101 protein-coding genes and 2 pseudogenes (1 of these 103 only partly in view) are annotated in these 95,416 nt (G+C 67.3%); 57 read left to right on the plus strand and 46 right to left on the minus strand.

What is annotated here, in order from left to right; all coding sequences use genetic code 11:
• The 3 genes from panB to GGQ96_RS13395 form a co-directional block, all read right to left on the minus strand.
• A protein-coding gene (panB, locus tag GGQ96_RS13385; RefSeq protein WP_184115532.1) for a 3-methyl-2-oxobutanoate hydroxymethyltransferase crosses the window boundary here: on the minus strand, positions 1-215 show its start. It extends 646 nt beyond the left edge of the window; the window shows 215 of its 861 coding nt (coding positions 1-215); it begins with the start codon at positions 213-215; its stop codon lies off the left edge, out of view.
• Positions 216-218: 3 nt separating this feature from the next.
• The gene (locus GGQ96_RS13390) at positions 219-569 is read right to left on the minus strand and encodes an ArsC family reductase (RefSeq protein ID WP_184115801.1); all 351 of its coding nucleotides are present in this window, start codon (positions 567-569) and stop codon (positions 219-221) included.
• 62 nt (positions 570-631) lie between these two features.
• Positions 632-907, minus strand: a complete 276-nt coding sequence (locus tag GGQ96_RS13395; RefSeq protein ID WP_184115534.1) for a hypothetical protein — start codon at positions 905-907, stop codon at positions 632-634.
• 283 nt (positions 908-1,190) lie between these two features.
• On the opposite strand from GGQ96_RS13395, the gene GGQ96_RS13400 reads away from it, so the two are divergent.
• The 5 genes from GGQ96_RS13400 (at position 1,191) to GGQ96_RS13420 (ending at position 6,517) form a co-directional block, all read left to right on the plus strand.
• The gene (locus GGQ96_RS13400) at positions 1,191-1,655 is read left to right on the plus strand and encodes a GNAT family N-acetyltransferase (RefSeq protein WP_221239961.1); all 465 of its coding nucleotides are present in this window, start codon (positions 1,191-1,193) and stop codon (positions 1,653-1,655) included.
• A gap of 74 nt (positions 1,656-1,729) precedes the next feature.
• Entirely contained in the window at positions 1,730-3,778 is a 2,049-nt protein-coding gene (locus GGQ96_RS13405; protein ID WP_184115538.1) for an NAD(+) synthase, read from the plus strand.
• A gap of 114 nt (positions 3,779-3,892) precedes the next feature.
• Positions 3,893-4,705, plus strand: coding sequence for a CDP-alcohol phosphatidyltransferase family protein (locus tag GGQ96_RS13410; protein WP_343059053.1), 813 nt, complete (start codon positions 3,893-3,895; stop codon positions 4,703-4,705).
• Positions 4,705-5,796 (plus strand): inositol-3-phosphate synthase, encoded by a 1,092-nt coding sequence (locus GGQ96_RS13415; protein ID WP_184115543.1) that lies wholly within the window; start codon positions 4,705-4,707, stop codon positions 5,794-5,796. The genes GGQ96_RS13410 and GGQ96_RS13415 overlap by 1 nt, the downstream gene beginning before the upstream one ends.
• A gap of 13 nt (positions 5,797-5,809) precedes the next feature.
• Complete coding sequence (locus GGQ96_RS13420) at positions 5,810-6,517, plus strand: phosphocholine cytidylyltransferase family protein (protein ID WP_184115545.1); 708 nt, start codon at positions 5,810-5,812, stop codon at positions 6,515-6,517.
• A gap of 5 nt (positions 6,518-6,522) precedes the next feature.
• On the opposite strand, the gene GGQ96_RS13425 is transcribed toward GGQ96_RS13420, so the two are convergent.
• Genes GGQ96_RS13425 through modA form a run of 3 tightly spaced genes read right to left on the minus strand, consistent with a single transcriptional unit; the run spans position 6,523 to position 8,774 of the window.
• Positions 6,523-7,299 carry an ATP-binding cassette domain-containing protein gene (locus tag GGQ96_RS13425; protein WP_184115555.1) on the minus strand — a complete coding sequence of 259 codons (777 nt, stop codon included), beginning with the start codon at positions 7,297-7,299 and terminating at the stop codon, positions 6,523-6,525.
• On the minus strand, positions 7,299-7,988 hold the full coding sequence (gene modB / locus GGQ96_RS13430) for a molybdate ABC transporter permease subunit (RefSeq protein WP_184115557.1): 690 nt from the start codon (positions 7,986-7,988) through the stop codon (positions 7,299-7,301). The genes GGQ96_RS13425 and modB overlap by 1 nt, the downstream gene beginning before the upstream one ends.
• Before the next feature lie 3 nt (positions 7,989-7,991).
• Positions 7,992-8,774: a molybdate ABC transporter substrate-binding protein gene (gene modA, locus GGQ96_RS13435; protein ID WP_184115559.1), complete on the minus strand. Its 783-nt coding sequence runs from the start codon at positions 8,772-8,774 to the stop codon at positions 7,992-7,994.
• On the opposite strand from modA, the gene GGQ96_RS13440 reads away from it, so the two are divergent.
• The 6 genes from GGQ96_RS13440 (at position 8,740) to copC (ending at position 14,580) form a co-directional block, all read left to right on the plus strand.
• A complete protein-coding gene (locus GGQ96_RS13440; RefSeq protein ID WP_343059055.1) occupies positions 8,740-9,948 on the plus strand; it encodes a beta-N-acetylglucosaminidase domain-containing protein in 1,209 nt (402 codons plus the stop codon). The genes modA and GGQ96_RS13440 overlap by 35 nt on opposite strands.
• 141 nt (positions 9,949-10,089) lie before the next feature.
• Positions 10,090-11,640, plus strand: coding sequence for a L,D-transpeptidase family protein (locus GGQ96_RS13445; protein WP_184115561.1), 1,551 nt, complete (start codon positions 10,090-10,092; stop codon positions 11,638-11,640).
• A gap of 42 nt (positions 11,641-11,682) precedes the next feature.
• Positions 11,683-12,033 carry a hypothetical protein gene (locus GGQ96_RS13450; protein ID WP_184115563.1) on the plus strand — a complete coding sequence of 117 codons (351 nt, stop codon included), beginning with the start codon at positions 11,683-11,685 and terminating at the stop codon, positions 12,031-12,033.
• A gap of 26 nt (positions 12,034-12,059) precedes the next feature.
• A complete protein-coding gene (locus GGQ96_RS13455) occupies positions 12,060-12,428 on the plus strand; it encodes a DUF485 domain-containing protein (protein ID WP_184115565.1) in 369 nt (122 codons plus the stop codon).
• On the plus strand, positions 12,425-14,122 hold the full coding sequence (locus GGQ96_RS13460; RefSeq protein ID WP_184115567.1) for a cation/acetate symporter ActP: 1,698 nt from the start codon (positions 12,425-12,427) through the stop codon (positions 14,120-14,122). The genes GGQ96_RS13455 and GGQ96_RS13460 overlap by 4 nt, the downstream gene beginning before the upstream one ends.
• Positions 14,123-14,211: 89 nt before the next feature.
• Positions 14,212-14,580 (plus strand): copper homeostasis periplasmic binding protein CopC, encoded by a 369-nt coding sequence (copC, locus tag GGQ96_RS13465; RefSeq protein WP_184115569.1) that lies wholly within the window; start codon positions 14,212-14,214, stop codon positions 14,578-14,580.
• Positions 14,581-14,589: 9 nt separating this feature from the next.
• Here the strand turns inward: copC and GGQ96_RS13470 are convergent, their stop codons facing one another.
• From GGQ96_RS13470 to rpiA, 7 genes are all read right to left on the minus strand, one after another.
• Entirely contained in the window at positions 14,590-17,094 is a 2,505-nt protein-coding gene (locus GGQ96_RS13470; RefSeq protein ID WP_184115570.1) for an ATP-binding protein, read from the minus strand.
• Positions 17,095-17,193: 99 nt separating this feature from the next.
• Positions 17,194-17,940: an HAD-IIB family hydrolase gene (locus tag GGQ96_RS13475; protein WP_184115572.1), complete on the minus strand. Its 747-nt coding sequence runs from the start codon at positions 17,938-17,940 to the stop codon at positions 17,194-17,196.
• A gap of 3 nt (positions 17,941-17,943) precedes the next feature.
• Entirely contained in the window at positions 17,944-18,750 is an 807-nt protein-coding gene (locus tag GGQ96_RS13480) for a Cof-type HAD-IIB family hydrolase (protein ID WP_184115574.1), read from the minus strand.
• A gap of 51 nt (positions 18,751-18,801) precedes the next feature.
• On the minus strand, positions 18,802-19,806 hold the full coding sequence (gnd, locus tag GGQ96_RS13485; RefSeq protein WP_184115576.1) for a phosphogluconate dehydrogenase (NAD(+)-dependent, decarboxylating): 1,005 nt from the start codon (positions 19,804-19,806) through the stop codon (positions 18,802-18,804).
• A gap of 118 nt (positions 19,807-19,924) precedes the next feature.
• Complete coding sequence (tal, locus tag GGQ96_RS13490) at positions 19,925-21,049, minus strand: transaldolase (RefSeq protein ID WP_184115578.1); 1,125 nt, start codon at positions 21,047-21,049, stop codon at positions 19,925-19,927.
• Between the two features lie 2 nt (positions 21,050-21,051).
• Positions 21,052-23,154, minus strand: a complete 2,103-nt coding sequence (gene tkt / locus GGQ96_RS13495) for a transketolase (protein ID WP_184115580.1) — start codon at positions 23,152-23,154, stop codon at positions 21,052-21,054.
• A gap of 86 nt (positions 23,155-23,240) precedes the next feature.
• Complete coding sequence (rpiA, locus tag GGQ96_RS13500) at positions 23,241-23,948, minus strand: ribose-5-phosphate isomerase RpiA (protein WP_184115582.1); 708 nt, start codon at positions 23,946-23,948, stop codon at positions 23,241-23,243.
• Between the two features lie 155 nt (positions 23,949-24,103).
• Between rpiA and GGQ96_RS13505 the strand changes: the two genes are divergently transcribed.
• From GGQ96_RS13505 to GGQ96_RS13515, 3 genes are read left to right on the plus strand one after another with little or no spacing between them, the layout of a single operon-like run.
• Positions 24,104-25,315: an efflux RND transporter periplasmic adaptor subunit gene (locus tag GGQ96_RS13505; RefSeq protein WP_184115584.1), complete on the plus strand. Its 1,212-nt coding sequence runs from the start codon at positions 24,104-24,106 to the stop codon at positions 25,313-25,315.
• The gene (locus GGQ96_RS13510) at positions 25,315-28,617 is read left to right on the plus strand and encodes a multidrug efflux RND transporter permease subunit (RefSeq protein ID WP_184115586.1); all 3,303 of its coding nucleotides are present in this window, start codon (positions 25,315-25,317) and stop codon (positions 28,615-28,617) included. The genes GGQ96_RS13505 and GGQ96_RS13510 overlap by 1 nt, the downstream gene beginning before the upstream one ends.
• Positions 28,614-30,194 carry an efflux transporter outer membrane subunit gene (locus GGQ96_RS13515; RefSeq protein ID WP_184115588.1) on the plus strand — a complete coding sequence of 527 codons (1,581 nt, stop codon included), beginning with the start codon at positions 28,614-28,616 and terminating at the stop codon, positions 30,192-30,194. Before GGQ96_RS13510 ends, GGQ96_RS13515 begins: the two co-directional genes overlap by 4 nt.
• 165 nt (positions 30,195-30,359) lie before the next feature.
• Here the strand turns inward: GGQ96_RS13515 and mtnP are convergent, their stop codons facing one another.
• Together mtnP and GGQ96_RS13525 are read right to left on the minus strand one after the other, a co-directional pair.
• Positions 30,360-31,226 carry an S-methyl-5'-thioadenosine phosphorylase gene (gene mtnP, locus GGQ96_RS13520; RefSeq protein WP_184115596.1) on the minus strand — a complete coding sequence of 289 codons (867 nt, stop codon included), beginning with the start codon at positions 31,224-31,226 and terminating at the stop codon, positions 30,360-30,362.
• Positions 31,223-32,635 (minus strand): amino acid permease, encoded by a 1,413-nt coding sequence (locus tag GGQ96_RS13525; RefSeq protein ID WP_184115812.1) that lies wholly within the window; start codon positions 32,633-32,635, stop codon positions 31,223-31,225. The genes mtnP and GGQ96_RS13525 overlap by 4 nt, the downstream gene beginning before the upstream one ends.
• 173 nt (positions 32,636-32,808) lie before the next feature.
• On the opposite strand from GGQ96_RS13525, the gene GGQ96_RS13530 reads away from it, so the two are divergent.
• Positions 32,809-34,146: an MFS transporter gene (locus GGQ96_RS13530; protein WP_184115598.1), complete on the plus strand. Its 1,338-nt coding sequence runs from the start codon at positions 32,809-32,811 to the stop codon at positions 34,144-34,146.
• Between the two features lie 62 nt (positions 34,147-34,208).
• Positions 34,209-35,372 (plus strand): glycoside hydrolase family 68 protein, encoded by a 1,164-nt coding sequence (locus GGQ96_RS13535; RefSeq protein ID WP_184115600.1) that lies wholly within the window; start codon positions 34,209-34,211, stop codon positions 35,370-35,372.
• On the opposite strand, the gene GGQ96_RS13540 is transcribed toward GGQ96_RS13535, so the two are convergent.
• The gene (locus GGQ96_RS13540; RefSeq protein WP_221239962.1) at positions 35,317-35,991 is read right to left on the minus strand and encodes a DUF1349 domain-containing protein; all 675 of its coding nucleotides are present in this window, start codon (positions 35,989-35,991) and stop codon (positions 35,317-35,319) included. The genes GGQ96_RS13535 and GGQ96_RS13540 overlap by 56 nt on opposite strands.
• 97 nt (positions 35,992-36,088) lie before the next feature.
• Here GGQ96_RS13540 and GGQ96_RS13545 point away from each other — a divergent pair, with 97 nt between their 5' ends.
• Complete coding sequence (locus GGQ96_RS13545; RefSeq protein WP_184115602.1) at positions 36,089-36,640, plus strand: TetR/AcrR family transcriptional regulator; 552 nt, start codon at positions 36,089-36,091, stop codon at positions 36,638-36,640.
• Positions 36,641-36,644: 4 nt separating this feature from the next.
• Here the strand turns inward: GGQ96_RS13545 and GGQ96_RS13550 are convergent, their stop codons facing one another.
• The 4 genes from GGQ96_RS13550 to GGQ96_RS13565 all read right to left on the minus strand — a co-directional run bounded on the left by GGQ96_RS13550 (position 36,645) and on the right by GGQ96_RS13565 (position 41,217).
• A complete protein-coding gene (locus GGQ96_RS13550) occupies positions 36,645-37,178 on the minus strand; it encodes a hypothetical protein (protein ID WP_184115604.1) in 534 nt (177 codons plus the stop codon).
• Positions 37,179-37,250: 72 nt separating this feature from the next.
• The gene (locus GGQ96_RS13555) at positions 37,251-38,279 is read right to left on the minus strand and encodes a LacI family DNA-binding transcriptional regulator (RefSeq protein WP_184115606.1); all 1,029 of its coding nucleotides are present in this window, start codon (positions 38,277-38,279) and stop codon (positions 37,251-37,253) included.
• 91 nt (positions 38,280-38,370) lie between these two features.
• Positions 38,371-40,011, minus strand: a complete 1,641-nt coding sequence (locus GGQ96_RS13560) for an inorganic phosphate transporter (RefSeq protein ID WP_184115608.1) — start codon at positions 40,009-40,011, stop codon at positions 38,371-38,373.
• An 81-nt stretch (positions 40,012-40,092) separates the two neighbouring features.
• The gene (locus GGQ96_RS13565; RefSeq protein ID WP_184115610.1) at positions 40,093-41,217 is read right to left on the minus strand and encodes a hypothetical protein; all 1,125 of its coding nucleotides are present in this window, start codon (positions 41,215-41,217) and stop codon (positions 40,093-40,095) included.
• A 320-nt stretch (positions 41,218-41,537) separates the two neighbouring features.
• Between GGQ96_RS13565 and rpoB the strand changes: the two genes are divergently transcribed.
• The 4 genes from rpoB to GGQ96_RS13585 all read left to right on the plus strand — a co-directional run bounded on the left by rpoB (position 41,538) and on the right by GGQ96_RS13585 (position 53,295).
• The gene (rpoB, locus tag GGQ96_RS13570) at positions 41,538-45,716 is read left to right on the plus strand and encodes a DNA-directed RNA polymerase subunit beta (protein ID WP_184115612.1); all 4,179 of its coding nucleotides are present in this window, start codon (positions 41,538-41,540) and stop codon (positions 45,714-45,716) included.
• 75 nt (positions 45,717-45,791) lie between these two features.
• The gene (rpoC, locus tag GGQ96_RS13575; protein ID WP_184115614.1) at positions 45,792-50,078 is read left to right on the plus strand and encodes a DNA-directed RNA polymerase subunit beta'; all 4,287 of its coding nucleotides are present in this window, start codon (positions 45,792-45,794) and stop codon (positions 50,076-50,078) included.
• Positions 50,079-50,259: 181 nt separating this feature from the next.
• Positions 50,260-50,895 carry an NUDIX hydrolase gene (locus GGQ96_RS13580; protein WP_184115616.1) on the plus strand — a complete coding sequence of 212 codons (636 nt, stop codon included), beginning with the start codon at positions 50,260-50,262 and terminating at the stop codon, positions 50,893-50,895.
• Between the two features lie 66 nt (positions 50,896-50,961).
• Complete coding sequence (locus GGQ96_RS13585; RefSeq protein WP_184115618.1) at positions 50,962-53,295, plus strand: TonB-dependent receptor; 2,334 nt, start codon at positions 50,962-50,964, stop codon at positions 53,293-53,295.
• On the opposite strand, the gene GGQ96_RS13590 is transcribed toward GGQ96_RS13585, so the two are convergent.
• Positions 53,272-53,790, minus strand: a complete 519-nt coding sequence (locus GGQ96_RS13590) for a DUF3833 family protein (RefSeq protein WP_184115620.1) — start codon at positions 53,788-53,790, stop codon at positions 53,272-53,274. The two genes, GGQ96_RS13585 and GGQ96_RS13590, sit on opposite strands and share 24 nt — an antisense overlap.
• Before the next feature lie 54 nt (positions 53,791-53,844).
• Positions 53,845-55,944: a malate synthase G gene (locus tag GGQ96_RS13595; protein ID WP_184115622.1), complete on the minus strand. Its 2,100-nt coding sequence runs from the start codon at positions 55,942-55,944 to the stop codon at positions 53,845-53,847.
• A gap of 91 nt (positions 55,945-56,035) precedes the next feature.
• On the opposite strand from GGQ96_RS13595, the gene GGQ96_RS13600 reads away from it, so the two are divergent.
• Positions 56,036-56,932: a LysR family transcriptional regulator gene (locus GGQ96_RS13600; protein WP_246360555.1), complete on the plus strand. Its 897-nt coding sequence runs from the start codon at positions 56,036-56,038 to the stop codon at positions 56,930-56,932.
• Between the two features lie 22 nt (positions 56,933-56,954).
• Here GGQ96_RS13600 and hmgA read toward each other — a convergent pair whose 3' ends face one another.
• Positions 56,955-58,253 (minus strand): homogentisate 1,2-dioxygenase, encoded by a 1,299-nt coding sequence (hmgA, locus tag GGQ96_RS13605; protein ID WP_184115626.1) that lies wholly within the window; start codon positions 58,251-58,253, stop codon positions 56,955-56,957.
• 150 nt (positions 58,254-58,403) lie between these two features.
• Positions 58,404-59,474 carry a 4-hydroxyphenylpyruvate dioxygenase gene (gene hppD, locus GGQ96_RS13610; RefSeq protein ID WP_184115628.1) on the minus strand — a complete coding sequence of 357 codons (1,071 nt, stop codon included), beginning with the start codon at positions 59,472-59,474 and terminating at the stop codon, positions 58,404-58,406.
• Positions 59,475-59,561: 87 nt separating this feature from the next.
• Between hppD and GGQ96_RS13615 the strand changes: the two genes are divergently transcribed.
• The gene (locus GGQ96_RS13615) at positions 59,562-60,011 is read left to right on the plus strand and encodes a MarR family winged helix-turn-helix transcriptional regulator (protein ID WP_184115630.1); all 450 of its coding nucleotides are present in this window, start codon (positions 59,562-59,564) and stop codon (positions 60,009-60,011) included.
• A 175-nt stretch (positions 60,012-60,186) separates the two neighbouring features.
• On the opposite strand, the gene GGQ96_RS13620 is transcribed toward GGQ96_RS13615, so the two are convergent.
• Positions 60,187-62,820: a valine--tRNA ligase gene (locus GGQ96_RS13620; RefSeq protein WP_184115638.1), complete on the minus strand. Its 2,634-nt coding sequence runs from the start codon at positions 62,818-62,820 to the stop codon at positions 60,187-60,189.
• Positions 62,821-62,926: 106 nt separating this feature from the next.
• Between GGQ96_RS13620 and GGQ96_RS13625 the strand changes: the two genes are divergently transcribed.
• Entirely contained in the window at positions 62,927-63,079 is a 153-nt protein-coding gene (locus GGQ96_RS13625) for a hypothetical protein (protein ID WP_184115640.1), read from the plus strand.
• Between the two features lie 4 nt (positions 63,080-63,083).
• Here GGQ96_RS13625 and GGQ96_RS13630 read toward each other — a convergent pair whose 3' ends face one another.
• A complete protein-coding gene (locus tag GGQ96_RS13630) occupies positions 63,084-63,980 on the minus strand; it encodes an arginase family protein (RefSeq protein WP_184115642.1) in 897 nt (298 codons plus the stop codon).
• 50 nt (positions 63,981-64,030) lie between these two features.
• On the opposite strand from GGQ96_RS13630, the gene GGQ96_RS13635 reads away from it, so the two are divergent.
• Genes GGQ96_RS13635 through GGQ96_RS13660 form a run of 6 tightly spaced genes read left to right on the plus strand, consistent with a single transcriptional unit; the run spans position 64,031 to position 69,999 of the window.
• On the plus strand, positions 64,031-64,990 hold the full coding sequence (locus GGQ96_RS13635; RefSeq protein ID WP_184115644.1) for an alpha/beta hydrolase: 960 nt from the start codon (positions 64,031-64,033) through the stop codon (positions 64,988-64,990).
• Entirely contained in the window at positions 64,987-65,502 is a 516-nt protein-coding gene (locus GGQ96_RS13640) for an RNA pyrophosphohydrolase (RefSeq protein WP_184115646.1), read from the plus strand. The genes GGQ96_RS13635 and GGQ96_RS13640 overlap by 4 nt, the downstream gene beginning before the upstream one ends.
• 9 nt (positions 65,503-65,511) lie before the next feature.
• Positions 65,512-66,477: a DUF481 domain-containing protein gene (locus GGQ96_RS13645; RefSeq protein WP_343059058.1), complete on the plus strand. Its 966-nt coding sequence runs from the start codon at positions 65,512-65,514 to the stop codon at positions 66,475-66,477.
• Positions 66,478-66,533: 56 nt separating this feature from the next.
• The gene (locus GGQ96_RS13650) at positions 66,534-67,736 is read left to right on the plus strand and encodes a hydrolase (RefSeq protein WP_184115648.1); all 1,203 of its coding nucleotides are present in this window, start codon (positions 66,534-66,536) and stop codon (positions 67,734-67,736) included.
• Positions 67,733-68,749: an arginine N-succinyltransferase gene (locus tag GGQ96_RS13655; RefSeq protein WP_184115650.1), complete on the plus strand. Its 1,017-nt coding sequence runs from the start codon at positions 67,733-67,735 to the stop codon at positions 68,747-68,749. The genes GGQ96_RS13650 and GGQ96_RS13655 overlap by 4 nt, the downstream gene beginning before the upstream one ends.
• Positions 68,749-69,999, plus strand: coding sequence for an N-succinylarginine dihydrolase (locus GGQ96_RS13660; RefSeq protein WP_184115652.1), 1,251 nt, complete (start codon positions 68,749-68,751; stop codon positions 69,997-69,999). The genes GGQ96_RS13655 and GGQ96_RS13660 overlap by 1 nt, the downstream gene beginning before the upstream one ends.
• A gap of 26 nt (positions 70,000-70,025) precedes the next feature.
• On the opposite strand, the gene GGQ96_RS13665 is transcribed toward GGQ96_RS13660, so the two are convergent.
• The 17 genes from GGQ96_RS13665 to GGQ96_RS13740 form a co-directional block, all read right to left on the minus strand.
• The gene (locus GGQ96_RS13665) at positions 70,026-71,048 is read right to left on the minus strand and encodes a site-specific integrase (protein ID WP_184115654.1); all 1,023 of its coding nucleotides are present in this window, start codon (positions 71,046-71,048) and stop codon (positions 70,026-70,028) included.
• The gene (locus GGQ96_RS13670; protein WP_184115656.1) at positions 71,038-71,271 is read right to left on the minus strand and encodes a hypothetical protein; all 234 of its coding nucleotides are present in this window, start codon (positions 71,269-71,271) and stop codon (positions 71,038-71,040) included. The genes GGQ96_RS13665 and GGQ96_RS13670 overlap by 11 nt, the downstream gene beginning before the upstream one ends.
• Positions 71,264-71,452 (minus strand): hypothetical protein, encoded by a 189-nt coding sequence (locus tag GGQ96_RS13675; RefSeq protein ID WP_184115658.1) that lies wholly within the window; start codon positions 71,450-71,452, stop codon positions 71,264-71,266. Before GGQ96_RS13675 ends, GGQ96_RS13670 begins: the two co-directional genes overlap by 8 nt.
• Positions 71,439-71,732 (minus strand): hypothetical protein, encoded by a 294-nt coding sequence (locus GGQ96_RS13680; RefSeq protein WP_184115659.1) that lies wholly within the window; start codon positions 71,730-71,732, stop codon positions 71,439-71,441. The genes GGQ96_RS13675 and GGQ96_RS13680 overlap by 14 nt, the downstream gene beginning before the upstream one ends.
• Positions 71,725-71,961, minus strand: coding sequence for a hypothetical protein (locus GGQ96_RS13685; RefSeq protein ID WP_184115661.1), 237 nt, complete (start codon positions 71,959-71,961; stop codon positions 71,725-71,727). The genes GGQ96_RS13680 and GGQ96_RS13685 overlap by 8 nt, the downstream gene beginning before the upstream one ends.
• On the minus strand, positions 71,958-72,266 hold the full coding sequence (locus GGQ96_RS13690) for a hypothetical protein (protein WP_184115663.1): 309 nt from the start codon (positions 72,264-72,266) through the stop codon (positions 71,958-71,960). The genes GGQ96_RS13685 and GGQ96_RS13690 overlap by 4 nt, the downstream gene beginning before the upstream one ends.
• Positions 72,263-72,865 (minus strand): hypothetical protein, encoded by a 603-nt coding sequence (locus GGQ96_RS13695; protein ID WP_184115665.1) that lies wholly within the window; start codon positions 72,863-72,865, stop codon positions 72,263-72,265. Before GGQ96_RS13695 ends, GGQ96_RS13690 begins: the two co-directional genes overlap by 4 nt.
• Positions 72,862-73,062 (minus strand): hypothetical protein, encoded by a 201-nt coding sequence (locus GGQ96_RS13700; RefSeq protein ID WP_184115667.1) that lies wholly within the window; start codon positions 73,060-73,062, stop codon positions 72,862-72,864. Before GGQ96_RS13700 ends, GGQ96_RS13695 begins: the two co-directional genes overlap by 4 nt.
• Positions 73,059-73,304, minus strand: coding sequence for a hypothetical protein (locus GGQ96_RS13705; RefSeq protein ID WP_184115669.1), 246 nt, complete (start codon positions 73,302-73,304; stop codon positions 73,059-73,061). The genes GGQ96_RS13700 and GGQ96_RS13705 overlap by 4 nt, the downstream gene beginning before the upstream one ends.
• Positions 73,304-73,726, minus strand: a complete 423-nt coding sequence (locus tag GGQ96_RS13710) for a hypothetical protein (RefSeq protein ID WP_184115671.1) — start codon at positions 73,724-73,726, stop codon at positions 73,304-73,306. Before GGQ96_RS13710 ends, GGQ96_RS13705 begins: the two co-directional genes overlap by 1 nt.
• Positions 73,723-74,190 carry a hypothetical protein gene (locus GGQ96_RS13715; protein ID WP_184115673.1) on the minus strand — a complete coding sequence of 156 codons (468 nt, stop codon included), beginning with the start codon at positions 74,188-74,190 and terminating at the stop codon, positions 73,723-73,725. Before GGQ96_RS13715 ends, GGQ96_RS13710 begins: the two co-directional genes overlap by 4 nt.
• Positions 74,190-74,585, minus strand: a complete 396-nt coding sequence (locus GGQ96_RS13720; RefSeq protein WP_184115675.1) for a DUF968 domain-containing protein — start codon at positions 74,583-74,585, stop codon at positions 74,190-74,192. Before GGQ96_RS13720 ends, GGQ96_RS13715 begins: the two co-directional genes overlap by 1 nt.
• On the minus strand, positions 74,585-74,710 hold the full coding sequence (locus GGQ96_RS21690; RefSeq protein WP_281392664.1) for a hypothetical protein: 126 nt from the start codon (positions 74,708-74,710) through the stop codon (positions 74,585-74,587). The genes GGQ96_RS13720 and GGQ96_RS21690 overlap by 1 nt, the downstream gene beginning before the upstream one ends.
• Positions 74,711-75,306: 596 nt before the next feature.
• Positions 75,307-75,678 (minus strand): HIRAN domain-containing protein, encoded by a 372-nt coding sequence (locus tag GGQ96_RS13725; protein WP_343059059.1) that lies wholly within the window; start codon positions 75,676-75,678, stop codon positions 75,307-75,309.
• A gap of 605 nt (positions 75,679-76,283) precedes the next feature.
• Positions 76,284-76,697 (minus strand): helix-turn-helix domain-containing protein, encoded by a 414-nt coding sequence (locus GGQ96_RS13730; protein ID WP_184115679.1) that lies wholly within the window; start codon positions 76,695-76,697, stop codon positions 76,284-76,286.
• Positions 76,694-77,191 (minus strand): hypothetical protein, encoded by a 498-nt coding sequence (locus GGQ96_RS13735; protein WP_184115681.1) that lies wholly within the window; start codon positions 77,189-77,191, stop codon positions 76,694-76,696. Before GGQ96_RS13735 ends, GGQ96_RS13730 begins: the two co-directional genes overlap by 4 nt.
• Before the next feature lie 63 nt (positions 77,192-77,254).
• Positions 77,255-78,010: a S24 family peptidase gene (locus tag GGQ96_RS13740; RefSeq protein WP_184115683.1), complete on the minus strand. Its 756-nt coding sequence runs from the start codon at positions 78,008-78,010 to the stop codon at positions 77,255-77,257.
• A gap of 99 nt (positions 78,011-78,109) precedes the next feature.
• Between GGQ96_RS13740 and GGQ96_RS13745 the strand changes: the two genes are divergently transcribed.
• From GGQ96_RS13745 to GGQ96_RS13790, 10 genes are all read left to right on the plus strand, one after another.
• On the plus strand, positions 78,110-78,313 hold the full coding sequence (locus GGQ96_RS13745) for a hypothetical protein (protein WP_184115685.1): 204 nt from the start codon (positions 78,110-78,112) through the stop codon (positions 78,311-78,313).
• Entirely contained in the window at positions 78,310-78,585 is a 276-nt protein-coding gene (locus GGQ96_RS13750) for a hypothetical protein (protein ID WP_184115687.1), read from the plus strand. Before GGQ96_RS13745 ends, GGQ96_RS13750 begins: the two co-directional genes overlap by 4 nt.
• Entirely contained in the window at positions 78,582-79,064 is a 483-nt protein-coding gene (locus GGQ96_RS13755; protein ID WP_184115689.1) for a hypothetical protein, read from the plus strand. The genes GGQ96_RS13750 and GGQ96_RS13755 overlap by 4 nt, the downstream gene beginning before the upstream one ends.
• A gap of 167 nt (positions 79,065-79,231) precedes the next feature.
• Complete coding sequence (locus tag GGQ96_RS13760; RefSeq protein WP_184115691.1) at positions 79,232-79,411, plus strand: conjugal transfer protein TraR; 180 nt, start codon at positions 79,232-79,234, stop codon at positions 79,409-79,411.
• A 122-nt stretch (positions 79,412-79,533) separates the two neighbouring features.
• Positions 79,534-80,007 (plus strand): hypothetical protein, encoded by a 474-nt coding sequence (locus tag GGQ96_RS13765; RefSeq protein WP_184115693.1) that lies wholly within the window; start codon positions 79,534-79,536, stop codon positions 80,005-80,007.
• Positions 80,008-80,024: 17 nt separating this feature from the next.
• Positions 80,025-80,189, plus strand: a complete 165-nt coding sequence (locus GGQ96_RS13770) for a hypothetical protein (RefSeq protein ID WP_184115695.1) — start codon at positions 80,025-80,027, stop codon at positions 80,187-80,189.
• Positions 80,186-80,350: a hypothetical protein gene (locus GGQ96_RS13775; RefSeq protein ID WP_184115697.1), complete on the plus strand. Its 165-nt coding sequence runs from the start codon at positions 80,186-80,188 to the stop codon at positions 80,348-80,350. Before GGQ96_RS13770 ends, GGQ96_RS13775 begins: the two co-directional genes overlap by 4 nt.
• Positions 80,343-80,621 (plus strand): hypothetical protein, encoded by a 279-nt coding sequence (locus GGQ96_RS13780; RefSeq protein WP_184115699.1) that lies wholly within the window; start codon positions 80,343-80,345, stop codon positions 80,619-80,621. Before GGQ96_RS13775 ends, GGQ96_RS13780 begins: the two co-directional genes overlap by 8 nt.
• A 552-nt stretch (positions 80,622-81,173) precedes the next feature.
• Positions 81,174-81,758 carry a hypothetical protein gene (locus GGQ96_RS13785; protein ID WP_184115701.1) on the plus strand — a complete coding sequence of 195 codons (585 nt, stop codon included), beginning with the start codon at positions 81,174-81,176 and terminating at the stop codon, positions 81,756-81,758.
• A gap of 181 nt (positions 81,759-81,939) precedes the next feature.
• Positions 81,940-82,563: a hypothetical protein gene (locus GGQ96_RS13790; RefSeq protein WP_184115703.1), complete on the plus strand. Its 624-nt coding sequence runs from the start codon at positions 81,940-81,942 to the stop codon at positions 82,561-82,563.
• A 418-nt stretch (positions 82,564-82,981) separates the two neighbouring features.
• On the opposite strand, the gene GGQ96_RS13795 is transcribed toward GGQ96_RS13790, so the two are convergent.
• The 3 genes from GGQ96_RS13795 to GGQ96_RS13805 all read right to left on the minus strand — a co-directional run bounded on the left by GGQ96_RS13795 (position 82,982) and on the right by GGQ96_RS13805 (position 83,816).
• The gene (locus GGQ96_RS13795) at positions 82,982-83,251 is read right to left on the minus strand and encodes a DUF6894 family protein (protein ID WP_184115705.1); all 270 of its coding nucleotides are present in this window, start codon (positions 83,249-83,251) and stop codon (positions 82,982-82,984) included.
• A gap of 144 nt (positions 83,252-83,395) precedes the next feature.
• On the minus strand, positions 83,396-83,551 hold the full coding sequence (locus tag GGQ96_RS13800) for a hypothetical protein (protein WP_184115707.1): 156 nt from the start codon (positions 83,549-83,551) through the stop codon (positions 83,396-83,398).
• A gap of 79 nt (positions 83,552-83,630) precedes the next feature.
• Entirely contained in the window at positions 83,631-83,816 is a 186-nt protein-coding gene (locus GGQ96_RS13805) for a hypothetical protein (RefSeq protein ID WP_184115709.1), read from the minus strand.
• A gap of 282 nt (positions 83,817-84,098) precedes the next feature.
• On the opposite strand from GGQ96_RS13805, the gene GGQ96_RS13810 reads away from it, so the two are divergent.
• From GGQ96_RS13810 to GGQ96_RS13885, 17 genes and pseudogenes are all read left to right on the plus strand, one after another.
• Entirely contained in the window at positions 84,099-84,416 is a 318-nt protein-coding gene (locus GGQ96_RS13810) for an HNH endonuclease (RefSeq protein WP_184115711.1), read from the plus strand.
• 174 nt (positions 84,417-84,590) lie between these two features.
• Positions 84,591-85,019, plus strand: coding sequence for a P27 family phage terminase small subunit (locus tag GGQ96_RS13815; RefSeq protein ID WP_184115713.1), 429 nt, complete (start codon positions 84,591-84,593; stop codon positions 85,017-85,019).
• Entirely contained in the window at positions 85,012-86,103 is a 1,092-nt protein-coding gene (locus GGQ96_RS21775; protein ID WP_343059060.1) for a terminase large subunit domain-containing protein, read from the plus strand. The genes GGQ96_RS13815 and GGQ96_RS21775 overlap by 8 nt, the downstream gene beginning before the upstream one ends.
• An 18-nt stretch (positions 86,104-86,121) precedes the next feature.
• Positions 86,122-86,829 (plus strand): annotated as a pseudogene (locus GGQ96_RS21780) (terminase TerL endonuclease subunit); the annotation flags it as partial.
• Between the two features lie 14 nt (positions 86,830-86,843).
• Complete coding sequence (locus tag GGQ96_RS13825) at positions 86,844-88,133, plus strand: phage portal protein (protein ID WP_184115715.1); 1,290 nt, start codon at positions 86,844-86,846, stop codon at positions 88,131-88,133.
• Between the two features lie 28 nt (positions 88,134-88,161).
• Positions 88,162-89,148, plus strand: coding sequence for a head maturation protease, ClpP-related (locus GGQ96_RS13830; RefSeq protein WP_221239963.1), 987 nt, complete (start codon positions 88,162-88,164; stop codon positions 89,146-89,148).
• Positions 89,149-89,173: 25 nt separating this feature from the next.
• Positions 89,174-90,541 (plus strand): phage major capsid protein, encoded by a 1,368-nt coding sequence (locus tag GGQ96_RS13835; RefSeq protein WP_184115717.1) that lies wholly within the window; start codon positions 89,174-89,176, stop codon positions 90,539-90,541.
• A 79-nt stretch (positions 90,542-90,620) separates the two neighbouring features.
• The gene (locus GGQ96_RS13840; protein WP_184115719.1) at positions 90,621-90,851 is read left to right on the plus strand and encodes a hypothetical protein; all 231 of its coding nucleotides are present in this window, start codon (positions 90,621-90,623) and stop codon (positions 90,849-90,851) included.
• Between the two features lie 92 nt (positions 90,852-90,943).
• Entirely contained in the window at positions 90,944-91,594 is a 651-nt protein-coding gene (locus GGQ96_RS13845) for a head-tail connector protein (RefSeq protein ID WP_246360556.1), read from the plus strand.
• Positions 91,594-91,959, plus strand: a complete 366-nt coding sequence (locus GGQ96_RS13850; protein WP_184115721.1) for a head-tail adaptor protein — start codon at positions 91,594-91,596, stop codon at positions 91,957-91,959. The genes GGQ96_RS13845 and GGQ96_RS13850 overlap by 1 nt, the downstream gene beginning before the upstream one ends.
• Positions 91,959-92,471 (plus strand): hypothetical protein, encoded by a 513-nt coding sequence (locus GGQ96_RS13855; RefSeq protein ID WP_184115723.1) that lies wholly within the window; start codon positions 91,959-91,961, stop codon positions 92,469-92,471. The genes GGQ96_RS13850 and GGQ96_RS13855 overlap by 1 nt, the downstream gene beginning before the upstream one ends.
• 25 nt (positions 92,472-92,496) lie before the next feature.
• Positions 92,497-92,853 (plus strand): hypothetical protein, encoded by a 357-nt coding sequence (locus tag GGQ96_RS13860; protein WP_184115725.1) that lies wholly within the window; start codon positions 92,497-92,499, stop codon positions 92,851-92,853.
• A 66-nt stretch (positions 92,854-92,919) separates the two neighbouring features.
• Positions 92,920-93,345: a hypothetical protein gene (locus GGQ96_RS13865; RefSeq protein WP_184115727.1), complete on the plus strand. Its 426-nt coding sequence runs from the start codon at positions 92,920-92,922 to the stop codon at positions 93,343-93,345.
• A gap of 34 nt (positions 93,346-93,379) precedes the next feature.
• Complete coding sequence (locus GGQ96_RS13870; RefSeq protein ID WP_184115729.1) at positions 93,380-93,661, plus strand: hypothetical protein; 282 nt, start codon at positions 93,380-93,382, stop codon at positions 93,659-93,661.
• Positions 93,658-94,080 carry a hypothetical protein gene (locus GGQ96_RS13875; RefSeq protein ID WP_184115731.1) on the plus strand — a complete coding sequence of 141 codons (423 nt, stop codon included), beginning with the start codon at positions 93,658-93,660 and terminating at the stop codon, positions 94,078-94,080. The genes GGQ96_RS13870 and GGQ96_RS13875 overlap by 4 nt, the downstream gene beginning before the upstream one ends.
• Positions 94,080-94,199, plus strand: a complete 120-nt coding sequence (locus GGQ96_RS21850; RefSeq protein ID WP_184115733.1) for a phage tail assembly chaperone — start codon at positions 94,080-94,082, stop codon at positions 94,197-94,199. Before GGQ96_RS13875 ends, GGQ96_RS21850 begins: the two co-directional genes overlap by 1 nt.
• A 10-nt stretch (positions 94,200-94,209) precedes the next feature.
• Positions 94,210-95,416: pseudogene (locus GGQ96_RS13885) on the plus strand (hypothetical protein); the annotation flags it as partial.

Raw genomic sequence — 95,416 nt, forward strand, 5'->3', positions numbered from 1 at the left:
AGGCCGTAGATCACCTGGCCCAGGCTGTCGCCGACCAGCAGCATGTCGCAATGCGGATCGAGCAGTTGCGCGGTGCGGACGGTATAGGCGGTCAGCATCACCAGCGGCTCGCCGCCTTTTCGCGCGCGGATCGCCGGCACGGTCAGCCGCTTGCGAGGTGCTGGCGTGGGATTGGCGCGGCTGGTGGCGCTGTCGATGGTGAAGGTGGTGGACATGGCTTACCTCCCGAAAACCGCCGCATAGCGATCGGGCGCAAAACCCGCCAGCAAGCTGTCGCCGGCCTCCAGCATCGGCCGCTTGATCATCGAGGGCTGGGCGAGCATCAGCGCCACGGCCTTGTCGGCGTCGAGGTCGGCCCGCTCCGCCTCGGGCAGCTTGCGGAAGGTGGTGCCGGCGCGGTTCAGCACGACTTCCCAGCCCAGCCGCTCGATCCAGCGGCGCAGGTCGGCTTCGGCGACACCGGCCTTCTTATAGTCGTGGAAGCGATAGGCGACGCCGGCCTGGTCAAGCCAGGCGCGCGCCTTCTTCATCGTGTCGCAATTGGGGATGCCGTAGAGGGTGACGTCCATCGCGCGCCTTTCATGCGGTTCGGTGGCGCTATGCGCCGCAGCGCGCGAGGTGGGCAAGCGGGTCAGCATGCGACGGGAACCGATACCATGACAACAGCGGCAACGGAGCGGCCATCACCGCCGATGCCCAGACCCTGCCCGGAAGCGGCGTCTTCCAAGGTATCGTCACGAGCGATGCGCGTCTGCGCGCCGGATCTTCCCTGGAAGTGAAGGGCATAATCGGCGGCGACCTGATCGTCGAGGACGGCGCAGAGGTGGTGGTCAGCGGCATGGTTGACGGGCGCGTCCGTTTCGCTGATGCCAAGGTCTAGACCACCAGAATCGTCGGCGGCTAGCATACCGGCTCCATAACGACGCCCGTCCGTCGCGCGCAGTGCGCAAACCTGTCACCTCGGGAAACCCTGCATGGTCGCCAACGATCAGATCGAACCGGTCGCCGCAAGTCACGGCCGCAGACCCGGCGTCGACGCTCCATTGCTGCACGCCTGGCTCTCTGGCCGCTCGATCGCACGTGGCGTTCCGCCACCGGTGCCGGACCATGGCGGCTTCCGTGTAGATACGAACAGCCCGACCGAACGGAGCCGCTGGGTCTTCCCCTAGATCATGCCGGAAATCGCTCAATTGGCTCGGACGATCCACGCACCCCGGCTGTTCGTGAAGCTGTGCGGGACCGATGCCGATCTGCGATCGCAACTGCCCGGTGGATGGCATCTGCACGCGCCGGCCTTCTTCATGCAGTCCGGCGGCGCACCAGTCGCTGACAGGACGCCACCAGGCTATCGGGTCGAATGCGAGTCGGCGGGCGCGCAATTCAAGGTGCGCGTTCTCACGATGGACGACGGGCTGGCGGCGAGCGGCTATGGCGGGGAGACAGACGACGCCTTCGTCTATGACCGCATCGTCACCGCGCCCGATCATCGTCGCCGGGGACTCGGCCGGATTGTGATGGCCACGCTCCAGTCCATGCGGCGCAACGCCGGCGCGGCCGAATTGCTGGTCGCGACACCGGAAGGACGAGCGCTTTACGAGCGGCTCGGCTGGCGGGTGCTGTCACCCTATGCGACGGCCTCACGCGCGCCGGCCTGATCGGCCGGCGCACCCGCCAGCCGATTTACGCGGATCAGTATCCATCCCCGTCGTCACGCGGTATCGCGAGCGGCATGACCCAGCATCCCTTCTTCGCGCTGCACCGTCACCGCATGATCCGCGTCGCCGCCGCGACGCCGCGTGCGACCGTCGGCGACACGGTCGCCAATGCCGAGGCGGCGATCGCCATGGCCGTCCGGGCCCATGAGGAGGGCTGCGACCTGGTCGTCTATCCGGAGCTGAACCTCACCAGCTACGCGATCGACGATCTCCACCTGCAAAGCGCGCAGCAACAGGCGACGCTCGCCGCCATCGCCGCCGTCCGCGACGCCAGCCGCACGCTGAAGCCGCTGCTGCTACTGGGTGCGGCGATCGAGCGGAACGGGCGGCTCTATAACTGCGCCGTCGTGGTGCATCGCGGCCGGGTGCTGGGCGTGGTGCCCAAGAGCTTCTTCCCCAATTATCGCGAATATTACGAGAAGCGGTGGTTCGCCTCCCCCCTCGGCCTTTCGGGGCAGATGATGACGATCGGCGAGGAGGAAGTGCCGTTCGGCGCCGATCTGATCTTCACCGCGAGCGACCTGCCCTTCTTCACCGTCCATGCCGAGATCTGCGAGGATTATTGGGCGCCCGCCCCGCCCTCCACGGCGGGCGCGCTGGCGGGGGCGCTGATCTGCTGCAACCTGTCCGCCTCCAATATCGTCATCGGCAAGGCGCGCGAGCGCGGGATGCTCGCCGCCGCGCAGAGCGCGCGCGCGGTCTGCGCCTATGTCTATTCCGCCGCGGGGCCGGGCGAGAGCACCACCGACCTCGCCTGGGACGGCCAGGGGTTGGTCTATGAACTGGGCGAGCTGATCGCCGGGTCGGAGCGCTTCGCCACCGAGCCGCAGTTGCTGGTCGCGGATGTCGATTGCGAGCGTCTGATCCAGGAGCGGCTGCGCTTCGGCACGTTCAACGACGCCGCCGCCGCGCTCGACCATCCCGAGCAGCGCTTCCGCCGCATCGGCTTCACGCACGGCGAGGATGTGCGCGACCTGGGCTTGCGTCGCGATATCCGCCGCTTCCCCTTCGTCCCCAACGACCCGGCGCGGCGCGACGAAGATTGCTACGAGGCGTTCAACATCCAGGTCGAGGCGCTGGCGAAGCGCCTGGCGGCCGCCCATGCCGAGACGCTGGTGATCGGTGTGTCGGGCGGGCTCGACTCGACTCATGCGCTGATCGTCGCCGCCAAGGCGATGGACCGGATCGGTCGGCCGCGCTCGGCGATCCTGGGCTTCACCATGCCCGGATTCGCCACCGGCGAAGGCAGCAAGGCGCATGCCTGGGATCTGATGCGCGCGCTCGGCATCACCGCCGACGAGATCGACATCCGCCCCGCCGCGCGCCAGATGCTCGCCGATATGGGCCATCCTTTCGCCGAAGGGCAGCCGGTCTATGATGTGACGTTCGAAAATGTTCAGGCGGGCCTGCGCACCGACTATCTCTTCCGCCTCGCCAACCAGCGCGGCGGGCTGGTGCTGGGCACCGGCGACCTCAGCGAATTGGCGCTGGGCTGGTGCACCTATGGCGTCGGCGACCAGATGAGTCATTATGCCGTCAACGCCGGCGTGCCGAAGACGCTGATCCAGTTCCTGATCCGCTGGTGCATCCGCACGAACCAATATGACGCCGAGACCGACCGCGTGCTCGCCGGCATCCTGGCGCAGGAGATCTCGCCCGAGCTGGTGCCGGCGGGCGCGGACGGTGCGATGCAGTCGACCGAGGAGCGCGTCGGCCCATACGCACTCAACGACTTCTTCGCGCATTACGTGCTGCGCCACGGCTTGGCGCCGTCGAAGATCGCGTTCCTCGCCTGGCATGCCTGGCGCGACGTGGAGGCGGGCCGCTGGCCGGAGGACTTCCTAGCCGATGCGCGCATCGCCTATGACCTGCCGACCATCCGGCTGTGGCTGAAGCGCTTCCTTCACCGCTTCTTTCAGACCAGCCAGTTCAAGCGTTCCGCGCTGCCCAACGGCCCCAAGGTGTCGGCGGGCGGCGCGGTGAGTCCGCGCGGCGACTGGCGCGCGCCGTCCGATGGCACCGCCCGTATCTGGCTGGACGAGCTGGAAAACAACGTACCGTGACGTTTCTGCCATCTTGCCAACCGCGCGGACGGGGAGCAATGTGACTCCCCTATGACAGTCCCTCCACCGGATGGATCGCGCGATCGCCGGATCGAGGATCCATCCAATCTCTTTGTGATTCATCCGCTTGGCCGGCGGCTGCTGCCTCATGCGCTGCGCATGGGCGTGTCCGCCAACGCCGTGTCGGTGACGGGATTGTCACTCGGGCTCGGCGCGGCGATCGCCTATTCGCGGTACGAATCCCCGACGCTGGCAATGCTCGGATTGCTGTTGTCGGTAATGTGGCTGGTCGCAGACGGGCTGGACGGGATGGTCGCCCGCGCGACCGGCACGTCGAGCGCGCTCGGCCGGCTGCTCGATGGGGTGTGCGACCATGGCGTCTTCATCCTCATCTATGTCGCGCTGGCGCTGCGCGTCGGCACGGCCGGCGGCTGGGCGCTGGCGATCGCGGCGGGCGCGGCGCACGCGGTGCAGTCCAGCCTCTACGAGGGCGAGCGCACCCGCTTCCACCGCCGGGTCAAGGGCATCGCGGAGGGCGAAACCGCGCCCGGCGGCGGCTGGCTGGTGCGGCAGTACGACCGGCTCGCCGGCCTGCCCGGCCGCCTTGCCCGTCCGTTCGAGCGCAAGCTCGCCTCCAGCGCCGATCCGAGCGCGCTGGCGCAGGTGTACGGCGCGCGCGCGACCGCGCCGATGAAGCTCCTGTCGCTGGAGACCGCCAATGTCCGCGTGGCGGCGATCTTCCTCGCCTGCCTTGTCGGCGATCCCCGGCTTTTCTGGTGGTTCGAAATTGGACCGCTCACGCTCGTCGTCCTCGCCGGTCTTGTCTGGCATCGCCGGGTCGAGCGCGGGCTGCTGCAATTTTCCACACATAATCCAACGTCGCCGGCAGAACCGGCGCGTTTCTTCGTCAAGGAACAAGGTCAGTAATGGGTAGCATCCGTATCGCCATCATCGGCATCGGCAATTGCGCAAGCTCGCTGGTGCAGGGTCTGGAGCATTACCGCGAGGGCGCGAACGACCTGGTCGGGCTGATGCACTGGGAGATGGGCGGCTATCGTCCCTCCGACATCAAGGTGGTCGCGGCCTGGGACGTGGACAGCCGCAAGGTCGGCAAGGACGTGGCCGAGGCGATCTTCGCCAAGCCGAACTGCACCGCCGTGTTCGCCGCTAACATCCCCGCCACCGGCACGGTCGTGAAGATGGGCGCGGTGCTGGACGGCGTGGCCGACCATATGGGCGATTACAAGGATGACCGCACCTTCGTGGTCGCCAACGACACCCAGCCGAGCAAGGCCGATGTGGTCGCCGAGCTGAAGGCGTCGGGCGCCGAGGTGCTGATGAACTATCTGCCCGTCGGCAGCCAGCAGGCGACCGAATTCTATGCCGAATGCGCGCTGGAGGCGGGCGTTGCCTTCGTCAACAACATCCCGGTCTTCATCGCCTCCAACCCCGAATGGGCGGCGAAGTTCGAGACGGCGGGCGTCCCGATCATCGGCGACGACATCAAGGCGCAGCTCGGCGCGACGATCGTCCACCGCGTGCTGACCGACCTGTTCGCCAAGCGCGGCGTCAAGCTGGACCGCACCTACCAGCTCAACACCGGCGGCAATACCGACTTCCTCAACATGTCGAACCATCGCCGGCTCGAGTCGAAGAAGATTTCCAAGACCGAGGCGGTGCAGTCGGTCGCGGCGGAGCGGCTGGAGGAGGACAATGTTCATATCGGCCCGTCCGACTATGTGCCGTGGCAGAACGACAACAAGGTGTGCTTCCTGCGCATGGAGGGCCAGCTGTTCGGCGGTGTGCCGATGAACCTGGAGCTGCGCCTGTCGGTCGAGGATTCGCCCAATTCGGCGGGCGTCGCGATCGACATGATCCGATGCGCCAAGATCGCGAAGGATCGCGGCCTGAAGGGCGTGATCGATCCGGCCAGCGCCTATTTCTGCAAGCATCCGCGCACCCAGATGACGGACGACATCGCCCAGGTCGAGGTCGAGAAGTTCATCGCCGCCGCCTGAAGGCCTAAAACGCATGATCGACACCGCCGTCCTGCTCGCCGCCGGCCATGGCAGCCGGTTGCGCGCGCAGGCGCCCTATAAGCCGCTCTGCCCGGTGGCGGGGCGGCCGTTGATCGACCATGCCCTGGCCGGGCTAGCGCGGGCGGGACTGTCGCGCGCGATCGTCGTGCTGGGCTACGGCGCGGCGGCGATCGAGGAGCATCTGGCGGCGCGCCACTGGCCGCTGGCGGTCGAGACGGTGCTGACCCGCGACCATCACCAGCCGAACGGCGTGTCGGTGCTCGCCGCCGCGCCGCGCTTGGCGGGCCGTCCGGCCGTGCTGGCGATGTGCGACCATCTGGTCACGCCCGCTTTGTACGCCCGGATGGCGGCGGTGGACGTCGGCGACGGCGCGACGCTAGGCATCGACCGGCGGATCGGTCATCCCTGGGTCGATCCGGACGACGTCACCTGGGTCCGCACGCAGGGCGGCCGCATCGTCGCGATCGGCAAGGGGCTGGCGCCGGCGGATTCCTATGACACCGGCGTCTTTGCGATCGGACCCGGCCTGTTCGCCGCGCTCGCCGACCTCGACGCACCGTCGCTGACCGAGGGCATGCGGCGGCTCGCCGAGACGGGTCGCGCCGGGGTGGTCGATTGCAGCGACCTCGACTGGATCGACGTCGACGACGCCGCCGCCCTCGCCAAGGCGGAAGCCTGGCAACTCGCCCTTGCGGCGTAGCGGCGCTACTTCTCCAGCCGCAACGCCGTGCCGACCGGCGCATCCAACCCGGGCACCGCGATGCGCTGCCCCGCGATCAGCACGACGCCCGGCGCCACCACCTCGCCCAGCCGCGTCGGCGCCGGCAGCAGGTCGGCGGGCGTCCCCTGCGCCGTCACCTGCCCCGCATCGAGCAACACGCAATGATCGCCCAGGGTGCGCGCTTCCTCGACGCTGTGCGTGACGTAGAGCATCGGCAGCGCGAAACGCCGCTTCAGCGCCAGGACGAAGGTCATCACCTCCCCGCGCCGCGCCGCGTCGAGCGCCGACAGGGGCTCGTCGAGCAGCAGCAGGTCCGGCTGGCTCAGCATCGCGCGGCCGAGCGCCACGCGCTGCCGTTCGCCGCCGGACAGGTCGCGTGGCGCACGGTCGAGCAACGACCGGATCGCCAGCACGTCGACCACCGCCTCCGCCGCGATCCGGTCACGCCCCCCCGCCCGTCGCTGACCGTACGTCAGGTTGCGCGCCACACTCATGTGCGGGAACAGCCGCGCATCCTGGTGGACGATGCCGATCCGCCGCCGCTCCGGCGGCACGCACCGGCCGGTGGCGGTATCCGTCAGCACCCGGTCGCCAATCGCGACCAGCGCCCGCTCGGCCTGCGCCAGCCCCGCGACCACCGCCAGCGTCGCCGACTTGCCGGCGCCTGACGGACCGAACAGGATCGTCGCGCCATCCTCCGGCCCGGCGAAGGCGACCGACAGGCGGAAATCGCCCAGCCGCCGCTCGGCCAGCACGCGCATCACCGCCCGGCCCGCCGCCGGCCATGGCGCAGCAGCACTTCGGACAGCAGCAATCCGGCCAGCGCCGCCGCGAAGGACAAGAGCGAAAGGCGCAAGGCCGCCCCTTCCTCGCCCGGCACCTGCAAGGCCGAGTAGATGGCGAGCGGCAGAGTCTGCGTCTCGCCGGGGATATTGGCGGCGAAGGTGATGACCGCGCCGAACTCGCCCAGCGCCGCCGCGAAGCCGATCACCCCGCCTGCGACCAGTCCGGGCAGCGCCAGCGGCAGGACGATGGTGACGGCGCGGTCCCATGGCCCCGCGCCCAGGCTGCGCGCCGCCTCCTCCAGCCGCGGGTCGACCGCCTCGATCGCCTGTCGCACCGCGCGCAGCATCAGCGGAAAGGCGGACACGCCCGCCGCCAGCGCCGCACCCGCCGGCGTGAAGGCCAGCCGCACGCCCCAATGCGCGTCCAGCCACTGCCCGATCGGGCCCTGCGCGCCGAACAGCATGAGCAGCACGAAGCCGATCACCACCGGCGGCAGGATCAACGGCGCGTGAAGCAGCGCGTCGAGCAACACACGCCCCGGAAAGCGATGCCGCGCCAGCAGCCAGGCGAAGCCGGTCGCGGCGATCATCCCCCAGAAGGTCGCCCATCCCGCGATGCGCAGGCTGAGCAGCAGCGCCTGCCCCTCCTCGGGCGTCAGCAGCATCGCTCAGCCAAGCGGACGGAAGCGGTAGCGCGCGAAGATCGCCCGCGCCGGACCGCTGCTGAGGAACCGGTAGAAGTCGCTCGCCCCGGCCGAGGCGCCGCGCAGGACCGCAACCGGATAGACGATCGGCGGATGGCTGGCGGCCGGGAACAGCGACACCAGCCGAACGGCCCGGTCGGCATAGGCGTCGCTCTCATAGACGATGCCGAGCGGCGCGGCGCCCCGCGCCACATAGGCCAGCGCCGCGCGCACGTCCTGCGCCGGAGCCAGCCGCTGCTCGACCGTGGACCACAAGCCGAGCCGGGTCAGCGCCGCCTGCGCATAGCGACCCGCCGGCACCGAACGGGGATCGCCGACTGCCAGCCGGCCGTCCGGCCCCAGGGCCGTGGCCAGCGGTGCCCCCGGCTGCAGCCGCAGCCGGATGTTACTACCCGCGCGGGCGACCAGCGCCAGCCGGCCGCCGAGCAGGTCGCGCCGCGCCGCCAGCAGGTTGCGCCCGGCCAGATCGTCCATCCACCGGCTGTCGGCGGAGACGAACAGATCGGCGCGCGCGCCCGCCGCGATCTGGCGCGCCGCGGTGCCGCTGCTCTCGAACGAGAAACGGACCGGCTGGCCGGTGCGCGCGGTATAGGCCTTGGCCACCACCTGAAGCGCATCGGTCAGCGAGGCGGCGGCGAAGACCGTCAAGGGCGGCCGCGCCGGCGCGGCATCCACGGCCGCAGGCAGCAGCAGGGCGGCGGCGGCAAGGCCGGTGACGAAGTGGCGGCGGGTCGGCACGGGCGGCATCCTTCTTTATTCCGGCGGCTATAGCCGCTTGGGTCCGGCCCGCAACCCGCTGGACAGCGACGCCGCGCCGCGCGATGCCCCGGCGATGACGCGCACCGCATCCGATCGCCCCGTGCCCGAACTTGGCATCATCGAAGGTTATTTCGGCCCCGCCTGGTCTTGGGACGCACGACGCGCGGTGGTCGCGCGGCTGGCGCCGGCAGGGTACGGACTTTTCCATTATGCCCCCAAGGCGGATGCGCATCTGCGTCGCGACTGGCAACGCGAGCATCCGCTCGCCCAGGCCGAGGCGCTGGCCCGCTTCGCCGCCGAGACGCGCGCGGCGGGGATGCGGTTCGGGATCGGGCTGACCCCTTACCACCTGCATCTCCACTTCGAAGGCGAAGGCCGGGCGGCCCTGGCGCGGCGGCTGGCGCAACTGGACGCGATCGGCATCGACGACCTCGCCATCCTGTTCGACGACATGCGCGGCGACCTGCCCGATCTCGCAGAGCGACAGGCTGCGATCATCGCCTTCTGCGCCGAACGCACGCGCGCCACCCGCCTCTTCACCTGTCCCAGCTATTATAGCGACGACCGGGTGCTCGACCGCGTGTTCGGTGCGCGTCCGCTCCGCTATCTGGAGGATCTCGGCCGCCGCCTCGATTCCGCCGTGCAGGTCTATTGGACGGGTGAGGAGGTCTGCGCACGCGCGATCGACCCGGGCCACCTCGCCGATGTCGCCGGCCGGCTCGGCCGCAAGCCGTGGCTGTGGGACAATTGGCCAGTCAATGACGGTCCGCGCATGTCGACGCATCTCCACCTGCGCGGCTTCACCGGACGGCCGGCGGCAAATGCCCGCTGGCTGGCCGGCCATGCGATCAACCCGGCGCTCCAGCCCCGGCTCGGCTGCATCCCGGCTCTCACCTTGCCGCGCCTCTATGCGGATGCCGATTATCGCTACATGGCCGCGTTCCGCATCGCGGCGACGGCGGTGGCGGGCGAGCCGCTCGCCGCGATGCTCGAAGCCGACCTGTTGAGCTTCGAGGATAGTGGTTTGGAGCGGCTTTCGCCCGAGCGCCGCGCCGCCGCCCGCGCCCGCTATGCCGCGGTCGATCACCCGGTCGCCGCCGAGGTCGTGCACTGGCTGGACGGCGGCTATGCGGTATCCGCGGAGGATGTGCAGACGCAGTGACTTGCCCCCCTGTGGCATCCATGTCGCAGCGTGGCCGCCATAGCGCATGGAGACGCATCGAAGAATCTGTACGCTCGTTCAGCTTGGCGTAGTAATGGGCCGGGCACAGGGGCCGGCATGACAGGCAGGGACTTTCAGACCATGACGATTTGGGATGGCCGGGCGCGTTCGTCCGTCCGCCGCCAGGGGGCACGCGCCATCGGCTTCGGCGCGCTGCTCGCGACCAGCTGGACCTCTGCCGTCGCGCAGATCGTGCCGCCCGTCATGCCGGCGCCGGCTCCGGCCACTACGCCGCAGATCGTCCCGCCGCCGGTTGTGCCGACGGTGATGCAGCCCGTCGCCCCGCCGGTCATGCCGCCGGCGCTGCCGACGCTGACCTCGGCGCAGGCGCGCCAGCTGGCCCAGTTGATCGCCCGTGACGAGATCGCGCAAGGCCTGCGCCAGGGCGCGCCGCGCGACCTGAGCGCGTCGTCGCCCGAGGCCTTGGTCCGCATCGCTCTGGACCATGCCCATGCCGTCCATGTCGGCCGGCTCGATCCCGGCGACTTCCAGCGCGACTGGGGTATCCGTCCGCAGAGCTACGACCCGCTGCCCGCCTTCGCCGACGCGGTGAAGCGCGACAAGCTGGCGGCCTGGATCGCGTCGCTGCCGCCGCCCTATGCCGGCTATGACGCGCTCGTCGCCGGGCTTGCCCGCTACCGCGCGATGGCGGCCGCCGGCGGCTGGCAGCCGCTCGTCGCCACCGCCGACATGGCCTATGGCAAAAGTGGCCCCGGTGTCGCCGCGCTCCGCCAGCGGCTGGCGATGGAGGACCCCGCCGTCACCGCCACCGGCAACCGGTTCGACGCGGCCTTGCTGGAGGCGGTACGCCGTGCCCAGCGCCGCTATGGCCTGAACCCGGTCGGCACGGTCGGGACACAGACGATCGCCGCGCTCAACGTGCCGGTGACGACGCGGATGCGCGAAATCGCCGCCAACATGGAACGGTGGCGCTGGCTGCCCGACCATCTGGAGCAGAAGCGCGTGCAGGTGAACATCGCCGCCGCCGTGCTGACCGTATTCGACGGCGACGCGCCCACGCTGTCGATGAAGGCGGTGACGGGCCGGCCCGGCAACGAGACGCCGATGCTGGTCTCCTCGATCCACAGCGTCGTGCTCAATCCGCCTTGGAACGTACCCGAGTCGATCGCCACCAAGGAGCTGTGGCCGAAGGAGAAGGCCAATCCCGGCTATCTGAAGCGCAACGGCTTCCGCATCATCGACACCGGCAATGGCGGCAAGCGGCTCCAGCAGAATTCGGAGAAGAGCGCGCTCGGCCGGTTCAAGTTCGACTTCCCCAACGACTTCGCCGTGTATCTCCACGACACGCCGGCGCAGTCGGGCTTTTCCCGCTTCGACCGGCTGGCGAGCCATGGCTGCGTCCGGCTGGAGAAGCCGGCCGACCTCGCCGCGCTGATGCTCAAGACTTCGCCCGACTGGCAGCCGGCGGCGGTCGATGGCGTGCTGGCCTCGGGCAAGACGGTGCGGGCGACGATGGCGGAGCCGGTCGCGGTCTATCTGCTCTACTGGACCGCTTTCGCCAATGCGGACGGCGTGGTCGGCTTCCGCGACGATCCCTATGGCTGGGACGCGACGCTGGCGAGCAAGATCGAGGCGCGGTCCGCCGCGCGCCAGTCGCTGGCGGCGCGATAAGGCGCTCGCCTATCCCCGGACATGCCGTGTAGGACCGTTTCCATGCGCAAGACCTTTCATCGCCTATCGCTGCCGGTCGCGGCCGCCAGCCTCCTCGCCCTCGGCCTGTCCGGCTGTTCCCGCTCCGAGCCGGAGCCGGCCCCGACCGAAAATTATGCCGACGCGCCGGTCGAGGAACCGACGCCCGAGCCGACCGCCGAAGCGGCCAACATCGCCGAGCCGGACACCAACATGGCCGAAGCCGAGCCGGCCCCGCCGCCGCCCCCCGAACCGAGCGTCGACCAGCAGATGCTGGACGATGCATCGGCCACGGGCATGACCGCTCGCGCCAAGCGCGGCGACGATGCCGCGCCGCCCCTGCCCGAGACGGGCAATCAGTCCGAAGCGGAATAATCCTTGCACCCCGCGCCGCTTTCCGCATGATCGCGCTACCAGGCCGAAGCATCGGCTGGAACCGGGATAAGGAGAGCGGTGTGGGGGATACCGATCGGGCGGCGCGGATCGCCGCCGACCCGCGCTACGGCGCGCTGTTGCAACGACGGGGGCGGTTCACGCTCGGGCTGACCGCGGTGATGCTGGTCGCCTATTTCGGTTTCATCCTGCTGGTCGCATTCGACAAGGCCTTGCTGGCGCGGCCGATCCGGTCCGGCGGCGTCACCTCGCTCGGCATCGTGCTCGGCTTTGCGCTGATCCTGCTCGCGATCGCGTTGACCGGCATCTATGTCCGCCGCGCCAATCGCGACTTCGACGCGGCGGTGGCCGCGCTGGTGCGGGATCATCGGGCGTGATCCGACTCGTCGTCACGCTCCTCGCCCTATCCCTGCCCGGCATTGCCCGCGCCGATGCCCTGACCGGGCCGACGGTGCAGCAGGCAACCAACTGGACGGCGATCGGCATGTTCGCCGCCTTCGCCGCCCTGACCCTGGCGATCACCCGCTGGGCGGCGCGGCGGACGCGCACCGCCGCCGACTTCTATACGGCGGGCGGGGGCATCACCGGCTTCCAGAACGGGCTGGCGATCGCGGGCGACTTCATGTCGGCCGCCTCCTTCCTTGGCATTTCGGCGCAGATCTTCAAGGACGGCTTCGACGGGCTGATCTATTCGATCGGCTTCCTGGTCGGCTGGCCGATCATCCTGTTCCTGATGGCGGAGCGGGTGCGGAACCTGGGCCGATACACTTTCGCCGATGTCGCCTCGTTCCGCTTCGCGCAGACCCCGGTACGCAGCTTCGCGGCGGTCAGCACCCTGGTCGTCGTGCTTTTCTACCTGATCGCGCAGATGGTCGGCGCGGGCCAGCTCATCAAATTGCTGTTCGGCCTCCGCTATGAATATGCGGTGGTGATCGTCGGCGTGCTGATGACCCTCTATGTCCTGTTCGGCGGCATGACGGCCACCACTTGGGTCCAGATCATCAAGGCGGTGCTGCTGCTGGGCAGCGCCAGCTTCATGGCGGCGATGGTGCTGGCCCGCTACGGCTTCTCGCCCGAGGCGATGTTCGCGGACGCGGTCGCGGTAAAGACGATGCTCGCCACCCGCGCCGGTGAGACCGCCGCCGTCGCCCAAGCCGCCGGCCGGTCGATCATGGGTCCGGGCAATTTCATCAAGGACCCGGTCAGCGCCCTGTCGTTCGGCATGGCGCTGATGTTCGGCACCGCCGGCCTGCCGCACATCCTGATGCGCTTCTTCACCGTGCCCGATGCCGGCGCGGCGCGCAGCTCGGTGCTGTGGGCGACGGGGTGGATCGGCTATTTCTACCTGCTCACCTTCATCATCGGCTTTGGCGCGATCGTGATGGTGGCGACCGACCCGCGCTATCTGGACGGCGCAGGCGCCTTGATCGGCGGCGGCAACATGGCGGCGATCCACCTGGCCCATGCGGTCGGCGGCAACCTGTTCCTCGGCTTCATCTCGGCGGTCGCCTTCGCGACGATCCTGGCGGTCGTCGCGGGGCTGACGCTGTCGGGCGCGTCGGCGGTGTCGCACGACCTCTACGCCACCGTGGTCCGCAAGGGACAGGCGGACAGCGCCGCCGAACTGCGTGTGTCGCGGCGCACCGTGCTGGTCCTGGCCGTCGCGGCGATCGCGCTCGGCATCCTGTTCGAGAAGCAGAATGTCGCCTTCATGGTCAGCCTGGCCTTTGCCGTCGCGGCATCGGGCAATTTCCCGGTGCTGCTCCTGTCGCTGCTGTGGCGGGGGGCGACGACGCGCGGCCTGGTCGCGGGCGGTTGCCTGGGGCTGGGTCTGGCGCTGGTGCTCACCATCCTGTCGCCGGCCGTTTGGGTCGCGGTGCTGAGCCATGCCGAGCCGGTGTTCCCCTTCTCCTCGCCGACGATCTTCTCGATGCCGCTCGCCTTCCTGACGATCTGGCTGGTCTCGGTCACCGATCGCAGCGCGCGGGGCATCGTCGACCGGTCGGGCTATGACGCGCAGCGGGTGCGGGCGGAAACGGGGATCGGCGCAGACCAGGCGAGCAGCCACTAATTCTGCTGGTCTGCAAGGGGCTTGAAGCCGCCGTCGCCTGCCCTCACTTCGCTCCCCTGTCCCCGATCGCTGCCCTGGAGCATCCTGCCATGATCCGCCTACCCCTGCTGCTCGCCGCCGCGACCCTGGCCGCCCCCGTGCTCGCGGCACCGACCCTGATCTCCGCCACGCCAGCCGCTGACGCCAAGGTCACCGCTCCGAGCCGGATCGACCTGCGCTTCAGCGAGCGGGTGATGCCGCGCCTGTCGACCGCGACCATCGCGATGACCGGCATGGGCGGCATGGCCCATGCGCCGATGCCGGTGACGGGCGCGAAGGCCAGCGTCACGCCGACCGGCAACGGCTTGGGGGTAACGCTGGCCAGGCCGCTGGCGCCGGGCACGTACCGCGTCGACTGGCATGTCCTGTCGGGCAAGGGCGACCATGCGACGGGCAGCTACGCTTTCACCGTCGACTGAGCCGCGCGGTCAGGGCCGCTCGATCAGCTCCCGGATCCGCGCGGCCAGCGCCTCCATGGCGAAAGGCTTGGTCATGACGTGCATCCCGGCGTCGAGCTGGCCATTGCCGATCACCGCATTCTCCGCATAGCCGGTGATGAACAGGACCTTCAGGTCGGGGCGCCCCTCCCGGCCCGCATCGGCCATCTGCCTGCCGTTCATTCCGCCCGGCAAGCCGACATCCGACACGAGCAGATCGATGCGCTGATCGGAGCGCAGGATCTTGAGCCCTGACGCGCCGTCCGCCGCCTCGATCGCGGCATAGCCCAGCTCCTCCAGCACCTCGATCACCAGCATTCGGACGGTCGGCTCGTCATCGACCACCAGCACCGTCTCGCCGGCCGCCGCGCGCGGGGCGTCGGTCAGGTCGGGCATGTCCGCCACCGTCTCCGCCGCGCCGAGATGGCGGGGCAGGTAGACGCAGACCATCGATCCCTCGCCGATCTCCGAATAGATGCGCACCTGACCGCCCGACTGGCGGGCGAAGCCATAGATCATCGACAGGCCAAGACCGGTGCCGACGCCCAGCGGCTTGGTGGTGAAGAAGGGGTCGAACGCCTTGGCGATCACCTCCGGCGTCATGCCGGTGCCGGTGTCGGTGACGCAGAGCGAGACATATTGGCCCGGCTCCATGTCGCGCTCTTTCGCGGTGCGCATGTCGAGCCAGCGATTGCCGGTCTCGATCGTCAGCCGGCCGCCATCGGGCATCGCGTCTCGCGCGTTGATGCACAGGTTGAGCAGCGCATTCTCAAGCTGGTTCGGATCGACGAGCGTCGGCCACAGCCCCGCAGCGGTCACCGCCTCCACCTCGATCTCGGGGCCGACGGTGCGGCGGACCAGGTCCTCCATGCCCGACACCAGCCGGTTGATGTCGGTCGGCTTGGGGTCCAGCGTCTGTCGACGCGAAAAGGCGAGCAACCGGTGGGTCAGCGCCGCCGCCCGTTTGGCCGCGCCCTGCGCCGCCAGCGAATACCGGTCGACATCGGCCATCCGCCCCTGCGCGATGCGAATCGACAGCATCTCCAGGCTGCCGATGATGCCGGTCAGCAGGTTGTTGAAGTCATGAGCCAGACCGCCGGTCAACTGGCCGACCGCCTCCATCTTCTGACTCTGGCGGAGCGCCTCCTCGGCCTGCATCAGCTCGCGCGTGCGCACGGCGACCTGCTCCTCCAGCGTCTCGGTCAGCCGGGCGCGTTCCGCCTCGGCGCGGGCGCGTTCGGTGGCGACGCGGACGCGTTCGGCGGTGTCGCGCATCAACGCCAGATCGTCCTCGCTCCAGTGCCGCGGCTCGGCATGGTTGGCGAAGAACAGCGCGACGAACCGCCCCTGCTCGACGATCGGCATGTTGACGAAGCTGGTCGCCTGGATCGCGGCGAGCGCCTGCGCGGTGTCGCGGGTGCGGGGATCCGTCCGCGCGTCATGGACGATCGCCGTCTCGCCACGCTTCAGATCGTCGATATAGCTGCCGAAGTCGCGGAAGCGCAGCATGCCGGCGATGCTGCCGACCCCGTCGGCATTCCAGTCCTGCTCGATCAGGATGGTTTCGGCCAGCGTGTCGATGATGCCATAGCCGGCGCGACTGACGTCCAGCGTCCGCGCCAGGATCTCCGCGCCGCAGGCGGCGATCCGCGCCGGATCGGACAAGTCGCGGATATGGTCGCCCAGCGACAGGAGTGCGGCCTGGCGGATCGCATCATGCTTGGACCGGGTAATGTCGAAGGTGACGCCGGGGAAGCGGAGCGGCCGGCCGTCGATCCCCAGCCGGCACTGGCCCTGCGCCGCCGCCCAGCGGATCGATCCGTCCGGCTGCATCAGCCGATATTGGCTGACAAAGGTGCCGCCGCTCGCCAGCACCGCGGCGATCTCCGCCTCGACGCGGGCCCGGTCGTGCGGATGGATGCCGTGGAAGAACTCACCGACCGGCGCGCCCGCCCGCGCCAGGTCCGGGTCGACGCCATACAGCGTCGCGAAGCGTTCGTCGGCATAGACCCGGTCGTTGGGCACGTCCCAGTCCCAGGTGCCGATGCCGCCACCGGCGGACAGCGCCTGCTCCAACCGCTCCTCGCTCTCGCGCAGCGCCCGTTCGCTCAGTCGCCGTTCGGTGACGTCGGTGAAAAGGATGCCGACCAGATGCCGCTCCGGCTCGCCGACCGGAAAGGCATGGACCTCGAACCACCGGCCCATCGCCTCGGAGGCGTTGTCGAATCGGGTCGGCTCGCGCGTGGTGGCGACGCGGCCATAGGTGTCGAACCACACCTGCTCCAACCCCGGGACCAGCTCGCGCGCCGTTCGGCCGAGCACGTCTCGCAGCCCAGTCTGTCGCTCATAGGCAGCGTTCACTTCGAGAAAGCGGTAATCGCACGGGCGGCCGTCGTCGAAGAGCACTTCGATGATGCAGAAACCAGCATCGATCGTGTCGAACAACGCGTGATACCGTTCGGCGGGCAGTACGCGATGCACTGGGTCTAAATTCATGGATACGGGCGATCGAAGATTATGCACACTATAAATGCCAGGGGAGACAGATGCATGTAGCCCTCAGGTCTCCCCCGCGCCTTCATCTGTATTAGCCTGTCACTTCTGGCAGGCGACGATCGCGGCGATCACGCTGAGCGTTTCGTCGGGATCGCGAACCTTGACCGTATCCAGCCCGAGTTCCTTGGCCGGATAGTCGTTGCCGCCGGGGAAGATCGCGTCACCGATGAACATCATCGCATCCAGCGGGATGCCGCTCTCATCGCGCAGCCGCTTGAGGCCATAAGCCTTGTCGACGCCCTTCTGCGTGATGTCGATCGAGGTCGCGCCGCCCATGTTGATCGACAGATCGGGCAGGCGCTGGCGCAGATCGGCCTGGATCACCTTGCGCTTGGCGAAATCCGGGTCCCAATGCTCCTTCGCCTCCAGCGGCGCCTGCTGACCGAGCGCGGAAAAGGTGATCTGGCTGCCGCGATCCTCGATCCGCTCGCCCCAGGTCTGTTCGGGGACGAAGCCGGTCGCCTCCAGCGAGGCGTGGAACGCGTCGATGATCGCAGCCTTCTGCGCGTCGGAGAAGAGCTGCGCATAGACGGTGTTCCACCGGCCATCGCCATAAGTGTAAAGCTTGGTGCCGGTGGTCGGCATCAGCCACAGCTTCGACCGGTCGGCGCGCTCGGGCAGGCGGCTGGCGACCTGCTTGTCGAATTGCGGCCAGTCGCCACCCGAGATGACCGCGACATGCGCGACCGTCAGCAGGTCGGCCAAGGCCTCGCCCATGCTGTCCTTCAGGGGCTGCTTGCTCTCGGCCAGCGTGCCGTCCAGGTCGAAGGCGACCAGTTGCTTCATCGATTATTGCCCTTTTTCGAGTATGAAGTGATCGATCGCATACGCCACGCCGTCCTGGTCGTTGCCGAGGCTGACCTGGTCGGCCTTGGCCTTCACCGCGTCCGGCGCATTGCCCATGACGATGGCCAGCCCGGCTTTCTCCAGCATCGCCAGGTCGTTGGCCTGGTCCCCGATCGCCGCCGTCTCGGTCAGCGTGATCCCGAACGCCTCGGCTAGCTGCGTGATGCCGGCGCCCTTGTTCGCTTCCGGCGCGGTGATGTCGAGATAATAGGTCTGGCTCTGCACCACGGTCGCCCGCGCGCCATATTCGGGCACGACCCGCTCGGTCAGCGCGCGCAGCAGCGGCTGGTCGTCGCTTACGAAAGTGATCTTGTCGGCGCGACTGAGCAGCGCATCGAAATCCTGCGTGACGACCGGCTCCTGCGCGGAGGCACGGCGCTCATGCTCGACATGCACGCCCTGGTCGGTCGAGGCGTACCAGCGGTCGTCGGCGAAGACCCAGCGGTCGACCGGCGCGTCCCCGATCATGTCCCAGATGCCCCGCGCCACATCGGCCGCGACGCGGTGATGCGCCATCACCTCGCCCGACCGGCGGAAGACGATGCCGCCGTTGAACGCACCGATCGGCTCGTCGAGCGACAGCGCCTCGGCGATCGGCATCAAGCCGGAGCGCGGTCGCGCGGAGATGATGGTGAAGCCCACGCCGGCCGCGCGCAGCCGGCCGACGGCGGCGATCACGCCATCGGTCAACTGCTTCTGCGGATCGACCAGCGTTCCATCGACATCGGACACCAGCAACCGGATGGCCATGCGCCTGTACTTCCTTTTCCGGCGGTCGCCCGCATCTTCGAACCAAGAGGATTATTGTGGGATTTCGACGTGTCCGCCAAAGCCGAAGCGCATCGCCGAAAGCACCTGGTCGCCGAAGGTATGCTCGACCCGGCTGCGATAGCGCGCAAAGAGCGAGGCGGTCAGCACATTGGCCGGCACCTTTTCCTCCATCGCCGCGTCGATCGTCCATTGGCCCTCGCCGGAGTCGGCTACATGGCCACTGAACTGCGCCAACATCTCGTCCTTGGCCAGTGCGATGGCGGTGAGATCGAGCAGCCAGGAGGAGATGACCGATCCGCGCCGCCAGACTTCGGCGATGTCGGTCAGGTTGAGATCGAAGCGCTCGTCCTCGGGCAGCTTGTCGCTGTTCTTCGACTTCAGGATATCGAAACCCTCGGCATAGGCCTGCATGAGGCCATATTCGATGCCGTTGTGGATCATCTTGACAAAATGACCCGCACCGGCCGGTCCGGCATGGATATATCCCTTCTCGGCGCGCTGATCGACCTTCTCCGCAATGCGGCCGGGCGTGCGGGGGATGGTGCCGGCGCCAGGCGCCAGCGTCTCGAATATCGGATCAAGATGCTCCATGATCCCCGGCTCCGCGCCGATCATCATGCAATAGCCGCGCTCCTTGCCCCAGACGCCGCCCGACGTACCGACATCGACATACTCGATACCCTTGTCGCGCAGCATCTTCGCACGGCGGATATCGTCCTTGTAGAAGCTGTTGCCGCCATCGATGATGATGTCGCCGGCCTTCGCCTTCTCGGCGATCTGCGCGATCGTGCCCTCGGTGATCTCGCCGGCGGGCAGCATCACCCACCAGATGGCCGGGGTGTCGAGCTTGTCGCGCACCGCGTCGAGCGAGCCGACGCCTTCCGCGCCATCGGCGGTCAGCTTGGCGACCGCATCCGCGTCGCGGTCATAGGCGACGACCTGGTGTCCGCCCGCCATCAGCCGGCGCGCCATGTTGCCGCCCATACGACCGAGGCCGATCATTCCGATCTTCATGTACATCAATCCTGTCCGCATCCGCCGTGGTGAAACCCGGCGGTGGGCCGATGGTTGCGCGGGACCCAGCCGATCAATGCGCGTCATCGCCCGATGATCGAAAAGGGAGGGTTGCCCGACCGGCCACCCTCCCACCCGTTCAGGCCGTCGCCGGCTGCTTCTTGGCGATCGCGCCCAGCAGGTCGTCGAACGCGCCCGCAAAGGATGCGACGCCCGCCTCGACCAGCCGGCCGGTGACGCCGTTCAGGTCCAGGCCGAGCCGCTCGACCTCCGCGATGACGTGGCGCGCCCCCTCGACATCCTGGGTCAGCGTCTCCGCGACCGTGCCATGATCGCGGAACGCATCCATGGTCTTGGGCGGCATCGTGTTGACCGTTTCCGGCCCGATCAGCGTGTCGACGTAGAGCGTGTCGGGATAGTCGGGGTTCTTGGTGCCTGTCGACGCCCAGAGCAGCCGCTGCGGCTGCGCGCCCTTCGCCGCCAGCGCCTGCCAGCGGTCCGAGGCGATGAAGTCCTGATACCAGGCATAGGCGAGCTTGGCGTTGGCGATCGCCACCTTGCCCTTGATCGCCGTCAGCGCCTCGGCCTCCGCGTCGCCGGCGGCAAGCCGCTTGTCGATCGCGCCGTCGATCTCGGCGTCGATGCGGCTGATGAAGAAGCTGGCGACGCTCGCGATCCGGTCGATCGGCTGGCCCTGGCGGACGCGCTCCTCCAGACCGGTGGCATAGGCCTCGGCGACGCGCTGGTAGTCCTCCTGCGAGAAGAGCAGCGTGACGTTCACGTTGATCCCCTTGGCGATCGTCGCGGCGATGGCGGGCGCGCCGGCCGGCGTGCCGGGAATCTTGATCATCAGGTTGGGCCGGTCGACCGCATGCCACAGCTTCTCGGCCTCGGCGATCGTCGCGTCGGTATCGTCGGCGATATAGGGCGACACTTCCAGGCTGACATAGCCGTCCTTGGCGTCGAGCCGGTCATAGACGGGCTTCAGCGTCTCCGCCGCGGCCTTGATGTCCTGGATCGCCAGATGTTCGTAGCGGTCGATCGTCGCCGCGCCGGGATGCTCCTTGTCGAAGGCGGCGAGCGTCTCGTCATAGGCGTCGCCATGCCCCATCGCCTTTTCGAAGATCGACGGGTTAGAGGTGACGCCGGTCAGGCCGTCCTCGTCGACCAGCGTCTGGAGGCCACCAGCCTCCAGGAACTTGCGATCGACGAAATCCAGCCACACGGCGGTGCCGGCGGCGCTGAGGTCGTTGAGCTTGCCCATGATTACTTCTCCTCGCCCGCCTTGGCGATCGCCTCGCGGGCCACTTTGACGACATTGTCGACGGTGAAGCCGTATTTGTCCTGCAGCTTTGCGATCGGTGCCGAGGCGCCGAAGGTGGACATGGTGATCGTCCGCCCCTTGCGCCCGACATAGCGGTCCCAGCCGATCGAACCGGCCATCTCGACCGCGACGCGGGCATCGACCGCGTCGGGCAGCACGCTTTCCTTGTACGCCTCGTCCTGCAGCTCGAAGCGGAACCAGCTCGGCATCGAGACGACGCGGCTGCGCACGCCCTGCGCCTTCAGCTTTTCGTGCGCCTCGACGACCATCGACAATTCGGTGCCGGTGCCGATCAGGATCACTTCCGGGTTCTCGTCACCGTCGAGAACATAGGCACCCTTCATCACCCCCTCGGCCGCGGCATATTTGCTCCGGTCGAGGGTCGGCATCGCCTGGCGCGACAGGACCAGGGCGGTCGGGCGATCGGCATGTTCCATCGCCGCCCGCCACGCCCAGGCGACCTCGTTGGCGTCGCCGGGGCGGATGGTGTCGAGGCCGGGGATCGCGCGCATCGTCGCCAGATGCTCGATCGGCTGGTGCGTCGGGCCGTCCTCGCCCACGCCGATCGAGTCGTGCGTGAACACCCAGACCGTGCCCAGCTCCATGATTGCCGACAGGCGCACAGGCGCGCGCATATAATCGAGGAAAACCAGGAAGGTGGAGCCATAGGCGCGGAAGTGCGACAGCGCCATGCCGTTCACCACGCCGCCCATGCCGTGCTCGCGCACGCCGAAATGGAAATTGGTGCCGCCGTAATTGTCCGCCTCGAAGGACGGTGCCCCCTTGATGTCGGTCTTGGTCGAGGGAGCCAGATCGGCCGAGCCGCCGAGCAGCCAGGGCACGCGCTTGGCGATCGCGTTCAGCACCTTGCCGCCCGAATCACGGCTCGCCAATCCCTTGGCGTCGGCCGGGAAGTCCGGAATGTCGGCATCCCACCCGTCGGGCAGCTTGTCGGCGAGCATATGGTCCAGCTCGGCCGCCAGCTCGGGATGGTCGCCCCGATAGCGCTCGACCATCTCGACCCAGGCGTCGCGCAGCGGCTTGCCGCGGTCGGCGACCGCAGACTGGAACGCCTGCTGCACGCCGTCGGGCACGTAGAACTGCTCGTCCTCGGGCCAGCCATAGGCGCGCTTGGTGGCGCGGATGTTATCCTCGCCCAACGGCTCGCCATGCGCCTTCTCGCTGCCTGCCTTGGGGCTGCCCCAGCCGATGACCGAGTGGACGACGATCAGCGTCGGCTTGTCGTCGGTCCGGCGGAACGTGTCCAACGCGGCGGTCAGCGCGCCGATGTCATTGGCGTCGTCAACATGGATGACGTTCCAGCCATAGGCCTGGAAGCGCAGGCCGACATCCTCGTCGAACGCCAGGTCGGTGCCGCCCTCGATCGAGATATGGTTGCTGTCGTAGATCCAGCACAGGTTCGACAGCTTCAGATGGCCGGCCAGGCTCGCCGCCTCGGACGCCACGCCCTCCATCATGTCGCCGTCGCCGCAGACGGTGTACACGTCATGGTCGAACAGCGTATAGCCGTCCTTGTTGTACCGCGCCGCCAGCCAGCGCTCGGCGATCGCCATGCCGACCGAGTTGCTGCACCCGGCACCCAGCGGCCCCGTGGTCGTCTCGACCCCGGTGGTGTGGCGATACTCAGGGTGGCCTGGCGTACGCGAGGCGAGCTGCCGGAAACCCTTCAGGTCATCGAGCGTCAGCGCGGGACGGCCGGTCTTGTTGCCCTCCGCGTCGATCTCCTCGATCCCGGCAAGGTGGATCAGCGAGTAGAGCAGCATCGACGCATGGCCGACAGACAGCACGAACCGGTCGCGATTGGGCCAGTCGGCATGGGCGGGATCGTAGCGCAGATACTTGGCCCAGATCGTCCAGCCGACCGGCGCCAGCGCCATCGGCGTGCCGGGATGGCCAGAATTGGCCTTCTGCACCGCATCCATCGACAGGGTGCGGATGGTGTCGATCGCCAGCCGCTCGGGCGAACCGTCTTCGTGCAACGACGCTCCCGCCGTCGGGGTCGGGGCGGTCTGGGTATCGGACATGGAATAGGCCTCGCTTGGCAATTGAGGTGAACCGGTCGGTTGGCGGAACGCCCGTCCGCCGCACGGGTTGCGATGTAGCGCCGCTGTTAGCCCGTGACCAGCCGCCGTTCCATTCGCGTAACGACACCGCCGTCCGCGATATAGGCGGCATCGACCTCATTGAGGAACAGGCCGTGCCCAGCCACGCCCGGCACGCTGCCCAGCCAGGCGGCGATCCGGTCCCAGTCGGTAGAGGCCGCCCCGTCGCAGTCGATCACGATATTGCCGTTGTCGGTGGTATAGAGCCCGCCCTGTCCTTCCCGCGCGACGACCTCGGCGAACATCGGCCGCAACGCCGCCTCGACATAGCGGCGCGCGAAGGGCAGCACCTCGACCGGCAGCTTGGCGCCGGCGATCGTCTCGACCCGCTTGCGGCCGTCCGCGATCACCACCATCCGGTCGCTTGCGGCCGCGACCACCTTCTCGCGCAGCATCGCGCCGCCCGCGCCCTTCATCGCCCGGAACTGCGGATCGATCGCATCCGCCCCGTCGATCGTCAGGTCGACCCGCGCCACCTCCGCGAAGTCGCGCACAAGGATACCGACCGAGCGGGCGAGCGCCGCGCTAGCCTCCGACGTCGCCACCGCCTCGATCGCCAGCCTGGCGGCGCCGATCAGCCGGATCGCCTCCGCCGCCGTCGAGCCGGTGCCGAGGCCGACCAGCATGCCGGCTTGCACCTCGCATACTGCCGCCGCGGCTGCCACGCGCTTATCCTGCTCCGCCCGGGCGGGGTCGGCGAAAACTTTGTCACACATTGTCGCAAACAACCCCCCAGGGGTTGATCGGTATCCCCGACCTGCGCAAAATATGGCAGCCAAGGCAACCTTTTCAAAACCAGATGGTTTCCCGCCCGTTCCGGGCAGATCCATCCGGCCAACGAACGAAAGCGCACATCTTGCAGTCACAGGCAATGCGGCCTCGCGTCGCGGTCATCGCTCTGGCCATGGGTTTGGCGGCGTGCGGGGGCGGCGGAGAGTCTCAGCAGAAGGGCAAGGGCAAGAACGGCGGCCAACCCGGCCAGGGCACGCCCCAGGTCGGCTATGTCGTCGTCCAGCCCACCGATGCCGCGCTGGTGACCGAACTGGCAGGACGCACGACCGCCTTCGAGAGTTCCGACGTGCGCCCGCAGGTAACCGGCATCATCCGCCGCCGCCTGTTCAAGGAGGGCTCGATCGTGCAGCGCGGCCAGCCGCTCTACGAAATCGATCCGCGCCTGTACCGCGCCGCCGCCAATCAGGCCGCCGCCAACCTGCAAAGCGCGCAGGCCAACCGCGAAGCGGCTACGATCCTGGCGCAACGCTACAAGCCGCTCGCCGAAATCGAGGCGATCTCCAAGCAGGATTATACCAACGCGCTCGCCCAGGCGCGCCAAGCCGCCGCCTCCGTCGCCCAGACCCAGGCCGCGCTGGAGACTGCACGCATCAACCTGCAATTCACCACGGTGCCCGCGCCGATCAGCGGCCGGATCGGTCGTTCGCTGTTCACGGTCGGCGCGCTCGTCTCCTCGACCCAGACCGATCCGCTGGCGCAGATCCAGCGTCTCGACCCGATCTTCGTCGATATCCAGCAATCGGCCGGCGACATCCTGTCGCTGCGCCGGAGCTTGGCGAGCGGCGGCGTCGCGCCGACCCGTGCGCAGGTGCGCCTCAAGCTGCCCGACGGCAGCGATTATGGGCAGACCGGCACGATCGAGTTCGCCGAGGCGCTGGTCGACCCGACCACCGGCACCACGACGCTGCGCGCCCGCTTCCCGAATGCGCAGGGGCTGCTGACGCCGGGCATGTTCGTGCGCGCCAGCTTCGCCCAGGCGATTGATCGCCGCGCCTTCCTGGTCCCGCAGGCGGGCGTCAGCCGCGATCCGCAGGGCAACGCCACCGTCATCGTGGTCGGCCCCAACAACAAGGCGACGCAGAAGACTGTCACCGCCGAACGGACGCAAGGACCGAACTGGGTCGTCACCAAGGGCCTGTCCGAGGGCGACAAGATCATCGTCCAGGGCCTTGGCAAGCTACGCCCGGGCCAGACGGTGAAGCCGGTTCCCGCCAACACGCCGCAGAACGTCCAGGCCCCGCCCCAGGGTGAAGGCGGCGGCGGTGGCGCCGGCCAGCAGAAGGGCCGCTGATGCTCAGCCGCATCTTCATCGACCGTCCGATCTTCGCATGGGTGCTCGCGATCATCGTGATGCTCGCGGGCGTCGGCGGCATCCTGGGCCTACCGATCGCGCAATATCCCGACGTCGCTCCGCCCCAGGTGTCGATTCGCGCCACCTATCCGGGCGCGAACGCGCAGACGATCCAGAACAGCGTCACCCAAGTCGTCGAACAGACGCTGACCGGCATCGACGGACTGCTCTACTTCCAGTCCGCCTCGTCCAGTCGCGGTCAGGTGACGATCACCGTCACCTTCGCGAAGGGCACCGATCCGGACATCGCCCAGGTGCAGGTCCAGAACCAGGTGCAGCAGGCGCTGCCCCGCCTGCCCCAGCAGGTGCAGCAACAGGGCCTGATCGTCCGCAAGTCGAACCCCGACTTCCTGCTCGTCGCCGCCGTCTACGATACCACCGACCGAACCACCAATCGCGACGTGTCGGATTACCTGACCTCCTCGCTGCAGGACCCGCTCGGCCGGACGCCCGGCGTCGGCGACACCAATGTGTTCGGCTCGCAATATGCGATGCGGATCTGGCTCGATCCCAACAAGCTGAACGCCTACCAGCTCATCCCGTCGGACGTGGTCCAGGCGATCCAGACCCAGAACACCGAAGTCGCGGCGGGCGAACTGGGTGGCCAGCCCTCCGGCCCCAACCAGTATCTGAACGCGGTCGTCACCGCCCAGTCACGCCTCCAGACGCCCGAGCAGTTCCGCAATATCCTCCTCAAGACCACCAATGACGGCGCGGCCGTGCGCATCAAGGATGTGGGATGGGTCGAGCTGGGCGCGGAAAGCTACGCCGCGCTCAGCCGCGTCAACGCGCATCCGGGCGCCGGCATCGCCGTGCTGCTGGCGCCGGGCGCCGACGCGCTGAAGACCGCCGAGCTGGTCAAGGCGCAGGTGGCCGAGAGCGCCAAGTCCTTCCCGGCGGGCTACGAATATACCTTCGTCAACGACTCGACCGAGTTCATCAAGCTGTCGATCGAGGAGGTGGTGAAGACGCTGATCGAAGCGATCATCCTGGTCGTCATCGTCATGTTCGTCTTCCTGCAAAGCTGGCGCGCGACGCTGGTGCCGGCGATCGCGGTGCCAGTGGTGTTGCTCGGCACCTTCGCGGTCTTCTATCTCGCCGGCTTCTCGATCAATACGCTGACCCTGTTCGGCCTGGTGCTCGCCATCGGCCTGCTGGTCGACGACGCGATCGTCGTGGTTGAGAATGTCGAGCGGCTGCTGGAGGAGAATCCGGGCATGTCGCCGCGCGAGGCGACGATCCAGTCGATGGACGAGATCACCGTCGCGCTGATCGCGATCGCGCTGGTGCTGTCGGCGGTGTTCCTGCCCATGGCGTTCTTCGGCGGCTCGACGGGCGTGATCTACCGCCAGTTCTCGCTGACCATCGTTTCGGCGATGATCCTGTCGGTGCTGGTCGCGCTGATCCTGTCGCCGGCCCTCACCGCGACGCTGCTCAAGCAGAAGAAGCACGACGAGAGCGGCGATCCGATCGACGACAGCTTCCTCGGCCGCCGCTTCCCCAGGATCGCACATGGCCTGGAGCGCGCCCGCGACGGGTTCAACCACGGCTTCGACCGGGCGAGCGATCGCTATGTCGGCGCGGTCAAGACGATCGTCGCGCGCAAATGGCTGTGGCTGGGCATCTATGTCGTGGTCGTCGCGGTGCTGGCGCTGCTGTTCCTGCGCCTGCCGACCGGCTTCCTGCCGACCGAGGATCAGGGTATCGGCATCGTCCAGTTCCAGCTTCCCCCCGGCTCGACCCAGAACCGCACGTTCGAGGTGCAGAAGGAGGTCGAGAAATATTTCCTGACCAACGAGAGCAAGAACATCGCGACCGCCTTTTCGGTCAGCGGCATCGGTGGCGGCGGCGCGCCGGGCGGTCAGAATACCGGCCTGGGGTTCGTCGCCCTGAAGAACTGGTCGGAGCGCGAGGGCAAGGAGAACAGCGCCGACGCGATCACCGGCCGGGCCTCGGCCGCGTTCAGCAACCTGCGCGACGCTCAGGTCTATGCGCTGGTGCCGCCGGCGGTGCGTGGTCTTGGCCAGTCCAACGGCTTCACCATCGAGCTGCAGAACACCAGCGGCATGAGCATCGAGAAGTTCGAGGCCGCGCGCGACAAGCTGCTCGCCGCCGCCGCCGCCGAGCCGTCGCTGGTCGGCGTCCGCCTGACCGAGCTGCCCGACGTGCCGACGCTGCACGTCGATGTCGACCCGCAGAAGCTCGCCAGCTTCGGCCTGACCCAGGCGAACGTCAACGCGACGCTGTCGGCCGCCTGGGGCGGTCAATATGTCAACGACTTTCTCGATCGCGGCCGCGTGAAGCGCGTGTTCGTGCAGGGCGACGCGCCGTTCCGGTCCAAGCCGTCCGACCTGGACCAGTGGTTCGTGCGGGGCACGCAGGGTCAGATGGTGCCCTTCTCGTCTTTCGCCACCACCGGCTGGCAGAAGGCGCCCGTGTCGCTGTCGCGGTTCAACGGCATCCAGTCCTATGAATTCCAGGGATCGGCCGCACCGGGGCAGAGCTCGGGCCAGGCGCTGGAGACGATGCGGCGGCTGGCCGGACAGATCCCCGGCACCTCGGTGGCGCTCGCTGGCCTGTCCTATCAGGAGGATGTTTCCTCGGGCCAGGCGCCGATCCTCTACGGCCTGTCGATCCTGGTCGTCTTTCTGTGCCTGGCGGCGCTGTATGAGAGCTGGTCGATCCCGTTTGCGGTGCTGCTCATCATCCCGCTGGGGCTGATCGGCGCGATCGCCTTCGTCACGCTGCGTGGCCTCACCAACGACGTCTATCTCCAGATCGGTCTGCTGACGACGATGGGGCTGGCGGCCAAGAACGCGATCCTGATGATCGAGTTCGCCGAACAGGCCGAGCGGCAGGGCAAGCGGGTGCTGGATGCGGCGCTGGAGGCGGCGAAGATCCGGCTGCGGCCCATCCTGATGACCAGCTTCGCCTTCATCTTCGGCGTGCTGCCGCTGGCCATTTCGACCGGTGCGGGCGCCAACAGCCGCATCGCGATCGGTACGGCGGTCATCGGGGGCATGTTGTCCGCGACCTTCCTGGCGATCTTCTACATCCCCTTGTTCTTCGTGCTGGTCCGGCGCGGCGTGCGCGACGGCCTGGCCAGGCTGCGCGGGCGTCCCACCGGCCACCAGGGCAAGGACGATGACCATGGCGATGGCGACACGCCCTATGGCCCGCCCCGGCCGCAAGGGCCGCAAGGGCCGCATCAGCCCCATCAGACCCGACCGGAACCCGCATGATGCGCAACGTCCCCCTGCTGCTCGCGACCGTCGCGCTGTCGGCATGCAGCCTGGCCCCCAAATATGAGCGCGCGGAACTGCCGGTGCCGCCGAGCTGGCCGGTGGGCGACGCCTATCTGCGCCAGCAGGAGGCGTCGCTGCCCGCGATCACCTATCCGCAGGTGTTCACCGATCAGCGGCTCCAGACCCTGATCGGGCAGGCCCTGGCCAATAATCGCGACCTGCGCATCGCGGTCGCCAATATCGAGGCGGCGCGCGCGCAATATCGGGTGCAGCGCGCCAGCCTGTTGCCGCAGGTCGCGGCGACCGGCCGCTACAGCTATCAGGGCGGCGGCAATGGTGCGACCAATCTTGCGGGCGGCGGCACGGGCACCGGCGGCACCGGGACGGGTGGAACGGGCACGGGCGGCACCGGCGATCCGACCGGGGGCGGCACCGGCGGAACGGGCGGAGGCAATAATGGCGGCACGATCGCCACCACCTCGCGCTCGGGCAGCGCCTGGTCGGTGGGGCTCGGCACCACCGCTTTCGAACTCGACCTGTTCGGCCGCGTCCGCAGCCTGAGCCGCGCCGCGCTGGATCGATATTTCGCGACCGAGGCCGGCGCGCGCGCGACCCGGCTGACGCTGGTCGGCGACATCGCCGATGCGTGGCTGACCTATGCCGCCGACCAGAGCCTCTATCGGATCGCCAACGACACCGCCGTCAATGCGCGGCGCATCGTCCAGCTCACACAGGCGCGGCTGGAGGGCGGCATCGCGCCGCGCACCGACCTGACCCAGGCACAGCAGGTGCTCGCCACCGCCGAGGCCGACCTTGCCCAGCAACGCACGCTGGTGGCGCAGGACGTCAACGCGCTGCAACTGCTGGTCGGCGCGCCCTTCGACGAGAGGCTGCTGCCTGGCCCGATCGAGGAGGTCGCGGGCAGCATCGCCGCCCTGCCGGCCGGGCTGGACAGTTCGATCCTGCTCCGCCGCCCGGACGTGGTGCAGGCTGAATATCAGCTTCGCGCCTACAATGCGGAGATCGGCGCGGCGCGCGCGGCGCTGTTCCCGCGCATCTCGCTGACCGGGCTGGTCGGATTCGCGTCCACCGCGTTGTCGTCGCTCTTCACCGGCGACGCGTTCAACTATTCGGTCGCGCCCAACGTCAGCTATCCGATCTTCCAGGCCGGGGCGGGCCGCGCGAACGTCCGCTATACCGAGGCGCAGCGCGACGCGGCGCTCGCCAGCTACGAGCGGACGATCCAGTCCGCCTTCCGCGACACCGCCGATGCGCTGGCCCGGCAGGGCACGATCGCCGACCAGCTCGCCGCGAACCGTCGGCTGGTGAACGCCAATGCCGAAACGCTGCGGCTGACCGCCGCCGCCTATCGCGGTGGCGTGACGCCGTTCCTCAACACGCTGGACGCGCAGCGGACGCTCTACACGGCGCAGCGCTCGCTGATCTCGACCTTGTTCACCAGCGCGTCGAACCGGGTGGCGATCTATCGCGCGATCGGGGGCGATTCCTCGCTGGAGGCGACGGCGGACGGCCCCCGACCGGTCACGCCGTCTGGTGCGCCGCGGGCGGGCTAAGGGTTGGGTTCACGCGAAGAAGCCGCTTTTTGCACGCGGAGGCGCGGAGGCGAGGACTAGTATTTCGGCGCAACCGCTTCTCTCATCACTCGCTCGCGGGCGTGAAGCGGCGCTTGCGCGCAGGATGAGCTTCTCTGCCCCTCCGTGCCTCGGCGTGGACGAAACTCAGCGGAATGCCCGCCCCGCCACCGCGCCCAGCTTCGCGATCATCGCCGCCGCGCGCGCGTGCGGCGGCGTGATGATCGCCTGGTCCAGCACCGTGTCGATCGGTGAAGCCGGCCGCGCCTGGGGCAGCGCCAAGAGCAGGCGACGCACCGTCTCACGCGCCAGCGCGGTGTTCGCCCCGACCTGCGCCAGCACCTGCGTCACGTCGACCGCCGCCTCCTCCTCGCGCCAGGCGTCATAATCGGTGACCATCGCGATCAGCGCATAGGGCAGCTCCGCCTCGCGGGCGAGCTTGGCCTCGGGCATCGCGGTCATGCCGATCACGTCCGCGCCCCATTGCCGGTAGAGCCGGCTCTCGGCGCGGGTGGAGAAGGCCGGCCCCTCCATCGCCAGATAGGTCCCGCCGTCCATCACCGCCGCGCCTACCCCGCGTGCCGCCGCCGCCGCCAGGGCGGACAGGCGGGGGCAGACCGGATCGGCCATGGAGACGTGCGCGACCAGCCCGGTGCCGAAGAAGCTTTCCGCCCGCCCCCGGGTCCGATCGATGAACTGGTCGACGATCGTGAAACTGCCGGGCGCGCGATCCTCTCGCAGCGACCCGACCGAGGAAATGGCGAGCAGGTCGGTGACCCCCAGCCGCTTCAGCGCGTCGATATTGGCGCGCGCGTTGATCTCGCCCGGCGCGATGCGATGGCCCCGGCCGTGGCGCGGCAGGAAGGCGATACGGGCATGGCCGATCCGCCCGGTCAGGATGGCGGCGGACGGCTGGCCCCAGGGGCTCTCGACCTGCTGCCAGCGCGCCTCCTCCAGCCCGTCGATCTGGTACAGGCCGGAGCCGCCCAGGATGCCGATCGTCCAGCCGCTCAAGCGACGCGCCGCCGCGCATAGAGGAAATAGACCGCCAGCCCGACCAGGTTCCAGCCCAGGAACCAGAGCTGCGTCCGCGTCGGCAGGCTGACGAATAGATAGAGGCAGCCCAGGATCGCGCCCGCGCCGACCAGCCAGGCGGCCGGCGTGCGGAACGGCCGCGCCATGTCGGGCGCGCGGCGGCGCATCACCAGCATGCAGACGGCCACCGCGACGAAGGCGGTCAGCGTGCCGGCATTGGCGAGCGCGGCGATGGCGTCGATCGGCAGGACGCCGGCGAAGATCATGACCAGCAGCGCGGTGAAGACGGTGATCCGCACCGGCGTGCCGCGCCGCGACACCTTGGCTAGGCCTTCTGGCAACAACCGGTCGCGCGCCATGACGAAGAAGATGCGGCTCTGCCCATAGAGGAAGGCGAGGATCACGGTCGGCAGCGCGATCACCGCCGAGCCCGCCAAAAAGGCCGCGACGCCCGGTCGGCCAAGCTCGCGCAGGATCAGCGCCAGCGGCTCCGGGCTCGATCCGAAGCGGGTGAAGGGCAGCGCCCCGACCGCCGCGATCGCCACGACCATATAGATGACGATGCAGGCGAGCATCGACCCGACGATGCCGATCGCCAGGTCGCGGCCCGGATTCTTCGCCTCCTCCGCCGCCGTCGAGATCGCATCGAAGCCGTAAAAGGCGAAGAAGATGATCGCGGCCGCCGCCATCACCCCCCGCTCGACGCCGTCCGGTGACATCGCCTTGGCGAAGCCGAAGGGCGAGAAGGGCGTGAGGTTGGCAGTGTCGAAATAGGGCAAGGCCACGACGACGAACACGGCCAGCGCGATCATCTTGACCACCACCAGCACCGCGTTGATCGTGGCGCTTTCGCGCGTGCCGAGCGTTAGCAAGCCGGCGACCAGCGCGACGATGACCAGCGCGGGCACGTTGATGCCCCACTGGCTGATGTGGCCGTCGACCAGCGCCGGACCGTGGGTCAGCGCCTCGGGCAGATGCACGCCTAGGCCAAGCAGGAAGCCATTGGCATAACCTGACCAGCCGACCGCGACGGTCGCGACCACCAGCGTATATTCGGCCAGCAGGCTCCACCCCACGACCCAGGCGATCACCTCGCCAAGCACGGCATAGCTATAGGTATAGGCGCTGCCCGACACCGGCATCATCGTCGCCATCTCGGCATAGGCGAGCGCGGCGCAGGCGCAAATCCCGCCGGCGATGGCGAAGGACAGGATCACCGCCGGCCCGGCTCTGTCGGCACCGACGCCGATCAGCGTCAGGATGCCGGTGCCGACGATCGCGCCGACGCCCAGCGCCACCAGGTGCGGCCAGGACAAGGTCCGGGCCAATTGCTGCTTCGCTTCCGGCAGCGCGATCGCCTTGCGCCGGAAAATGCCAGACCCCGCCATCATGCTCCCCATATCGATCTATGCTGTCCGCTACACGCGGATCGGCACGACGGAAAGCGGGCGCGGCGTCGACACGTCCCTCGGGCCATCATTGCAATCGATTGTTGCAATGTGCCGCGTGGGTTGCCATGATGCCCGAAGAGCCGCCGACAAGCGGCCGAGAGGATCATCGGATGCACGCCCCCGCCGCCAAGCCCCATCTGTCCCTGCCGCGTATCCTGGAAATGAACCTGGGGTTCCTGGGACTGCAATTTTCCTTCGGCCTGCAACAGGGCAACATGGCGCCGATCTACAGCTATCTCGGCGCGTCGGAGGCGTCGCTGCCGGTGCTGCAGCTTGCGGGACCGATCACCGGGCTGCTCGTCCAGCCGCTGATCGGGGCGCTGAGCGATCGGACCTACAGTCGCTGGGGCCGGCGCACCCCCTATTTCTTGTTCGGCGCGGTGCTGTGCGCGATCGGCCTGTTCTTCATGCCGCTGAGCAGTTCGCTGCTGATGGCGGTCTCGATGCTGTGGATCCTCGACGCCGGCAACAACATCACGATGGAGCCGTACCGCGCCTATGTCTCCGACCGGTTGAACGCCGACCAGCACCAGATCGGCTTCCTGACGCAGTCCGCCTTCACCGGATTGGCTCAGATGCTCGCTTTCCTGACGCCGTCGCTGCTCGTCCTGTTCGGCATGAACCAGGACTGGGTCGACGCGCATAACATTCCCTATACGGCGCGCTTCACGTTCATGGCCGGAGCGGTGCTGAGCTTCGCGACGATCCTCTGGTCGATCCGGCGCGTGCCCGAACTGCCGCTGACCCCGGACGAGCGGGCGCATATCGCCGCCCAGCCCAAGGGGCTGGCTCCGGCGGTGGCGGAAATTGGCCGCGCGATCCGCGACATGCCGGTGGCGATGCGCAAGCTGGCGCTGATGAGCCTGTTCCAATGGTATGCCATGGCGGCCTATTGGGCATATGTCATCTACGTCATCGGCCGCTCGGTCTATGGCACCGATGTGCCGACATCGTCCGGTTTCCATTCCGCCGTGCTGACCAATGGCGAGATGGCCGCCTTCTACAATGGCGTGGCCTTCGTCGCGGCCTTCGCGATGGTGCCCCTCGCCCGGCGGCTGGGCGCGGCGACGCTGCACGCACTGTGTCTGGTTGTCGCGGGGGCGGGCATGTTGTGGCTGCCGCATGTCACGACCAAGGCGATGCTGTTCCTGCCCGCGATCGGCATCGGCCTGGGCTGGGCGAGCATCATGGGCAATCCCTATGTCATCCTCGCCGGCTCGATCCCGCCCGAGCGGACCGGCGTGTACATGGGCATCTTCAACATGATGATCGTCATTCCCATGCTGCTGCTCGCGGCCACCCTGCCCTTCGTCTACCAGCCGCTGCTCGCGGGCGACCCGCGCAACGTGCTGAGCCTGTGCGGCGTGCTGATGTTCGCGGCCGCCGCCGCCGTCTGGTCGGTGCGCAGCCGCGATGCGCAAGGCTTGCCGCTTCGCGCGACGCCCTGACCACCCGCCGCCCTTCCTGTCCTTCCTGTCCTTCCTGTCCTTCCTCCGTCATTGGATGTCGCATGTCTTCACTGCCTGCCCATTGGTCCGCCGAGTGCGCGGCGCTGGCCGCCGATCAACCGAGCGCCGCCCTGCCCGTCATTCGCGCCGCGGACCTGATCCCGGTGCTGCCCGACCGCGACGTCTGGGACATGTGGCCGATCGCCTATGCCGATGGCCGCACCGCCTGTATCGAGGGGCGAAGCTGGTGGTTCTTCCTCGACGCGCCACGCTGCGACGATCCCGACGACCGGCACGACCTGGCGCGCATCCGCCTGACCAGCCTGGGCGCGGATGGCTGGCGCGACCATGGCGACGCCTTTCCGGACGGCTTTTCCCCCGGCAATCGCGAATGGTCGGGCTCGGCGGTGCTGGCCGGGGACGATCGCACCCTCACCCTCTATTTCACCGCCGCCGGACGGCGCGGGGGGGGCCCTCGGTTCGAGCAGCGGCTGTTCGAGGCGCAAGGATTGTTCGCCGATGGCGCCCTGCGCGACTGGACCGCGCCGCAGGAGTCGGTCGCCGCGGACGGCGTGGACTATGTCGTCGCCGACGAGGCGGACGCGCCTGCCCATGGCATCAAGGGGTTCCGCGATCCCGGCTTCTTCCGCGACCCCGCCGACGGCCGCGACTATCTGCTGTTCGTCGGCTCGGCCGGCTGGACCAGCGAGCGGATCGACGGCGTCATCGGCCTCGCCCGGCGCGACGGCGGCGCGTGGCGGCTGCAGCGACCGCTGGTCGATGCGGTCGGGGTCAACAGCGAGCTGGAGCGGCCGCATATCGTCGTGCGGGACGGCCTCTATTATCTGTTCTGGTCGACCCAGGCGAAGCGCTTCGCCCCCGGCCTGGGCGCGCCGACCGGGTTGTACGGCATGGTCGGGGACTCGCTGGCGGGACCGTGGCGGCCGCTCAACGGCAGCGGGCTGGTCGCGGCCAATCCGGCCGTCGAACCGTTCCAGGCCTATTGCTGGTGGGTCACGGGCGAGCTGGACGTGATCAGCTTCGCCGATGTCTGGGGCCTGGAGGGTCGCGCGCCCGACGACGCCGCCACCCGCCGCGCCCGGTTCGGCGGCACCGTCGCGCCCTGGTTCCGGCTGGCGCTGGCGGGCGAGACGGCGACGATCGTGCCGGTCAGCTCAGATCATGCAGGTCCTTGTTCAGCGGCGGCGTCAGCGACCAGTCGCTGAACCGCACCGCCAGCCCGGCGCGCTCCGGCGTGCAGGCCATCGGCCCGACCCGGTAGTGGGCGGCGTCGGGGAACGGCGCCAGCCGCACCAGCGGCCAATGCCGCCCGCCCGACGATACCTGGAGCCGCAACACGCCCTTCGCCACCGTGGCGCGCATCCAGAAGTCGCGCGCGTCGCCCGCATAGGGGCCAGTCGCCCAGTCCGACCGGCCGTCGGTCAGCACGCTGCTCAGCATCGCGCGGCCATCGGACAATTCGATCCCCGCCTTGACCCAGCGCTGCGCGTCCAACCGCACCATGATGCCGGCCTGGTCATAGAGCGTCTGATAATCGCCCCGGATGCGGAGCTGCGCGGTGAAGGCGTCGCCCGTCTCGAAGCCCAGGAAATGGCCGCTGTCGCGCGTGAAGCCATAATGGGTTTCGCGCCAGAAATCGCCGCCCTTGTCCGTGACGATGGCCAGCATGTCACCGCTGGCGGCCACCCGCCCCGGCCGGTTGAGCCACACCCCCGATGCCCAGGGACCATCGGCCGCATCGGCTTGGCCCGCACCGGCCACGCCCAGCACCGCCCCCGTGGCCAGCGTGCCGCCGATCATCCCCCGTCTCGTCATCGCGTCCATAGATCCCTTTCCCGGATGGCCGGATCGCCATCCTGCGCTATGCTGGGGAAAATATGTACATTTGTACACATCGTGCAATCGGGATCGCGCCTTCGTCATGACCAATCCGCCGCCCCGCCGCCGGGTCGATCCCGATCGTCGCCGCCGGATCATCGACGCGACGATCGCGGTGATCGAGGCAGAGGGCGTCGCGGCGACCACCCATCGTCGCATCGCCGCTGCCGCCGGGGTGCCGCTGGGCTCCCTCACCTATCATTTCGCCGGGCTGGACGCGCTGCTCCGCGCTGCCTTCGAGCAGGTGGCGGCGGCGAGTTCGGACGGCGTGCTGGCGCGGCTGGAACAGGCGGAGACGCGCGAACAGGCGATCGCCGCGACGGTCGACGTCATCGCCGGCAATCTCTGGTCGACGCCGCAGACGCTGCTGCTCAGCTACGAGCTCTATGCCTATGCCGCGCGACATCCGGCCATCGCGGCGATCATGCGCGGCTGGATGGCGCGGAGCCGGGCGGCGCTCGGCCGACATTTCGATCCACTCACCGCACGCGCGATCGATGCCTTGATCGAGGGGATCGGCATCCACAATTCGGTCGATCCCGAGCCGCTGACGCCCGAACAGATCGAGGTGGTGATCCGCCGGGTCGCCGGATGACGCCCTATCGGTAGAAATACCAGCCGACAGCCGCCAGCAGCGCGATCGCGCACCAGCCGCCCTGGGCGCGCACCAGATAGACGAAACCGACCAGCCCGCTCGCCGCCAGCGCCGCCAGGGCAAAGGGCGGCTCGACGATCCGCTCCAGCAGCAGCGCGCCGCCGACCAGGTTCGCCGCCGCATTCACCGCGATCCAACCATAGGAGGGCCAAATTCCGATCGATCCCCCCAGTGGCAGCTTGATCGTCGCATAGCCGCGCATCGAACCCGGAAACAGATCGGCGGAGAGGTGGAGGCCGATACCCAGCCCCAGCCCCGCCGCCACCGGCCAGGTCCGAAGGTCGAGCAGCGCCACAGCCGCCGGCAGGACGCTGTGGACCAGCGCGCTGCGATGGCCGAGCCTCAGCGGGGTGTCCAGGTCGGGCAGCCGCGTCCCGGCTGCCGCCGCCAGCACCACCGTCGCCGCCATCACCCAGGGACCGTCACCGCCGGCAAAGGCCAGGATCACCGCGAGCAGAAGATAAAGGGATGCCGCCATGCCGCGCGGCTAATCCTTCGTACCCGCTTTGTCCAATCCGGGGAACAAAAGCGGCCCATTTTGGTCCGCCTTTCAGGCGGTGTCGCGCTCCACCAGCAGCGGTCGCATCTCCACAGAGGGTGCGTCGCGGCCGTCGATGCGAGCGAACAGGGCCTCGACCATCGCCTTGGCCCCGGTCGGCAGGTCCTGCCGCACGGTGGTGATGCGCGGCACCATATATTCGGCGAAGGGCAGATCGTCGAAACCGGTGATCGCCAGGTCGTCGGGCACGCGCAGGCCCCGGTCGGTCAGGTCGCGCACCGCCCGCATCGCGATCAGGTCCGACGCGGCGGCGATGCCGTCGACCTGCCCCGCGATCCGGTCGAGATGCGCGGCGATTTCGCCCGCCATGCCGTCCGAGGCCAGATGCGTGTCGAGCTGCAGGGGTGGCGCCAGCCCTGCGACGGCCGCCGCCGCGCACAGGCCGCGATGCCGCTCGGCGATTTCCGGCGAGCGGAGCTCGCCGAGAAAGGCGAGCCGCCGGCAACCGCGTGCGATCAGCCGTGCGCCGACCAGCCGGCCGCCCTCGAAATTGTCGACGCCGACCGCGCAGTGATGCTGACCGGGCAAGGTGCTGCCCCAGACCACCAGGGGCCGATAGCGTGCGGCGACGCGCTCGATCGCGTCGAACTGGTCCGACTGGCCGATCACCAGCACGCCGTCGAGCATCCCCGAGGTGACGATCCGCTCTAGCCAGTCGTCCGCATCCGGAATGACGCGCGACAGCATCAGATCGTACCCGCGCTCGGTGAGCGCATCGGCCAGCGGCCCGAGCAGGCTCATGAAAAACGGGTCGGACAGATGCTGGCGGCGCTCATGCCCGAGCGGCACGACGACGCCGATCAGCCCGGTCTGCTGGGTGCGAAGCCGCCGCGCCATCTGGTTGGGGCGGAACTGGTGCTGCGCTGCCAGTTCCTCGATCCGGCGGCGCGTGTCGTCGTTGACGACGGACTTGCCCGCGAGCGCGCGCGACACGGTGCCGGCGGACACGCCCGCCAGCCGGGCGAGGTCGTTGATCGTACGGACCGGTCCGGTCGCGGGCGGGCTGTCAGTCTGTTCCATGGCGATGGCGCCCTTGTTCCACGATCGCCGCGCAAAGGGAAGACACGGACAGGGCTACTGTCGCATAACGAGAAAATCGGCTCGCCGGTGCTTACAGCCCGAAGGCGTGGGCAAGGCTCAACAGCGCGCAGTAGAGCGTCCCCGACAGCAGCATCGCCGCCGGCAGCGTCAGCACCCAGGCCAGTACCATGTTGCGCACCGTGCGCGCCTGCAACCCCGCGCCGTTCGCCACCGAGGCGCCAGCGACGCCCGACGACAGGATGTGCGTGGTCGATACCGGCATCCCGAACCGGACCGCCAAGAGGATCGTCGAGGCCGCGACCAGCTCCGCCGCCGCGCCCATGCCATAGGTCAGATGCGTCTTGCCGATCCGCTCGCCCACCGTGACGACGATCCGCCGCCAGCCGACCATCGTGCCCAGCCCCAGCGCCAGCGCCACCGACACCTTCACCCAACCGGGGATGTAGCGGGTGCCGTCCTGCAGCTTCTTGCCATAGGCGTCCACGGCATCCAGCTCGGCGGCGGTCATCACCGCGCGGGTCCGCGGCGCCTGCTTGGCGAGGGCCGAGGCGTCGAGCACCAGATACATGTCGTTGCGCAGGTTGGGCGTCTCCGCCGCCGGCACCTGCCCGAGCGATCCGAACGCGGCGATCCGCTGGCTGACATCGTCGGACAAGGCCGCCAGCGCCGCGAAGGTGCGGGCACCCTCGACATGGCGAAGGCGCAGCGCGTCGGTCAGCGCGATCCGCGCCGCCGCCGGATCGGGCGACAGACCCTGCGCCTGGCGACGGAACGCCAGTTCGGCCGCGTCGGCGGCGCGGAGGAAGGCGGGGGTCTCCTGCGCCGGCAGCGTGCGGTTCAGCGCATAGGCAGTGGGCGCGCAGCCGATCAGGATCAGCATGATCAGCCCCATGCCCTTCTGACCGTCATTGTTGCCATGCGCGAAGCTGACCGCGGTGCAGGTGAAGATCAACAGCGCGCGGATTCCCCGGGGCGGCGGCCGGTCGCCCTGGGGCTCGGCATAAAGCGTCGGGTCCGGCGCAAGCCGCTTCATCACCAGGAGCAGCATGAACGCCGCGACGAAGCCGATCAGGGGGCTGACCAGCAGGGCCGACATGACCTTGCGCACCTGCTCCCAGTCGAGCCCCGCGGTACCGCTGCCGCCCGCCAGCATCTGGTTAGCGACGCCGACGCCCAGGATGGAGCCGATCAGCGCGTGGCTCGACGAATTGGGCAACCCCACTGCCCAGGTGGCGAGGTTCCAGCCGACCGCCGCGAGCAGCAGCGCGAAGATCATCGCATAGCCGCCGGCACTGCCGACATGCAGCACCAGGTCGACCGGCAGCAGCGTGATGATCGAGTAGGCGACCGCGCCCGAGGAGACGAGCACCCCCAGGAAGTTGAAGACACCGGACCAGACGACCGCGAGCGGCGCGGGCATGGCATGCGTATAGATGACGGTCGCCACCGCATTGGCGGTGTCGTGGAAGCCGTTCACGAACTCGAACCCGAGCGCGATGACCAGCGCCAGCCCCAGGAACAGCAGCGCGCCCATTGCCAAGCGCTCGCCGACCATGGCGGTATCGTCGACGATGCTGATCCCCGCATAGGCCAGGCCGCCGATCACCAGCGCGGCGAAGATCCAGCGGCCCGCCGGATGCAGGCTGGCGTCGAGATGCGGACCGCGAACCCGGGATTCGGTTTCGCCGCCGGTCAGTACGGAAGTGGCCATCCCCCGCCTATCGCGAGGTCGTGCGACAGTTTGATGACGTTTCCGTGACGTGCGAGTGCGTTATCCGAAAATTAACGGCGATCAGCCAAGCACCTGATTGCCGTTGGCCCCGCGCACCATAGGCATTCCATGCGGGCGGGCGGCGATCTGGTCATAGCTGCGCGCGGGCTGGTCGAGCCAGATCGGCGCGAGCTTGGCCGAGTCGACCCGCTCCACGCCGACGGCGAAGGCCTGGATCAGATGGTGCTCCCCGCGTGCATCCCGCCAACCGACCCGGACCGCGACGAGCGGCACGAACAGCGGTCGCCCCGCCGCCTCCAATCCGCCGGTGGCCTCGCGGGCGAGCACGCCGATCCCGCGCACCGTGCGCGCACCGCCGGGCGGAAGCGCGAAGGCGGGCACGACCGTACGGCCGATGGCGGCGTCGTGCAGCGCGGCGATCGCCTGCCCCTCGCTCTTCGAGGCCGCCATCAGGTGGAGGCTGACCCGGACATCCTCGATCCCCAACTCGCTCGCCAGGCCGATCTCGCCTTCGAACGTGGCGGTCAGCATGTTGAGGCCGATCCGCAGGGGACGCAGGGTGACGGACGGCGGCACCGGCGCGGCCGGCAAGGGCGCGGGTTCCGCCGGCCGAGCCGCATTCGGCGCGTCCTCGCCTGCGTCGAGCACCCCGTCCTCCCGTCCGTCCGCCGCCCCCACCGGCCGGCGGCGGCGCAGGACCAGCCATCCGCCGGCGACCAGGGCGAGCAGGGGAAGGATCGGCCACCAGGCCACGCTTTCTCCCCCAGCCGCGGTGACCGGCAAAGCGGTGGGAACCGCGGTCGGCGGCACCGGAGACGGTGTCGACGCCGTCACCGAGGGCGACGGCGCCGTGGCCGTCGCCCGGGCGACCGGCGTGGCGGCGGGTGACGGCTGGGTCGCCGGGCGGCCCGCCGGCGTCGGTGTCGGTGATGGCCCGGCGACCGGCGTCGCGCGCGGCGTGGCACGCGGGGTTGGCGACGGCCGCGCTGGCGAAGGCACAATCGCCGCCGACGCGGATGGCGTCGCCGCCGGGGTCGGGATTTCGGCTGGAGTCGGGGTCGGCGAAGGGGCGGATGGCAGCACCAGCGGCGCGGTGATCGGATCCTCGCGGGCCGGTGGAACCTGCTGCGCGACGACCGGGGTGGCGAGCGGAAGAAGAGCAAGGGCGGTAGCACGGATACGCATCGCCCAGCCGGTCCAGCCTTTCCGCCGCCACGCAAGCTATGCTGCGACGAAGCGCGCCGCGCCGGCGACCGGCCGCCGCCCCCGGCCCAGCCCCCCGCCCCCGCCCGATCGCCCCCCCTTTGACAACGCCCGACGCGGCGCCTATATCGGCATCCTCACCACAGCTTTCCGGGATAGGACATGCCGTCGCGCAGCGTGTCGTTACGAATAGGAGACTGCTGGTTCTTGGACGCTGAAGCCGACGCATCACCATGCGATCGGCTTTTTTCCGTCCAAGGCAACCGCGCCCGCATTTCTGGCTGACGAGGCACGAACGAGACATGGCAACCAAGGCGATCGACGGCGGCTCCGCCCGGCGCGAGCACAAGGGCGGCACCGCCAAGCGGCGCATCCGCAAGGTTTTCGGCAACATCCATGAAGTGGTGCAGATGCCGAACCTGATCGAGGTGCAGCGCGAGAGCTACGAGCAGTTCCTGCGCTCGGACAAGGCCACCGGCCACGTCTCGGGCCTGGAGAAGACGCTGCGCAGCGTGTTCCCGATCCAGGACTTCGCCGGCACCGCCTATCTCGATTTCGACGATTATGTCCTCGAGCCGCCGAAGTTCGACGTTGAGGAATGCCGCCAGCGGGGCATCACCTATGCCGCGCCGATGCGCGTCACGCTGCGCCTGACCGCGTTCGAGGTCGATCCCGACACCGAGGCCAAGTCGGTCATCGATATCAAGGAGCAGGACGTCTACATGGGCGACATGCCCCTGATGACGGAGAACGGCACCTTCTTCATCAACGGCACCGAGCGCGTCATCGTCAGCCAGATGCACCGCAGCCCGGGCGTGCTGTTCGACCATGACCGGGGCAAGACCCATGCCTCGGGCAAGTACCTGTTCGCCGCGCGCGTCATCCCCTATCGGGGCTCGTGGCTCGACTTCGAGTTCGACGCCAAGGACATCGTCAACGTGCGTATCGACCGCAAGCGCAAGCTGCCGGTCACGGCGCTGCTCTATGCGCTGGGGATGAACTCGGAAGAGATCCTCAACTATTTCTACAACCGCCTCACCTTCGTGCGCGGCGACGGCGGCTGGAAGATCCCCTTCCAGGTCGAGAACTGGCGCGGCGCCAAGCCGATGTTCGACATCGTCGATGCGAACTCGGGCGAGGTGGTGTTCGCCGCCGGCCAGAAGATCAGCCCTCGCGCCGCGAACAAGGCGGCCAAGGACGGTCTGTCCGAGCTGCTGATCCCGACCGAGGAGATCTTCGGCCGCTATTCCGCCTATGACCTCATCAACGAGACCACGGGTGAGATCTACGTCGAGGCCGGCGACGAAATCTCCGCCGAGAATCTCGAAAAGCTGGACCAGGCGGGCGTCGACACGATCGAGCTGCTCGACATCGACCATGTCGCCACCGGTCCCTGGATCCGCAATACACTGAAGGCCGACAAGGCCGAGGAGCGCGAGCAGGCGCTGTCCGACATCTATCGCGTGATGCGCCCCGGCGAGCCGCCGACGCTGGAGACGGCCGAGGCGCTGTTCGCCGGCCTGTTCTTCGATCCCGACCGCTACGATCTGTCGGCCGTGGGTCGCGTGAAGCTGAACATGCGCCTCGACCTCGACTGCCCGGACACGGTGACGACGCTGCGTACCGAGGACATCCTGGCGGTGGTCAAGACGCTGGTCGACCTGAAGGACGGCAAGGGCGAGATCGACGACATCGACAATCTCGGCAACCGCCGCGTGCGGTCGGTGGGCGAGCTGCTGGAGAACCAGTACCGGGTTGGCCTGCTGCGCATGGAGCGTGCGGTCAAGGAGCGCATGTCATCGGTCGACGTGTCGACGGTAATGCCGAACGACCTGATCAACGCCAAGCCGGCGGTCGCCGCGGTGCGCGAGTTCTTCGGTTCGTCGCAGCTGTCGCAGTTCATGGACCAGACCAACCCGCTCTCCGAAGTGACGCACAAGCGTCGCGTGTCGGCGCTCGGGCCGGGCGGCCTGACGCGCGAGCGCGCGGGCTTCGAAGTTCGCGACGTTCACCCGACCCATTATGGCCGCATCTGCCCGATCGAGACGCCGGAAGGCCCGAACATCGGTCTGATCAACTCGCTGGCCTCGTTCAGCCGGGTGAACAAGTACGGCTTCATCGAGACGCCGTACCGCAAGATCATCGACGGCAAGGTGACCAACGAGGTCGTCTACCTGTCGGCGATGGAAGAGGCCAAGCACACGATCGCTCAGGCGTCGGCGGCGCTGACCGAGGAAGGCGCGTTCGCCGAGGATCTGGTGTCGGCCCGTCAGGGCGGCGAGTTCCTGATGGCGCTGCCCGACCAGATCACGCTGATGGACGTGTCGCCGAAGCAGCTTGTGTCGGTCGCGGCCTCGCTCATCCCCTTCCTGGAGAATGACGACGCCAACCGCGCGCTGATGGGCTCGAACATGCAGCGCCAGGCGGTGCCGCTGGTCCGCGCCGAAGCGCCGTTCGTCGGCACCGGCATGGAAGAGACGGTGGCGCGCGATTCGGGCGCGGCGATCTCGGCCAAGCGCGCCGGCATTGTCGACCAGGTCGATGCGTCGCGCATCGTCGTCCGCGCGACCGGCGAGGTCGATGCCGGCAAGTCGGGCGTCGACATCTACACGCTGATGAAGTTCCAGCGCTCGAACCAGTCGACCTGCATCAACCAGCGTCCGCTGGTGAAGGTGGGCGACGTGGTCAACGCCGGTGACGTGATCGCCGACGGCCCGTCGACCGAGTTCGGCGAGTTGGCGCTGGGCCGCAACGCGCTGGTCGCGTTCATGCCCTGGAACGGCTACAACTATGAGGACTCGATCCTCATCAGCGAGCGGATCGTGAAGGACGACGTGTTCACGTCGATCCATATCGACGAGTTCGAGGTGATGGCCCGCGACACCAAGCTGGGGCCGGAGGACATCACCCGCGACATCCCCAACGTCGGCGAGGAAGCGCTGCGCAACCTCGACGAGGCGGGCATCGTCTATGTCGGTGCCGAGGTGGAGCCGGGCGACATCCTGGTCGGCAAGATCACGCCGAAGGGCGAAAGCCCGATGACGCCGGAAGAGAAGCTGCTCCGCGCCATCTTCGGCGAGAAAGCGTCCGACGTGCGCGACACGTCGCTGCGTCTGCCGCCGGGCGTGGCCGGCACGATCGTCGACGTCCGCGTCTTCAATCGTCACGGCATCGACAAGGACGAGCGCGCGATGGCGATCGAGCGCGAGGAGATCGAGCGCCTGAAGAAGGACTCGGACGACGAGCGTACCATCCTCAACCGGGCGACCTGGAGCCGCCTGCGCGAGATGCTGCTCGACCAGGTCGCGACCGCCGTGCCGAAGGGCCTGAAGAAGGGCTCGGTCATCGACATGGACATGCTGGACAGCGTCGACCGTCATGAGTGGTGGAAGTTCGCGGTGCAGGACGACGCGCGCCAGAGCGACCTGGAAGCGGTCAAGCAGCAGTATGACGAAGCCGCCAAGCTGATCACCGACAAGTTCCACGACCGTCGCGAGAAGCTGGAGCGGGGCGACGAGCTGCCGCCGGGCGTGCTCAAGATGGTCAAGGTCTTCGTCGCGGTGAAGCGCAAGCTGCAGCCGGGCGACAAGATGGCCGGCCGTCACGGCAACAAGGGCGTCATCAGCCGCATCCTGCCGCAGGAGGACATGCCGTTCCTCGCCGACGGGACGCCAGTCGATCTGGTACTGAACCCGCTGGGCGTGCCGTCGCGCATGAACGTCGGTCAGATTTTCGAGACGCATCTCGGCTGGGCGGCCCGCAACCTGGGTATGCAGGTCGCGGCGCAGCTCGAGGAGTGGCGCGAAGCCAATCCGGACGCCAAGGCGGGCGAGATGCCCGACGCCGTCAAGGGTCGCCTGCTCGAAGTGTATGGCGAGCATTATGCCGACGACATCGCGTCGCGCGAGCCCGAGGAGCTGGCCGAGCTGGTCCAGAACGTCCGTACCGGCGTGCCGATGGGCACCCCCGTGTTCGACGGCGCGGTCGAGAAGGACGTCACCGACATGCTGGCGCTGGCGGGTCTCGACCAGTCGGGCCAGTCGGAGCTGTTCGACGGGCGCACCGGCGACAAGTTCGATCGCAAGGTCACGGTGGGCATCATCTACATGCTGAAGCTGCACCACCTGGTCGACGACAAGATCCACGCACGGTCGATCGGGCCGTACTCGCTCGTCACCCAGCAGCCGCTGGGCGGCAAGGCGCAGTTCGGCGGCCAGCGCTTCGGCGAGATGGAGGTCTGGGCGCTCCAGGCCTACGGCGCGGCCTACACGCTGCAGGAGATGCTGACCGTGAAGTCGGACGACGTGGTCGGCCGCACCAAGGTCTACGAGGCGATCGTCAAGGGCGACGACACGTTCGAGGCCGGCATCCCCGAAAGCTTCAACGTGCTGGTCAAGGAAATGCGCTCGCTCGGCCTCAACGTCGACCTCAAGTCGATGGAAGACGCGCAGGACGACGGGCTGGCCGAGGCGGCGGAATAAGGATCGTGGGCGCTGCCGCCTTGGCAGCGCCCCGCCCTCCCCGCCCGGAAAGCTACCCCTAGAGGGACTGAAATCATGAACGAACTGACCAATTTCGCCAATCCGCTCGCGAAGCCGGAAACCTTCGACCAGATCCAGATCGGTATCGCGTCGCCCGACAAGATCCGTTCCTGGTCGTTCGGCGAGATCAAGAAGCCGGAGACGATCAACTACCGCACGTTCAAGCCCGAGCGTGACGGCCTGTTCTGCGCGCGCATCTTTGGCCCGATCAAGGACTATGAGTGCTTGTGCGGCAAGTACAAGCGCATGAAGTACAAGGGCATCGTCTGCGAGAAGTGCGGTGTCGAAGTCACGGTGTCGAAGGTCCGCCGCGAGCGGATGGGCCATATCGAGCTCGCCGCGCCGGTCGCGCACATCTGGTTCCTGAAGTCGCTGCCGAGCCGCATCGGCCTGCTGCTCGACATGCAGTTGAAGCAGCTCGAGCGCGTGCTCTACTTCGAAGCCTATATCGTCATCGAGCCGGGCCTGACGCCGCTGGAGAAATACTCGCTCCTCACCGAGGACGAGCTGCTCGATGCGCAGGACCAGTATGGCGAGGACGCCTTCTCGGCCGGCATCGGCGCCGAGGCCGTCCGCATCATGCTCGAGAACCTCGACCTGGAGGGCGAGAAGCGTGACCTGCTGGAAGAGCTGGCGACGACCAAGTCCGAGCTGAAGCCCAAGAAGATCATCAAGCGCCTGAAGGTCGTCGAGTCCTTCCTGGAGTCGGGCAACCGTCCGGAGTGGATGATCCTCGAGGTCGTGCCGGTCATCCCGCCCGAGCTGCGCCCGCTGGTGCCGCTGGACGGCGGCCGCTTCGCGACGTCGGACCTGAACGACCTGTACCGCCGCGTCATCAACCGCAACAACCGCCTGAAGCGGTTGATGGAGCTGCGCGCGCCGGACATCATCGTCCGCAACGAGAAGCGCATGTTGCAGGAGGCGGTCGACGCGCTGTTCGACAACGGCCGTCGCGGCCGCACGATCACCGGCGCCAACAAGCGTCCGCTGAAGTCGCTGTCCGACATGCTGAAGGGCAAGCAGGGTCGCTTCCGCCAGAACCTGCTCGGCAAGCGCGTCGACTATTCGGGCCGTTCGGTCATCGTGACCGGTCCGGAGCTGAAGCTGCACCAGTGCGGCCTGCCCAAGAAGATGGCGCTCGAGCTGTTCAAGCCGTTCATCTACGCGCGCCTCGACGCCAAGGGTCTGTCGATGACCCTGAAGCAGGCGAAGAAGTGGGTCGAGAAGGAGCGCAAGGAAGTCTGGGACATCCTGGACGAGGTGATCCGCGAGCATCCGGTCATGCTGAACCGCGCGCCGACGCTTCACCGTCTGGGCATCCAGGCGTTCGAGCCGGTGCTGATCGAGGGCAAGGCGATCCAGCTCCACCCGCTGGTCTGCTCCGCGTTCAACGCCGACTTCGACGGCGACCAGATGGCCGTGCACGTCCCGCTGTCGCTGGAAGCGCAGCTGGAAGCGCGCGTCCTGATGATGTCGACCAACAACATCCTGTCACCCGCCAACGGCAAGCCGATCATCGTGCCGTCGCAGGACATGGTGCTCGGCCTCTATTATCTGTCGATGATGAAGGAAGGCGAGCCCGGCGAAGGCATGATGCTCGCCGACATGGAGGAAGTGCACCAGGCGCTGTTCGCCGGCGCGGTGACGCTGCACACCAAGGTCGTCAGCCGCGTTCCGCAGACCGACGAGCAGGGTAACCAGTACCTCAAGCGCTACGAGACGACGCCGGGTCGCATGCTGCTCGGCGAGTGCCTGCCCAAGAGCCACAAGGTGCCGTTCGACACCGTCAACCGCCTGCTGACCAAGAAGGACGTGGGCGACGTGATCGACGAGGTCTATCGTCACACCGGCCAGAAGGAGACGGTGCTGTTCGCCGACGCGATCATGGCGCTGGGCTTCCGCCACGCGTTCCGCGCCGGCATCTCGTTCGGCAAGGACGACATGATCATCGCGCCCGACAAGGACGCGCTGGTCGACGAGACGCGCGAGCAGGTGAAGGACTTCGAGCAGCAGTATCAGGACGGCCTGATCACGCAGCAGGAGAAGTACAACAAGGTGATCGACGCCTGGAGCCGCTGCGGCGACCAGGTCGCCAACTCGATGATGAACGAGATCAAGGCGGTGCGCCGACACGAGGACGGCCCGCTGGCCGGCCGCGAGAAGGACATCAACTCGATCTACATGATGGCGCACTCCGGCGCCCGTGGTTCGCAGGCGCAGATCAAGCAGCTCGCGGGTATGCGCGGCCTGATGGCCAAGCCGTCGGGCGAGATCATCGAGACGCCGATCATCTCGAACTTCAAGGAAGGCCTGACCGTCCTTGAATATTTCAACTCGACCCACGGCGCCCGCAAGGGCCTGGCGGACACGGCGCTCAAGACGGCGAACTCGGGCTACCTGACCCGCCGCCTGGTCGATGTGTCGCAGGATTGCGTCATCATCGAGGAGGATTGCGGCACCGAGCGTGCGCTCGAGATGAAGGCGATCGTCCAGGGCGGCTCGACCATCGCGTCGCTCGGCGAGCGCATCCTGGGCCGCACCACGGCCGAGGACGTGGTCGATCCGAAGACCGGTGCGGTCGTCATCCCGACGGGCACGCTGCTCGACGAGGCGATGATCGTGCAGATCGAGAAGATCGGCATCCAGGGCATGAAGATCCGCTCGCCGTTGGTCTGCGAGAGCAAGATCGGCGTCTGCGGCAAGTGCTATGGCCGCGACCTGGCGCGCGGTACGCCGGTGAACATCGGCGAAGCGGTGGGCGTCATCGCGGCGCAGTCGATCGGTGAGCCGGGCACGCAGCTGACGATGCGCACCTTCCACATCGGTGGCGCGGCGCAGCTCAACGAGCAGTCGAACCTGGAGGCGCCGGTCGACGGCACCGCCCAGTTCCGCGACTTGCGCCTGATCACCGACCAGCGTGGCCGCCGCGTGACGCTGAGCCGCTCGGGCGAGATCGCGATCGTCGACATGGACGGCCGCGAGCTGTCGACGCACCGGATCCCTTACGGCGCCTATGTGCTGTTCGACGACGGTCACATGCTGACCAAGGGCGATCGCATGGCCGAATGGGATCCGTTCACCATGCCGGTGATCACCGAGAATTCGGGCGTCGTGAAGTATCAGGACCTGATCGAAGGCAAGACGCTGACCGAGCAGACCGACGAAGCGACAGGCATCGCCCAGCGCGTCGTCATCGAGTACCGCACCTCCACCAAGTCGAAGGAGGATCTGCGTCCCCGCCTGACTCTGACGGGCGCGGACGAGAGCGAGGCGGCCCGCTACATGCTGGCGCCGGGCGCGGTGCTGTCGGTCGAGGACAATGCCCAGGTCCAGGCCGGCGACGTGCTTGCCCGTGTCAGCCGCGAGTCCGCCAAGACCCGCGACATCACCGGCGGTCTGCCGCGCGTCGCCGAGCTGTTCGAGGCACGCATCCCCAAGGAAGCGGCGATCATCGCCAAGGTTTCCGGCCGGGTCGTGTTCGGCAAGGACTATAAGGCGAAGCGCAAGATCGGCATCCAGCCCGAGGATGGCGGCGAGGTCGTCGAGTATCTGGTGCCCAAGTCGAAGGTGATCGACGTCCAGGAAGGCGATTACGTCAAGCGCGGCGACAACCTGATTGGGGGTTCGCCGAACCCGCACGACATTCTGGAGACGCTCGGGATCGAGCCGCTGGCCGAGTACCTGGTGGCGGAAATCCAGGAAGTGTATCGTCTCCAGGGCGTGAAGATCAACGACAAGCACATCGAGACGATCGTTCGTCAGATGCTGCAGAAGGTCGAGATCACCGATGGTGGCGACACCACGCTGCTGAAGGGCGAGCAGGTCGATCGCGAGGAGATGGACGCGACCAACGACAAGCTGGAGCCGGGCCAGGCGCGGGCGCAGGGCAAGCCGGTCCTGCTCGGCATCACCAAGGCGAGCTTGCAGACCCGCAGCTTCATCTCGGCGGCGTCGTTCCAGGAGACCACCCGCGTCCTCACCGAGGCGGCGGTCCAGGGCAAGCAGGACACGCTGATGGGCCTGAAGGAGAATGTCATCGTCGGCCGCCTGATCCCGGCGGGTACCGGTGCGGGCATGAACCGCCTGCGCGTGGCGGCGTCGAGCCGCGACGCGGCGCTCCGGGCGCAGCAGCGCGCGCTATCGGCGGCGATCGTCGCGCCGGTCTCGGCCGCGGAGCTTCGCGCCGCTGAGGAGAAGCGCAGCCGTCGCGACGACACCGGCACGGGTCCCGACCCGCTCGCCGAGGTCGTGCCCTCTGGCAGCGGCACCGACGCGGATGCCGGCGAGTATCTGAACGACTGATCCTGATCCGGGATCGGGAACGGAATGGGGCGTCTCCTGCGAAGGAGGCGCCCTTTTTCTTGGCCCCATCTCCACCCCTTTCCCCACTTTTGCCGGTCCGCACCACTGGACCGACCACCCCTTGCCCACCCGCACCCGACGCGGCAGGAGGCGGCCATCTTCCATGGCAGGAGCGACAGGCATGTCCGGCACCGAACCCCAATGGCTGGCCTGGGCGCGCGAGATCCAGGCGACGGCGCAGACCGGCCTCACCTTCACCCGCGACCCCTATGATCGTGAGCGCTACGAGGCGCTGCGCCACCTCGCGGCGCGGATCATGGCGACGGGCAGCGATACGCCCGTCGACGCGATCGCCGCGCTGTTCGACGGCGAGACGGGTTATGCCACGCCCAAGCTCGACGTGCGCGGCGCGGTATTCGATGCGGACGGCCGGCTGCTGCTGGTGCGCGAGACCGCCGATCATGGCCGATGGACGCTGCCCGGTGGCTGGGCGGACGTGAACCTGACCCCGGCCGAAAATGTCGTGAAGGAAGTGTACGAGGAAAGCGGCTACCGGGTCCGGACGCGCAAGCTGGTCGCCCTGTGGGACCGGACGCGGCAGGGTCACGGCCCTGCCGTCTTCTCCTGCGCCAAGGCCTTCTTCCTCTGCGACCTGCTGGGCGGCGCGGCGACGCCATCGATCGAGACGTCCGAAATCGGTTGGTTCGAAGAGAACGCGCTGCCGGACGATCTGTCGACGGGTCGGGTTCTGCCGGCACAATTGCGCCTGATGTTCGCCCACCACCGCGACCCTGCGCTGCCGACCGCCTTCGACTGAGCCCATGGCTGGCCCGACGCCCCGCGCGCGGCTATGCAACCCGGCGAAAGGGCGACGACCGGGGATATGCGCAGGCGCGGGGTGACATGGGGGGCACGCGCCGGCCTGGCGATCATGGCCGCTTGTGCCGCGCCCGCCAGCGCGCAGACCGTCGCGATCGACATCCCCGCCGCGCCTTTGTCCGCCGCGATCAAGGTGCTGGCGGAACAATCCGGCGCGGCGATCGGCGCGCCGGGGTCGCTGGCCATGGTGCGGGTCCGGCCCGTGCGGGGGACGCTGTCGGTCGCGGCGGCGCTGCGCCACATGTTGCACGGCACCGGCCTGCGCGCCAAACCGGCCGGACCGGGTGCCTGGCGGATCGAAGCCGGTCGCAAAGCGCCGCCGGTGACGGTCGACCAGTCGATCGATCCTCCGCCCGGTCCCGATATCATCGTCACCGCCACCAAGCAGTCGGAACCCGTCAGCCGCGCCGCGCTGGCGCTGTCGGTGGCCGATACCCGCACCCTGGCGGCGATCGGCGACGCGCCCGATGCGGGCGGCGTCGCGACGATCCTGAACGGCCTGTCGAGCACCAATCTGGGCTCGGGGCGCGACCGGTTGTTCCTGCGCGGCATCGGCGATAGCCCGTTCGACGGCTTCGGCCAGTCGAGCGTCAGCGTTCAGCTGGACGAGGCGCGTCTGACCTATGACGCGCCGGACCCGGACCTGCGGCTGATCGACATGGCGCAGGTCGAATTGCTGAAGGGACCACAGGGACCACTCTACGGCACCGGCGCGCTGGGCGGCGTCTATCGACTGGTGCCCGAAAAGCCGGCGCTGGACCAGATAGACGGCGCGATCCGCCTCGGGATCGGCAGCACCGCGCATGGCGGGATGCAGGGTGCCGCGGACGTGATGGCCAATGTTCCCGTCCTCTCCGACCGGCTGGCGGTGCGGCTGGTCGCCTATCGCGTCGGGCAGTCGGGCTGGATCGACGAGGTCGGGCGCGGGCCCAACGTCAATCGCGGCGAAAGCAGCGGCGGTCGCATCGCGATCCGGGCGCGGCCGGCCGGCGACTGGACGGTCGACCTGGTCGGCGTCGCCCAGGGGTCGCGCATCGCCGACAGCCAATATGTGGAGCGGCGTGGGCAATTGTCGCGTGGTCTCCGCCTGCCCGAGCCGCAGGACACCAATATCCGCATCGCCAGCCTGACCGCCACCGGCCCGCTCGCCGGGTTCAAGGTCACAGGCGTGGTCAGCACCGCGCGCCAGGAACTGGACGTGCGCTACGACGCCTCGGCGCGCGCCACGCTGCTCGGCGGCACCGCACCGGCCACCTATCGCGACGATCGCCGCTACGAGGTGACCAACGCCGAACTGCGCGCCGCGCGAACCGATGGACCGGTCGACTGGCTGGCCGGCGCCTCGCTGCTGGTCGCCGATACCGACGCGGCGGGCGACCTGATCGCGCCGGGCGCGGACACGCTGCGCATCCTGCGCTTCCGCCGCAGCGTCATCGAGGCGGCCCTGTTCGGCGAGGCGACCTACCGGATCAGCCACGACCTGCGCGGCACGCTGGGCGTGCGGCTGTTCCGCTCGGCGGTGGCCGATGAACGGCGCGAAGTGGCGAGCGACGCCGCCGCCGATCGCGCATCACTGCGCGCCAGCCCCAGCGCGGCGCTGGCCTGGCAGGCCAACGACCGGCTGCTGCTCTTCGCGCGCATTGCCTCCGCCCTCCGGCCCGGCGGCATCCAGGCGGCGGTGCGGCCGACCGATCAGCCGACCCGGTACCGGGCCGATACGTTGCGCGCGATCGATCTGGGCCTGCGCTGGCAGCATCCCGCCACCGGGCTGTCGCTCGACCTGGGACTGTTCACCACGCGCTGGTCGAACGTGCAGGCGGACTTCCTGCGCAGCGATGGGCTGGTGATCACGCGCAATGCCGGTTTCGCCAACAATACCGGCATCGACACGACCCTGGGCTGGCGGCCGGACCGGCGCTGGACGATCGCCACCGGCCTGCTGCTCCAGCGTGCGCGGATCGGCTCGGGCGTGGTGACGGTGGAGAATCCGGACCGCCGACTGCCGGTCGTGCCCGATGTCAGCGCGCATGGCGAGGTCGCCTATGGCTTCGACCAGGGCGACTGGGCGATCGAGCTGGGCGCGCGCGCCAGCTTCGTCGGCAATGCACGGCTGAGCTTCGACCCCGGCCTCGACCGTCAAAGCCAGGCGGTGACGCTGACCGCCGCCAGCCTCACCGCGACGCGTGGGCACTGGACGCTCCGGCTGGGAATCGACAATCTCTTCGATACGCGCGCCAACAGCTTCGCCTTCGGCAATCCCTTCTCGATCGCGCTCGGCGAGCAGATCACGCCGGTGCGCCCGCGCACCAGTGCGCTATCGGTCCGCCGCCGGTTCTGACCGCGGGGCTACGCGGCGGATCACCTCGTCCAGCACCGCTACGGTCAGCCCGAATTTCCGCACCACCATGCGGTTGTGCGCCACTTGCCCGCCGGGTTCGAGGAACAGCCACTGCTCCGTATCGAGCCCGCCCCGCGCGCGGAACCGCAGATGCAGCCGGTTGCCCTCCACGTCGCCGGTGACCGGACCCTCGGCATCGGTCAGGCTGCCGGTATAGTGCCCCGGCCCGTCAGGCCGGATGCGCCAGCGCCGCGCACGCACCGCTGCGTCGCCCTGACGGATGCGCTGGTCGAGACGCAGCACGCCGTCCGGCCCGATCCGTCCGACGCTGTCGACGATCACCTGCTGCGGGGGCCGGAACAGGATCTTCAGCCGCGCCTCGCCATGGCTGACGCCCGCGAAGAAGCGTGCGGGCTCGAACGGCGGGGCGGGCGCGGCGAACCGCTCCGTCCCGCCCAGTCCCGCACATCCGCCGAGCAGCAGGGCGGCCGTCACGCACCATCGCATCATCATCCGGCGGCAACGACCCAGAATGCACCTCGGGCCCGGTCAACCGCGCCGTTTCGCCTCGGCGCGGAAGCGGTGGAGCAGCGGCTCGGTATAGCCATTCGGCTGCGCGCATCCCTCGAACACCAGCGCGCGCGCCGCCTGGAACGCGATGCTCTCCTCCGCCCGCCCCGCCATCGGCCGGTAGAGCGGGTCGCCTGCATTCTGGACATCGACCGTCGCCGCCATCCGCGCCAGCGCCGCATCGACCTGCTCCGGGGTGACGATGCCGTGGAGCAGCCAGTTGGCGATATGCTGCGACGAAATGCGCAGCGTCGCGCGATCTTCCATCAAACCCACGTCATGGATGTCGGGCACCTTGGAGCAGCCGATCCCCTGGTCGATCCAGCGCACGACATAGCCGAGCAGCCCTTGCGCGTTGTTGTCCAGTTCCTCGGCGATCGCCGCCGCGTCCCAGTCGCGGTCGACCGCGACCGGCGGCGTCAGCAACTGGTCCAGCGCGGCCACCGGCTCGGCCGACCGCGCCGCCTGGCGCGCGGCGACATCGACCCGGTGGTAGTGGGTCGCGTGCAGCGTCGCGGCGGTCGGGCTAGGCACCCAGGCGGTGGTGGCGCCGGCGCGGGGATGCGCGACCTTCTGCTCCAGCATCTCGGCCATCCGGTCGGGGGCGGCCCACATGCCCTTGCCGATCTGCGCGCGCCCGGCGAACCCGCTGGCCAGCCCGATCTGCACGTTGCGATCCTCATAGGCGGCAATCCAGGCGGCCGACTTCATCGCGCCCTTCCGGATCATCGGGCCGGCGTGCATGGCGGAATGGATCTCATCGCCGGTGCGGTCGAGGAAGCCGGTGTTGATGAAGACGATCCGGTGCCGCACCGCATGGATGCACGCCGCCAGATTGGCGGAGGTGCGGCGCTCCTCGTCCATCAGGCCGATCTTGATCGTGTGGCGGTCCAGCCCCAGCAGATCCTCGACCGCGTCGAACAGCCGGTCGCTGAACGCCGCCTCGGCGGGCCCGTGCATCTTCGGCTTGACGATATAGATCGATCCCTCGCGGCTGTTCGCGCGCGCGCCGTTGCGGTCGTGGAGCGCGATGAGGCTGGTGACGACCGCATCGACGATCCCCTCCGGCGCCGCCCCGCCATCGGCCAGCCGCACCGCGGGCGTGGTCATCAGATGGCCGACATTGCGGACGAACAGCAGGCTGCGGCCCTTCAGCGTAAAGGGCCGCCCGTCCACGTCCCGATAGGCGCGATCCGCGGCCAGCCGGCGGGTCAACTGCCGCCCCTGTTTCTCGAACGTCTCGACCAGGTCGCCGCGCATCAGGCCCAGCCAATTGGCGTAGGCCTGCACCTTGTCCGCCGCATCGACCGCCGCGACCGAGTCCTCCAGGTCGCAGATCGTGGTCAGCGCCGATTCCAGCAGGATATCGGCCAGCCCCGCCGGATCGTCGCGGCCGATCGGATGGTCGCGGTCGATCACCAATTCGATATGCAGGCCGTGGTGGCGGAGCAGCCAGTTGTCGCCGGATCGCCCGACCAGCTGCCCCGGGTCCGCCAGCCCGGGCGCGTCGCCCGTCCAGTCGGCCCAGGACCCCTCCGACAGCGGCGCCGCCGTGTCGAGCAACGCCCTGGCCCAGGCGATCACCTGCCCGCCGCGCGCCGGATCGTATCCGCCGCCGGTCGGAACGGGGGCGATCGCGTCGCTGCCGTAGAGCGCGTCGTACAGGCTGCCCCAGCGGGCATTGGCGGCGTTGAGCAAGAAGCGCGCGTTGAGGATCGGCACGACCAGTTGCGGCCCGGCGATCCGCGCCACCTCAGCGTCGACACCGTGCGGATCGATCGTGAAGCGCTCCGGCGCGTCGACCAGATAGCCGATGTCGCGCAGGAATCGCTGATACGCGGCCTGGTCGATCGGGGCGCCGGCATGGGCACCGTGCCAGTCATCGAGCGCCGCCTGCATGCGGTCGCGCTCGGCGAGCAACGCCCTGTTTTCGGGTGCGAACCGATCCAGGATCGCGGCGAAGCCCGACCAGAAGCGGGCGGGATCGATGCCGCTGCCGGGCAGCGCGTGCTCCTCCAGGAACGTCGCCAGCGGCAAATCGATGGACAGTCCGCCGTGTCGTGTCTGCATATCGCTCATTGTCTGCTCCTCGCCGCCCGGTATACGGATCGTCGCACCTTTTCAGTAGACGCCAATATGTCGATGCAGTCGTTCGTCTGGGGAATGAATGATGATGGATCCGGACTATGATCTGTTCGTCGCGGCGGCCCGGCACGGCAGCCTGTCGGCGGGCGGCCGTACGCTGGGGGTTTCGGCCACCATGGCGTCGCGGCGGATCGGCAAGCTGGAACAGCGGCTGGGCGCGCAACTGATCCATCGCAGCACGCGCCGGTTCGCATTGACCGAGGCGGGCGAGCGCTTCCACATCGCCTTGCAGCATATCCAGGCTCAGCTCCACGAAGCGGAGGTTCGGGTCAGCGGCCGGCTCGATACGCCATCCGGGCCCTTTCGCATCTCCGCGCCGACATCGTTCGGCCGTCTCTATATCGCGCCGCTGCTGCCCGCGTTCCTTCGACGCTATCCGCAGTTGAGCCTGTCGGTCGACCTGTCCGACGGCTTTGTCGACCTGGTGGCGGCGCGGGTCGACTGCGCGATCCGCATCGCGTCGGACATTCCCGCCAGCCTTGAGTCCTATCGGCTGGGCGACAGCCGCCGCGTGTTGTGCGCCGCGCCTGGCTATCTGGCGAGCGCGGGCACGCCCGCCACGATCGACGATCTCGCCGCGCATCGCCTGCTGGCGGCGGAGGGCCAGCTGCCCTGGCGGCTGCTGAACGGCCATCGCTACGGTGTCGTCGACCGGCAAAGCCATGTCGGCACCAACAGCAGCGAGCTGGTCCGCGAATTGACTCTGTCGGGCATGGGCATCGCGCTGCGGTCGCTCTGGGACGTGGGCGATGCGCTGCACGACGGCCGGCTGGTCCGGGTGCTGCCCGACTGGGAGGGATCGAGCCGGGTCGGCATCCATGCCGTCCACACCCGCCAGACGATGGTGCCGCCGACGGTGCCCGCCTTCATCGCCTTCCTGCGCGAGCGGCTCGACCCGGCCGCCTGGGACCGTGCCGATTGAGGTCCGGACCAGCGAAGCCGGATCAGCGCGGCAGCACCGCCTTGGGGAAGTCCCCCCAGACCGCGTCGTAATCGAGTTGGCTGTGGGCCAGCGCAAAGTCGGTGGGGTGATAGGGCCAGCAGCTTTCCAGCATGAAGGCCATGGTGCCGCCGATCCTCTGCGGCTTCAGCTCCGCGTTCGACGCGCCCTGCCAGCTCGCCAGGTCGGGGCCGTGCCCGGCCATCAGATTGTGCAGCGACAGGCCGCCCGGCTGGAATCCCTCGGCCTTGGCGTCATAGGCACCGGTGATCAGGCCCATCGCCTCCGACATGACGTTGCGGTGGAACCAGGGCGGCCGGAACGTGTCCTCCGCCACCGTCCAGCGCGGCGGAAATATGACGAAGTCGGCATTCGCGCGGCCAGGAACGTCGCTGGGCGAGGTCAGCACGGTGAAGATCGACGGATCGGGATGGTCGAAGCTGACCGTGTTGATGGTGTTGAACCGCGACAGGTCATAGCGCCACGGCGCCAGATTGCCGTGCCACGCGACCACGTCGAGCGGACTGTGGTCGAGCGTCATGGTCCAGAGCGAACCCATGAACTTCTGCACCACCTGGGTCGGCGTGTCGCGGTCCTCGAACCAGGCGACCGGCGTCTCGAAGTCGCGCGGGTTGGCGAGGCCATTGGCGCCGATCGGCCCCAGATCGGGCAGCCGGAACAGCGCGCCATGATTCTCCGCGACATAGCCGCGTGCGGCGCCATCGGGCAGCAGGGCGCGGAAGCGTATGCCGCGCGGCACCAGCGCGATCTGCCCCGGCGCGACGATCAGCCGGCCAAGCTCGGTCCGCAATTCCAGTCGCCCGTCCTGCGGGATGAACAGCAGTTCGCCGTCCGCATCGACGAACACGCGGTCGGTCATATCCCTGCCGGCCGCATAGACGTGCAGCGCCACGCCCTCCAAATCCTCGGGCGGGCGGTTGACCAGCATCGTCGTCATGCCGTCGATCAGGTCGACCGGCGCGCCGGTCGCGACGATCGGGTCCCAGCGCAGCCGGTTGGGGGCGAGCGGCGTGGCGCCGCTGTCCCGCACGAATCGCATCGCACCCGGATAGGGACGATAGGCGGGATGCTCGGCGGTCGGCCGCATCCGGTAGAGCCAGGAGCGCCGGTTCTCGTGACGCGGCGCGGTGAAGGCGGTGCCCGACACTTGCTCGGCATAGAGGCCGAAGGGCGGCCGCTGCGGCGAATTGCGCCCGATCGGCAGCGCCCCCGCCATCGCTTCCGTCGCGACATGATTGCCGAAGCCGGCAATATAGCCCTCGTCCGTCCGGTATCCGGTCATCGCATCCTCCTGTCCCTGCGCGACGACTGAGGGAAAGCGGTCGCCGCCAAGGTCTGCATCCGATTCGCTCCACCTACCACCCCGGCAAAGACCGGGGTCGTAGGTGGGTTCCGCAACGATCCCTTTGTGAGGACGATGGAAGCGCCGCGATCAGGCGTCCACCGTCACCACGCCGCGGCGGATCTGGTCCAGCTCGATGCTCTCGTAGAGCGCCTGGAAATTGCCGTTGCCGAAGCCTTCATTGCCCTTGCGCTGGATGATCTCGAAGAAGATCGGGCCGAACATGTTCTCGGTGAATATCTGGAGCAGGATGCCCTCTTCCTGCACGTCGCCGTCGATCAGGATGCGGTTCCTCTTCAGCCGATCCAGGTCCTCGCCATGCCCGGGCACGCGCTTGTCCACCAGCTCGTAATAGGTCTCGATCGTGTCCTGCAACCGCACGCCGCGGTCGCGCAGCTTCTCGACGGTCGCATAGATGTCGTCGGTGGTCAGGGCCAGGTGCTGGATGCCCTCGCCATTATAGTCGCGGATGAACTCCTCGATCTGGCTCTTGTCGTCCTGGCTCTCGTTCAGCGGGATGCGGATCGCCTTGTCTGGCGCGATCATCGCCTGGCTGAACAGGCCGGTCGCCTTGCCCTTGATGTCGAAGTACTTCTGCTCCTCGAAGCCGAAAATCTGATTGTAGAAGGCGGACCAGGTCCGCATCTGCCCGCGCCGGACGTTGTGCGTCAGGTGGTCGAGCAGGTCGAGCCCGACCGAATTGGCCGCCTCCGCCTCGGCCGCGCCGGGTTCCGCCTGCCAGTCGTCGTAGAGCGTGCCGGCCGCGCCGTGCCGGTCGACCAGATAGAGGAGCGAGCCGCCGATGCCCTGGAGCACATAGGCTCCCGCGCCCAGCGCGCTGGCCGACGCGTCGGCGGCCTTCGCCCCGCGCGCCAGAGCCGCGTCGAACGCCCCCTTGGCGTCGGCGACGCGGAACGCCATGCCGTTCGCCGACGGGCCATGATCGCGACGGAAATCGGCGGCCTGGCCCTCGGCCATGCGGTTGAGCAGCAGGTTGATGCGGCCCTGCTTGTAGCGGACCACGTCGCGGGTCGGATGACGCGATGCGACGACGAAGCCGAGCTGCTCGAACTGGGCGGCCATGCGGTCGGGATCAGGCGACGTGAACTCGCAGAACTCGAATCCGTCCAGCCCCATCGGGTTGACGTCCATATGGTCCATCGTCGCTATCCTCTCGCACCCAAACTGGTATCCGTTGATACCAACATCCGTCTTTGCGCGGGGGATGTCAACGGTTACGCTTCGGCCATGACCACGCCGCTTCTCGTCCTGGACGACTTCCTCCCCTATCGTCTGTCCTTCACCTCGAACCTGGTCAGCGACACGATCGCACGCGCCTATGAGTCGCTGTTCGGGCTCTCGATCCCGGAATGGCGGCTGGTGACGGTCGTGGCGGAAACGGGCGGTATCACCCAGGCCGCGATCGGCGTGCGGACGCGGATGGACAAGGTGACCGTCAGCCGCGCCGCGATCGCGCTGGTCGAGCGCGGGTTGATGGCGCGGACGCCCAACGCGGAGGATCGCCGGTCGCACCTGTTGCGACTGACGCCCGAGGGCGAGTCGCTCTACGCGGCGGTCGCGCCCAAGGCGATCGAGCTGGAGCGTCGGATCTTCTCCGCCTTCCAGCCGGAGGAACTCGCGCAATTCGCGGCGATGCTCCGGCGGATCGACGAACGGGCGGTGTCGGCGGCGGGGTAAGGATCGCTCCGCGTGAGGGGGGCGAGTTTGCCCCTTCTTACCCTACACTGTTCCCCGGCGAAGGCCGGGGCCCAGATGGGAAGCTTGTAGTGACGGAGCGCTGCCCGTCACCATCATCGTCCCCCGACTGGGCCCAGGCCTTCGCCGGGGAACGGGATATGTGGAACGCTTGGGGCTAGCCCAGCCGCGTCAGCGCCGCCTGCAACCGGGTCGCCTCGGCATCCTTGTCGGCGTGATCGGCGCGCGCCTTCTCCACCGCTTCCGGCTTGGCGCGCTCGACGAAGCTGGCATTGCTCAGGCGGCCGGCCAGCGCGTCGCGCTCCTTCGCCGCTGCGGCGATCGCCTTGGTCAGGCGGGCGCGCTCGGCCTCCAGGTCGATGACGCCGGCGAGCGGCAGGACGAAGGTCGCCTCGTCGACCACCACCTGCGCGGCGCCGCCGCTCGGCTCCTCCGCGCCGCCCGCGATCAGGTCGACGCGCGCCAGTCGCGCCAGCACCGCCGCCTGCCGCGCGAGGCGCGCCTGCGTCTCCTCGCCCGCGTCGCGGACGTGGAGCGGCAGGCGCGCGCCCGGCGGCACGTTCAGCTCGGTCCGCGCGGCGCGGATCTCCGAGACCAAGCGGATCAGCCAGTCGATCTCGCGGCTCGCCTCCGGGTTCAGGCTGCGCGCATCGGGCTGCGGCCAGTGGCCGACGATCAGGTCATGCTCGCGCTCGGCCAGGCCATGCCACAATTCCTCGGTGATGAAGGGCATGAACGGGTGGAGCAGCGCCAGGATCTGGTCGAGCGTCCAGCCCGCGACCGCCTTGGTCTCGTCGTCGATCTGGCCCTTGATCAGCTCCAGATACCAGTCGCAGAAGCGACTCCAGACGAACTGGTAGATTGCGTTCGCCGCCGCGTCGAAGCGCAGTTCGGCGAGCGCCAGGTCGACCGCCTGCACCGTCGCGACGCATTCGGCGATGATCCACTGGTTCACCGCATGGGTCGCGGCCGGCGGCTCCAGCGTCGACGAACCGCCGATGCCATTGCCCTGCGCGAAGCGGGCGGCGTTCCACAATTTGGTGGCGAAGTTGCGATAGCCCTCGACCCGGCGCTCATCCATCTTGATGTCGCGGCCCTGGCTTTCCATCGCCGCCATGAAGAAGCGCAGCGCGTCGGCGCCATAGGTGTCGATCAGGCCGAGCGGATCGACCGTGTTGCCCTTGGACTTGGACATCTTGGCGCCGTCGGCGGCGCGGACCAGCCCGTGCAGATAGAGTTTGCGGAACGGCACCTCCTTCAGGAAATGCATCCCCTGCATCATCATCCGCGCATTCCAGAAGAACAGGATGTCGAAGCCGGAGATCAGCACGTCATTGGGGTAGCGACCGCCCAGCGTCGGGTCCGCGTCGTTCGGCCAGCCGAGCGTCGCGAACGGCCACAACGCCGAGGAGAACCAGGTGTCGAGCACGTCCGGATCGCGGATCAGCGCCACGCCCTCGCCCGCCTGCGCCTGCGCCTCCTCCTCGGTCTCGGCGACATAGGCCCTGCCCTCGCCGTCGAACCAGGCGGGGATCTGGTGGCCCCACCAGAGCTGGCGGCTGACGCACCAGGGCTGGATATTCTCCATCCAGTTGAAGAAGGTCTTCTCCCAGCTCTTCGGGACAAGCTGGATATCGCCATCGCGCACCGCCGCGATCGCCGGCTGCGCCAGCGTCTGGGCGTCGACATACCATTGATCGGTCAGCCAGGGTTCGATCACCACGCCCGAGCGGTCGCCATAGGGGGTCTGGATCACCCGATCCTCGACCCGCTCCAGCGCGCCGGCTTCCTCCAGCAGCGCGACGATCCGCTTGCGCGCGTCCGCCCGATCCAGGCCGATCAGTTCGTCGGGGACCAGCTTGTCGGCGGTCTGCACGATCTCGCCGCGCGCGCCGAGCATGTTGAGCATGTCGCGCGCTTCGATCCCGGCGCGGCGGCCGACCTCGAAATCGTTGAAGTCATGACCCGGCGTAATCTTCACCGCGCCCGAACCCAGCGCCGGGTCGGCATGTTCGTCCGCCACGATCGGGATCAGCCGGCCGGTGATCGGCAGGCGCACCTGTCGGCCGACCAGCGCGGTGTACCGCGTGTCCTCCGGGTTCACCGCCACCGCCATGTCGGCCAGCATCGTCTCCGGCCGGGTGGTGGCGACCGAGATGGTGCCGCTGCCGTCCGCCAGGGGATAGGTCAGGTGCCAGAACTTGCCCTGGATTTCGCGCGTTTCGACCTCCAGGTCGCTGATCGCGGTGCCCAGGCCCGGGTCCCAATTGACCAGCCGCTTGTCACGATAGAGCAGGCCCTGGCGGTGCAGCTCGACGAACACCTTGATCACGGCGGCCGAGAAGCCCTCGTCCATCGTGAACCGCTCGTTCGCCCAGTCCATCGAACAGCCCAGGCGACGGAGCTGGCGGGTGATGGCGCCGCCGCTCTCCGCCTTCCATTCCCACACCTTCTCGACGAAGCGCTGGCGGCCCATCGCGGTGCGCTTCTGCCCGTCCTTGGCCAGGTTGCGCTCGACGACCATCTGCGTCGCGATGCCGGCATGGTCGGTGCCGACCACCCACATCGCATCCCGGCCCTTCAGTCGGGCATGGCGGGTCAGAATGTCCTGGAGCGTGTTGTCGAGCGCGTGGCCGATATGCAGGCTGCCGGTGACGTTGGGCGGCGGGTTGACGATCGTCCAGGGCTCCGCGCCCGGCCGGTCGGGGCGGAACAGGCCATTCTCCTCCCAATGCCGATACCAGCGGGATTCCATGTCGGCGGGGTCGAAGGTCTTGGGAAGCTCGGTCATGCCGCCGCTTTAGACGGAGGCGAGCGGGTTCGTCACCTCCCCTCTTGACCGTCCAGCGGAACGCCGCACGGGGGCGGGCGGTTGGACCGTCTGAAGGAGCCAGGCGATGGACGACCCGATCAAGCCGACCCAAGACACGAAGGACCCCAACCTCTCCACCGAGCATCAGCGCGACGGCGATGCCCGGCGACCCTCCGACACGCTCGACAAGGGCCAGCCGGACCAGGAGACGATCCCGCGCAAATCCTCGCTGACCTGACCGATCAGCCCAGCGCCTCGGCAAGGGTCAGGATCGAATCGACGTGCCGGCGCGCGATCGCCAGCACGTCGTCGCCATAGCCGCCGCCGACCGTCGTCGCGAGCGGCACGCCCCGCCGCTTCGCCAGGCCGGCGACCAGTCGCTCGCGCGCCGCCAGTCCATCCAGCGACAGGGCCAGCCGCCCCAGCCGATCCCCGGCGAACGGATCGACGCCTGCCTGGTAGAGGATGAGATCCGGCCCATGATCGTCGAGCAGCGGCGACAGCGTCCGCTCCAGCGTCGCCAGATATTCGTCGTCCCCCACGCCGTCGGGCAGGCCCACGTCCAGCGTCGAGCGCGCCTTGCGGGCCGGGAAGTTCTTCTCGGCATGGATCGAATAGGTCGCGATCTCCGGCCGTCCGGCAGTGAGCGCGGCGGTGCCGTCGCCCTGATGGACGTCGACATCGACGATCAGGAGACGCCGGACGGCGCGTTCCTCGACCAGCCGGATCGCCGCCACCGCCAGGTCGTTGAACACGCAATAGCCCGCACCCGTATCGTGCAACGCGTGATGGCTGCCCCCAGCCGTGTTGGCGGCGAAGCCCCGGGCCAGCGCCAGCGTCGCCGCGGCCCAGGTCCCGCCTGGCACCATCGCCGCGCGCCGCGCCACCACCTCCGTCACCGGGAAGCCGATCCGCCGCGTCTTGGCCGCCGGCACGCGCGCCTCCAGCACCTCGGCGACATAATCGGGATCGTGCGTCGCCTCCAGCCAGCGGACCGGCATCGCCTCGGGCTGATGCCATTCGACCCGCCCGCCCTCCGCCAGCAGCAGATCGCGGATCGCACCGTTCTTGCCCCAGCGATAGGTGGAGCGGGCCGGCGCCTCGGTGACATAGGCGGGATGATGGACGACGGGGATCACGCCCCCTAATTAGGGTGCCGATCGCCTGGCCCAAGCCCCTTCGGAGGATCATGACCGAGACGCCCTTCGTCCGACCCGACGTCGCCAAGTTCCTGGAGTATCTGGAATCCACCCCCAGTCCCCGGCTCCACCAGCTCGCCCCGGCCGAAGCGCGGGGACTGGTGCGAGCGATGCAGGGCGTCGCCGACCTGCCCGCCCCGCCGCTGGCGACGGTGCGGGACTTCGCCATTCCCGGCCCCGGCGGGCCGATCCCCGCCCGACTCTACGACGCGCAGGAGACGCGCGGGCCCGGCCCCGTGCTGTTGTTCCTGCACGGCGGCGGCTGGGTGGTCGGCGACATCGCCAGCTACAACAGCCCGTGCGCGGAACTGGCGCGCCTGCTCCACCTGCCGGTGGTCGCGATCGACTATCGCCTCGCCCCCGAACATGCCTGGCCCGCCGCGCCCGAGGATTGCGAGGCGGCTGCCCGCTGGATCGCCGGCAGCCCCGACGCACTCGGCCTCGCCGTCACCGGCCTGGTGCTGTGCGGCGACAGCGCGGGTGGCAATCTGACCATTGTCACCGCGCTGGCGCTGCGCGACGCACCGGCGGCGGTGCCGGTGCTGGTCCAGGCGCCGCTCTATCCGGCGACCGACATGGTCGGCGATTATCCCTCCGCCGACCTGTTCGCCGACGGCTATCTGCTGACCCGCGACACGATGCGCTGGTTCGGCCAGTCCTATGCACCCGATCCGGCCGACCGCCGCGCCTCGCCGCTGCTCCACGACCTGGCGGGCCTGCCGCCGGCGGTGATCGTCACCGCCGGGCTCGACCCGATCCGCGACCAGGGCCGCGCCTATGCCGCGGCGCTGGCCGTGGCGGGCGTCCCCGTCACCTATCGCGAAGCGGCAGGCACCCTCCACGGCTTCCTCCAGCTCCGCCGCGCCATCCCGTCGAGCGTCGCCGACGTTGCCGGGTATGTCGACGCCTTGAGAGCCGCCATCGTCGAAGCGGAAGGAGCACGGGCATGACCGCCCTGCCCTATCGCCCCTGTGCCGGCATCATGCTGATCGACCGCCACGGCCGCGCCTTTGTCGGACAGCGGATGGATTCGACGCTGGAGGCCTGGCAGATGCCGCAAGGCGGGATCGATCCCGGCGAGGACCCGCTCGCCGCCGCGACCCGCGAACTCTGGGAGGAGACCGGCGTCGCCAGCGACATGGTGGAATTCATCGCCGCGCCCGACCAGGAGTTCTTCTACGACCTGCCGGAGGACTTGATCGGCAAGGTGTGGAAGGGCAAGTGGCGTGGGCAGCGGCAACGCTGGTTCCTGTTCCGCTTCCTGGGCGAGGACGGCGATATCGACATCGCCACGCCGCATCCCGAATTCCGTAGCTGGCGCTGGATCGATCCGGCGGAGCTGCCGCGCCTGGTGGTGCCGTTCAAGCGCGCCTTGTACGAAGCGGTGCTCGCCGCTTTCCGACCGTATCTCAATACGCAAATTGGTATCGAAGCGGTTTCCCAGTCGGATCGCCCGCGCTAGGAACGGGTCGTGTTTGCTGTCCTGTTTTCCGCCCTGGCGTCGGTGACCGTGCCGGCGGCCCCCGTGCCGGCTGTCGCCGCGCCCGCCCCGCCCTCACCCGCTCCCGCCCAGGCCGATGGCGGCCTGTCGGCGGGCGGGCAGATGATCCCGGAGAATATCCGGGCGATGCTGGATGCCGCGATCGAATCGGGCAACGACGGCGAAGTGTCGACCATCGTCAAATATGCCCGCGCCGCCGATCCGATGAGCGGCGACGCGGTGCTGGCGATCGCGCAGAAATGGCGCGACGATCGTGAGGCGCAGCGACGGCAGGTCATCCGCCAGGCCGGCTTTCTCAACCTGTGGAAGGGCCGCGCCGAGCTGGGCGGCTTCATCACCACCGGCAATTCGGAAACCAAGGGCGGGAGCATCATCCTCGACGCCTCGCGCGAGGGGCTGCAATGGCGTCACAAGTTTCGCGCTCAAGCCGATTTCCAGGAGAGCCTGGGCGTCACCACGCGCGAACACTATCTTCTGTCCTACGAACCCAACTACAAGTTCGGCGAGCGTGCCTATGTCTATGGCGCCTCACAATATGAGAGCGACCGGTTCCTGGGCTATTACAACCGTCTCTCCGCTTCGACGGGCCTGGGGTACAGTGCGATCAAGCGCAGCAACCTGCAACTCGACGTCGAGCTCGGACCGGGTTTCCGCCATACCGAGTTCACCGACGACAAGGTCGAGTCGAGTCTCGCCGGCCGTGGCTCGGTCGATTTCCGCTGGCGCATCCTGAGCGGCCTGTCGCTGACCCAAAATGCCTCGGCCTATGTCCAGAAGTACAACAGCACGGTGAACGGCACCACGGCGGTCAACGCCAAGCTGATGGGGCCGTTGTCCGCCGCGCTTTCCTATAATTTCCAGTATGAAAGCCAGCCGCCCGCCGGCCGCCAGACCACCGATACGATCACCCGCGCCTCGCTGGTCTACGCCTTCTGATCCGACGCCGGGCGCGGGATTTGCGCGCGCACCCCGGTTACGGCTACACCGGCGGGATGAGGGGACATGGGGGCCGGGAACGGTCGATAGTGGAACGCGCGGGCGACGCGCCGATGCTGGCGCAGGTGGAACACTGGGCGTCGGTCAACAGCGGTACGCGCAATCTCGCCGGGCTCGCGACCATGGCGGACTTGCTTGCCGACGCCTTCGCCGTGCTGCCCGGCGACATCGCGCTGGTCGCGCCGGAGCCGGTGGAGACGGTGGGCGGGGACGGCGTCGCCACTCCGATCGATCATGGCCGTCACCTGCTGCTCTCCGTCCGCCCCGCGGCGGACCGGCGGCTGCTGTTCACCGGCCATATGGACACGGTCTATCCGGTCGACCATCCCTTCCAGGCGCTGTCATGGCGCGCGCCCGGCGAGCTGGTCGGTCCCGGCGTTGCCGATATGAAGGGCGGGCTTGCTGTGCTGCTCGCCGCGCTGACCGCCGTCGAGGCGGCCGGGGTGGCGATCGGCTACGACGTGCTGATCAACTCCGACGAGGAAACCGGGTCGCTTGCCTCGCGTGCGCTGATCGAGCGATGCGCGCGCGGCAAGCTCGCCGCGCTCACCTATGAACCCGCCCTGCCCGACGGCACCCTGGCCGGGGCGCGCGGCGGCACCGGCAATTTCTCGATCGTGGTGCGCGGACGCAGCGCCCATGCCGGCCGCAATCCCGAGGAGGGTCGCAACGCGCTGGTCGCCGCCGCCGCCCTGGCAGTGCGGCTGGCGGCGGCGGCGGTGCCGGGGCTGACCGTCAATCCGGCGCGGATCGATGGCGGCGGCCCGAACAATGTCGTGCCCGACCTCGCCATCCTGCGCGTGAATTTCCGCCCGCGCCATGCCGGCGCGATCGCCGCCGCCCAGGCCGCGCTCGACGGGGCCGCTGCCGCTATCCGCGCCGATCACGACGTGCAGGTCGCCGTGCATGGCAGCTTCAACCGCCCGCCCAAGCCGGTGGATGATGGCGCCGCCCGGCTGTTCGCGCTGGTCGAGCGCTGCGGCGCCGATCTGGGCCTCGCTATCGCCCGGCGCGACACCGGCGGCGTGTGCGATGGCAACAATATCGCGGCGGCCGGCGTGCCGGTGATCGATACGATGGGCGTGCGCGGCGGCGCGATCCATTCGCCGGACGAATATCTGCTGGTCGACAGCCTGGCCGAACGCGCCGGCCTGTCGGCGCTCACCATCCTGCGGCTCGCAGAGGAAGGACTGGCGTGACGTTTCGTATCCGGGCGGCGACCGACGACGATCTCCAGCATCTCTATGAAATGGCCAAGCTGACCGGCGGCGGCTTCACCAACCTGCCGCCCGACCGCCGGGCGCTGCGCGCCAAGCTGGACCGCAGCCATGCCGCCTTCGGCCGCGACGAGGACAGCCTGTCCGATGAGGCGTTCGTGCTGATGCTGGAGAATGTCGAGACGGGCGAGGTGCGCGGCACTAGCCAGCTCTTCACCCAGGTAGGCCAGCACCATCCCTTCTACAGCTATCGCCTGGGCACGCTGACCCAGCACAGTCGCGAACTGGGCCGCACCTTCCGCGCCGAGATGCTGTCGCTCGCCACCGACCTGGAGGGGTCGAGTGAGGTCGGCGGCCTGTTCCTCCATCCCGGCGAGCGCGCCGGCGGGCTGGGGCTGCTGCTGGCCCGGTCGCGCTATCTCTTCATCGCCAGCCACCGTCCCCGCTTCGCCGATCGCATCCTCGCCGAGCTGCGCGGGATCATCGACGAGGCGGGCGGGTCGCCCTTCTGGGACGGGCTGGCCGGGCGATTCTTCGGGATGAATTTCCAGGATGCCGATCAGTTCAATGCGATCAACGGCCACCAGTTCATCGCCGACCTGATGCCCAAACACCCGATCTACACTGCCATGCTGTCCGAGGGCGCGCGCGCCGCGATCGGCCTGCCGCATCCCAATGGCCGGGCGGCGATGCGGATGCTGGAGCATGAAGGCTTCGCCTACGAGAATTACCTCGACATCTTCGACGGCGGCCCGACCATGACCGCCCGAACCGACCATGTCCGCTCGATCCGCGAGGCACGCACGGCCCGGATCGTCGCGATCGACCGCGACGGCGGAGTCGAGAGCCTGGTGTCGGTCGGTCGGCTGGGCGACTTCCGTTGCGCGTTCGGCCTGGTGCGCGAGGCGGCGGACGGCATCGTCCTGTCCGCCGATTGCGCCCGCGCCCTGGGCGTCGGCGAGGACGAGCAGGTCCGGCATGTGGGGCGGTGGTGATGTTGCGCGAGATCAATTTCGACGGGCTCATCGGTCCCAGCCATAATTATGCCGGTCTCAGCCCCGGCAATCTGGCCGCCACCCGCAATGCCGGCGCGACCGCCCATCCCCGCGCCGCCGCGCTCCAGGGCATCGCGAAGATGCGTGCCAACCTGGCGCTGGGGCTGGCCCAGGGCATCCTGCCGCCCCATCCCCGCCCCGATCACCCGTGGCTGGCATCGCTGTCGACCAATTATGCCGGCGCCGCGCCGCATCTGCGTGCGCAGGCGCTGTCCGCCTCGGCGATGTGGGCCGCCAATGCCGCCACCGTCTCGCCCGCGCCCGATACGCGGGACGGCCGCTGTCACCTGACCGTTGCCAATCTGGTGACGATGCCGCATCGCAGCCATGAATGGCCGGCGACGCTGGCGCAGCTCCGCCTGGCCTTTGCCGACCCGACCTTCGCAGTCCACGGTCCCGTCCCCGCCCCGTTCGGCGACGAGGGCGCGGCCAACCATATGCGGCTCTGCGCCGGGCATGATGCGCCGGGGCTCGAAATCTTCGTCTATGGCCGCAGCGGCGGCGGCTTTCCCGCCCGCCAGCATCGCACCGCGAGCGAAGCCATCGCCCGCGCGCACGGCCTCGATCCCGCCCGTACGCTCTTCGTCGAACAGTCGGAGGACGCGATCGCCGCCGGCGCCTTCCACAACGACGTGGTCGCGGTCGCCAACGAACGCGTCCTCTTCACCCATGAACAGGCCTTCGCCGATCCCGCCGGCACCTATGCGCAGGTGCGCGCGGCCATGCCCGAGGTCGAGATCGTCGAGGTGCCCGCCGCCGCGGTCAGTCTCGCCGAGGCCATTTCCTCCTATCTGTTCAACGCGCAGCTCGTCTCCACCGCCGATGGCCCGACGCTGATCCTGCCCGGAGAGGCACGCGCCACGCTTTCGGTCTGGCGCTGGTTGCAGGATCATGTCGCCGGCAACGGCCCGATCCGCCGCCTGGAGGTGGTCGATGTCCGCGAATCCATGGCCAACGGGGGCGGCCCCGCCTGTCTGCGCCTGCGCGTCGTCGCCGATCCGGCGACGATCGACCCGCGCTTCCTGGTCGACGACGCGCGGCTTGACCGCATCGCTTCGGTCGTCGAGCGCCACTGGCCCGAACGGATCGCCGCCGACGCGATCGGCGATCCGGCCTTGGTCACGCAGGTCGAAGGCGCCCGCGTCGCCCTGCTGGAGATGCTCGATCTTGTCGAATTAATTGACAGTTAAGTCGAACATAAGGTTTTCTGCCATTTCTAGCCTCCGTTTTCCACTGTTTTGTATGGGCGCGTTGCGTTCTCCCACCGATATACGGCGGCATCGGCAAGCTGCGCCTGGTCGCGACGGCGGGCGTAGTGCTCGACCATCTGCAGGCTCTGCTTCGAAATTGCGGCGGTCTGGGCGACGGTGCAGCCGGCTTCCAGAAGCGCGTTGATGGCGTTCTTGCGCAGCCCGTGCGGAACCGTCTTGGTGCCCAGCTTGGCGGTGAAGTTCTGCAGGATCGTGCGCGCTGTGGCCTCATCGAGCGGCTTGCCCTCGAGCGTGCAAACCACGACGCTGGTCCGCGGCGTCGCTGCCAGGATCTCGCGCAACGCTGCAGGCTGCGGCATGTCGAGCAGCGCCTTGGTCTTGCCGGTCTTGATCCGCACCCGGCCGCCTTCAAGGTCGGTCCAGGTCATCCGGACCACGTCGCCGATCCGCTGCGCCGTGTAGTAGAGCATGTGGGTCAGCAGCCGCACCGTGACATCGTCGGCCGATAATGCTGCCTGCAGGACCGAGATTGGCCATGGCTCGTGCTCGCCCATCTTCAGGGTCGGGATGGCATCGCAGGGGTTGGCGGGGATCAGCTCATTCGCCTTAGCCCACGAAAACATTGCCCCGCACGCGCGCAGCATGGCGTTGTACGCGCCAGGCGTGGCGGCCATCTTGTCGAGCAGCCGCATCATGTCGCCGCGGCGCACGTCCCCTGCAGGTGCGGTGGGCAGCCCCTTCGCCAATCGCTGCAGGTAGATGCCGTAGACCTTGTGCGTCGCTTCGGAGAGCTCGGCATACTTGGGCGACCGTTGATACCGCTCGATCAGCGCCGGGACGCGCAGCAGGTCAGGCGTTCGCCCGCGGTTCCGATGGCCCATCAGGGCCGCGTAGCTGCCGCCAAAGCCGGCGTCACGCAGATCGGGCAGGCGCGTATAGACCTTCTTGCCGTCCACCGTCTTGCCGGTGTCGAAATAGTAGTAGGTCCTGCCTTTGGAGCGGACGCGCTTGACGTACTTAGGCAGCAAGGCCCGGCTGATCCTTTCGCCAGTCAGACGCATGGCCGGACAGCCGGCTGATGTCGTCGTCGATCGCGGCCCGGTCCCAGTGATCCTCGCCGCCAATACGAACCGGCAGCGGCAGGCGACCTGCAGCAACCTCCGCCAGGAACTTTGCCGGCGCCAGGTCGCAGTACCGCGAGGCGGTCGACCGCTTCATGAGCCGGGGCCAGTCTGGTGCGATGCTACCCACGCTGGGCCTCCTTCATCTTCTGCAGAACTTCGGCCTCGACCTCAGGCCCTGCCCCGATTGAGTGGATCCAATGGCTTCCGGAGACGAGCAGGCGCGTCATGCCGAAGAACTCGCCGTTGGGCGGGTCGTTCTTCCATACGAGCTCCCCCTGCGTCGGCTGCACCATCTCACTGTTCGACATGGGCGGTTCCTTGGTGGGCGCGGGCGAGAGCGAGCAACCGTTTACCCGCTTCAGTCGGAATCCAGACGATGTCGCCATCGTCGGCATCTATCCCCTCATCAGTCTCTGGGTCGTAAGGGCGCTCGTAAGTCAGGCCGGCTTTCTTGCAGGCTACCTGCAAGTCATGGCCGTCCCAATCGTAGCCCTCGCTCATATGCTCGATCGCAGCTGCAAACAGCTTGGCGGCTGCGGTTATGTCCCCCGCCTCCACGCGCGAGGCCAGCTCCATCAGATCAGTCATGGTGGTTTCCTTTGATGAAGTTGCGGACGAGGCAGCCAATTGGGCTGAGGCGACACGTTGCTACCCAACCGTGGAAGCCCATGTAGCCGGATCGAAAAAGCAGATCGGCAGGGATGCTTTCGTTGTCGATCACCCACGCAAACGGATCAACGCTAGCGATCCACTCCCGCTGCGCCTTGCTCAAGCGCCCCGCGATCTCGGCTACCTGCTGGGGGTCTGGCGGGGTCATGCGGCGGCCCTCCGACGTTGCTCGCCAAGGGCAAATCGGGCGTCACCAATGCTCGGGCGGCGGTCGTAGACGGCCATCGCGAAACAACAGGGCTGACACCAGCGGAAGGTCTCAAGCCCATCATCGCCGCGCTCGGTCAGCACGCGATTGCGGGTGCCCGGCTCGCATGGGCCTGCACAGGTATGGCAGGTGCCGCCCCCACGGTTCGTGACCATCTTGTCAGACAGCGCGACCTCGCCGTTGCCAAAGTCACCGGCGAACGGATCGTCAGCGAGGCAGTCAGCCTCCCAGCGGAACGGCTTCATGCTTCAGCCTCCCCCGTAGCTGGGATGGTCGGGGCGGCTGCGAGGGCTAGGATGCTGCGAGCATCGTCCTGAAACACCGTCCAAAGCTGCCCCTCCCAGCAATCATGTTCCTCTGTTGCGGTGGCCTCTGGATCAGCACCGTGTTGCTGACAGAGTAGACGCGCGATCCGCTCCACCATCGCGGGGTCAGTCGCGGGCGGGAGGGAGGCGAGGGCCTGACTGGTGTCCAACGCTCGCCCGGCCACAACTGCGATGTCGTTGAACGCCTTGCGCACCTCGACGTGATCCGCGAACTGCATCGCGTCCAGTTGCGGGCGAATAGCGTCCTTCAAAGCGCCAGCGGCATCCGCCATTGCCTCGTAGTGGCCGCGCCACTCCCGCTCCCCCGCCCCGCTCGCGGCTTCGGCGGTGGCGAGACGGTCGGCAATCACGACGCGCGCCATGTCGGCAAAGTTGGCGATATACGATGTCGGGTGCAGGGCGACGCCGCTGCTCGGGTCGACCCGCTTCCATTCGTTCAGTAGCAACGTCCCGATGCGATCAATCTCTCGCACCTCCCGCGCCCGCGCCTCTGCGGCATCGGTGGTCGTGTCGGTCATGCGGGCCTCCGAAGGTCAGCGAGCGCACGCGTCAGGTCCATGCTGGCCCGGCGGATCGCGCCCCGCTCGCGAGGGAAATTGTCGTGGGTGAAGCTATGACCATGACGCTCGTATGGCTGCGCGTCCGGCAGAGCCTTGGCGCGGGCAATGAAGCGCTCGGCCTCGGCGACAGCGGCTGCAAGTTTGTCCCGCTTCATGCGAAGCCTCCACGATAGAGAGAGGCGGCCACCCGCCAGATCATCGCGATTGCGGCGGCGACTTTGCGACGGCTGCTGTCGAAGCGCGCACGGTAGACGTTGATGGACGAGCGCATCAGCGGAGCGATGGCGACTGCGATTTGCGCGCGCCGCGGCTCGATGGTGCTCCAAATGGCGTAGAAGCCGGCTCCGGCCATGAATGCCAGGCAAGCGACGCCAGTGACGTGCATGAGGATATGCATCACAGGGCTCCCCGATAGGGCTTGGGATGGGGTGGATTGGCCCAACCGTCAGGCTGGACGTCGCGAGGCTTGCCGTTAGGACCGATGACCCGGACCTTGCCGGCCGCGCCCTTCCCGATCACCGGGCAGTCGAAGGCATAGACCGGGCGAGGTTGACCAATGCGCAGGACGCCCCCGGCTTCGTCGGCATAGAGGTCGATCTCGCGGACCACCTCCATTGCCGGTGCCGTTACCGGGTCGCGGCCCAGGGCGATCAGCGCCTGTTCCTGCTGCGCAGTGAAGCGGCGACCTTCCTCCCAGATGGCAGCCCACCAGGGGAGAGGCTTGGACGGCGTCCAGCGGATGGTGTCCGGCCGGCGACCGAGGTACACGCGGCCATGGATTAGGCGATCCTCGGCGATGAATGCGGCAGCCTGGGTCACCGGCAGGCCTCCAGGTAGGCGACCGCGCCCCTACCGGCCTCAAGGCGACGACGCGCCTCCAACTCGACATAGCGGGCTGCGATCAGATCAACCTCTGCTTCCGTGGCATGACGCTCAGCAGCGTCGGCGATCGCGCGCAGGCCGAGCAGCACCTGCGCCAAGGTCGGCTTGCGCTTACCGCGGTTCAGACGCGAAAGCCGATCAGCTTCCTCGACCATCAGGAGCAACGCCCTGCCCGGCTTCTCTCCAGGCAGGTTGAGCTTCGCGGCCTTCTCTTCGAACATCGCGAATAGGTCTGACCGCTCAGCGATCATCGCCGACCGCTGGCTATAGCGCTGCTCGGGCAGCCTGATGATGCTTTCCAACTGACGGATGCGCCCGGCGGCGTAGGCCAGTTCCGGCAGCACGGCTTCCAGATCGGGATCGACCGGGCCGGAGACGATGCGGGGGGCAGCGGCGACCATCAGCGCACCGCCTCGCCGCGCGAAGCAAGATCACGCTCCCACGCGCCGCGCTCCGGCCATTTCGACCAAAATGTTTCTGAGATTGCCACAGCATCATGCCCCGGCAGCCCCTGTTCGAAACTCCGCCACCCAAGCGCGTGCTGCTGCTTGTGGCAGCTATCGCACAGAGGGATGCAGTAGCGGTCGGCGACTTTGGTCGAGGTGCCTTTCCCGCCCGCATGGTCGACGTGAGCCGCCACGGTCGGGTTTGCCTGGTCGCCGATATGCCCGCAGCGGATGCACGGCAGCTTACGAAGCCAGCGCCTAAAATCGCCGGCGCATTTCCATGCCGGACGGCCGGCGCGCGGCGGCTTGCGGGTCTGGAATGCCGACCGGGGCAGCGACGCGGCGCGCATCACAGACGCACCCGGCCGGCGGCAATCGCGAACAGCAGTTCCGTCTTCTCAGACGGCGACATAGCCTGAAATGCGCGGCGCTTCTCGGCTGCCGCCTGCAATGCGCTGTGGAGATGCTGGAGCATCGGTGTGAGCCTCCATGCCGCTTCGTGCGGCTATGGAGGTTTTATGTAGGGTGCGCCCTACTACGTCAACCTAAAAGTAGGGCGTGCCCTATTTTATTCTCCTCCGCACCCTACCCCGAGTTCATTCATCAAGGCGAATTTCTCGGGAGAGTCGGGTCGATCGCAAACGGGCACCTCATCCTCGTATGACTGCGGCCCGCTCTTCAGGCTTGGCGATGAATTTTTGGACTTAGCGTTTCGCACAGCCGGCTTATCAATCGGAGGTACGGGCTGCTCTATGCCCACATTGTCTGGGGCCACCCCGACCCCAGCGTCCGCACTTTTAGCGGTTCCAGTATGCAAATCGTAGATGCACCAAAACCTCTCCCGGAGAGGCGCATTATAGCTGTTCACGGCGTCATAGGTGATAAAGACGTCTTGTGTTCCGTTTGACTTGGCTGAGCCTACCAGGCTTTCCACCAAATGATAGCTAGCGGGAGCTTTGAGCATGGCCTTGAGAACGCCTTCACACTGCACCACAGGTTTATCCCTTGGATTGCAGCCAGCTAAGACGAGCAGAGGCAAGCACACTGTAAACTGGCCAGCATAAAACCATCTCATGCCCCCCACTCTCCTCCAAGGTCGTCTGGCCAAAAGCCGCAGTCATCAGCAATCGTTGCTCGTTGAGTTGGTGCCGGTAAAGCCGGTTCCTCACCATCAAACGCGACTCGCACCCACCCCACTGTCTGAGTGAGGCCTTGGAAGATGGCTTTAACGGTATGCCCCTGGCGGGTCAGGGTTCCGATGAAGACGGCGCGCTCTGAGGGCAGGTAGCCGAGCTGCACACCACGGCAGGAGAACACGGCGATCGCGTGTTCGTCGTAAGGGTTCTTGGGTTCAGGTCTCAGCTCGACCACCTCGCCGGGAGCGCATAATTGCAACTCAAAGCGGCGTGTTGGTCCGCTCTTGTTGGGATAGGTGATGCCCACTATTGCAAGCGACCGCGACCTCATCAACCATGACACAAGGTTAGGTTAGACACCTTTTCGAATACCCATATTCTGATATGGCTGCTTAGCTGCTTGCTACCAAGGTAGTTTTACTTAATGAATGAGAATAGGATGTTTCACATCCTGCCGCAGCGTATTGTCTAAATTCCTAATTTTAGACGTGATCCATGAGCGACATGTTCAGGCTACTTCTCTCAATTACTCGTCTTGCCTAATTTCCCGGGATAGAATTAATGTTCTTTCATACCCGTCACTTGTTAGGTAGAAACCAAATTGACCCGGCTCCCCAAACTTGAAGGTGCCATGAGGGACCACCCCAACTACTGCTGTAGAATAGGGTCCAATTTGAGCGCCTTCTAACGGCATGACCCCAACGACAACTCCGTCAACCTCAACTTCGACTCTAGTCGGGGGCAGCTCTGCGGGACCCTTTATCATTATCTCGAAATATACCGACACACTCAAATCGCAAGGAAATCCAGCAACACCAATATTACCAGACATCACATTGACAAGGGTATGCTGATTGTCTCGCGATTCTGTTACATACTCACAAAGAACGGCATTGCCGATTTTGAACATGCTTAGCATTTCACTTCAACTTTCTTGTCCAGCATGCCAGTAAGGGTGCCGTTAGCCACCTTAACCGCGCCAGCTTTTCGCATTTTCACAAGTCTTATCGGTTTCTCTGAAAAGGCGTCTGAATAGTAGTTCGCTTTTACAACTTTGTTTAAGTCAATAAAATTCATTTCTGGCCTAAAGTTTATCGCGCGCGCAAGATTGTGCATTACTCGTATACTAACAGCACTTTCCCCGGAAAGAATATTATTAACCTGCTCTACATCTATACCAAGCCTTTCGGCGATGTATTGCTCATCAAGTCCCCGGCTTTTCGCTCCTTCGATAATCTTCTGAAGCTGCCTCCAAGTTTTTAGTTGAAAAGCATGCCAGCGATCTAGCAACTCGTCGTCGGGAATTTTAATTTCCGTGCCCGTCATTGCTCTAACCTCACATTGCTGATGCAATGGAAAAGTGAATGCCCGCTATGAGGCCTGCTGTCTTTGAACAGGAAATTCCATCGATCAACCGCTCTATCACGCGCTTCGTCATAGGCATCACCTTCCAGTTCGTGCCTAAACTTCCTCTCAAGCCCAATGAATTTATCGTAATCCACAAAAAAGCCAATTATTCTTGCGTGTGGTGTAAAGGTTATTTTGTAAACCCAAACGTCAAGACCAGGCGGTTGTAGTTTTTTTAAGGTTTGATTATTATCTAGAACGGCCTCACCTTTAACATACTCTCCAATAGCCGCCCTTACTCTTGATCTATAAACCCTGCTCTTCGTAGTGCCTTCAGGAGATGTTAACCAACGCATATGCTTTGCCGACATCAGGAAGACTCTTTTGGCCGCCTCATCAGGATCCATATGAGGTATATAGCGCAATAGCCTATTTTGAGACTCTAACGCCGCCAATTTTTTTAGAATGGTCATGAATTTTAACCGGCGTGAGCGAGGCGGATATGGACGGGTGCAAGGATTGCATCGCAAAGCATTTTAGTGCCTTTTTATAGAGCCGATTACCCGCCCGTGAATCAGGATGTCAGTGCGACTGACTTCCTGATTATCGACATCCGGGTTATCGCTGATCACCAGCACTCGGTCCGGCCCTACGGCGCGCAACCGCTTCACCGCGCCTAGTCCAAACAGCCAGATAGCCCAGATACGATCCTGGGCGTTCAGGTCGCGCTGGTTGACGTCGATGAAGAGCAGGTCGCGATCGTGCAGGGTGGGCTGCATTGAGTCCCCGATGCCGTCTACGATCCTTATGCGATCAGGCGGCGTGACGGTCATGCTGCGAAGGAAGCCGATGTCGAACTCGAACGCCTCGCCGTCGACATAGCTGGAGTCGAGATCTGCGCCTGGCCCCATGGAGTAGGACAGGTCTAGGCGCGTCACCGGTGCGGTTTCTCCGCTGTCTACGGACTTCATTCGAGGCTGATCGGACTGTTCAGGCCGCTGCCTTGGCGCGCCTTGTCGCGGTTGCTCTATTTTTACTGGCGGGCTGCCGCCCTCGCGCGGGTGCACCATCTCGACCAACGTCTCGTCTGGAAAGGCTAGAACGGTTTCCATAGCCCGCAGCACCTTGGGGCTCGGTCGCTTCACCTTGCCGCGCTCGACATCCCAGAGCGGCTTACCAGTGGTGCCGAGTATTTTCTGAAGATCGCTATCAAAAGAGTCGCGCGTCCGATTAGAGGCAGCGATAGCATTGGCCAGCGCAATTTGAAGCGGGGAACGGTCGTCATCGGCCATGTAGGTCGTGTCCCACACGTCGCTCAGGACTGAAAGGCTAGGGTTTGCCCTACTTTTCGCGCTTGACCGTAGGGCGCACCCTACGATATTGCACTCTTCATGACGAAAGCCTTGCTCACCGACATCGACGCTTTCCTCGAAAAGCATGGGGTAACTCCAGTGTCGTTTGGGCGGCAGGCGATGCGTGATCCGCACTTCGTCCGTGATCTAAGAGCAGGCCGGCGGGTGTGGCCTGAGACTGAACAGCGAGTGCGCTCGTTCATGACCGCGTTCCGCAGCCAGCCTGATCAGGTGGCGGCATGACCACCTGCGCCCGCTGCGGCGCTGGTCGCTGGCATCCTGAGATCTTCCAATGCCTTGCTGATGACTGCGAGCTTCGCGGGCTGACCTCCCGCGCAAGCGCCGATGTGCTTTCTCCCGACGCATCGGCGGTCCTCCCTTTGGTCCCCTTCGCCGGCCACGTTGCAGCCGTGGCCGGCGAGTTTTTCGACGATCGCTCGCGCGACGGCGAGACGTACAGCTTTGGGAGCGAGATGCAGGTCGGCGGTGTCCATGCTCATAGAGGTACGCTGTGACGAACCCGCACATCCACCCAAGCTACCGCACCGTTCCCGCGAGTTTGCTGCTTGAGACGCTCGGCGAGAGCCTGGCTGCAATCAAGGAAGCCGATGGGGCGACCTGGTCGGACATGGGCCGGGTTCTCGGCAAGAGTTCCGACCGGGCGGCGGCTTACGCGGGCGGCATGGGTGACATGGGCGCGGTGTCGTTTCTGTTTGGCTGCCGTGAATGGGACGGCCGCTTCGCCAATGAGGCGTTGGCTCTAGTGGGTATGCGCCTTGCGCCCCTGAGCGCCCCTTCTCAGCCCGAGGATCGCAGCTCCCTGCGGGTGCTCGGTGCACTGATCGCAAAGAAGGCCGCTGCTCTGGAAGACGGCGTCGTCGACGATGCCGAGCTGGAAGACATGTGGCCCGAAATCGAAGCTCTTTCCAACCACATCGACCGCTTGCGGATGCGTCGCCGGGCCGACGCTCTGCGGCTACCCGACCACACCTGAGATAACCGCAGGTCTGACCCGCATCGGAGTATGATCAATGCAACTGATAGGCACTGGGCCTGCGGAGAAGGCCGTAGGACCGAAGGCAGACTCGCGCCCGGCTTACCCGGTTATCATTCCAGCGCTCGGTCCCGCGTGGAACGACGCTGTGGCTCGGCTGATGTCCCGTGGCTGACGCGGTCGACGTGGCGCAGGAGGTCAATGACCTGCACCTGCGCGCCAGCCTTGCCGCTGCCCGCCAGCCGGTTGCGATCGGTACACCTGGCGAGTGCCAGAAGTGCGGTGACGACATGCCCCGCTTGGTCGGTGGCCTGTGCGGCTTCTGCCGCGATGGGCGGCGCCGGTGAACCGGGCGTGCTCCGATTGCGGTTGCTCGATCACCGCGAAGAACCGCTCCGGGCGGTGCCGCCCTTGCTGCGTCCGTCGCTTTAGCACCGATCCCGCCCTCAATGAAAAGAGGCGGGAGCGCTTGGCGGCAAAAGTCCAGGATGAAGGATACAAGGCCCGGCATCGCGCTGGCTCGAAGCGTGGAGCGGCCAACCGGGTCGCCAATCCCCTTCATCTGGAGCGCCTTCAGGAGATCGGCCGAACGTACGGACGGGCCAATCTCGCACTGGGACAGACCGAGGAGGCGCGTCAGAAGATCGGGGATACGTTGCGTCGCCGGCATCTGGCTTGGTGCCCGGAGGAATACTGGCCGATGAACCAGCTTTTGAAGCGAGCCGGCTATTGCCTTCCCGAGCGCAAGGAGATGATTGCCGCTGAGGTCGCGCGAGCCAAGAAGGCCGCAGCTCCGCAGGCCGCAGTGAAGCAGGCTGAACCTTTGACGTTCGAACAGCAGATGGAGCGGGTTCGCAACGGCGCAAAGCTCACCACTGTTCCCGACACCCGCCCCACCGGCCCGGCCTACAGCCTCGTCGGCAACGCAACGGGGATGCTGTGACCCCCTACGACGCACCCATGATCCGCGCGGTCATTCGGCAGTTGCAATCCGACCAGTTCGCGCGGGTGCGTCCCTCTGACTTTCACCGGTGGCCGGTGACCGCGATCACCCCGACCGCCGTCATCGAAGAGCTGATCGCGAATGAACAGACGCGTCGCGCTGCTCTCAAGCAGGGAGAATGACCGTGAACATGGTACTCCGCTTCCTTCCCCGTGCCGAGATTGGCCGCATCAGCGGTCAGTCGATGACGGTGGGTCGTCCAGGCGATGGCTGGTACATTGCGTTCGAATGGCTGGGCTGGGCCACGATCTTAGAGCTCATGCGGTCGGTGCGTAATGACTGAGGCGGCGACCTGCGCCGCAAAAGCGGCTCATTCTTCCACATTCAGCGTCGCGCGAATGATGGGTCTCACCACTGCAGCGACGATGCTCGGCGGTCAGTCGGAGTTGGCGGAGGCACTTGGCATTCAGCCTCGCAGCCTGCGCGCGAAGTTCTCCGCAGAGCGCGGCGTCAGCGATGACGATCTGCGCTCGGCGGCTGATGCTCTCGACCGGCAGGCCAAGCGCATCATGGCGCACGCTGAGAAGCTGCGTACCGAGGCTGCTGCTGCGTGACCTTCTCCGCGCTCATCAGGAACATGGCGGCGGCTGGGGCGACCATCGATGCGATCGCGTTGGCGGTCGAAGCGATCGAGCGCGCCCAGGCGGTGGCCGATGCTCCACGGGCGGCGGCACGCGAGCGCAAGCGCCGGCAGCGGGAACGTGACCGTGAGCGTGACATGTCACGCGACAGTCACGCGACGGTCACGGGACAAGGGCGTGACGTACCCGCCCCCGCCCCCTCTCCCCTTTCTTCCCCCCAGACCCCCCAACAAACCCCACACCCCCACCCCCACCCGGAAGGGACCGACGCACGTACGCGTAAGGCCCGCTCGACCGCCTGGCCCTGCCCCCAGGGGGTCGATCCGGCTCACTGGACGGACATGCTGGCCAACCGGAAGTCGAAGCGATTGGCGAACACGGCAACGGCTCATGCTGGGGTGCTTCGCGACTTGGCCAAGTTCTCGGACGAGGAGTGGCCGCCCGGTCGGATCGTCCAACACGCCGCTGAGCGCGGCTGGGGAGCAATCTTCGACCCTCGACCCAAGCAATCGACTGGAAGCAGCAATGGCCACCGAGATTATTCAGCACGACGCAGCGGCAACGGGATGCTCGATGCCATCATTGACCTCGAACGTGCAGACCGTGCTGGCGCGGGCTTTCGAGGCTGACGCGGTCTTCACTGCTCGCGAGATCGCACTAATCGAACCGGTGGCAAAGGCTGTTGCGGTGCCGCAGCCTGCCGATGAGAAGTTCCTGCGTCAGTCCCTAGGCGGGTTGTCCGCAGCTCTCCCCAGCCAGTCGACCGATGTGGTTTCCGGCAACCTCAAGCTCCGGGCGTACATGTCAATGCTAGAGGGCTGCGACGAACGGGCGCTCGCCTATGCGTGCCGCCGCTGCCTGGACGAACTCGACTGGATGCCGACCGTGCACCAGATCAAGGAGCGCATGGCCAAATGGGTCAGCCCGGAGGAGGCCGCCATCCGCCGTGCCCGCGCAATCATCCGTGCTGGGCGCCGCGCGCCGGAACAGAACGACGTTGCCGCCATCCCGCCGGAGGAGGTCGATCGGGTCAACGCCTTCCTACGGACCCGAGGCATTGCAACGCAGTTCGCCCCAGACGGCACCACCTTTCAGGCCCAAGCGGCCTGACCACCACAGAGAATAGAGCAGGGAGCAAGAGGGTGCAGCAGCAGGCAATTGGGCCGATCGCCAAGTGGGCGGCGGAGAAGGTGGTGGAGGCAGCAGCGGATGTTGCAGCCCGACAAATTCAGAAACGAGTGAAGCAGATGGCGATGCGGAAGGTCGCTTCTATCAGGCGGAGGGCACGGTAATGGGACGGCCGAAGGGCAAGCTGAGCAAGGGACAGCCACGCGGGGCGCGATCGGCATCGGGGCGCAAGCGTGATCGCACGCCGCAGGAAGCGGGGCCCTGTGAGGGGGTGCAGCGTCGGCGCGAGCTCTACAGGCTGCCCGCCAATGACGTCGGCGAGCCCGACGCCAAGGCGCGGGAGGCGCGGAAGGGCAAGCAGGAGACGGACACCTGTGATGCGCTGGGCCGGGCTTATTGCGCTGGCCTTCTGGGGTCAGGGCGCCAAGCTGAGGACCGCCTAAACGCGGGTCGTGGTCTCGCGTCATCATATTGGCGTTCGTATGGCTTCAGCACGCCGGACAGCCTCGCCCGATTCCAGCCGCAGCAGGGATCAGCCAAGGAAGACCCGGCACGTGATCAGCGCCGCGAAGAAAGCCTGAATCGATGCCTGAACCTGATCAACTCGGCAGGCCGTCACGTCCGGTTCGCCTTCGATCAGCTGGTAGTGGACCCCAATCCCGATATGGGGCCTGTATGGCTCGACGCGATCGTAGCGGCGCACCGTTCAAGCCCGCCTCGACCTGCTCCAGCATCGGCTCTGCGTCAGCTGGAGCATGCCCTTGATGGCCTTGATTTGATCGCTTGACGTTCCTGTTTATTTCTGGCAGGTAGTCACAGTGCACGATGTGCGCTTGGAGCCGCGCCCGCGAGGGTTGCGGCTCTTGTGCATTCTGGTGGGTGGCCCGCTTCGTCAGATTGCGATTGGGAAGTCCGGCCGCTGAGCGAGATCGGCCATATCGTTAAAGCCCAACGTCATCGAGCTATCAGCAAACTGGATAATCAGCCTGGCTCGCTTGCTCACGTCACATGAGAGAGCCTGATTGACCATGTCGCTCAACCGGCCCCGATCAAGCCTTACGTATCTGGAACCACCATCTTCTTGTATAAAGAGCGCACTCTCTGCCCTCCAGTCCACCGCGTCCACAATCCGTCTCCAAAAGCGTCGGCAGCCAATCGGTGGCAGCCTGTCGGCGTTCCCGCTTTCGCCTTGGATCAAAGTGATTTCACCCCGCTGTCATCTCATCTGAAGCCGATCCGGTCCGGATTGGCGACGAGCGGGGAACGACGGTAGCTACGATAATGTTCGTGAGCGCCTGGCCCATGCCATTCTCGATATCGAGCTGCCAATGCCCCTCGGTGGCAAACTCAGGGTGCTCGGACAGGTATCGGCCGAGGTGCCGCACCGCTGCGCTACGGGCTTCGTCGAGACTCTCGCATTCGTGGCTGATTGGCGCTTCTGAGGAATTTTTCAGTCGGAACACGTAGCGGGTCATGCGGCTGCCACACAGGGGCCATCCCTGCGCTCCATAAGGGATCGGGTGACGCGCCTAGCACGCCACCCGCTCAGCGCCTTGATGTAGATGCGCCTGCAGGGCGCTTTGCGACGAACCGCATCGTATGAGCAAGGGATAGGCAGCTTACTCCGTGCCGGTCTCGCGAGCATCGCCCTTCAAATCCTCGGCAGTCAAATCCTCCTGCCGTTTGCCTTGGATGTCACGGTCCTCACCGTTTTCACCGGGGTTGAATTGGCCGCCGTCACCTTCGGCATGGGTTTCGCGCTCTGGATCTATCATGGCTCTCTCCTTCGTGGGCAGCGTAAACGGAGATCTTGGCGAACCGGTCCATAAAGTAGGGTGAGCGTCTGCAATCAGCTTACGTGGCCGCACCCCATTCCGGCAGGCCCATCGCGATCGCCGCGCACGCATAGCCAATATGTTTGGGCGCGCCGTCGCGCTGGTAGCGCGGCACCGTGTTGCGGCCGATGCCAAGCCGTTCGGCCGCCTCGCCGATGCCCAGGTTCATATGCTTCATCCATGCGGTGAACTGGTCAGCGGTCATTGTCGTCTGCCCTCCAATCGACTATAAAGCAGGGAGTGCCCCGGCCCTTTCAGACCGGGACACCCCTTCAGGTTAACCCTTTCGGCGTAGCGCAATGATCAGTGTTCCCGCACTGATCGCTACGCCGAGGGCCTGAAGAAGAAGGGCGGCTATTTCCACCTTGCTTCTCCTTCGTGCCGGGTCGGCGGTATTGCCTTCCCTTCCGGCCTATTTTCTATGCACCAAACGGTGCGTGGTGGCAATGGGTAGAAGCACTGATTGGTGCAAAAAAGCGCGGTGACTATGCCCAATGTTGAGCGGCTGCGCGGGCGCGCCGGTCAGGCGCAACGCACGCGCCGCCTCGCTCGCACCGATGGCCTATGCGAGCGCTGCGACGGCAAGGGGCGCGTGACGCTGGCGACGGTGGTCGACCATATCGTGCCGCTGGCCAATGGCGGGACCGATGAGGACGACAACACGCGCAACCTCTGCGATCCCTGCCATCTTGAGGTCGGGGTGGAACAGTTCGGGCATCAGGTGACGCGGGAGGGTCGAGGGGTCGGCCGGAACGGTCGGCCGACCAGCCCCGATCACCCGTGGAACCAACCGCATCGGACTTAACGCGAGGGCATCAATTGGTCGCGTCGGCGCAACATTATGTCGCGCAACAAAATAACGCCCCCTGGTCAAAAGTTTCAGAGCCGAGGGGCCGGACACCGACGGCCTCCTGCGTACGCAGCGAGATCAATTTTTTAGGGGGGAGGGTTTCGCCCTGGTCGCCCCGGAGGCTTCCGCATGGCCGATGTCATCGCAATAGACGGCGGCGACGGCACGCCGCCCGAGCCAAATTGGCGCTCCATCTTCGGCCGTGCAGCGGATCGCGCAGCGGCATCCGCCTACTGGCGCGAGGTGATAAGCGAGTTGCGCACCGCCGAGAAGCTGGCAGTCGCCAACTCGCACAGCATCAAGCGCTTGGTCGTGGCTTATGTCTCCTATGACCGCTGCGCCAAGGAGGTGGCCAAATCGGGCCCGGTGATGAAGGCGCCCAAGACAGGCGTGCCGACCTATTCGCCGTGGTGGTCGACCATGAACGCCGCCGACAGCCAGGCAAGCGCGCTCGAGAAGGCGCTCTGCATCACGCCGCGCGATCGTGGCACCGGTGCGAAGGTGGCGAAGAAGGCCCGACAGCAGGCCGGCGGCGGGTACTTGAAGAGCCGTGGCTAACCGCTTCTGGGGAGAACCCGATCCGACCACCGCCTGGGCAAGGGCGGCGGTCGACGGCAAGCTGTTTACCTGCGGCGAGCTGGTCCGCCATGCCGCCGAGCGTCACCTACGCGACATTCGCGACGGCGAGCGGAGGGGCATCTATTGGCGGCCGGAAAAGGCGGCGCACTTCCTCAACTTCCTACCGTCGGTGTTCCAGGTCACCGACGGGCCCGCGGCGGGTGAGCCGTTCTATCCGCTCGAATACCACACGTTTGTTGGCGGCAGCCTGTTCGGTTGGCGCACTGCAACGGATCGGTGGCGGTTTCGGACCGGCTGGCTGGAGACTGGCAAGGGACAGGCCAAATCACCGCTAATGGGCGCGATCGGCGTCTACATCATGGGCTGGTGCGACATCCCGCGTGCGCAATGCTACGCCATCGGAGAGGACAAGGCGACCGCCAATGTCCTGTTCCGCGATGCTGTCGCCATGTGCCGGGCCGACATCCCCGGCGCGCAGGAGGAAGGCGACAGTCTGGAGGGCCTAGGCGAAGTCATCATTCGTGGCGAGTTGGAGAATGCCTGGAAGATCGAGCACCCCGATAGCGGCTCGTTCTTCATGCCGATCGCTAGCGGTGAGTCTCAATCGGGCCCACGTCCATCACTTGTGGCGGCCGATGAAATTCACGAATTGAAGTCAGAGGCGGCACTCCTGACGTGGAAGGCCGCCATCGACAAGGTGGCCGGCAACGCCCTGATGCTGCTCGGCACGAACACGCCCGCGCGATCCACCCAGCATGTCGGCACGTCGTATTCGGACATGTACCAGTCGGTCGTGAAGGGCGAAAGCAAGGACGATACTGCGTTTGCCTTCATCGCCCGGATCGACAAGGGCGACCGGGACAAGGTGCTCGAGAATGAGGCGTGCTGGCAGAAGTCGTTGCCCGCTTTAGGCGAGACATTCCCGATCGAAAACATTCGCGAGACGGTCAATTCCGCGAAGCTGCGGCCCTCGACAAAGTCGAGCGTCAAGCGCCTGTATTTTGGCATCGACAGCGCGGCCGCTGACTTCTGGATCAGCGAAGAGAAATGGTCCTCCGCATAGGGCACCGTCGACGCGCGCGGTATGCGGGGGCGCAAGTCCTGGCTGTCGCTCGACTTGTCGCAGAAGAATGACCTTACCGCGCTGTCGCAGGCCTGGGAGCTTCCCGACGATGCGGTCGCGGTCAAGACTTGGTACTGGACCACCAGAGAGGGGCTAGAAGAGCGGGCCGACGCTGACAAAGCGCCTTATCTCGACTGGGTTGAGGATAAGTACCTGACCGCCACTCCCGGCGCGACGATCGATTACACCTTCGTGGCAGCGCAGGTGCAGCAGCAAGTCGCCGAGCATGAGGTTGAGGCGCTGGTGGTCGACCCAGCCTTTCTGACGTCGTTCACCGATGCCTGTGACCAGGTGGGATTGGAATGGTGGCTGTGGAGCGGCCCCGGCAAGCCCGAGGGTCGAGGCCTGAAAATCATCAAGCATGCGCAGGGCCAGCGCATCATGTTCGAGGATCAGCAGCTTTGCATGCCGCATTCGATCACTCGGACCGAGGATCACCTGCTCGACGGCAAGCTCCTGATCGATGATTCTCCGGTGACCTATTCGTGCGCCGCCAATGCCGTGATCGAGTCCGACGGCCTGAACAACCGCATGTTCAACAAGAAGAAATCGCGCGGGCGGATCGACGGCATGGTGACGATCGCGATGGCCGTTGGCGCCGCCACGGCGACCGCCAGGCCAAAGAAGAAGTCGGTCTATGAGACCCGCGGCGTCCGCCGCGTTTAAGGAGGCGATTGCCTATGTCGTCTCCGGATGATTACCGGCGCGCAGCCGGGTACCGCCGTTCAGTTTCTCCTGAACGGATGGGCCTTGCGGGAAAGCCCAAGCTGAGCGGTCCCATTGTCGCCTATGATGCCTACGATTTGACCGATCCCGGGTTGCTGGAAATGATGCGGGCGGGCGGGAGCCGAGTTGGCGTCGCCGGCATCAGTGTCAGCGACAAGATGGCGCTGCGCAACAGCACCTTCTTTCGTGCCGTCTCGTTGATCGCCGGCAGCATGGGGATGTTGCCGCTCCACCTCATGCGGTTGAAGGCGGATGGGTCACGGGAGAAGGCTCGTGACCACCCGTTGTTCAACGTCCTGCACCGCAAGGCGAACGACTTTCAGACCGCTAGCCAGTTCAAGTCGTACATGCAGACGTGCGCGCTGCTGGACGGCAATGCCTACGCCTTGAAGGTGCGATCGCGCGGGGCGGTTCGTCAGCTCGTGCCCCTGCCCCGCCGATGTGTGCGCCCTCAGCTGTCGGACACCTTCGAACTGACGTTTCGTTATGACCGGCCGTCGGGCGGATCGGTCATTTTGTCCAAGGATGACGTCTTCCACTTCCGTGCACCGATCTCACTCGACGGCCTCACGGGGGTGTCGTTGCTGGATATCGCTGCCGACACCTTGAGTATCTCGCATCGCGCGCTTGCTGCTACCGGTCGGGTGCTCGCCAAGGGCACGATGGTCCGCGGCGCGCTAGAGACAGACAAGGATCTGGGAGATGAGGCCTACGGGCGGCTTCGCGAGAGCTTGCGCGATAGTTTCAGCGGTGCCGACGCGGATGAGGATTTCCTGATCCTTGAGGAGGGCCTCAAAGCCAAGGTGCTGACCGGCACCACAAAGGACAATCAGCTTGTCGAGATGCGCCGGCTGGAAGCGGAAGAGGTGAGCCGGTTCACCGGCGCGCCGCGCCCACTCCTCATGTTCGATGAGACGAGCTGGGGTAGCGGGATCCAGCAGCTAGGCTTGTTCTTCGTCACCTACTGTCTGCTGCAATGGTTCGTCATCTGGGAAGAAGCCATCTGGTTCTGTCTACTCAGCCCGGTCGAGCAGGAGACGATGTACGCCAAGTTCAACGACGGCGCATTGCTGCGCGGGTCGCTGAAAGAGCAGGCCGAATTCCTCAAGGCTGCCTTGGGGCCGAACACCGGCTTTTTCACCCCCAACGAAGCGCGTGAATACATGGACAAGAACCCGCTGGCAGGCGGTGACGAACTGCCGCGCCCTGGCACGACGGCCGCGACGATCGCGGCGGACGACTGACCCGCAATATCTGAAAGAGAGATGCTGTATGGCCGACGAAGGTAAGGCAGCCGGGAAGCCGCGCGCCGTTAAAACGCTGAATGGCGTGAAGCTTCCGGGCAAGCCGGCGGTCACGCTGCCGGATCGCGGCATGCCCCGGGCCATCCGCGGCGTTAACAACCGCTCGCGCCCTTCCGCCCTCCCCGTCCCCGCCGACCGAGCCGTGTCGGCGCTCGCCGGACCGCACGTGCTGGACAAATGGGCAGCCGATGCCGCCGGCATTCGTGCTGTCGAGGCCGGCGACAACGTCATCACGATGTTTGGGTCGATCGGCGAGGATTACTGGTCCGGCGGCGGCATCACCGCCAAGTCGGTAACGGCCCAGCTTCGCGCGATTGGCGACCGGCCGATCGAGGTGCAGGTCAACAGCCCAGGCGGAGACATGTTCGAGGGCATCGCGATCTACAACGTGCTGCGCGAGCACTCGCAGCCGGTGACGATCAAGATCATGGGCATGGCGGCTTCCGCTGCATCGGTGATCACCATGGCAGGCGACACGGTCGAGATCGGCGCCGCCAGCTTCCTGATGATCCATAATTGCTGGGTCGTGGCCGTTGGCAACCGACACGACATGACCGAGACTGCTGAGTATCTGGCCCCATTCGATCAGGCGATGGCCGATGTCTATGCTCACCGAAGCGGGCGCACCGCCGCTGAGTGCGCCGCGTGGATGGATGCCGAGACCTACATGTCCGGGTCCGTCGCAATCGAGCGCGGCTTCGCCGACAGCCTGCTTCCGGCGGACAAGACGACGCGCGATGAGAATGCGAAGGCGGCCGACCGTGAGCGGACCGCTATCACCACGCTCGAACTCAAGCTCGTGGCCGGCGGCGACACCCGCGCCCAGGCGCGCGAGCATATCACCAAGATCAAGGGCACGCCTGGCGCTGCCCCTGAAGCCGACACGCCAGGCGCTGGCGGCGACACAGAGATGGTCGGCCTGATGGCCGGCCTGCTCACCACCCTCCAGAGCTAGGAGCTCCACCATGCGACTGATGAACATGGCCGCCCTCGCGGCGGTGGCGACGGTGCTCGCCTCCCCCTTCCGCGCGCTCGGCGCGGCCTCCCCCCGCCCGATCGATCAAGACGAGGTGGTCGAACGGCCTTCGATGCGGCTCACCGCGCCGGCCATGCCTCGCGCGATCGCCGGGACCGTGCGCGCCGACGTCAGCGACCCCAAGACGCTGATCACGAAGCTGCAGGGCGCATTCGAGGCGTTCAAGGAAACGCACGCCCGCGAGCAGCAGGAGATCAAGGCCGGTCTGGCGGACGTCGTCACCACCGACAAGCTGACGGCGATCAATGCGACGCTCACTGAGTTGCAGACCGCGGTCGATGAGCAGGCGCGCATCCAGGCCGCCGCGAAGCTCGGCAACGGCGCGGTCATCGGCGATATCAAGGGCGATCCGGAATATGCCGCCGCGTTCAAGGCGCACATGCGCCGCGGCGATAGCGCACCGGGTGAGGTGAAGGCCGCCATGCAGAAGGGCACCGACACCGACGGCGGCTACCTGGCGCCCATCGAATGGGACCGGACCATCGGCGAGAAGCTGAAGCGGATCAGCCCGATGCGCGCCGAGAGCCGCGTGATCACGATCAGCGTCGCTGGCTTCAAGAAGTATTTCTCGGACCGCAATGTCGGATCCGGCTGGGTCGGCGAGACCGCCAGCCGCCCGGCCACCACGACGCCGCAGATCGGCGTGCTCGACTTCACCCCGGGCGAGCTCTACGCCAACCCGGCGATCAGCCAGCAGCTGCTGGACGACGCCGCAGTCGACCTGGAGCAGTGGCTGGGCAGCGAGGTCGACACCGAGTTCGCACGGCAGGAGGGTATCGGCTTCCTCTCCGGCGACGGTGCCAACAAGCCCTATGGCATCCTCACCTACGTCGCCGGTGCCGCCAATGCGGCGCGCCATCCCTATGGCGCGATCGCGACCGTTGCATCGGGTGCCGCGGCAGCCTTCACGGGCGATGGTTTCATCGAACTGATGTACGACCTCCCCAGCGAGTTCGCCGGCAACGCGAAGCTGTTCATCAACCGCCAGTCGCTCGGCTCGGCGCGCAAGCTGAAGGATGGTCAGGGCAACTTCCTGTGGCAGCCCAGCTATGCCCTTGGGCAGCCGCAGACGCTGAACGGCGCCCCGATCGTGGAGATGCCCGACATGCCGACGGTTGCCGCCGGCAACATCGCGGCGCTCTACGGGGACATGGAAGCGACCTACCTGGTGGTGGATCGGATCGGCATCCGGGTCCTTCGCGACCCGTTCACCAACAAGCCGTTCGTCCACTTCTACACCACGAAGCGTGTCGGCGGCGGCGTTCACAATCCGCAGCCCATGCGCGCGCTCAAGATCGGCGCAGCGGGCTAATCTCCACCGGGGCGGCACGGCCGCCCCGGTTCTTCGAAGCCGCGGTGCGCCACGGTTTCGGTGAACCCAGGAGACGATCATGGACAAAAACACCACCACGCGCCGGAATGGTGCCGCACCTGCGACGGAGATCGATACGTCCGGCGCCCCGCAGCAGATCGTCGCAGACGTCGACATGTCGCATCCCGCGGTCGACAGCGATCCGCGCGCTCATACCACGGCCGATCAGAACCGTATCGACTTCAACGACCCAACCATCAGCGGTTCGGAAGCGGTCGAGCAGAACCTGAAGGCCGCCGACGCCGCCTGAACGAGATAGCGCGCGGGCCGCCGCGCGCTTGGCGGGCTGGTTTCTTCCCCCTGGGCCAGCCCGCCTCCCCCTTACCATAACGAGGTGAGCGCATGACGGTCGACATGATGCGCGCCGCCCTGGGGCTTGGCGCTGACGTGCCCGATAGCGATGTGCGCGCCGCCTACGAGAACCTTGCCGCCGGCTGGTCGCAGGCCGATGCGGCCACGTCTCCAGATCCTCTCATCGACCTTGTCACCGCGCGCCGGCACCTGCGGCTGGACGAGGATGACACCAGCCAGGACGAAGAACTCGGCGATCAGATCGCGGATGCTATCGGATGGGTAGAGACCTATACCGGGCAGATCCTGTCGCCTCGCAACGTGACGGAGCAATTCCGCGGTTTCGGCCCTGTCGAGCTGCGATCCTGGCCGGTCGCGTCGGATGCGGTGACCGCGATCGCTTACGTGGATGCCGCGGGCATCCCGGCCACACTCCCGGCAAAGCTCGACACGACGAAGCGACCGGCAAGATTGCGTCCGGCGGCAGGCGCGTTCTGGCCCTTCCGAAACGCGGACCAAATGTTCACGGTCACCCTGACCGCCGGCTATGGCTCCCCGTCGCTGGTGCCGCGCAATCTGCGGCGGGCTGCCTTGGTCATGCTGACCGCCTATCACGATGATCGCGAGGGTGGTGAGGTGTTTAGCAAGGCGGAGGCTAGTGCCCGCAGCCTATGCCGTTTCCTTCGCCTGACGCGCGTCTGATGCCCCTCCGCACCCTCTCCAGCCGCCTCAAGGATCGCGTGACGATCCAAGAGAAAGACCTGATCGACAACGGCAAAGGTGGCCGCAGGCCGCGTGATCCGGCCGCGCCGTGGAAGGACTTGGCGCGTGGTGTCGCTGCCGAGGTGATCGCTCTGCGCGGCGATGAGGCGCTCCGCGAGGGGGTGGAGCGCTCCACCCGCCTGTGGCGCGTCACCATCCGCGCCCGCCGTGGCCTGTCACCCGCCATGCAGATCGTCTGGGATGACCCGGTGATGGGCGCGACGGCGATGAACATCCGGACCATGGCCCCGAACGAGGCCCGGGACGGCATCGTCATGACCTGCGAAAGCGGAGTGACCTCCTGATGGCCCGGCGGCCAGTCAAGGGCATCGGAAGGGTCCGCAAGCTGCTCCGCCGGCTGCCGGACGCCGTCGCCGGCGAGATCGTGGTCGAGCTGAACGTCACCGGCCGGCAGATGAACCAGGCCGTGCTCGCCAAAGCGCCGCGCAAGTCGGGGGCATTGAGGGCCGGCATCTCCTACAAGGTGCTGCCCAAGTCCCTCCGGCTGCAAGTCGGCCTGCTCGGCACGCGAAAAGGGCAGTCCAAGCTCTTCTATGGGCGCATTCAGGACCTGGGACGCAAGGCGCAGGTCGTGTCGGTCCAACGGTTCAAGGCGGGCGTCAAACGCGAGTATGATCGCGCTGGGCGCAAGTCGGGCGGCGGGCTGACCAGGCGATACCTCATGAAGGTCCGCGCTATGGCCCCCAAGCGGTTCGTGACCGGGCGTTATCCAGACCTCCGCCGCGCCTTGCGGGAAAACCTGCGGGGCACCTTCGCCCGCTCGCTGCAATCCATATCGGGAGCCGGTGATGAGTAGCGCGAAATCGGTCGTGGAGGCGGCGGTGTTCGCTGCCCTGGTCGAAAAGATCACCGGCGCGACGGTCTATCAGGACGCCCCGGAGAACGCGGAGGGCGACCTCGTCATCATCGGTGACATGAAGAGCGCGCGCCTGCCCGGCAAGGACGCGAGCGCCGATCGCAGCGTCACGCTTTCGGTGGTCGCGATCGTCAACGCGGAAGAGCGCGCACCGCTCTTGGCGCTGCAAGAGCAGTGCGACGAGGCGCTCGATGGAACCGACCTCAATGTGCCTGGCTGGGTGATCCGAGGCCAGTTCGATGACGACGACGCCGTTCTTTCCGACGACGGGGCCTCCTACACGGGCGTCTCTTCCTACACCTTCCTCGCGCTCGCGGACTGAGCGCCACCACCTTTCCATAACCCCGCCGCGCCTCGCCAGCGCGGCTTTTCGCATGGGAGAAGACGCATGGCGAAGAAGCTCGGCAATGATTACCGACTGTTCCTGCGCGCATCGGACGGCACGACGTTCTCGCAGCCGGCGGGCCAGGGCAACCTGACCAAGAGCGGCGGCAAGAACTTCACCTCAAACGCGACCAAGGACACTGAAGGCTACGACACCCAGCAGCCCGGCCTGAAGACGCTGACGCTGAAGCAGGACCTCATCCCGTCGCTGCCCGATCCGACCGGCTACACGCGCATGGAGACGCTCGACAAGTCGAACGCGACCGAGATCTATCAGATCCGCAAGAAGCCGTTCGCGGCGACCGACGTGGTGTTCGAGGCGGCCATGTATACCGGCCTCGATGACACCGGCTTCAACCAGGGCGCGAGCGTCACCGTCGGCGTGACGCTGACCCTGGCGGAAGCCCCCACGGTCGACGCGCTCGCCTGATCCGGCGCGCGCCCCTCTCACCCGGAGAACACCCATGAAGATCGCAGGCAAGGACGTGAAGATCACGTCGCCGAAGGACCTGAATGACCAGCTCGTCGCCGCGACCGGCTGCGGCGCACACGAAATCGAGACGGTGCTGGCGGCCGGTCCCGACCGGGCAGCGCGCGCGCTCCGCCCGTTTCTGGAGCCCGACTTCCTGCCGGGTCCGGAACTCGCGCGCGCGATCGCGGCCGATCCGGCGCTGATCGACGGCATCCGCGCGCTCTATGCCAAGGCTGGCGCGCCGCAGCCGGCGGCGGGGGGCGAGGCCAAGTGAGCGACGCCCGGCAGCCTGTTGCCGATCGGGGTGAGGCGTCCCTCACCCTCGCCGGCACCGTGATGGGCCTCCGCCCCAGCTTCGAAGCGCTCGACGCCATCGAAAAGGCGCTCGGGCGCGGCCTAGTCGACCTCGCCGGCGCAGCCATTCGCAAAGAACTGCGCATGTCGGAGACGGGACAGATCGCGTGCGAGCTGATCCGCGCTTTCGGCCGCGATGCGGACGATGCCGGCGCGAGCAAGTCGACCGCGCCGCGAGTGACCGAACTCATCATGGCCAGCGAGGGTGGCCTGCTCGCCGCCATGCAGACGATCAGCGGCGTCCTCGCGATTGCGGTGAACGGTGGATACGACACCCAGGGAAACCTGAAGCCGCCGACGACGACGATGACGACGGACGAAGCCCCCGTCGGCGGCTGATGGGCGCGGCGGCTGCCGCGCTCGGGTGGCGGCCGCGTGAGTTCTGGGCGGCAACTCCGCCAGAGTTCTGGGATGCGATGAACGGGTACGAGCGGATGCACCGCGTACCGGAGGAATAGGGGGCGGCCTTTGGCGGACAATACCGAACGGCTGCTCCTTCAGGTGGACGCCGCGACCGAGCTTCTGCGGCGTCATCTCGCCGAGGGCGAGCAGCCGCTGTCGCGTTTCGAGCAGCGCGCCGCGAAGATGTCGGAGAACGTCGACAAGTCGATCGCCGACATGAGCAAGCGGTTCGGTCCGCTGGCCCAACTGGCGGAGGACTCGGCGAAGCGCGCGCAGCGGGCCTTCGAGGATAGTTTCAGCGACATCCAGAAGATTGCGGCAAAGGCGATCGAGGCCCCCACCATTCGGGGCGGCGTCAACATCGGCGCAGCCGATGCGCGCGCGGCGGCCGAGAATGCCCAGCGGCAGGCCACCGCGACACGCCTGGTCGCCGAGGCGGCGGAGCGGGCGGCGGCCGGCGAAGGTGTCCTGACCGAGCGCACGCGCCTCTATGTGCAGGCGGCGCGCGCGGCGGCGCTGGAGGCCGAGCACCATGCGGTCGAGTTGGCGCGGGAAGCCGGCGCGCTGGAGCGGGTCGAGATCGAGCTTAACCAGGCGGGCGCGGGAGCGCAGTTGCTGGCGCTCCGGCAGCGCGGGGCGACCAACAGCACCGGCGCGCTTCGGGCGGCGATGCAGGGTGCGTCCTATCAGGTGCAGGACACCTTCACCCAGCTAAGCATGGGTGCGAACGTCCTGCAGGTGGTGGCGATCCAAGGCGGGCAGATGGCCGGTCAGTTCGCCAACATCGAGGGCAAGGCGGGCAACCTCGCACGTTTCATGATCGGCCCGTGGGGGCTGGCGCTCACCGCCGCGCTGCTGGTGCTCGGGCCGCTCACCAAAGGCGTGTTCGAGCTCGGCGATGCCACCGACGAGGCCGTCGACAAGCTGAAGCAAGACGCGATCGATACGGACGTTGCCGCCCGCGCCAAGGCGCGCTTCGCCGGCAGCATCGAGGGACTGAACGCCGCGCTGCGCGACCAGAGCAAGGCGCTGACGGAAACCGCCGACAGCGAGCGGAGCGCGGCAGAGCGGGCCAACATCAACGCCAAGGCCAAGCGCGACGAGGCATTGGCGATCCGGCAGGCGACCGCTGCCCGGCTCGCGGCGGCGGAAGCGGCGCTCGGCGACTTCTCGCAGATCGGTGCCACCACCGGCGCGGCGGCGTTGCAGAACGCGGCCCGCAGCGCCCGCGTCTACGAACTACGCCAGCAGCGCAGCGCCGCTGATGCGGCGG

Source organism: Sphingomonas abaci, assembly GCF_014199625.1.
In the GTDB taxonomy this organism is placed as follows: Bacteria; Pseudomonadota; Alphaproteobacteria; order Sphingomonadales; family Sphingomonadaceae; genus Sphingomonas; species Sphingomonas abaci.

Bases quoted from the DNA above. Each gene is read 5' to 3' on its own strand.
- GGQ96_RS13390 (WP_184115801.1), bottom strand. From the start codon at position 569: ATGGACGTCACCCTCTACGGCATCCCCAATTGCGACACGATGAAGAAG.
- GGQ96_RS13395 (WP_184115534.1), bottom strand. From the start codon at position 907: ATGCTAGCCGCCGACGATTCTGGTGGTCTAGACCTTGGCATCAGCGAA.
- GGQ96_RS13405 (WP_184115538.1), top strand. From the start codon at position 1,730: ATGACCCAGCATCCCTTCTTCGCGCTGCACCGTCACCGCATGATCCGC.
- GGQ96_RS13415 (WP_184115543.1), top strand. From the start codon at position 4,705: ATGGGTAGCATCCGTATCGCCATCATCGGCATCGGCAATTGCGCAAGC.
- GGQ96_RS13420 (WP_184115545.1), top strand. From the start codon at position 5,810: ATGATCGACACCGCCGTCCTGCTCGCCGCCGGCCATGGCAGCCGGTTG.
- GGQ96_RS13425 (WP_184115555.1), bottom strand. From the start codon at position 7,299: ATGCGCGTGCTGGCCGAGCGGCGGCTGGGCGATTTCCGCCTGTCGGTC.
- modB (WP_184115557.1), bottom strand. From the start codon at position 7,988: ATGCTGCTGACGCCCGAGGAGGGGCAGGCGCTGCTGCTCAGCCTGCGC.
- modA (WP_184115559.1), bottom strand. From the start codon at position 8,774: ATGCCGCCCGTGCCGACCCGCCGCCACTTCGTCACCGGCCTTGCCGCC.
- GGQ96_RS13445 (WP_184115561.1), top strand. From the start codon at position 10,090: ATGACGATTTGGGATGGCCGGGCGCGTTCGTCCGTCCGCCGCCAGGGG.
- GGQ96_RS13450 (WP_184115563.1), top strand. From the start codon at position 11,683: ATGCGCAAGACCTTTCATCGCCTATCGCTGCCGGTCGCGGCCGCCAGC.
- GGQ96_RS13455 (WP_184115565.1), top strand. From the start codon at position 12,060: ATGATCGCGCTACCAGGCCGAAGCATCGGCTGGAACCGGGATAAGGAG.
- copC (WP_184115569.1), top strand. From the start codon at position 14,212: ATGATCCGCCTACCCCTGCTGCTCGCCGCCGCGACCCTGGCCGCCCCC.
- GGQ96_RS13470 (WP_184115570.1), bottom strand. From the start codon at position 17,094: ATGAATTTAGACCCAGTGCATCGCGTACTGCCCGCCGAACGGTATCAC.
- GGQ96_RS13475 (WP_184115572.1), bottom strand. From the start codon at position 17,940: ATGAAGCAACTGGTCGCCTTCGACCTGGACGGCACGCTGGCCGAGAGC.
- GGQ96_RS13480 (WP_184115574.1), bottom strand. From the start codon at position 18,750: ATGGCCATCCGGTTGCTGGTGTCCGATGTCGATGGAACGCTGGTCGAT.
- gnd (WP_184115576.1), bottom strand. From the start codon at position 19,806: ATGCGGACAGGATTGATGTACATGAAGATCGGAATGATCGGCCTCGGT.
- tal (WP_184115578.1), bottom strand. From the start codon at position 21,049: ATGGGCAAGCTCAACGACCTCAGCGCCGCCGGCACCGCCGTGTGGCTG.
- tkt (WP_184115580.1), bottom strand. From the start codon at position 23,154: ATGTCCGATACCCAGACCGCCCCGACCCCGACGGCGGGAGCGTCGTTG.
- rpiA (WP_184115582.1), bottom strand. From the start codon at position 23,948: ATGTGTGACAAAGTTTTCGCCGACCCCGCCCGGGCGGAGCAGGATAAG.
- GGQ96_RS13505 (WP_184115584.1), top strand. From the start codon at position 24,104: ATGCGGCCTCGCGTCGCGGTCATCGCTCTGGCCATGGGTTTGGCGGCG.
- GGQ96_RS13510 (WP_184115586.1), top strand. From the start codon at position 25,315: ATGCTCAGCCGCATCTTCATCGACCGTCCGATCTTCGCATGGGTGCTC.
- GGQ96_RS13515 (WP_184115588.1), top strand. From the start codon at position 28,614: ATGATGCGCAACGTCCCCCTGCTGCTCGCGACCGTCGCGCTGTCGGCA.
- GGQ96_RS13525 (WP_184115812.1), bottom strand. From the start codon at position 32,635: ATGGCGGGGTCTGGCATTTTCCGGCGCAAGGCGATCGCGCTGCCGGAA.
- GGQ96_RS13530 (WP_184115598.1), top strand. From the start codon at position 32,809: ATGCACGCCCCCGCCGCCAAGCCCCATCTGTCCCTGCCGCGTATCCTG.
- GGQ96_RS13535 (WP_184115600.1), top strand. From the start codon at position 34,209: ATGTCTTCACTGCCTGCCCATTGGTCCGCCGAGTGCGCGGCGCTGGCC.
- GGQ96_RS13540 (WP_221239962.1), bottom strand. From the start codon at position 35,991: ATGGACGCGATGACGAGACGGGGGATGATCGGCGGCACGCTGGCCACG.
- GGQ96_RS13545 (WP_184115602.1), top strand. From the start codon at position 36,089: ATGACCAATCCGCCGCCCCGCCGCCGGGTCGATCCCGATCGTCGCCGC.
- GGQ96_RS13550 (WP_184115604.1), bottom strand. From the start codon at position 37,178: ATGGCGGCATCCCTTTATCTTCTGCTCGCGGTGATCCTGGCCTTTGCC.
- GGQ96_RS13555 (WP_184115606.1), bottom strand. From the start codon at position 38,279: ATGGAACAGACTGACAGCCCGCCCGCGACCGGACCGGTCCGTACGATC.
- GGQ96_RS13560 (WP_184115608.1), bottom strand. From the start codon at position 40,011: ATGGCCACTTCCGTACTGACCGGCGGCGAAACCGAATCCCGGGTTCGC.
- GGQ96_RS13565 (WP_184115610.1), bottom strand. From the start codon at position 41,217: ATGCGTATCCGTGCTACCGCCCTTGCTCTTCTTCCGCTCGCCACCCCG.
- rpoB (WP_184115612.1), top strand. From the start codon at position 41,538: ATGGCAACCAAGGCGATCGACGGCGGCTCCGCCCGGCGCGAGCACAAG.
- rpoC (WP_184115614.1), top strand. From the start codon at position 45,792: ATGAACGAACTGACCAATTTCGCCAATCCGCTCGCGAAGCCGGAAACC.
- GGQ96_RS13580 (WP_184115616.1), top strand. From the start codon at position 50,260: ATGTCCGGCACCGAACCCCAATGGCTGGCCTGGGCGCGCGAGATCCAG.
- GGQ96_RS13585 (WP_184115618.1), top strand. From the start codon at position 50,962: ATGCGCAGGCGCGGGGTGACATGGGGGGCACGCGCCGGCCTGGCGATC.
- GGQ96_RS13595 (WP_184115622.1), bottom strand. From the start codon at position 55,944: ATGAGCGATATGCAGACACGACACGGCGGACTGTCCATCGATTTGCCG.
- GGQ96_RS13600 (WP_246360555.1), top strand. From the start codon at position 56,036: ATGATGGATCCGGACTATGATCTGTTCGTCGCGGCGGCCCGGCACGGC.
- hmgA (WP_184115626.1), bottom strand. From the start codon at position 58,253: ATGACCGGATACCGGACGGACGAGGGCTATATTGCCGGCTTCGGCAAT.
- hppD (WP_184115628.1), bottom strand. From the start codon at position 59,474: ATGGACCATATGGACGTCAACCCGATGGGGCTGGACGGATTCGAGTTC.
- GGQ96_RS13615 (WP_184115630.1), top strand. From the start codon at position 59,562: ATGACCACGCCGCTTCTCGTCCTGGACGACTTCCTCCCCTATCGTCTG.
- GGQ96_RS13620 (WP_184115638.1), bottom strand. From the start codon at position 62,820: ATGACCGAGCTTCCCAAGACCTTCGACCCCGCCGACATGGAATCCCGC.
- GGQ96_RS13625 (WP_184115640.1), top strand. From the start codon at position 62,927: ATGGACGACCCGATCAAGCCGACCCAAGACACGAAGGACCCCAACCTC.
- GGQ96_RS13635 (WP_184115644.1), top strand. From the start codon at position 64,031: ATGACCGAGACGCCCTTCGTCCGACCCGACGTCGCCAAGTTCCTGGAG.
- GGQ96_RS13640 (WP_184115646.1), top strand. From the start codon at position 64,987: ATGACCGCCCTGCCCTATCGCCCCTGTGCCGGCATCATGCTGATCGAC.
- GGQ96_RS13650 (WP_184115648.1), top strand. From the start codon at position 66,534: ATGAGGGGACATGGGGGCCGGGAACGGTCGATAGTGGAACGCGCGGGC.
- GGQ96_RS13660 (WP_184115652.1), top strand. From the start codon at position 68,749: ATGTTGCGCGAGATCAATTTCGACGGGCTCATCGGTCCCAGCCATAAT.
- GGQ96_RS13675 (WP_184115658.1), bottom strand. From the start codon at position 71,452: ATGTCGAACAGTGAGATGGTGCAGCCGACGCAGGGGGAGCTCGTATGG.
- GGQ96_RS13680 (WP_184115659.1), bottom strand. From the start codon at position 71,732: ATGACTGATCTGATGGAGCTGGCCTCGCGCGTGGAGGCGGGGGACATA.
- GGQ96_RS13685 (WP_184115661.1), bottom strand. From the start codon at position 71,961: ATGACCCCGCCAGACCCCCAGCAGGTAGCCGAGATCGCGGGGCGCTTG.
- GGQ96_RS13690 (WP_184115663.1), bottom strand. From the start codon at position 72,266: ATGAAGCCGTTCCGCTGGGAGGCTGACTGCCTCGCTGACGATCCGTTC.
- GGQ96_RS13695 (WP_184115665.1), bottom strand. From the start codon at position 72,865: ATGACCGACACGACCACCGATGCCGCAGAGGCGCGGGCGCGGGAGGTG.
- GGQ96_RS13700 (WP_184115667.1), bottom strand. From the start codon at position 73,062: ATGAAGCGGGACAAACTTGCAGCCGCTGTCGCCGAGGCCGAGCGCTTC.
- GGQ96_RS13705 (WP_184115669.1), bottom strand. From the start codon at position 73,304: ATGCATATCCTCATGCACGTCACTGGCGTCGCTTGCCTGGCATTCATG.
- GGQ96_RS13715 (WP_184115673.1), bottom strand. From the start codon at position 74,190: ATGGTCGCCGCTGCCCCCCGCATCGTCTCCGGCCCGGTCGATCCCGAT.
- GGQ96_RS13720 (WP_184115675.1), bottom strand. From the start codon at position 74,585: ATGCGCGCCGCGTCGCTGCCCCGGTCGGCATTCCAGACCCGCAAGCCG.
- GGQ96_RS21690 (WP_281392664.1), bottom strand. From the start codon at position 74,710: ATGCTCCAGCATCTCCACAGCGCATTGCAGGCGGCAGCCGAGAAGCGC.
- GGQ96_RS13730 (WP_184115679.1), bottom strand. From the start codon at position 76,697: ATGACGGGCACGGAAATTAAAATTCCCGACGACGAGTTGCTAGATCGC.
- GGQ96_RS13735 (WP_184115681.1), bottom strand. From the start codon at position 77,191: ATGACCATTCTAAAAAAATTGGCGGCGTTAGAGTCTCAAAATAGGCTA.
- GGQ96_RS13740 (WP_184115683.1), bottom strand. From the start codon at position 78,010: ATGGCCGATGACGACCGTTCCCCGCTTCAAATTGCGCTGGCCAATGCT.
- GGQ96_RS13745 (WP_184115685.1), top strand. From the start codon at position 78,110: ATGACGAAAGCCTTGCTCACCGACATCGACGCTTTCCTCGAAAAGCAT.
- GGQ96_RS13750 (WP_184115687.1), top strand. From the start codon at position 78,310: ATGACCACCTGCGCCCGCTGCGGCGCTGGTCGCTGGCATCCTGAGATC.
- GGQ96_RS13770 (WP_184115695.1), top strand. From the start codon at position 80,025: ATGATCCGCGCGGTCATTCGGCAGTTGCAATCCGACCAGTTCGCGCGG.
- GGQ96_RS13775 (WP_184115697.1), top strand. From the start codon at position 80,186: ATGACCGTGAACATGGTACTCCGCTTCCTTCCCCGTGCCGAGATTGGC.
- GGQ96_RS13780 (WP_184115699.1), top strand. From the start codon at position 80,343: ATGACTGAGGCGGCGACCTGCGCCGCAAAAGCGGCTCATTCTTCCACA.
- GGQ96_RS13785 (WP_184115701.1), top strand. From the start codon at position 81,174: ATGGCCACCGAGATTATTCAGCACGACGCAGCGGCAACGGGATGCTCG.
- GGQ96_RS13790 (WP_184115703.1), top strand. From the start codon at position 81,940: ATGGGACGGCCGAAGGGCAAGCTGAGCAAGGGACAGCCACGCGGGGCG.
- GGQ96_RS13795 (WP_184115705.1), bottom strand. From the start codon at position 83,251: ATGACCCGCTACGTGTTCCGACTGAAAAATTCCTCAGAAGCGCCAATC.
- GGQ96_RS13800 (WP_184115707.1), bottom strand. From the start codon at position 83,551: ATGATAGATCCAGAGCGCGAAACCCATGCCGAAGGTGACGGCGGCCAA.
- GGQ96_RS13805 (WP_184115709.1), bottom strand. From the start codon at position 83,816: ATGACCGCTGACCAGTTCACCGCATGGATGAAGCATATGAACCTGGGC.
- GGQ96_RS13810 (WP_184115711.1), top strand. From the start codon at position 84,099: ATGCCCAATGTTGAGCGGCTGCGCGGGCGCGCCGGTCAGGCGCAACGC.
- GGQ96_RS13815 (WP_184115713.1), top strand. From the start codon at position 84,591: ATGGCCGATGTCATCGCAATAGACGGCGGCGACGGCACGCCGCCCGAG.
- GGQ96_RS13825 (WP_184115715.1), top strand. From the start codon at position 86,844: ATGTCGTCTCCGGATGATTACCGGCGCGCAGCCGGGTACCGCCGTTCA.
- GGQ96_RS13830 (WP_221239963.1), top strand. From the start codon at position 88,162: ATGGCCGACGAAGGTAAGGCAGCCGGGAAGCCGCGCGCCGTTAAAACG.
- GGQ96_RS13835 (WP_184115717.1), top strand. From the start codon at position 89,174: ATGGCCGCCCTCGCGGCGGTGGCGACGGTGCTCGCCTCCCCCTTCCGC.
- GGQ96_RS13840 (WP_184115719.1), top strand. From the start codon at position 90,621: ATGGACAAAAACACCACCACGCGCCGGAATGGTGCCGCACCTGCGACG.
- GGQ96_RS13845 (WP_246360556.1), top strand. From the start codon at position 90,944: ATGACGGTCGACATGATGCGCGCCGCCCTGGGGCTTGGCGCTGACGTG.
- GGQ96_RS13850 (WP_184115721.1), top strand. From the start codon at position 91,594: ATGCCCCTCCGCACCCTCTCCAGCCGCCTCAAGGATCGCGTGACGATC.
- GGQ96_RS13855 (WP_184115723.1), top strand. From the start codon at position 91,959: ATGGCCCGGCGGCCAGTCAAGGGCATCGGAAGGGTCCGCAAGCTGCTC.
- GGQ96_RS13865 (WP_184115727.1), top strand. From the start codon at position 92,920: ATGGCGAAGAAGCTCGGCAATGATTACCGACTGTTCCTGCGCGCATCG.
- GGQ96_RS13870 (WP_184115729.1), top strand. From the start codon at position 93,380: ATGAAGATCGCAGGCAAGGACGTGAAGATCACGTCGCCGAAGGACCTG.
- GGQ96_RS21850 (WP_184115733.1), top strand. From the start codon at position 94,080: ATGGGCGCGGCGGCTGCCGCGCTCGGGTGGCGGCCGCGTGAGTTCTGG.